Origin of the sequence: Mucilaginibacter sp., from assembly GCF_028288225.1 — a bacterium.
Classification (GTDB): domain Bacteria; phylum Bacteroidota; class Bacteroidia; order Sphingobacteriales; family Sphingobacteriaceae; genus Mucilaginibacter.
On the sequence record NZ_JAQBOC010000054.1, the window covers coordinates 1 to 115343 of the forward strand.

General features: G+C 40.2%; 96 protein-coding genes and 2 pseudogenes (1 of these 98 running past the window's edge). 49 read left to right on the forward strand and 49 right to left on the reverse strand.

Features of this window, described 5'->3' with window-relative positions; genetic code table 11:
* The 10 genes and pseudogenes from JWQ54_RS16130 to JWQ54_RS16165 form a co-directional block, all read right to left on the reverse strand.
* Positions 1-318: pseudogene (locus JWQ54_RS16130) on the reverse strand (hypothetical protein); the annotation flags it as partial.
* A 77-nt stretch (positions 319-395) separates the two neighbouring features.
* Entirely contained in the window at positions 396-2861 is a 2466-nt protein-coding gene (locus tag JWQ54_RS16135; protein WP_299586684.1) for a TonB-dependent receptor plug domain-containing protein, read from the reverse strand.
* A gap of 283 nt (positions 2862-3144) precedes the next feature.
* The gene (locus JWQ54_RS29190; protein ID WP_367187106.1) at positions 3145-3363 is read right to left on the reverse strand and encodes a transposase; all 219 of its coding nucleotides are present in this window, start codon (positions 3361-3363) and stop codon (positions 3145-3147) included.
* 1 nt (position 3364) lies between these two features.
* Positions 3365-3520: pseudogene (locus JWQ54_RS29195) on the reverse strand (transposase); the annotation flags it as partial.
* Entirely contained in the window at positions 3478-3648 is a 171-nt protein-coding gene (locus JWQ54_RS16140) for a hypothetical protein (RefSeq protein WP_299586686.1), read from the reverse strand. The gene JWQ54_RS16140 and the pseudogene JWQ54_RS29195, both read right to left, overlap by 43 nt.
* Before the next feature lie 335 nt (positions 3649-3983).
* A complete protein-coding gene (locus JWQ54_RS16145; protein ID WP_299586688.1) occupies positions 3984-4856 on the reverse strand; it encodes a hypothetical protein in 873 nt (290 codons plus the stop codon).
* A gap of 252 nt (positions 4857-5108) precedes the next feature.
* Positions 5109-6119, reverse strand: a complete 1011-nt coding sequence (locus JWQ54_RS16150) for a YncE family protein (RefSeq protein WP_299586690.1) — start codon at positions 6117-6119, stop codon at positions 5109-5111.
* Positions 6120-6167: 48 nt separating this feature from the next.
* A complete protein-coding gene (locus JWQ54_RS16155; protein WP_299586692.1) occupies positions 6168-8897 on the reverse strand; it encodes a bifunctional YncE family protein/alkaline phosphatase family protein in 2730 nt (909 codons plus the stop codon).
* Between the two features lie 143 nt (positions 8898-9040).
* Positions 9041-10273 (reverse strand): right-handed parallel beta-helix repeat-containing protein, encoded by a 1233-nt coding sequence (locus tag JWQ54_RS16160; RefSeq protein WP_299586695.1) that lies wholly within the window; start codon positions 10271-10273, stop codon positions 9041-9043.
* A 15-nt stretch (positions 10274-10288) separates the two neighbouring features.
* Complete coding sequence (locus JWQ54_RS16165) at positions 10289-13003, reverse strand: TonB-dependent receptor (RefSeq protein ID WP_299586697.1); 2715 nt, start codon at positions 13001-13003, stop codon at positions 10289-10291.
* 381 nt (positions 13004-13384) lie between these two features.
* Here JWQ54_RS16165 and JWQ54_RS16170 point away from each other — a divergent pair, with 381 nt between their 5' ends.
* Positions 13385-14239: a ThuA domain-containing protein gene (locus JWQ54_RS16170; protein ID WP_299586700.1), complete on the forward strand. Its 855-nt coding sequence runs from the start codon at positions 13385-13387 to the stop codon at positions 14237-14239.
* 350 nt (positions 14240-14589) lie between these two features.
* On the opposite strand, the gene JWQ54_RS16175 is transcribed toward JWQ54_RS16170, so the two are convergent.
* From JWQ54_RS16175 to JWQ54_RS16195, 5 genes are all read right to left on the reverse strand, one after another.
* A complete protein-coding gene (locus tag JWQ54_RS16175) occupies positions 14590-16758 on the reverse strand; it encodes a DUF5916 domain-containing protein (RefSeq protein WP_299586702.1) in 2169 nt (722 codons plus the stop codon).
* A 435-nt stretch (positions 16759-17193) separates the two neighbouring features.
* Complete coding sequence (locus JWQ54_RS16180; RefSeq protein ID WP_299586705.1) at positions 17194-18384, reverse strand: DUF5009 domain-containing protein; 1191 nt, start codon at positions 18382-18384, stop codon at positions 17194-17196.
* A 553-nt stretch (positions 18385-18937) separates the two neighbouring features.
* The gene (locus JWQ54_RS16185; RefSeq protein ID WP_299586707.1) at positions 18938-19336 is read right to left on the reverse strand and encodes an RNA-binding protein; all 399 of its coding nucleotides are present in this window, start codon (positions 19334-19336) and stop codon (positions 18938-18940) included.
* A 130-nt stretch (positions 19337-19466) separates the two neighbouring features.
* Positions 19467-19919: a 3-oxoacyl-ACP synthase gene (locus tag JWQ54_RS16190; RefSeq protein WP_299586710.1), complete on the reverse strand. Its 453-nt coding sequence runs from the start codon at positions 19917-19919 to the stop codon at positions 19467-19469.
* A 650-nt stretch (positions 19920-20569) separates the two neighbouring features.
* Positions 20570-21409, reverse strand: coding sequence for an alpha/beta hydrolase-fold protein (locus JWQ54_RS16195; RefSeq protein WP_299586713.1), 840 nt, complete (start codon positions 21407-21409; stop codon positions 20570-20572).
* Positions 21410-21750: 341 nt separating this feature from the next.
* On the opposite strand from JWQ54_RS16195, the gene JWQ54_RS16200 reads away from it, so the two are divergent.
* Positions 21751-23322 (forward strand): alpha-amylase family glycosyl hydrolase, encoded by a 1572-nt coding sequence (locus JWQ54_RS16200; protein ID WP_299586714.1) that lies wholly within the window; start codon positions 21751-21753, stop codon positions 23320-23322.
* 211 nt (positions 23323-23533) lie between these two features.
* Here JWQ54_RS16200 and JWQ54_RS16205 read toward each other — a convergent pair whose 3' ends face one another.
* The gene (locus tag JWQ54_RS16205) at positions 23534-24430 is read right to left on the reverse strand and encodes an AraC family transcriptional regulator (protein WP_299586717.1); all 897 of its coding nucleotides are present in this window, start codon (positions 24428-24430) and stop codon (positions 23534-23536) included.
* A gap of 123 nt (positions 24431-24553) precedes the next feature.
* Here JWQ54_RS16205 and JWQ54_RS16210 point away from each other — a divergent pair, with 123 nt between their 5' ends.
* Complete coding sequence (locus JWQ54_RS16210) at positions 24554-25369, forward strand: phytanoyl-CoA dioxygenase family protein (protein WP_299586719.1); 816 nt, start codon at positions 24554-24556, stop codon at positions 25367-25369.
* An 87-nt stretch (positions 25370-25456) separates the two neighbouring features.
* On the opposite strand, the gene JWQ54_RS16215 is transcribed toward JWQ54_RS16210, so the two are convergent.
* The 5 genes from JWQ54_RS16215 to JWQ54_RS16235 all read right to left on the reverse strand — a co-directional run bounded on the left by JWQ54_RS16215 (position 25457) and on the right by JWQ54_RS16235 (position 31035).
* Positions 25457-26974, reverse strand: coding sequence for a DUF3943 domain-containing protein (locus JWQ54_RS16215; protein ID WP_299586722.1), 1518 nt, complete (start codon positions 26972-26974; stop codon positions 25457-25459).
* 219 nt (positions 26975-27193) lie between these two features.
* Entirely contained in the window at positions 27194-27970 is a 777-nt protein-coding gene (locus JWQ54_RS16220) for an SDR family oxidoreductase (protein ID WP_299586725.1), read from the reverse strand.
* An 18-nt stretch (positions 27971-27988) separates the two neighbouring features.
* Positions 27989-28393, reverse strand: a complete 405-nt coding sequence (locus JWQ54_RS16225; protein ID WP_299586728.1) for a PIN domain-containing protein — start codon at positions 28391-28393, stop codon at positions 27989-27991.
* Positions 28390-28632: a hypothetical protein gene (locus JWQ54_RS16230; RefSeq protein ID WP_299586731.1), complete on the reverse strand. Its 243-nt coding sequence runs from the start codon at positions 28630-28632 to the stop codon at positions 28390-28392. The genes JWQ54_RS16225 and JWQ54_RS16230 overlap by 4 nt, the downstream gene beginning before the upstream one ends.
* A gap of 81 nt (positions 28633-28713) precedes the next feature.
* On the reverse strand, positions 28714-31035 hold the full coding sequence (locus tag JWQ54_RS16235; RefSeq protein ID WP_299586734.1) for an MMPL family transporter: 2322 nt from the start codon (positions 31033-31035) through the stop codon (positions 28714-28716).
* Positions 31036-31178: 143 nt separating this feature from the next.
* On the opposite strand from JWQ54_RS16235, the gene JWQ54_RS16240 reads away from it, so the two are divergent.
* The 5 genes from JWQ54_RS16240 (at position 31179) to JWQ54_RS16260 (ending at position 36720) form a co-directional block, all read left to right on the forward strand.
* Positions 31179-31547, forward strand: coding sequence for a diacylglycerol kinase family protein (locus JWQ54_RS16240; protein WP_299586737.1), 369 nt, complete (start codon positions 31179-31181; stop codon positions 31545-31547).
* Positions 31537-32262 (forward strand): DNA repair protein RecO, encoded by a 726-nt coding sequence (gene recO, locus JWQ54_RS16245; RefSeq protein WP_299586739.1) that lies wholly within the window; start codon positions 31537-31539, stop codon positions 32260-32262. Before JWQ54_RS16240 ends, recO begins: the two co-directional genes overlap by 11 nt.
* A 159-nt stretch (positions 32263-32421) precedes the next feature.
* Complete coding sequence (locus tag JWQ54_RS16250; RefSeq protein WP_299586741.1) at positions 32422-34287, forward strand: AAA family ATPase; 1866 nt, start codon at positions 32422-32424, stop codon at positions 34285-34287.
* A 168-nt stretch (positions 34288-34455) separates the two neighbouring features.
* A complete protein-coding gene (locus JWQ54_RS16255) occupies positions 34456-35091 on the forward strand; it encodes a hypothetical protein (RefSeq protein WP_299586742.1) in 636 nt (211 codons plus the stop codon).
* Between the two features lie 252 nt (positions 35092-35343).
* Positions 35344-36720: a HEPN domain-containing protein gene (locus tag JWQ54_RS16260; protein WP_299586744.1), complete on the forward strand. Its 1377-nt coding sequence runs from the start codon at positions 35344-35346 to the stop codon at positions 36718-36720.
* Between the two features lie 320 nt (positions 36721-37040).
* Here JWQ54_RS16260 and JWQ54_RS16265 read toward each other — a convergent pair whose 3' ends face one another.
* From JWQ54_RS16265 to JWQ54_RS16285, 5 genes are all read right to left on the reverse strand, one after another.
* Positions 37041-37475, reverse strand: a complete 435-nt coding sequence (locus JWQ54_RS16265) for a hypothetical protein (RefSeq protein WP_299586746.1) — start codon at positions 37473-37475, stop codon at positions 37041-37043.
* Between the two features lie 288 nt (positions 37476-37763).
* The gene (locus JWQ54_RS16270) at positions 37764-39314 is read right to left on the reverse strand and encodes an AAA family ATPase (RefSeq protein WP_299586748.1); all 1551 of its coding nucleotides are present in this window, start codon (positions 39312-39314) and stop codon (positions 37764-37766) included.
* Positions 39315-39815: 501 nt separating this feature from the next.
* Entirely contained in the window at positions 39816-40940 is a 1125-nt protein-coding gene (locus tag JWQ54_RS16275; protein ID WP_299586750.1) for an efflux RND transporter periplasmic adaptor subunit, read from the reverse strand.
* Complete coding sequence (locus JWQ54_RS16280; protein WP_299586752.1) at positions 40930-44178, reverse strand: efflux RND transporter permease subunit; 3249 nt, start codon at positions 44176-44178, stop codon at positions 40930-40932. The genes JWQ54_RS16275 and JWQ54_RS16280 overlap by 11 nt, the downstream gene beginning before the upstream one ends.
* Before the next feature lie 15 nt (positions 44179-44193).
* On the reverse strand, positions 44194-45555 hold the full coding sequence (locus JWQ54_RS16285; protein WP_299586755.1) for a TolC family protein: 1362 nt from the start codon (positions 45553-45555) through the stop codon (positions 44194-44196).
* 127 nt (positions 45556-45682) lie between these two features.
* On the opposite strand from JWQ54_RS16285, the gene JWQ54_RS16290 reads away from it, so the two are divergent.
* Positions 45683-46720 carry a LysR family transcriptional regulator gene (locus tag JWQ54_RS16290; RefSeq protein WP_299586758.1) on the forward strand — a complete coding sequence of 346 codons (1038 nt, stop codon included), beginning with the start codon at positions 45683-45685 and terminating at the stop codon, positions 46718-46720.
* Between the two features lie 165 nt (positions 46721-46885).
* Positions 46886-48112, forward strand: coding sequence for a glycosyl hydrolase family 8 (locus JWQ54_RS16295; protein WP_299586761.1), 1227 nt, complete (start codon positions 46886-46888; stop codon positions 48110-48112).
* A 216-nt stretch (positions 48113-48328) separates the two neighbouring features.
* Here the strand turns inward: JWQ54_RS16295 and JWQ54_RS16300 are convergent, their stop codons facing one another.
* The 3 genes from JWQ54_RS16300 to JWQ54_RS16310 all read right to left on the reverse strand — a co-directional run bounded on the left by JWQ54_RS16300 (position 48329) and on the right by JWQ54_RS16310 (position 53253).
* The gene (locus JWQ54_RS16300) at positions 48329-49639 is read right to left on the reverse strand and encodes an NAD(P)/FAD-dependent oxidoreductase (RefSeq protein WP_299586764.1); all 1311 of its coding nucleotides are present in this window, start codon (positions 49637-49639) and stop codon (positions 48329-48331) included.
* Positions 49640-49710: 71 nt separating this feature from the next.
* Positions 49711-50301 carry a hypothetical protein gene (locus JWQ54_RS16305; protein ID WP_299586767.1) on the reverse strand — a complete coding sequence of 197 codons (591 nt, stop codon included), beginning with the start codon at positions 50299-50301 and terminating at the stop codon, positions 49711-49713.
* Between the two features lie 156 nt (positions 50302-50457).
* Positions 50458-53253 (reverse strand): sugar-binding domain-containing protein, encoded by a 2796-nt coding sequence (locus JWQ54_RS16310; RefSeq protein WP_299586769.1) that lies wholly within the window; start codon positions 53251-53253, stop codon positions 50458-50460.
* A 661-nt stretch (positions 53254-53914) separates the two neighbouring features.
* Here JWQ54_RS16310 and JWQ54_RS16315 point away from each other — a divergent pair.
* A complete protein-coding gene (locus tag JWQ54_RS16315; RefSeq protein WP_299586771.1) occupies positions 53915-55141 on the forward strand; it encodes a multiheme c-type cytochrome in 1227 nt (408 codons plus the stop codon).
* Between the two features lie 325 nt (positions 55142-55466).
* Here JWQ54_RS16315 and JWQ54_RS16320 read toward each other — a convergent pair whose 3' ends face one another.
* From JWQ54_RS16320 to bglX, 6 genes are all read right to left on the reverse strand, one after another.
* Positions 55467-57011 (reverse strand): VCBS repeat-containing protein, encoded by a 1545-nt coding sequence (locus JWQ54_RS16320; protein ID WP_299586773.1) that lies wholly within the window; start codon positions 57009-57011, stop codon positions 55467-55469.
* A 20-nt stretch (positions 57012-57031) separates the two neighbouring features.
* Positions 57032-58351 carry a vanadium-dependent haloperoxidase gene (locus tag JWQ54_RS16325; protein WP_299586775.1) on the reverse strand — a complete coding sequence of 440 codons (1320 nt, stop codon included), beginning with the start codon at positions 58349-58351 and terminating at the stop codon, positions 57032-57034.
* A 12-nt stretch (positions 58352-58363) separates the two neighbouring features.
* Positions 58364-61945 carry a VCBS repeat-containing protein gene (locus tag JWQ54_RS16330; protein WP_299586778.1) on the reverse strand — a complete coding sequence of 1194 codons (3582 nt, stop codon included), beginning with the start codon at positions 61943-61945 and terminating at the stop codon, positions 58364-58366.
* Positions 61946-62023: 78 nt separating this feature from the next.
* Positions 62024-63883 carry a RagB/SusD family nutrient uptake outer membrane protein gene (locus JWQ54_RS16335; RefSeq protein WP_299586781.1) on the reverse strand — a complete coding sequence of 620 codons (1860 nt, stop codon included), beginning with the start codon at positions 63881-63883 and terminating at the stop codon, positions 62024-62026.
* Between the two features lie 22 nt (positions 63884-63905).
* Positions 63906-67175 (reverse strand): TonB-dependent receptor, encoded by a 3270-nt coding sequence (locus JWQ54_RS16340; RefSeq protein ID WP_299586784.1) that lies wholly within the window; start codon positions 67173-67175, stop codon positions 63906-63908.
* Positions 67176-67997: 822 nt separating this feature from the next.
* Complete coding sequence (gene bglX / locus JWQ54_RS16345) at positions 67998-70307, reverse strand: beta-glucosidase BglX (RefSeq protein WP_299586787.1); 2310 nt, start codon at positions 70305-70307, stop codon at positions 67998-68000.
* Positions 70308-70494: 187 nt separating this feature from the next.
* Here bglX and JWQ54_RS16350 point away from each other — a divergent pair, with 187 nt between their 5' ends.
* Both JWQ54_RS16350 and JWQ54_RS16355 read left to right on the forward strand, forming a co-directional pair.
* The gene (locus tag JWQ54_RS16350) at positions 70495-71256 is read left to right on the forward strand and encodes an NUDIX domain-containing protein (RefSeq protein ID WP_299586790.1); all 762 of its coding nucleotides are present in this window, start codon (positions 70495-70497) and stop codon (positions 71254-71256) included.
* Between the two features lie 210 nt (positions 71257-71466).
* Entirely contained in the window at positions 71467-73335 is a 1869-nt protein-coding gene (locus JWQ54_RS16355; RefSeq protein WP_299586792.1) for a M1 family metallopeptidase, read from the forward strand.
* A 27-nt stretch (positions 73336-73362) separates the two neighbouring features.
* Here the strand turns inward: JWQ54_RS16355 and JWQ54_RS16360 are convergent, their stop codons facing one another.
* On the reverse strand, positions 73363-73602 hold the full coding sequence (locus JWQ54_RS16360) for a hypothetical protein (RefSeq protein WP_299586795.1): 240 nt from the start codon (positions 73600-73602) through the stop codon (positions 73363-73365).
* A gap of 176 nt (positions 73603-73778) precedes the next feature.
* On the opposite strand from JWQ54_RS16360, the gene JWQ54_RS16365 reads away from it, so the two are divergent.
* The 4 genes from JWQ54_RS16365 to JWQ54_RS16380 all read left to right on the forward strand — a co-directional run bounded on the left by JWQ54_RS16365 (position 73779) and on the right by JWQ54_RS16380 (position 77166).
* Positions 73779-75026 (forward strand): metallophosphoesterase, encoded by a 1248-nt coding sequence (locus JWQ54_RS16365; protein WP_299586797.1) that lies wholly within the window; start codon positions 73779-73781, stop codon positions 75024-75026.
* 217 nt (positions 75027-75243) lie between these two features.
* Entirely contained in the window at positions 75244-75468 is a 225-nt protein-coding gene (locus JWQ54_RS16370; RefSeq protein ID WP_299586800.1) for a hypothetical protein, read from the forward strand.
* 244 nt (positions 75469-75712) lie between these two features.
* Positions 75713-76195, forward strand: coding sequence for an Lrp/AsnC family transcriptional regulator (locus JWQ54_RS16375; RefSeq protein ID WP_299586803.1), 483 nt, complete (start codon positions 75713-75715; stop codon positions 76193-76195).
* 5 nt (positions 76196-76200) lie between these two features.
* Entirely contained in the window at positions 76201-77166 is a 966-nt protein-coding gene (locus JWQ54_RS16380) for an EamA family transporter (protein ID WP_299586805.1), read from the forward strand.
* 106 nt (positions 77167-77272) lie between these two features.
* Here the strand turns inward: JWQ54_RS16380 and JWQ54_RS16385 are convergent, their stop codons facing one another.
* Entirely contained in the window at positions 77273-78316 is a 1044-nt protein-coding gene (locus JWQ54_RS16385) for an ABC transporter ATP-binding protein (protein ID WP_299586807.1), read from the reverse strand.
* 305 nt (positions 78317-78621) lie between these two features.
* Between JWQ54_RS16385 and JWQ54_RS16390 the strand changes: the two genes are divergently transcribed.
* The 5 genes from JWQ54_RS16390 to JWQ54_RS16410 all read left to right on the forward strand — a co-directional run bounded on the left by JWQ54_RS16390 (position 78622) and on the right by JWQ54_RS16410 (position 82609).
* Complete coding sequence (locus tag JWQ54_RS16390) at positions 78622-79038, forward strand: DUF1003 domain-containing protein (RefSeq protein ID WP_299586810.1); 417 nt, start codon at positions 78622-78624, stop codon at positions 79036-79038.
* An 81-nt stretch (positions 79039-79119) separates the two neighbouring features.
* Complete coding sequence (locus JWQ54_RS16395) at positions 79120-80088, forward strand: lysylphosphatidylglycerol synthase transmembrane domain-containing protein (RefSeq protein ID WP_299586813.1); 969 nt, start codon at positions 79120-79122, stop codon at positions 80086-80088.
* A 119-nt stretch (positions 80089-80207) separates the two neighbouring features.
* Positions 80208-81983: an aromatic amino acid hydroxylase gene (locus JWQ54_RS16400; protein WP_299586815.1), complete on the forward strand. Its 1776-nt coding sequence runs from the start codon at positions 80208-80210 to the stop codon at positions 81981-81983.
* Between the two features lie 22 nt (positions 81984-82005).
* A complete protein-coding gene (locus tag JWQ54_RS16405; protein WP_299586818.1) occupies positions 82006-82257 on the forward strand; it encodes a hypothetical protein in 252 nt (83 codons plus the stop codon).
* Positions 82247-82609: a type II toxin-antitoxin system VapC family toxin gene (locus JWQ54_RS16410; protein ID WP_299586821.1), complete on the forward strand. Its 363-nt coding sequence runs from the start codon at positions 82247-82249 to the stop codon at positions 82607-82609. The genes JWQ54_RS16405 and JWQ54_RS16410 overlap by 11 nt, the downstream gene beginning before the upstream one ends.
* A gap of 159 nt (positions 82610-82768) precedes the next feature.
* Here the strand turns inward: JWQ54_RS16410 and JWQ54_RS16415 are convergent, their stop codons facing one another.
* Entirely contained in the window at positions 82769-82975 is a 207-nt protein-coding gene (locus JWQ54_RS16415; protein ID WP_299586824.1) for a hypothetical protein, read from the reverse strand.
* Between the two features lie 100 nt (positions 82976-83075).
* Between JWQ54_RS16415 and JWQ54_RS16420 the strand changes: the two genes are divergently transcribed.
* Together JWQ54_RS16420 and JWQ54_RS16425 are read left to right on the forward strand one after the other, a co-directional pair.
* A complete protein-coding gene (locus JWQ54_RS16420; protein WP_299586827.1) occupies positions 83076-83780 on the forward strand; it encodes an SDR family oxidoreductase in 705 nt (234 codons plus the stop codon).
* A gap of 79 nt (positions 83781-83859) precedes the next feature.
* On the forward strand, positions 83860-85296 hold the full coding sequence (locus JWQ54_RS16425; RefSeq protein ID WP_299586830.1) for a PAS domain S-box protein: 1437 nt from the start codon (positions 83860-83862) through the stop codon (positions 85294-85296).
* A 280-nt stretch (positions 85297-85576) separates the two neighbouring features.
* On the opposite strand, the gene JWQ54_RS16430 is transcribed toward JWQ54_RS16425, so the two are convergent.
* The 3 genes from JWQ54_RS16430 to JWQ54_RS16440 form a co-directional block, all read right to left on the reverse strand.
* On the reverse strand, positions 85577-85852 hold the full coding sequence (locus tag JWQ54_RS16430) for a hypothetical protein (RefSeq protein WP_299586833.1): 276 nt from the start codon (positions 85850-85852) through the stop codon (positions 85577-85579).
* 112 nt (positions 85853-85964) lie between these two features.
* Positions 85965-86486, reverse strand: coding sequence for a hypothetical protein (locus JWQ54_RS16435; protein ID WP_299586835.1), 522 nt, complete (start codon positions 86484-86486; stop codon positions 85965-85967).
* A 10-nt stretch (positions 86487-86496) separates the two neighbouring features.
* On the reverse strand, positions 86497-86829 hold the full coding sequence (locus JWQ54_RS16440) for a single-stranded DNA-binding protein (protein ID WP_299586838.1): 333 nt from the start codon (positions 86827-86829) through the stop codon (positions 86497-86499).
* Positions 86830-86972: 143 nt separating this feature from the next.
* On the opposite strand from JWQ54_RS16440, the gene JWQ54_RS16445 reads away from it, so the two are divergent.
* The 3 genes from JWQ54_RS16445 (at position 86973) to mnmD (ending at position 89826) form a co-directional block, all read left to right on the forward strand.
* On the forward strand, positions 86973-87332 hold the full coding sequence (locus tag JWQ54_RS16445) for a hypothetical protein (RefSeq protein ID WP_299586841.1): 360 nt from the start codon (positions 86973-86975) through the stop codon (positions 87330-87332).
* A 410-nt stretch (positions 87333-87742) separates the two neighbouring features.
* Entirely contained in the window at positions 87743-89095 is a 1353-nt protein-coding gene (locus JWQ54_RS16450) for a rhodanese-like domain-containing protein (RefSeq protein WP_299586843.1), read from the forward strand.
* Positions 89096-89145: 50 nt separating this feature from the next.
* Positions 89146-89826 (forward strand): tRNA (5-methylaminomethyl-2-thiouridine)(34)-methyltransferase MnmD, encoded by a 681-nt coding sequence (mnmD, locus tag JWQ54_RS16455; protein ID WP_299586846.1) that lies wholly within the window; start codon positions 89146-89148, stop codon positions 89824-89826.
* Positions 89827-89893: 67 nt separating this feature from the next.
* On the opposite strand, the gene JWQ54_RS16460 is transcribed toward mnmD, so the two are convergent.
* Positions 89894-90643, reverse strand: a complete 750-nt coding sequence (locus tag JWQ54_RS16460) for an ankyrin repeat domain-containing protein (protein ID WP_299586848.1) — start codon at positions 90641-90643, stop codon at positions 89894-89896.
* A gap of 155 nt (positions 90644-90798) precedes the next feature.
* On the opposite strand from JWQ54_RS16460, the gene mazG reads away from it, so the two are divergent.
* From mazG to JWQ54_RS16480, 4 genes are all read left to right on the forward strand, one after another.
* Positions 90799-91602 carry a nucleoside triphosphate pyrophosphohydrolase gene (mazG, locus tag JWQ54_RS16465; protein ID WP_299586851.1) on the forward strand — a complete coding sequence of 268 codons (804 nt, stop codon included), beginning with the start codon at positions 90799-90801 and terminating at the stop codon, positions 91600-91602.
* Between the two features lie 62 nt (positions 91603-91664).
* Positions 91665-92111, forward strand: coding sequence for a hypothetical protein (locus tag JWQ54_RS16470; protein ID WP_299586854.1), 447 nt, complete (start codon positions 91665-91667; stop codon positions 92109-92111).
* A 180-nt stretch (positions 92112-92291) separates the two neighbouring features.
* Positions 92292-92858, forward strand: a complete 567-nt coding sequence (locus tag JWQ54_RS16475; RefSeq protein WP_299586856.1) for an RNA polymerase sigma factor — start codon at positions 92292-92294, stop codon at positions 92856-92858.
* The gene (locus tag JWQ54_RS16480) at positions 92839-94167 is read left to right on the forward strand and encodes a hypothetical protein (protein WP_299586859.1); all 1329 of its coding nucleotides are present in this window, start codon (positions 92839-92841) and stop codon (positions 94165-94167) included. The genes JWQ54_RS16475 and JWQ54_RS16480 overlap by 20 nt, the downstream gene beginning before the upstream one ends.
* Before the next feature lie 150 nt (positions 94168-94317).
* Here JWQ54_RS16480 and JWQ54_RS16485 read toward each other — a convergent pair whose 3' ends face one another.
* On the reverse strand, positions 94318-95469 hold the full coding sequence (locus JWQ54_RS16485) for an ABC transporter permease (RefSeq protein WP_367187105.1): 1152 nt from the start codon (positions 95467-95469) through the stop codon (positions 94318-94320).
* Positions 95470-95623: 154 nt separating this feature from the next.
* Here JWQ54_RS16485 and JWQ54_RS16490 point away from each other — a divergent pair, with 154 nt between their 5' ends.
* The 3 genes from JWQ54_RS16490 to JWQ54_RS16500 all read left to right on the forward strand — a co-directional run bounded on the left by JWQ54_RS16490 (position 95624) and on the right by JWQ54_RS16500 (position 99017).
* On the forward strand, positions 95624-96853 hold the full coding sequence (locus JWQ54_RS16490) for a DUF1343 domain-containing protein (protein ID WP_299586865.1): 1230 nt from the start codon (positions 95624-95626) through the stop codon (positions 96851-96853).
* Positions 96854-97057: 204 nt separating this feature from the next.
* A complete protein-coding gene (gene fmt / locus JWQ54_RS16495) occupies positions 97058-97975 on the forward strand; it encodes a methionyl-tRNA formyltransferase (protein WP_299586868.1) in 918 nt (305 codons plus the stop codon).
* Between the two features lie 103 nt (positions 97976-98078).
* Positions 98079-99017: a D-2-hydroxyacid dehydrogenase family protein gene (locus JWQ54_RS16500; protein ID WP_299586870.1), complete on the forward strand. Its 939-nt coding sequence runs from the start codon at positions 98079-98081 to the stop codon at positions 99015-99017.
* Positions 99018-99078: 61 nt separating this feature from the next.
* On the opposite strand, the gene JWQ54_RS16505 is transcribed toward JWQ54_RS16500, so the two are convergent.
* Positions 99079-99414 (reverse strand): hypothetical protein, encoded by a 336-nt coding sequence (locus JWQ54_RS16505; protein WP_299586873.1) that lies wholly within the window; start codon positions 99412-99414, stop codon positions 99079-99081.
* 109 nt (positions 99415-99523) lie between these two features.
* Here JWQ54_RS16505 and JWQ54_RS16510 point away from each other — a divergent pair, with 109 nt between their 5' ends.
* Positions 99524-100108, forward strand: coding sequence for a hypothetical protein (locus tag JWQ54_RS16510; protein ID WP_299586876.1), 585 nt, complete (start codon positions 99524-99526; stop codon positions 100106-100108).
* Positions 100109-100234: 126 nt separating this feature from the next.
* Here JWQ54_RS16510 and JWQ54_RS16515 read toward each other — a convergent pair whose 3' ends face one another.
* The gene (locus tag JWQ54_RS16515; protein ID WP_299586879.1) at positions 100235-100678 is read right to left on the reverse strand and encodes a DUF1569 domain-containing protein; all 444 of its coding nucleotides are present in this window, start codon (positions 100676-100678) and stop codon (positions 100235-100237) included.
* Positions 100679-101037: 359 nt separating this feature from the next.
* Between JWQ54_RS16515 and JWQ54_RS16520 the strand changes: the two genes are divergently transcribed.
* Genes JWQ54_RS16520 through JWQ54_RS16530 form a run of 3 tightly spaced genes read left to right on the forward strand, consistent with a single transcriptional unit; the run spans position 101038 to position 102910 of the window.
* Positions 101038-101316, forward strand: coding sequence for a DUF4342 domain-containing protein (locus tag JWQ54_RS16520; protein ID WP_299586882.1), 279 nt, complete (start codon positions 101038-101040; stop codon positions 101314-101316).
* A 20-nt stretch (positions 101317-101336) separates the two neighbouring features.
* Positions 101337-102110 carry an ABC transporter ATP-binding protein gene (locus JWQ54_RS16525; protein WP_299586885.1) on the forward strand — a complete coding sequence of 258 codons (774 nt, stop codon included), beginning with the start codon at positions 101337-101339 and terminating at the stop codon, positions 102108-102110.
* Between the two features lie 53 nt (positions 102111-102163).
* The gene (locus tag JWQ54_RS16530; protein WP_299586887.1) at positions 102164-102910 is read left to right on the forward strand and encodes an ABC transporter permease; all 747 of its coding nucleotides are present in this window, start codon (positions 102164-102166) and stop codon (positions 102908-102910) included.
* 12 nt (positions 102911-102922) lie between these two features.
* Here JWQ54_RS16530 and JWQ54_RS16535 read toward each other — a convergent pair whose 3' ends face one another.
* Entirely contained in the window at positions 102923-103261 is a 339-nt protein-coding gene (locus tag JWQ54_RS16535; RefSeq protein WP_299586890.1) for a hypothetical protein, read from the reverse strand.
* Between the two features lie 278 nt (positions 103262-103539).
* On the opposite strand from JWQ54_RS16535, the gene JWQ54_RS16540 reads away from it, so the two are divergent.
* Entirely contained in the window at positions 103540-103761 is a 222-nt protein-coding gene (locus JWQ54_RS16540; protein ID WP_299586892.1) for a hypothetical protein, read from the forward strand.
* 217 nt (positions 103762-103978) lie between these two features.
* A complete protein-coding gene (locus JWQ54_RS16545; protein WP_299586895.1) occupies positions 103979-104761 on the forward strand; it encodes an FkbM family methyltransferase in 783 nt (260 codons plus the stop codon).
* A 28-nt stretch (positions 104762-104789) separates the two neighbouring features.
* Here the strand turns inward: JWQ54_RS16545 and JWQ54_RS16550 are convergent, their stop codons facing one another.
* Positions 104790-105587, reverse strand: coding sequence for a hypothetical protein (locus JWQ54_RS16550; protein WP_299586897.1), 798 nt, complete (start codon positions 105585-105587; stop codon positions 104790-104792).
* Positions 105588-105744: 157 nt separating this feature from the next.
* On the opposite strand from JWQ54_RS16550, the gene JWQ54_RS16555 reads away from it, so the two are divergent.
* From JWQ54_RS16555 to JWQ54_RS16570, 4 genes are all read left to right on the forward strand, one after another.
* Positions 105745-106059, forward strand: a complete 315-nt coding sequence (locus JWQ54_RS16555) for a nucleotidyltransferase family protein (RefSeq protein WP_299586900.1) — start codon at positions 105745-105747, stop codon at positions 106057-106059.
* Positions 106040-106384, forward strand: a complete 345-nt coding sequence (locus tag JWQ54_RS16560) for a DUF86 domain-containing protein (RefSeq protein ID WP_299586902.1) — start codon at positions 106040-106042, stop codon at positions 106382-106384. Before JWQ54_RS16555 ends, JWQ54_RS16560 begins: the two co-directional genes overlap by 20 nt.
* Positions 106385-106618: 234 nt before the next feature.
* The gene (gene glgP / locus JWQ54_RS16565) at positions 106619-108274 is read left to right on the forward strand and encodes an alpha-glucan family phosphorylase (RefSeq protein WP_299586905.1); all 1656 of its coding nucleotides are present in this window, start codon (positions 106619-106621) and stop codon (positions 108272-108274) included.
* 338 nt (positions 108275-108612) lie between these two features.
* The gene (locus JWQ54_RS16570) at positions 108613-108846 is read left to right on the forward strand and encodes a hypothetical protein (protein WP_299586908.1); all 234 of its coding nucleotides are present in this window, start codon (positions 108613-108615) and stop codon (positions 108844-108846) included.
* Positions 108847-108860: 14 nt separating this feature from the next.
* Here JWQ54_RS16570 and JWQ54_RS16575 read toward each other — a convergent pair whose 3' ends face one another.
* On the reverse strand, positions 108861-109901 hold the full coding sequence (locus JWQ54_RS16575; protein ID WP_299586910.1) for an AI-2E family transporter: 1041 nt from the start codon (positions 109899-109901) through the stop codon (positions 108861-108863).
* A gap of 274 nt (positions 109902-110175) precedes the next feature.
* Here JWQ54_RS16575 and JWQ54_RS16580 point away from each other — a divergent pair, with 274 nt between their 5' ends.
* From JWQ54_RS16580 to JWQ54_RS16600, 5 genes are all read left to right on the forward strand, one after another.
* Positions 110176-111414, forward strand: coding sequence for an IS110 family transposase (locus JWQ54_RS16580; protein ID WP_299586912.1), 1239 nt, complete (start codon positions 110176-110178; stop codon positions 111412-111414).
* Positions 111415-111540: 126 nt separating this feature from the next.
* Entirely contained in the window at positions 111541-112179 is a 639-nt protein-coding gene (locus tag JWQ54_RS16585; RefSeq protein WP_299586914.1) for a Crp/Fnr family transcriptional regulator, read from the forward strand.
* Between the two features lie 79 nt (positions 112180-112258).
* Positions 112259-112630 (forward strand): glyoxalase, encoded by a 372-nt coding sequence (locus tag JWQ54_RS16590; protein WP_299586916.1) that lies wholly within the window; start codon positions 112259-112261, stop codon positions 112628-112630.
* Positions 112631-112878: 248 nt separating this feature from the next.
* Positions 112879-113310 (forward strand): cupin domain-containing protein, encoded by a 432-nt coding sequence (locus JWQ54_RS16595; protein ID WP_299586918.1) that lies wholly within the window; start codon positions 112879-112881, stop codon positions 113308-113310.
* Positions 113311-113550: 240 nt separating this feature from the next.
* A complete protein-coding gene (locus JWQ54_RS16600; RefSeq protein ID WP_299586921.1) occupies positions 113551-115251 on the forward strand; it encodes a tetratricopeptide repeat protein in 1701 nt (566 codons plus the stop codon).
* Between the two features lie 34 nt (positions 115252-115285).
* Here the strand turns inward: JWQ54_RS16600 and JWQ54_RS16605 are convergent, their stop codons facing one another.
* A protein-coding gene (locus JWQ54_RS16605) for a hypothetical protein (RefSeq protein WP_299586923.1) crosses the window boundary here: on the reverse strand, positions 115286-115343 show its end. The gene runs 329 nt beyond the window's last position; only the last 58 of its 387 coding nucleotides appear in the window; the start codon falls outside the window, past its right edge; the stop codon is at positions 115286-115288.

Genomic DNA, 115343 nt, shown 5'->3' on the forward strand with positions numbered 1-115343 from the left:
ATCTATTTTATTTTTAGTATTAATAAGATCTGCATGCAATACGCCGCTGATCTGCGACAACTCGTGCCGCTCGCCCATAGTTACATAGGCTTTAAAATATATGGTATCGCCTGCGGCATAGTACGGCTTATCGAAGTGAAGGTATATTTTCTCTTTAACATGATCTGTTAAGTACCTTTTTAGTTTGTTAACACCAACTCCGGTTATTATACCCTTATTGGTTGCAGCTTCCTGCCCTAAAACAGCAAACGGAAATAAACAGATAAATAATAATAAATATCCTGGTATTGAAAATTTACAGATCAAACATTTTAACATTTGCAGGTAATTTTGATAATAAGGTTAGTACACATAAATAAAACCCTTGTTAAAATCACTTAGGAAACAGATCATATTTACTTTACTGTATACCTGTAAACTTTCCTTCCCAAATTTCCTTTTTCATCAATCCCTTCCACTACCATCCGATAGGTGCCGGGAGCATCGGCATTATAATAATCAATTTCAGCATTGCCATCCTTATCAGTAACCAGCTCCGGATTCCAGTAAATGGTTGATCTCAGGTCTTTCCTTTTCATGTTAGCCTCAAGGTTATCATATTTCGGCGAGTAGAATGTTCTTGCTTTATAGTATCCCCTCGCGATTATGGGTAATATTCCAAAAGAAGGGATATCTTTCAGATCCCGCTGATTGCCTATTCTTGTAGTAAAAACCAATACGCCGTTACCGGAACCCATTCCATATATACTGGCATTGCCATACTTCAATACTTCAACTGTTTCCACATCATTGGGCCCCAAACTATTAAAGTCATATCTGTTATCCATAGTTACACCATCAACTACAATCAGCATTTTTTGATGTAAAAACATTGCGAATGTTCCCCCGGGAATTTTTACAATATCAATACCTCTAAGAATACCGTTCAATTTATCAACCAAATCGCCGCCCGTTCTTATATCATCCATATGTACCACCTGGTCGGCATGGCCTGGGCCGCCGAATACCGATGATCGATATTTATCTTTTGCTTTTATTTCCTTTACCCTAACCTCTTGAAGCATTATTCCTTTTGGCGATCCGTATTTGTTATATTCATTTAGCTGATCCTCACTGTTTTTTAAGTAGGTTGATAACTGCTGGTTAACATCCGCATTATTGTTGTGAATTGGTGACAACCCAGGTACATCAGCTTGCTTATATACCAGTTGGGTCGTGTTTTTACCTTTTGCATTAACAGCTTGTATTACAAAACGTGTTGAATCCAAAAACTCCAAGTTGCGGAATTTAAAGTTCCCTTTATCATCGGCCTTTTCGCTTAATACCGGGCCGCCTATTGTTGGTATTAATGAAACCATGCCATTAGCAATGGGGCTGCTACCTAGTGTTTCTACTATTCCGCTTACCTCAAGTGTTTTCTCCGGCTGATACGCGGGTGGCAGCACAGTGTTACTCAATACCTGTTTCCATTCAAAACCTCTGTAGCCATGGGTAAGCATCACCAAATCGAGATTTTTTAGTTTTTCATCGGTAATGTTGTTGAAATAATAATTGGGCTGCTCCACATTTCCTTTCAGGTCAGCAGTCAATAGTAAATTGCTCAATATCGTGCTTTCTGCATTTTCATCAATGGGCACCTTACTCTCATCAATTACGGATACCGAGAAATGCCCCGTTACTGCCGAATCGGCACGGTTCTTTGCATTCAGCCTGATATTTATTTTCCCCCTCGTCGCATAAGTTATTTTATCACTGCTAACTGAAAGGTTAAGCTGGTCGTAGTTTTGCACAAAGAACAAGCGTTCAGCTATAGGTTCACCTGCTGCTGAAAATAAAGTAAGCGTATTAATACCGGTACGCAGGTGCCGTTTTGCCAGGTCAAGCTTTATTACCGGGCTGTCGAGCTTGCAATCCACAGTAATAGCAATACCCCCCGAATAGATCAGCAGCTGATAAGCGCTATCCTTATTTTGTTGATAATATTTGTTATTAACTGCTATAGCCACAGATGCTTTTTGCAGCGAGTCGTTATCAACAGTTAACACTATTCCCTGTTCTCCGGGTTTTGGCAGGTCAATCGTATCTTGCGACCCATCGGCAAAGCTTAAATTGGCCTTATAGCTTTTGCCGGCTTCAGCCTCCAGGTAAAAATAACCCATGCCTAAATGCACTGATGCAAATTGCGTTATTGTTTTGCCCGTATTGTCAGTAACTGTGCCCTTAACACCCAGGCCCAAACCGTTTATGCCAACGGCCTTAAAAGCAATTTTTGAGCTGATACCGGCTACCAGGTTCCCTCCTTCCGGAAAAAATTGCAGATCAGGTTTACTGATTACCGGTTGCTGTCGCCCTGACCCGCTTTCTGATACCTTATTATCAAACGCAGAACCTACCGGGATAACCTGCTCGAAAAAATTCTTTTCACTATCATTCCGCATCCAGTTGGTATAAGCCCTTACATGGTATTCGCCTTTTGGCAGGGAATCGGGCAGAGTGAAATCACCCCAGGCTACACCATTTGTTATTTTCAACAATATTGATTGATCTATTTTATTTTTAGTATTAATAAGATCTGCATGCAATACGCCGCTGATCTGCGACAACTCGTGCCGCTCGCCCATAGTTACATAGGCTTTAAAATATATGGTATCGCCTGCGGCATAATACGACTTATCGAAGTGAAGATATGTTTTCTCTTTAACGTGATCTGTTAAGTACCTTTTTAGTTTGTTAACACCATTTCCGGTTACTATACCCTTATTTGTTACTGCTTCCTGTCCTAAAACAGCAAACGGAAATAAACAGATAAATAATAATAAATATCCTGGTATTGAAAATTTACAGATCAAACATTTTAGCATTGATGGTGATTTTGATAATAAGGTTAGTACCGGTAAATGACTTGCGCAAAGCAAAACACTAAAACCTGGTTTATAATTAGTTATACTAAAGGTAATGGTTAATAATTACTAAATCAAGTTTATCCGTATTACCAAAAAATAAGAGGCCGTCTCATAAGTAATTATGAGGCGGTTTTTATTTTAAAGTTATTAATAAACGGGTTGTGGTGGCTGGATGCTACTACGCTGGTCATATCACTTTTCTCAGCTACTGAAAGCTAAAAAGTGGATAAAAGCCCTTTTTTCAGGCTTTCCACTTTCTGAGGTTATATGCAATGGATAGTAAACCTATTTCGACTTCGGCTTTGGACATTCCTTTCAACAGAAAGCGCCTGAAGCCGTGGTTATGCTTCAGTTGGCCGAATACCGGTTCCACATCGGCAGGCCTTCGCTTCCGGTATTTGATACCCTGCTCTGTATTTAATCTTTTTCTTGCTGCCTGCTTGTGTTTTCTCAGGGGAATGGTTTACTTCCACGATCCCGTTGCCTTGGCCTTGGTGGCACACGCCCCGCATGGGGCAGTTATTGCAGTTCTGCGCCTGGTAGCGGCTGATCAGCTGTACATAGCCCGATGATGTTATTCTTTGCCCGTCACCAATATGTGCCATTCGCTGTCCCATCGGCAGGTCAGGCAGTTTTCGGCTTCGTTGTAATACAGGCTGTCATTACTGAATGCTTTAATACCCTCCTTTTGTTCTTTATCAAAGGTATTGTACTTAATATAGGCTTCGATGCCTTTTTGCTGCAAGATCCCGTAGTTCTCGTCCGAACCCTAGCCGGCATCGGCAACAACCGCTTCGGGTAAGGTTTGATATAGTGCTTCGTATTGGTCTACGTGAGATGGCAGGGTCCGGTAATCGGTAGAAGTTTGATGTAGCGTGTAGTTAAGTATGAATTGCTCTTATGTACTGATCTGCAGGTTATAAGCAGGTTTAAGCTGTTACGGTTACCCAGTTGCTTTTCCTGTTCGTCATAACGCTCAAGGTTTGCAGGCCAATTCTTTCTGGCATAGTTCAGCTTTTGCTTGACCTGCTTGCTTACTTCTTCCTTGTCATCCAGCGCCGCATCGACCTCTTAAAACTATTATGCACGCTCCCAAACCTTGGGTTTAAGTGCTTTTGCTTTTTTCTCGGCGTTGATAGCTTTTCTGGCTTTATTTTGTGCCGCTTTACTTAGCGGCTCCACTTCTACTTCGCGTTTTCGCGCCCAATCGGTAAGTATTTGTTCAAGCGGCTCTTCGTGGCGTCTTTTGGCTCTCGTTTCTCTTATTTCTCTGCGCAGCTCACTTTCCATTGTAACTTCAGAATCTAATCTAAATTGGTGTCCTGCCTCTACAGCAGCCTCGTCCAGTTTCTCTGTCCGCGTTTTTGGCCTCCCGTCTCTTGCTCGTTGCGCTTCATCAGCGGTTTTTCGAGTCGCAAACTCTACCTTCTCCAGTTTCCTTGTTTTCAGCGATCTATTCAAGATGCTATTAAATCTTCTTAAATCTTTAAAAGATCCATTTTCTTTAATTGCAGCTACCTCGGCGCTGGTATCAACACCTGAGTCAACTCCGCCGCCCGCTTTTACACGCCCTCTTCGATCTCTGTGTATAGTTAAGCCGCCTGTCTTGAATGGTTTTCTCCGCCCGCGTGTCATCTGGACCGTCTTCCCCGGCGCGTTATCCGCCATCGCCTGGTAACCTTTCAATTGTGCAACCCGCTGGCTGTTATCCGCCATTTGCTGATACGCACGCAGCTGTGTTACACCTGCGCTGGCATTAGCAGCAACACTTAGTTTTGACTCTGAACCGGCAGATACCGACACACCTCCGGTTTTACCGCGCTTTTGCACCGTTGGGCTACTGGTAGAAAAACTGCTGCTTTTGTCGGCTTTGGTTGCTTGTTGCTTCATGTGATGATATTGGTTTTGAGGTGATAACAGTCGTGCAAATAAACTACGGGGCGTTATTGGCACAACTAAAGATATTGTTAATTTTTCAAAACCAGCGCTTTATAAAAATTATATCACAAATATCCATCAAAAACAAAAAAGGTTGTCTCAAAAGTGAGGCGGCCAGCATATTAGCATCCAGCCACCACACCCCGTTTATTAATAACTTTAAAATAAAAACCGCCTCATAATTACTTATGAGACGGCCTCTTAACATGTTAAAATTGAATTTTATTAATTTGAAAATATCCTTACTAAGGAAATTATTGTTAGAAGTTATTGCGGTTTATAAACCAATAATTTAAAAGTTCCGGCAACTGGAGTTTTAGTTCCTTTTTGAAAATCAACAACCGGGAAATAAAGTTTACGGGTAGACAGATCCATAGCCATAGTTTTTGCACGGTATTGAGTAGTTAAAGTTTGTACCGGGCTATAATTATCAGGAGTATTTTGTTTAAATATACTGGCAGTACCATCTCCATTTGAGGCTATAACCAGTTTATTTGTAGCATCATATATTACAGCATCAACCCCGGCGCCAATTGGCAGCGTTTGTACTATTTTACCCGTGTTAACATCAACTACGCTCATGCCCTTATTTTCGCGGCAAACTGTAAACAACCGCTGATTTTCTTTATCAAGTGCAAGCCCTGTAGGGCCACCGCATGGCGTTAACGGATAATTTTTAATTACTTTAAGGGTTTTTGTATCAATTACATCCAGGCTGCTTTTGTCTTCAAGGTTGTTATAAACCAGGCCCTTGCCATCTGAAACTGCAAATTCAGGAGCACCACTTAAGTTTATCGAACTAACTTGTTTCAGTTCCCTCGGGTCAACAACCACAGCAGCATTGCTATCCCCTTCAAAAGCAAATATTTTTTTCGAGAATGGGTCATAGATAATTCCATCGGCGCCTTTACCTGTTATAGGTATGGTTTTAATTACCTTTAATGTTTTTATATCAAAGGCTACAACTGCATTGCCTTTACCATCGCTAATAAAGCCGCGATTTAAATCATTTACAATTGCTATGCCGTGAACGCCTTTCATATCGCTAATTGTACCTATAACTTTTTCAGTCTGCAGGTCAACCACGTTAACGGCTGTACCGTGCGAGGCGTATAAAATATGATTAGCCTGATCAATAAAAACATAATCATAGCCACCTTCGCCAGGCAGAGGAATTGTCTTATCCATAACATATTGGCTGCCCTGGGCCATTACTTTAACAGCAGTAACACTTAATAAGGCAGCGATGCCCAGCATTGCAAAAAAAATCTTTTTCATGTATTTGTAAATTTAGTATGGTGTAATTAAAGTAGTTTTATAGTTAGTTTAATCATCCGCATCCTTGCCGGCCAGCTTTGCGGGATAAGCTTTTTTTCCTTTAGCTGCAAACCATAATATCCGGTTCATTATGTCGTCGTTACCGCCATCAATATGATCGTATTCAGGCAGTGATGATAGTTGGGCATAATGAAGCGCGGCACCCTTTATAGCGGACAGCTTAGGATTAATTTTATTGATATCAACCTTATTTTTTAAACTTTTGAAGGTATAGGCTGAAGGCTTGTTTGTAAAACATTCAAACATTGGCAGCGCCGTTGCATCAATTATATTCATAGGCGGGATCCCTAAAATTTGTTCTATGGAACGCACCATACAGGTTTGATTGTAGTTTTTAGAAACTTTGCCTTGTAAACGGCTATAAGGGCTAATAACAAAGCCGGTGGTACGGTATGCAGAAACATGGTCCCAACCCGCTTGTGAATCATCTTCGGTAACAAATATTACAGTATTTTTCCAGAAGCGGCTTTTAGACACCGCTTCAACTATGCGGCCAAGCGCAAGGTCATTGTCAGCAACCATAGCTTCGGGAGTAGGCAAACCCGGCCTGGTGCCTGAAGTATGATCTGCTGAAAGCGCCGTCACCATTAAATTTGGCAATTGGTCGCCAGGCTGTTTTTCATAATCATTCAGCTCCTTAATAAAGGCTGTGGCTCTTAACTGCTCATTAATTTTATGCTCATCAGAACCCGGGAAATTTTGAGAAAGCAGGGGTCTAACCCTGGATATAGTAGAGGTATTTGTAAAAACAAAAGGCTTGCCCGCGGTATAATCATTGTATATATCAGTCCATGTTAGTTTTTTATCGAAATGAGGGATACAAGCCTCGCCATAAATTCTCACTGTTTTACCATGATCTGCAGCATTGTTCCAAATAAAACCATTGCTATCATAAACCAAAGCATCTTCCTGAACATGCGGATAACTTCTAAACCACGACCTTACACTTTTTTCAACATAATCAGTAACCATGGCAGCATCTGTCCATTGGTGACCCTCAGCAGAGCATTTGCCGGATGCGTAATAATTATCGAGCAGTAAAAAATTACGTGCCAGGTTATGCTGGTTTGGCGTAATACTATCGCCATAGATACATAAAGATTTCATGCCATTACCTTCGGGCATGTCACCTAAAACCTGGTCATAAGTACGGTTCTCCTTTATAATATATAATACATGTTTAAATACAGAAGGCTCACCTATACGCTCTGGAATTGGACGTTCGGGAACATTTTTACGGGGCACCAGCCTGGCAAGCTCCTGTCTGAAACTTAAATTAAGGTATTTTACTTTTTTAGTATATTGCTGTAGCTGATCGTTACAGGGGATTGGAATAATGGAAACCGTTGCCTTTTGATGATGCGAGTTAAACGCTCTTACATTATCCGTATTTAATACATCATCCGACCCTTTTTTACTTATTTCATTACTGCCAACACGCGCTCCTTCTCCTTCAAGGTTGGTAACAAATAAGGTATTATTATCTACGGCAAGCCCGCCGGGGTATGCCTCGGTTGGAATAAACCCTTTTACTTCGCTGTTGCCATTTCCTTTAGCAGAGGACTTCGTACCGAGCTTTACTACCGCTACAGCATTATCAAGACCATTTGCTACATACAAAATTGTTCCCGAATTATTAATAGCTAAAGCATTGGGCGAATCGCCTATGTAACTTTTTTTGCCCGGAATTAATTTCACATTAATAGCATCAACATTTTGCAATGAATTAGCTGAGATCACCGAAATGATATCGCTGTTACCATTGGCAATATAAATATAACGCTCATCGGGGCTGCTGATGATGGCATTGGGGTGCAGGCCAACGGGGATCTCTTTGATCACTTCCCCATTTTCAAGATCTATCGCCGTTACAGTTCCGCTGACTGTTGCACCTGTTTTAGGATCAATATACGTTTTTCCGTAAGGAACGCCGGCAGTTTCCTGGTTAACTGTATCAACCGGCTTTGGCCCGGCCCAGTTGCTTACAAATGCCTTGTTATTTGCTATAACAATGCCATAAGGTGCAACACCGGTAGCCTTTGTCCATACAGTTTTATTATTGCTAAGATTTATTTTAACCAGCTGATCATTGCCATTTAAAACAACGTATAAATAATTTATCCCGTTCTCATTATTTAAAGCAACATCGTTTGGCAATGCCAATGGCGACTCGCCCTCAGCTTTAAATTTAAAAGTATTTTTTATGCTGATCTTCTCACCATCCCAAACTGCCTGAAAAACATACGATTTTGATTCTTTGGCCTTACCTGCAGCCGCGCTCCAAAATAACTGGGTTTCGTTATTAAATTTAAAAACTTTTATCCCCGAGTAAGTGCTGGTAAGGCCGTTATATTCTGCATTTTGTTTATAAGCCCACCTTGCTATAACTTTACTTTTAACAGTATCAATTATAGCGATCCCGAATCTGTCCTCAACAACAATTTGTTTAGTTCCCGGTATTAGCCTAACATCCATGCTATGGTTCTCTTCACCCGGGTCGCCAAAAACAATCACTTTACCAGCCGGATCAATGATGCGGTTATATGGCATTAAAACGGGCAAAATATTTCGGTTCAGCGTGCTGTCATCATAAGGGCTATGCATATAAACCTGCTCATCTAAGGTACGCAGTTTGCCTTTGTTTATCCAATGACACGATACCAGCGAAACACTTATTCCCAAGCCTAACAAACTTCTTACAAGCCTTTTTTTTATCATGTGTTTTTATTTATACCTGCCTAAATTAAGTGTAAATTAAATAAATAATTTGCGCGCCGTAATTTAGTGCTGATTCCCTTTGCCATCTGTAGATAAACGCCAAAATTCCAGTTCCATACCTTTATATAAAAGGCAGATAAATTTTAGTGTTTATTGCCATTACCATCAGAGGTGTAAGCACCAAGGTCGTTATTACCCAAGCCTGGATTTTTATTATCAAATCCTAAAACACCTGAACCCAAAGCCGGAGAGCCTATTTTTAAATGGAAATCATTAGTATTTGGAAAACCATTTGGCGCAGCCACTGTACCATCAAATTTAACGAACAAAGGATCCAGATCACCTATTTTTTTAGAGATCAGATCGTTTGGTTGTGGTTTACCAACGCCGGATGCCGGATAAAAATTATCTCTGAGGTTGATCTTTATGGTAGGGTCAACCAGGTCGGTATAAGTATCTACTGTAGCGTAAAAAAGGTTATTGCCATAGGTAGTGTGGGCTACATCGCCGTCCTGAAAAATCTCCACACCATGGTAATCATTTACATATATGTTATTATAAATATGCCCGATAGCATTAACGCCTACAGAAATTCCACGTCCGGGCTCTGCCGAACCCCTTCTCCATCCTACTGATACAACAGTGTTATTATAAACATCTGCCTCTGTTTGCGGAAATGGCACAATTGCACTTGTTTCTAATTTAACACCGCTGCCCGCCTGGCTAAATATCACGTTGTAAGCTATGACACCTGTTGAACCTGTTTTTAAGCTGATACCCTCACCATCGGTACTACCCGATGAACTGATCGTATTTCTTAAGATGGTTACTTTGCAACCGCCAAACAAACCCATTAAGTCGTCCTGTCCGTTAGTGAACCATGAATCTTCAATATCAACAACTATGGGTGCGCTTACAACTAAAGTCCTGCGTGTTCCACCGGAAGCGTCAGGGCCACCTGTATTATCAATATGGGCCCATTTAATAATAATGGCCTGTGCGGTAAGTGCCTGAAATCCACCCCAGGTACCGGGCTTATTAGTGTCGGAATTAAAGAAAATGGGCTTGTCCTGGCTCCCCTGTAAATTTAGAACACCTTGTATAGTGAATTGGGCATTATTTCTAACTATAACAATGGCCCCGGGTTGTGCCGATAAGGTATCGCCCCTTTTTACAGTTACATCGCCTGTAACTGTATAAGTTTTGCCCGTTAATAAAGTACCTTTAACAAAACCACTGATATCGCCTGGGGCAATCGGGCTTGATGTTGGTATTTTCACATTAGTAAAGGTGGTTAGTTCCCCTTTTTTACAGGAGGTAACAATTGTTATTAATAATATAATAACGGGTAGAATATAAATATTTTTTAATTTCATGATAATAGTTTTTGATTATAAGGAGTAACGGAAACCCACATTAAAACTCACATTATATAAATCCTTTGCCTGTACCAGGTTATTGATTTTAATGGTAGTGGGGGTATTTAAAAGGTTATTTACTTTACCCGTAACTGTAAAATGCCTGCTAACCTGCTTCTCGCCCGACAATGCTAAAAATGACTGTGGCTGCTGGTAATAATCATATCCATAACCTGTGTATACAAATGAAAGCGTTCTGCTGGTATAGGTATAGGCTAACTGCACAAAGATTTTTTGTTTATCATTTTTATATAACAATGATAAGTTTAAAACGTCACCGGTTTGTCCCTGCAGCGGGCGATTTTGCATCCTGGTAACGCTGGTGTCTCCCCCTTGTGCTGTTTTAGTAATGAACTGTTTAGGGGTTTTTATATTTGAATAAGTGTAGGTATAGTTGGCTGATACACCCAAATCACCAAAATAACGACTGTAAACTATTTCGGCACCTTCAATTTTAGCCGTACCAAAATTTGTCGGCCTGGTTAATGTCTGGCCGTTTTGCGACCCTACTAATTCAAATTCTATTGGATTTTTAATATCCTTATAAAAACCGCCTATAAAAAATTGTTCTTCATTTTTGGGAAATAACTCGTACCTGATATCGTAATTGTTAGCCTCTGAGTGCAGAACGTTTGGGTTACCTGTAACGTCTGTGCTTTCTCCCCTGGTTGGTGTAGGTACCAGTTCAAATAGTGCCGGCCGCGAAATAGACTTGAAATAAGAAGCTCTTAAATTTGAGTGTTCACTAAGTTTGTATTTTAGTTGCAAACTTGGCAAAACATCGGTATAGGTTTTCTTTGCGTTACTAAGTGTGTCAAGTACCTGAGGGTGGGTGTTATATCCCTGTACTGTACCTTCTACCCGTACACCGCCGATAATATCCAATTTGTTTAAAGTCAATTTAAATTCACTATAACCGGCAGATATATTTTCATAAGCTGTATAATTTGCTTTATCGCCCACTGAGCTCCCGGTTACGTCATATACTAACCAATCAGACTGATAAATATTGGTGAAAATGTTTTTTACGCCACTTGAATTAGTTGTAGGCCTTAATGTGTATTCATTTTGTTGGTTAAAACGGGTACTATGCCTGTATAAACCACCTCCCTTTAACTCCAAAGAACTATTTTCACCCAGGTTGGTTTTATAGCTTATATTGCCAATGGCGCTCAGATCCTTATTTCCATTCCTCGCCCAGATCCTTGATATTGCATCAAAATAATTTGGTGTGCTGGTTAAATCAGGATTTATCAAATGGTTTAATGTAAGATCGGCCCGATCCGGTGAATTTGCCGTTGCATTTGAATATACTCCGGCCCAATCAAATGTGAAATGTTTGGCAATAATGTGCTTGCCACTCAATTTCAGGTTTTCCACATATTGATTTTGAATAGATGAACGGCTATCATTAAAGACGGTACCTGTACCCGGACCAACACGCCCTCCATTACCACCTAAAATTGACGTATCAATACTTAAACGTGTTTGGGCTATGTGCGTATAAAGAAATACATTATCTAAAGCAATCTTATTCTTATCATCAAACTTATAATCCAAATGTGCCGATAAACCATTATTTAATTGCTGTGTTGAATATGTTCTGTTAGCAACATCCGTAATTACCGGCTTATTACTATTTTGCGGATCGGGTGCTGCTATATTAAATTCAGAATTCGTACCGTAATACTGGTTTTGATAGCTATCTGAAATAATGAAACCCAATTTGTCTTTCAGGAACCTTTTACCATAGGTAACACTTGCCAGCCCGGTTAAAGGCCCGTTCTTCTTTTTAAAGTCAAGGTTTGAACGGCTAAAATCGGTAGGCTTAGCCTGGTACGACGGGCCAAAACGCTCAGTTAAGCTTTTTGACTGAATATCTTTTGTAGAAAAATAATCATACTTTCTGTTAAAAAATATAGCACTATAGCCCAATGAGCCATCAGCTTTAAAATATTCCTGATTGGGGGCATCTTTAAATACAAGATTGGTAGTACCCCCGATAGCATCAGCTTCCATTTCGGGCGTAAGTGATTTGCTTACTTCAATCCTGTCTAAAAGGTCAGAAGGAACAATACTCAGGGACACAAATCTCGAAACAGGATCCGGACTGGTTACTTTAACACCATTAATTAATGTATTATTATAACGGGGCTCTAAACCGCGGATGATAGCATAAGCATCATCAGAACCGCTGTTACGCTGAATGGTTACTGCTGATACACGTGCAAGCGCATTGGCTGCATTAATATCAGGCGATCTTTCCATAGCGCGCGCTGAAATCACGTTGGTAATATTATTGGCATTTTTTTCGATATGCCTTGACGAGGATTCGGATTCACTGTTTAGTTTACCTAATACCCGTACCTCTTTAAGATCCTGGGTATTTTCTGCAAGGGGAATATCTAATGTACTTTGACCAGTAATACTTATTTCCTTTTCGTATTCTTTAAAACCAACGTACTGAACTTTAACCTTATAAGTACCTGGCCTTACGTTTTGTATCCGGTAAGTTCCAAAGGCATCGGTAGTGCTTCCTTTTGAGCTGCCATCTAAATGAACATAAGCTCCCGGCAATGGCTCACGGCTTTTCCCTTCGGTTACGCGACCTGTCAATGTTACATTCTGAGCGAATGCAAATGAAGTGCTGAAAATGAGAGCTACAATCAGGTAAAATTTATTTATCATACAACATGTGATTTTTAGACAAAACATCATGTCAATGTTGGAGAAATACTGAATAAAGAGAAGATATAAAAATTGTTAATCCATTGGTAATTAAAACTTAACAATTATGCTTTTTACAGGGAAAAACAGAAAGTTAAATACACATTTATGTAATGATTAATTAACATATAAATGGCTTATCTAACCATTTTTTTTTCTTATATCCCGCGCATTTTTCATTAGAGCTGCATCATTACTAAAATAGATTTTCGACCTTCAATAAATGCTAACCCCACTACAAACGCTCTACAAACCCGTATATTGATCCAATTGGGGTGGGTTTAAAGATTAAATAACCGTTTTTGTTCCTAATTTTACCATCACCAGTCAAACCAAAATACTATGTCATTATCATCACAGGTCCGTAAAACAGCTATTTTCCTATTTTATGTTTGTTTAATATTTAGTTGTACAAGCCTTAGTGCACAAAGTGCGAAGCCAAAATTTAAAGTGATTGCTTTTTATACCGCACAGGAAGATAAGGCGCATATCAGTTTTGTACACGAAGCTAACAGCTGGTTCCCTAAAATGGCGGCTAAATATAAATTCGCCTACGATTCAACAAAAAACTGGAATAACCTTAATGCTGAATTTTTATCACATTACCAGGTGGTGATTTTTTTAGATACCCGGCCCGATGAACCCGCGCAAAGAGAAGCATTTGAAAAATATATGAAAAATGGCGGAGGCTGGATGGGCTTCCACTTTTCGGCATTTGCACTTACGCCTTCTAAATATAACCAGGATTGGGATTGGTACCACAAAGAGTTTCTTGGCTCGGGACAGTATGGAAGCAATATATGGCGGCCTTCATCTGCAATTTTGGATGTTGACACAAAGTTTCCTGCCACCAAACACATGCCCAAAACCTTTAAAACATCACCAAATGAGTGGTACAGATGGGAACTTGATCTGCGCAAAAATCCGGATATAAGAATACTGGCATCAATTGATTCGGCCAGCTTCCCTTTAGGCACCGGGCCAAAGCAAAGCGAGATCTGGCACAGCGGCTACTACCCTGCCGTATGGACCAATACAAAATATAAAATGATATACTTTAACATGGGCCATAATGATATGGATTATGAACACAAGTATGACAACACCGACAAAACATTATCATACACCTTTAGCAGCCCAATGGAAGCTAAAATGGTATTGGATGCGCTGTTGTGGATTGGGGGAGGTAGAGATTAGAGGCTGGTAGAGATTAGTCAGCTGCGGAAGTTGGAGTGTCAATATTAGACCTTTATTGGTCGTCACCTATCAGCGGCATGCCGTGAGGACACAGCCCGGGGTTTAGAGATTAGAGGCCAGAGATCAGAGGTCAGTTAGCTGCGGGAATTGGAACGCAAATTAAAGGACTGCATTACATGTATCATTCAATTGGCTGTTGTTTACTTATCAGCGGCGTGCTGTGAGGACACAGCCCGGGGTATTTCCAGGCCTAATCTCTGATCTCCAATCACTAATCTCTATTTCCCGCCTAATCTCTAATCAACTAACCTCTAATCACTAATTCCCCCCTAATCTCTAATCAACTAACCCTAATTATTCAACCAATAAGTAAACTTAAACACAAGGCCGCGGTTTTTAACAAAGAAGGGGCTGGGCAGGTAGTTATCGGTATAAACAATAAAGAAATCTGAAGCCGGACGATAACGCCATTGCAGGCGGGTATTTATGTTGATATTTTTACCTTGTTCGTTATATTGAAAAAAGCCGGTGAGGAAAAACTTATTGGTCATGGTTACATCCACCCTGGGGCCAACCAGCCAGAATGATTTTTTTCCCCAGGGCTGCAGCAGCTGCAAATTGTTATAGGTGGTGTTCACCTGGATATTTACAAAGGGCTGAAAACGATAGCCAACGTCATTTGCTACACTTATTTTTTTACCGTTGTCATAATAGCCCCCGTAATCAACGGTAAAATCATACGTAAACAAACTTTGGGGAACTGAGAAGTATGATAGCTCGGCATTGTGCCAGGTACTTTGCAATCCAGCAGGTAAAAAGTTACCGGTATAATTTGTAGGGTCGTAAGGCTGCAGCAGTTTCACATAATCGCGCTCAACCAGGCCCGTTAGTAAACTTTTGTCCCTGAAAGTTATTTGATATGACAGGAAGCTCCGGTTATCGGTAGGCTTAAATGAGCCATCGTAATAATCAGTAAGGTTAAGCTGCGGGCCATGGCTTAGGATAAGCCCTTGTTTTGGAAAAAACAGATACCCAATGTATGGGTTTAGCTTTACATAACCCTGCCGCGGTACATAACCCACACCGGCATTATAATTTGACCCGACAACTTCGTACTGACCGCCAATGTTCCAGTATTTATTGGCAAACTGCAGGTTACCCGCCTGGGTAAAATCATGTCCTTTTTTATCGGGACTGAATGATTTTAAAACAAGGGCCTTGCCTGTCCATAAATTATCAGACGATGCCAGGTTATATTCAAGGCCAAAGTTGCTGTTATATTTTGAATCGGTTTGAGTCGCCGAAGTTGTGGGCGGGTAATTAAATGATTCCTTATTTACAAACAGGAAACCAATGTTTGAGCGGGCAAACACCTTTCGCTGCAATGCTATCACCGTAAAATTTTGGGCCGGGATGCCTGTTTGGTCATTGCTGTTGGTTTGCATATCCATAACACCAATGCGCCAGTTTTGATCAAGCTTTCCACTAAGCCTTGCACCGCCAATTATAGTTGACGTTAAACCTATCCTCCTTGAAAAAAATGGCCGGATAGATGCATAGCCGAAGTTATTGAACTGATCGCCATTCTCCAGGAAGAACTGGCGTGTTTCGGGGTAAAAAAGCTCATACCGGCTTAAGTTGGTTACCTGCTTGTCTGCATCAACCTGTGAAAAATCGGGATGTACCGTAAGATCGAGGTTTAGGGCTGAAGATACGGCTATTTTAGCATCGCCACCTGCTTCAAGGTGGAAGGCTGCATTTTTATGGCCGGCATAATCTTTGGTTATACCGGTTAAAACATAAGGTATTATTGAAATATTAGGCCCCGGATCAGGAGGTGGCATGTCCCATACCAATGTACCGGTGTAAGCAAGCGATGCTGTTGGAAACTGGCGGGGAATAGGTGTCCAGCTTGATTTTTCAGTAGTTTTCAAATCATTACGACTGAAGTTTATTCCCCACTCAGAAATACCCCGTTTGTAACGGATGGATTTAAAAGGAATTGAAGCTTCAAAAACATACCTGTCAGGATAATCCTTCACAGCCGAAACCCATTTGTTTGTCCAGTTCAAATCAACCTTTCCGCCTTCATACATGGTACCATCCCACTCCGCACCCACCGCATTTGACCCAAACGAATATCCATTTGTTTGATCATTATAGGTATCCATAAAGAAAATAAAATTGTCATTCTTTTGAAAAGCGAAGTCGCGCTTTAATGATTCAACCATGCTTTGGCCTGCTGACGCTTTGTAACAGATAGCTAAAATGTATACATTTTTATCATCATAAGCCATCCTTACCTCAGTTTTTACTTTTGCAAAGCTGGTATCCATAGGTAATACCATATAAAAGTTATTGGCAGCCTCTGCATCCTGCCATGCAATATCATCCAAAGCACCATCAATTTTAACCGGGGAAGTTAAACGGTGGATATGATACCGGAACTTACTATTCTTTTTTTGAGCAAAAATATGCAGGCTAAATAAGCAACAAAGCAATAAAAATCTAAACTTCAAATTTGGGCGTTTTTAATTGTTATATGATAAAATTTCACAGGTTTTAACCGATATAAACCCTGTTTATGTCATTTTTAGGCATTCTTGATAATTTCTGGATTAATATCATAATTTACAAGGCGAAAAGCATCAAATTGAGCGTAACAATGATGTTAATGTTAGTAAATATAGTCTTGTTAGTATTTTTTTGCCTAAAAAATGCATTTTTATTAAAAATAATCGTCAAAAAATTAGTCTGCTAGTTCCATAGAATATATATTTGTATAATTATTATTTTCGATCTAACCAATTAGTTCTTTATGATGAATAATGAGGTCAGTTACTACAAAAAGAGAAAGCATCCGCTTCCTCTTTTTTTTTGTTTTAAGGCTATTGATAACCCTGTCTTTCAGGGGGCTTAATTACACTCACTCGTTATACAAAATAAGCAGCAGTTTATATTTTAAGCCTGATCCTTCTTTTTTCAAGCACGCCGGTAATAAGGATAACTATGAATGATATGGCAAATGAGCGGATAATGCCGCCGGTCCCCTCGTCTAAAAATTCAGGATACCTGAAATGTACAAGAGCCATCAAGGCAACCAGCAGATAAGGTATAAGGTAACAGGTTAATGTGCTTGTACCTGCAGGCTTAATAATTTTAAACCAATTTTGCTTACCCTTAACATCCACCAAAAATATAATCAGCTCAAACAGTAATATACCAATACCTGTGCACAAAAACACCCATGCAGGGGTTGAGTGTATTTTTGAGATGCCCTCGGTATACGGGCGAACAAAAAAGCCCAGTCCTATTAATACAAAGCCTAAAATTGTAAATGCGGGCCATAACCATTTATAGCTTCCGTTTGCAATTATTTTTGAGTAGAGCAAGGATATTATCACACCAAACATCATTAATCCGGCTGATGCGCCGTCTTTTATTACCCATATTTTAAGCCGCAGTACCTCACCATTAATAACCGGCTTTAGGTGTACAATAAAGTTTACTGCAACCAGCAGAGCAAGTGCAATAAGCAAACCCGTAAAATTACCTTTAACCAGCAAGTACACCCCTGCACAAACAAGGTAAGCCCAGCCGATAATGCCAAGAATACCCCACCATGATGGTTCAAGCCACCTGGTACCGCCATGATGGGCCTTGCCCTTATATAAAATTGCCAGCACAATCAAAATTGCAATGCCTGTACCTATTAAGGCATACCGTTTTGTTTTAGCGAGTGTTTCGGGATAGTCCATCCAGATCAAAAAGAAGCTGGTGGTTAACAGCAGTTCCCAAACGGGTAAGGGCAATAAGGCTTCTTTGCTGTACCCTTCCATATTAACGTGAAAAAAGCCCATTACTATCAGTGCGAATGACCGTAAAAGTATGTAACCGGCTATGGAGGTGAATGAATTACCCTTTTCAATGCGCCTGCCTATTGCTAAGGGAATTGACAAGCCTGCTATAAACAGGAATAAAGGAAATATTGTATCGGCAAAATGCATCCCGTCCTCATATCCCTTAACGTGGTCTATCCATTTTGGTACGTGACTAACGCCACTCAGATCGTTAACAAATATCATGAAAAACATATTGATGGCCCGAAGCACATCGATAGAAAGCAGGCGTTTTGGCTGAAGCATTGGAAAGGATTAATCAGGTTAATAGAAATACTGATTTAAATATAGGAGGTATAGTTCAAATTTTCATGTATAGTTTATATAATAACTATAAAAAGCGGGGGATCTTTTTAAAGTACATTAGTAAAGCGCAGGGAAATTAAATTTCAGTAGTGTATTTGTAGTATTGATATAAGGTAGCCTGTTTATCATAAAACCTGCTTTATTTAGCCAACCCATAGGCACCCCGAAACAGAATAAGAACCCCGAAGAAAAATAATGAATACAGTAACGAATAACCAGGTAATTCCGCTAAAGGCAACATATATGCCAGAGGGAAGCTTTCACTATATCTTTATAGCAAAAAACATTTAAAAGGGCATAGAGAATGTGATCCGGTAATCAGGGAGATTATCGGCAAAAATGATCAATTCAGTAACGCACACTAAAATGATAGGCATGCCACTAAAGGCCTACAGCACTAAATGTACTGTAAATTACGAATTTGCTTACACAGGTAGTGATAGAGAGTAAAGTACCTTACCATACAGGATAAGGCACTTTACTTATATTTTAGTTACCAACGGCTTCCACCGCCGCCACCGCCACGGTTGTTATCCCTTGAGTAGCCGCCACCGCCGCCACCACCACGGTTACCGCCGCCGCCGCCATAGCCACCGCCGCCACCGCGGCTGCCGCCATAACCACCGCCGCCGCTTCTGCGATCATTCGGTTTCTTTTCTTCTGCCTGGCTTACCGCAATTGATCTGCCTTTAACATCAGCGCCGTTTAATCCGGTGATCGCTTTTTGAGCGGCCTCATCGTCTGGCATTTCTACAAAGCCGAAACCCTTGCTTCTGCCGGTTTCCCTGTCACTAATTAATTTTACGGTGCTTACTTCACCATAGGCTTCGAAAAGCTCTCTTAAATCGGCTTCCTCTAATGAGAAAGGAAGACTTCCTACGAATATGTTCATCAAAATTTAATTTATTACGGGCAAGTCTACTTTTTTGCTCACCTCCTTATTATAACATCAAATATAGTAATAGATATTTTATACTTAATGCAACTATTTACAAATACACGCAAGATATTTTAAAAAAATATTAAATAACCTGTTTTATGTGATATATTTTGTCGTTCAACTTAAACTCAGCCCCTGCTTTTTGCCCCAAAAGCTTAAAGCCAATTGGCGATGCAGGCGATATGGCAAAGTAATTTTCGCCATTAACAGTTAATACCCCGGCACTTACAGCAATATAAAAGTTGCCGTTGCTAGTTAAAACCACGCTCCCGTTTTCGGCTTTATCTGCAACAATATTGGGGTTTATTTTGTTTAAGGCAACCTTTAATTTATTTGCTTCATTTAATTGCACCATGTTGCGGTCGGTTTCCTGCTGCATCATGGCTCGCCCTGTTTCGTATTTATCGCCGGCGCTGCTCTTGGTATCATCATTTGATGCCTTTTGCGCTTCGTTTATGGCCAGCTGCGCAGCTTCCATACGTTTTTGTACATAATTAAGGCATTGGCTATATAATTCCTTTTTAAGATCGCTCATGTTTGTTGATGTCCGAAAGTCCGGAAGTCGGAAAGTCCGAAAGATAGGGTTTTAGACTGGAAAGTTGGGAAAGTCAGTAAAGATGGAAAGAAAAAGCTTTGATGATTTTATAAATTTCTAAAAATTACAGAAGCTCACCGGATAGCATCTTTCGGACTTCTTCAAAAAACGAAAACCCCCTTGCACTCGCTGCTTGGGGGTTTTCAACCTAAACCTTATCACAATTATAAATGCGAGAATGCATTTATATTACACTACTAACGCAATAATTCATCTGATGTTTTATCAAATTAAAAAAACTTACCATTTTATGATAATTCATTTTTTCTTCATTTAGCTGCTATAATTTTATCTACATACAGGCTGTAAAAACAGCCTTATATCCCCCTGATTAAAAAACAACTCCATTGAGCGAAAAAATTTATTGTTTGCCAAAACAATAGAATTTTTATTTTGTTGTAGCCTTTACTAAAAAAAATCGTACTGGTTAATGTTAGGATTAATACAAAAAGCCATGAGGAAAACATACAAAAAAACCAAACTAAACGATTATACAACTACTCTGCTGCTGTTATCGCTTTTAATAGCAGTAATGGGCATTTTTATAATACTTCATTAAATATTCTTAAAAGGAGAATCAATTTTTCCGCTTATAGATAAGTGGCAAAAAACTTTAGCGACTGGACAATGTGCTTTGCCCAATATGTCCACTCATGGCCGCCGGGGTTTTCTTCGAATAAATGCGGGATACCTTCTTTATCCATTTTTTTGTGAAGGCTGCGATTATAATTTATAAGCAGGTCGCTGGTGCCGCAGTCAAAGCGTATAGGGGGTAACTGTTTACGGTAATGTAAAAAAGTTTCAAATACATCCTCGTCAATTATGTTGTCCTGAGCATAATGTTTTAACGACTCTTCGGCAAAGAACTTTATTTGCGGTAAGCTGGTTATTGACGAGTGGCCCGATATGGCCCTGAATTTATGACCATATTTAGCGCCTATGCGCAATGCGCCAAAGCCGCCCATTGACATCCCCGAAATAAACAGCGGCGATTGTTTGTTTACGCCTTTTATACATTCGGCCAGGGCATCGGGCACGTCTTCGGCTATCCACTTTTCAAAATTATAATTATCAATTGGCAAAAAAGCCGAACCATCACCCCACATCCCGTCTGACGGCATAGCGATAACCATTGGGGGCAGCTCACCTTTTTCAATAAGCTCATGTACTTTTAAATGCACGCCCGAACTGTAGGGCCAGCTCCAGGCGCTGCCATAAACGCCATGTAAAAGTATCACTACGGGTAAACTATCGGTACATACTGCACCTGGCGGAGCATAAACACAAATATCGCCCCTGCCTTTAAGATTTGGGGTTTTTACAGTTATAAAACGAAGGTTATTACTTTCAAACGAAGGATTTGATATTTCTAAAGACTTAAATCTTGGCATAGGTACAATCGGTTCCGGCCTGATCCTGAATTTGATCATTAAATGTATTGTAAAAGTTATTTTTAACGTATCTGTAAAGTGAGTTTTTAATGTATAATAACGTATGGTTTTAATAAAGTGCTGCAATTGTTGAGAGGCCAATAGGCAGACTTTATGCGTAAGCAGTATTTAAATTATGCAAATTAACTTACAATTCTCCGTTTAAAAAACGTGAATATTAGCTATTTACTGGTGAATATTACCCATAGTTGCAATATTCCGGTAAATTAATTGCTATAATGGCAATTTTTTAAGGATAAAATTTGCCATTATTATATTAAGTTCTGCATTGTTTCTTTTTTAAATGATATATACTTTCAGCCTGCCAATTAAATACTTAAATGAAAATTAAATCAGTAATAATTAACATGCTGTTATGCATTTTAACATACAGCAACAGCATCGCTTATCAGCATAAACAAACAGGGTCCCCGCAAGAGATCATCTATCACATTTTTCAGCGGAGCTTTTATGACAGTAACGGCGATCTGCACGGCGATTTAAACGGCATAAGGCTAAAGCTTGACTACCTGCAAAAACTGGGCGTTACCGCTGTATTGCTTACCCCGCTGTACGAATCTGTTTTTTATCATAACTATTTCTCAAGCGATTTTAAAAAAATAGACCCTAAATATGGTACACTAAACGACTATTTAAGCCTTATAAAAGAGCTGCACCACCGGGGCCTGAAGTTTTATATGGATATGGAAACCCAGTATGTTACCGATGACCATGTATGGTGGAAGGACGGGCTAAATAACCTGAACTCGCCTTATAGCGATTTTATTATTTATGATGATAAGGCGCATGCAAAACCCACCGCTATTGTGTATAACCTTGAAGGATTAAAGGGCTATGATGATGTTTACCGTAAAATAACCACTGTTAATTTAAACAGTCCAAAAGTACTTGAGTACAATTACCAGCTTTTTAAATACTGGATGGATCCAAATGGCGATGGTAAGTTTGATGATGGTGTTGATGGCTTCAGACTTGACCATATGATGGATGACCTTGATGGCAAGCACCTGATGCCGCACCTGTTTGATACCTTTTGGAACCCTTTATTGAGCAAATTAAGGCAGGTAAACCCAAAGGTAAACATAGTTGCCGAACAGGCGCAATGGCTGTCATTAGGGTTAGATTACCTGCAGCATGGCGGGGTTGACAGGGTTTTTGCTTTCAGGCTTGCATATTCTATCAGGGCATTTAATAAAAAGATGCTAACCGAAAATGCCGACTCGACCTTTTTGGCTACTCCTGCCGATAAGCAACAGATAGTATTTATTGAGAACCATGATACTCCACGGTTTAGTTATGGTGTAAAAGGCGATGTTGCTAAGCTAAAGGCAGGTGCTGCCTTAAACTTGCTGATCGGTGGCGTGCCGTCTATTTATTACGGGCAGGAACTCGGGATGACAGGTACCAGCGCAGCCTTTGGCGCTACCGATGCTAATGAGATTCCCAACCGCGAAGCATTTGAATGGTATAAAAGTGACCAGGGTAAAGGCATGGCCTATTGGTACAAACAAACAGGCCCGCATAAGGACACCTTTACTAATGATAAACCAAACGATGGTGTATCGCTTGAAGAAGAGCAGAATGACCCAAACTCGCTTTGGAACTTTTACAGGCAAATGATAGCCATCCGCAAAGCAAACCCGGTAATATCACAAGGAACTTATAAAACATTGCAAAATGATAACGGCCAGGTATTTAGTTTTACCCGTTACGATGGCAACAAGCAGGTTATAGTGGCTGTAAATCTTTCGGATAAACCGGTTAATGCAAATATTGCCCGCGGTAATAACAGTAGCTTAAAGGTGCTGTATGGCACAGCTAAACCTGCCATAAATGGCAATTCAGTGGCGGTAAATTTGCCACCTTTTGGGGTTGTGGTTTGGGGGATGTAGGTGTGCTGTGTGTTGTCTTGTCATCATTTCCCTTTATAAAAGCCATGCCTGTATCCTGTTAAGCATAGGAAGGTGCTATGATATTTGTGAATGCAAGAAATCAAGAGTCAAGAATAAATAAGTTACCGAGAAGCCAACACGCAAGTCATATTTGACCAGCATATCTTTTTTTATCCTGATTCTTGACTCTTGATTTCTTGCTTCTCTCTTCTCAAGCCACCATATTATCAACAGCCTCGTCAAAGCTGCGCATAAACTTTTTGCGGTAATTAAGCGGACTCAAGTGCATTTTCACTTTAAACATTTTGTAAAAGTGTGATACATCGCCAAAACCGCTTTCAAATGCAATTTCCGATATGGGCTTATCCGTTTGTACCAACTGTTGTATGGCATAATTAAGGCGGTACTCAATTATGGTCTCCATAAAAGTTTTGCGGGTTATTTTTTTAAAGTATTTGCAAAAGGCGTTGGTGGTCATGTTGGCAATCCCGGCTGCCCTTTCAAGCGAAACCTGCTGTCTGAAATTTTCAACCAGGTAGGCAAACACCGGGTTTATGCGTTCCTGCTCGGCAAGCGAACGCTCGGCAATTACATGGTTCTGATCAAGCAGGGAATATTCTGAAGATTGGGCCAGTCGCTGTAATGCTTCAAGCAGGCCCATCAGCATCCTGAAACTATTCTCTTCCCCGCTTAATGCCAGCAGGCTTTGATTAACAATTTTTTGTGTATCGCCATTAAAGCTCATACCGCTCGCGCTTTTTTGAAAAAGGCGTTTTATGTGCTGTAATTCGTTCTTATTAAAAAAGTCGTCGCCCAAAAAAGCACCATCAAACTGTATCACTATGGCACTTGCCCCTGTTTGCGTTTCCTTGCCTGGCTCAAGTTTCCAGCAATGCGGCAGGTTGGGGCCAATAAGTACGAGGTCGCCACTGGAAAAATCATGCATATGGCTGCCTACATATCTTTTACCTTTGCCCTCTAAAATATAGGTAAGCTCATATTCTGCATGAAAATGATAAGGCGCATCAAAGGCAGAATTGTCAAACTTGCGGAACAAAAACGACAGGCCATTTATGGGCTGCAGGATCTCATACGAGGCCTTTATCATAGTATATTTTAATAATATTTTATGCTATGCTAAATATAAGGATAAAATAATCCATAAATAAACCATTTAAGACATTTTTTTTTGAAGGAAGTATAATTTACTTTGGTATAAACCAAATAGACCATGAGTAAACCGACTTTGCCCCTGCTGGATGATTTTATAAAAACTCCACAGCATAACATTGATGAGTTCCAGGAAAAAGGGCACACTCTTGTTAATGGTGTACTTACACCTGATGAAATTGATATTTACCGGCCTGTAATTGTTGGCGCTGCTGACAGATATAACACCGAAAAGCGTAAGCTGGAAGACAGGGACACCTATGGCAAGGCTTTTTTGCAGATAATGAACCTGTGGCAAAGTGATGAGGATGCCCGTAAGTTTGTACTGGCAAAACGCATGGCAAAAATAGCTGCAGATCTGATGGGGGTTAAAAATGTGCGTTTATATCATGATCAGGCTTTATTTAAAGAACCCGGTGGCGGCCCTACCCCATGGCACCAGGACCAATACTACTGGCCCATTGACACCTTTAATACCATAACTATGTGGATGCCGTTGGTTGATATTGATGTGGATATGGGAATGCTTACCTTTGCATCCGGCTCATATACCAATGGATCGATATTTAATTTTGAGATCTCGGATGAGTCAGAAAGTGCCTTTGCCGATTATGTTAAGAAACATGAGTTCCCGATAAGCCGTGCAAAAACGATGAAGGCCGGTGATGCTACCTGGCACCGTGGCTTTACCATGCACCATGCCAATGGCAATAATTCAGACAAGCGCCGCGAGGTAATGACCGTTATTTATATTGCCGATGGCGCCCGTGTTACGCCTTATAAAAACAACTGGCAAAAAAATGATCATGAAAAATGGCTGATGGGTGTACCAATTGGCTCTGAGATAGATTCGGAACTAAACCCGAAGCTACTGTAGGGGAAAAAAGAATCAAGAAGCAAGAAAGTAAGAGTCAGGATTTTTTTGTCTTGATTCTTATTTTCTTGATTCCTGACTCTCCCCCTCCTAATTATAGCGCCCTTTACGCTGCGGGTCTTCAAGAAACCACGACACAAATATTTTCTGTTCTGTTCTTACTGAGTGGATCCCTGGCAAGGCTTTCAGATATCGGTCGTCATAATATATAAAATGTTCAAAGCCTAAGCTTACGTTCTCAAATAGCCGAAAAGTTACACGCGGTTTTAAGATACTTACATTGTTATTACCTGCTGCACCAACATAAGTATGCAGCAAAAAGTAATAGTATACAAATGATGCACTTGCATACTTACCAAAGTTAATGGTGCTTTCAATTTTAGCTTCAAGTCCGTCATTATACGTATAGTCCCTTACCTGTGATGTATCCGGGCCAAACCTGGTGCTGTTACCCGCTAAAGGCACCAAAGCAAAATGGGCATTTGTGTACAGAACTACATCTTTACTTATAGGATATTTTGTAAATAGCCCACCCCCAAAGCCCAGCGCGCCTAACTCAAAAGTTTTATTATCCCAATAATCATCATACTGAAATGCGCCATACATTATCGAGAGTTTGCCGATATTAGTATTGTTGCCGACTAAAATTCCATAGCCTGTTAAATTATCCAGCACCTTCCTGCCCGAGCCAAAGCTTAATTCGGTGCGCAGCCTGAAAAAGTCAAAAGGTTTGCGGTAAATATCTTCAAAGGGGTTACCATAGTCAAGCTGAATATTTAGCAGCATATCGGTTGGGCCTGCTCCAAAAACCGTTTTGTCCTGATTTATTTTGTGTACCCCGGCAAATAAAGTAATATTAAGCGGTTCTTTCTGATAAACTTCTGTTGTGGTATGCCTGAAAGATTTCCCTTGTAATAAGCGGTTAAGGCCGCGTACGGGATCAATTAAGCCAGCGGTAATTTCACGAAAAACCCGGTTCGCACCCCTTGTACGGTCATCAAGGATGTTTGAGCTAAGGCGATAAAACATTTCCCCTAAAAGCGCCCCGTTTAATGGTGTATTAATTAAATCGTTATAAGACGGGCGGGTTGTTTCTCCAAAATATTCCCAAATTAAGCTGCCGCCAACAGCAAAAGGAATTGACTGAAAGTAATTGTACCCCTGGGAGCGTGCTGCATTAAAATACATGGAACCGGTATACGGGTGACCAATAAAATTTATCCCAAACCTATCCGCATCCCATTCCCAGCCTTTATTAATGTTATTATTCCATACTGACGGACCTACGTGCGAAAAATCTTCGCCAAGGGCCCTGTCTAACACATTGGTAAATACGTTTATGCCTAAAACTTCAACAGCAGGCTTCCAGATCGGGTACTTTTTGTTAAACTTTATATCATCATTTAAAAGGTCTCCATATTTATTCCGGAAAGTGGTGTCGATTAGTGGGTTCTTTTTAGGCTGGGTACCGGCTGAATCAGACAGCTGCTGTACCTTAACGGCTTTTATTTGTTTCAGTTGTTCTTCCGGAGTACCCTTACCCGCTTTTATGGTATCAATCGGGGTTACTTTTTGGGCTACAACACTTGTGGTGAAGAGGCTTAACAAACATAAAATCTTTAAAGCTTTTATAATTCTTAAGGTTCTAATAGAAAGGCCAGGTGTTCTAATAGATAATAGATAAGGTTTTTGCATACAATAACATATAAGTTAAAGTCATAACTATTAATATGTTAAAGTGTTTGATTAGGTTAATAATATATTAACCATTTTATTGATTTAAAACTTTGGGGAATAAAGAATAGAATAACTATCGGGGTCTGTGTCTTAAAAAATACTCCTGTTAGCCCCACCATCAACTTGTATGGTTGTACCGCTAATATAAGCAGCTTGCTCTGATGCCAGGAAGGTAACCAGTGCAGCCAGTTCCTCAGGTTTGCCTATACGACCCAGGGGAATATTCTTAGCTTTTTCTTTAAGACCTTCTTCCGGATCGATGCCTTGAGGGATGGTATGTTTCAGCCTGTCGGTAAGGATCATGCCGGGTGCAACGTTATTTACGGTGATGTTATAAGGACCAAATTCATCGGCCATTAATTTAGCCATACCAACAACCCCCATCCGCATACTGGTTGATAGCACCGAGCTTGCCAGCACCGCCTTTACCGACCCACTGATGATGTTAATAATACGCCCGCTACCGGTTTTCTGCATGTGCGGCAATACCAGTCTGCTGGCACGGGCAAAGCTAAGCAGGTTAAGCTCAAAGGCCTTTTGCCAGGCAGCATCATCAAAATTTTCGAACTTATTAAACGGCGGACCACCGGCATTGTTCAGTAAAATATCTATCCGTCCAAACTTAGCGGCAGCTTGCTCAATAAAGTTTTTGATCTCATCACCATTGGATACATCAACCGGCATAGCAACAACTTCATTGCCTGTAAGCTTTTGGATCTCTGCAGCAGTTTTATTAAGCTCTGCCTCATCGCGCGAGCCAATAATAACTTTAGCGCCTTCGGCAGATAATGATGCAGCTATGGCTTTGCCAAGGCCTTTACTGGCGGCGAGCACGATTGCTACTTTATTGGTGAGTTGTAGATTCATGGTATAAGTAGAATAGAATTAGATTATCCAGTTCTCAGTTTGCAAACCTTCAATCCGGTTAAATTCTTTTAAATTGTTTGTTACTAAAACTGCATTAAGGCTAAGCGCATGTGCACCTATTAACATATCCAACGGGCCAATCGTTCTTCCCGCTTTTTCTAGTTGAGCTCTTATTTTACCATAAGGAATGGTTGCATCATAATCAAATTGAAGTATCTCTAATGGGATTAAAAAGTTTTGGAGCGCATTATTAGCCTTCTCCGGAAAAGAACTTTTATTTATACCGTATTGCAGTTCGGCAATGGTTATAGATGAAACACCGACTGCCCCTATTTCAAGTGATTGAAATCGCTTAAAAACTTCGATTGGTTTCTTTTTAATAAGATAGATACAAATGTTTGTATCAAGCAAATAAGTAATCACTCGTCAAAAGTTTCACGCTGTTGTTGATCAGTGGGTTGGTTCCTGTTTTCCATAAAATCATCTGGAAATTCATTCGTAGCGTCAATCATGCTTTTCCATGCATCATGATAAGGAATTATGTAAATAACATTTCCTGTTTTCTTCATGTACACTTTATCATCATCAATCTTAAATTTCTCCGGGATTTTTATATCCTGAAAATTATTTTGGATTTCAATATCGACTACTTCAAATGACATAATGTTTATAAAACACTAATATACGCGGATTTGTTTAAATGATATGAGCTTCTAAAATAATTAACTTAATCAACCACTCTCCTAATCGACTAAATCAACTTTTTTCTTAAGCTCCCTTTTTTCTATACTCAATAAAAATGCGGGCAGTAAAGTAAGGTTACTGACCATCGCTACCAGCAAAGTTACTGAAAGCAAAATGCCAAGTACCTGTGTACCACCAAAGGTTGATGCTGCAAAGATGCCGAAGCCAAAAAACAGAATCGTTGCAATATAGATCATGCTGATGCCTGTTTCGCGGATGGTATCTGAAACTATGGTGGAGATCCTTTTGTTTGTGCTTTTTAGTTCCTGCCGGTAACGAGTAATAAAATAAATAGTTTGATCAGACGAGATTCCCATCGCTATGCTAAAAATAAGTATGCTCGATGGTTTTAGCGGGATGCCGAAAAAGCCCATAATACCTGCCGTAATAATCAATGGGATCAAGTTTGGCAGCAGGGAGACGGCAATCATTTTTATCCCCCTGAATAAGATCCACATTACACAGGCTATTAAAAATATGGCCCATGCAAGGCTCTCGTACAGGTTTTTAACCATGTAGTTTGCTCCTTTTATAAATATAATGCTCGACCCTGTTAACTCCACATGATACTTTTTAGGATTAAATATAGAATCGATCCCCGGCTGCAGATCAGCTAAAATCTTATTCATCTTGTTCGATCCTACATCAATCATCTCGAAAGTAATCCTCGTAAACTGGCGGGTGCTATCTAAATAGTTGCGCAGCATATCGCTGCTTTTGCCTGAGTTACCTGCATAGCTTAAAATAAAGCCCTGCTCCATTCCGACTGGTAAACGGTAATAGGCCGGGTTGCCCCCATAAAATGACTGGGTTAAAAATTTCAGCCCCTGTGTTAACGATAATGAACGGCTAAACTCCGGCTTTGACGAAATCAGTTCCTCCAGTTTTTCAACCTTACGGATAACCGTATTATTCATAACACCATTTTTTCTTTTGGTATCGATACTTACCTCCAGCGGCAAAACGCCTTTAAAGTTGGCTTCATAAAACCGAAGGTCGGCCAAAGTATTATTTGATTTGGGTAAGTCATCAACAACATAACCGTTTACGTTTATCCTGCTTACACCATAAGCGCATATAATTACAAGTATTATAGTTGTGGTATAAATTGCTTTGCGATGGTTATGTACAACATAGTCCAGCTGTTCTAAAATTCCCTGTATCAGCCTGCGGTCTTTTATTTTGCTCTGCCTCACCTTTGGGTCTGGCAAATAACTGAATATAATAGGCACCAGTATAATGCTTAAGGCAAAAGTTACCATAATACTGGTTGATGCCACCAGGCCAAACTGAATAAGCAGCTCGCTATTGGTAAAACACAGCACGCCAAAACCTATAGCCGTAGTAACATTGGCAATAAAAGTGGTGATACCTACTTTTTCGATAGTTGTATACAGCGCCTGCATTTTATTGCCGGTTAAGCCGTATTCGTAATAATATTTATTTAAGATTAGCACACTGTTTGGTATGCCAATAATTACCACCAATGGCGGCATGATCCCTGTAAGGATAGTAATTTCATAATGCATTAAATACAGGATGCCCAGGCTCCAGGTAACACCCAGCAATACCACCGCAATAGGGAATAACACCGCGTAAAAAGACCGGAATACCAATATCAGGATTATAGATGTGATCAATAATGACAGCCCCAGGAACAGCGAAAACTCGTTCTTTATCAGATCGCCGGCTACGGTGCGGATCAGCGGCAAGCCTGAATAGTGAATATGGATGTCGTGTTTTTGTTCAAACTGCTTGCCGTACTTTAATATGGTATTTAAAATAGGCACACGTTTAGGAGTGTTCATTATTTTGCCATCAAAACTAATGGCCATTAAGGTTGACTGGCCATCATCACTTAAAACAAGGCCTTTATAAAATGGCAGGGAAAGAAAATGTTGCTTTACACTGTCAGCAGCTTTATCAGTTGTAAGCAAATTGGGTATAAGGGGCTTTATCACATACTTATGCTGCAGCGTATCCTTAATAATATCATATACATTGGCTACCGAAATAACGCCATTAATTCCTTTTATCTTTTTTACGGTATTGGCTATAGTGTACCAATCGTTATAAACATCTTTATCAAATATTTTTGGCGATTTAAAACCTATCACCATGGTGTTGGCATCCTGCCCAAACATTTTTTTAAACTGCAAGTAGCGGATGTAAGCAGAATCTGTTACCGGCAGCACCTTTCCGCCGTTAAAAGTTATGCGTACCTTACTTGCCTGGTAACCCATAAAAAGGCTCGACAAAACGATGAGGCCTAATATCAGGAGCCGGTTTTTTAATATAAGATCAGCAAGCTTTTTCCACATCGTTTTCACTGATGATTTTCAGGTGGGCAAAACTACGAGATTATGTGCAGATTTGTAGTTTGAATTTGAAGATGTGAGAATTAGATGATTACCCGGTTTGAAAATGTGGTGATCTGATAATTTGAAGACTATAACGTTAATACATGAAAAAATTAATACGCAGCTTTGGTTATGCATTTAAAGGAGTGGCTTATGCTACAACAAGTCAGCTAAATTTCAGGATCCATTTGGTGGCGACTGCATTGGCTTTGCTGCTGGGCTACTTTCTGCATATTGCTGCCGGCGAATGGCAATGGCTTATGCTTTGCATTACCATTGTGCTGGTTACCGAAATATTTAATACCATGATTGAGACCCTTGTAGACCTGGTATCGCCTGGCTACAATGAAAAGGCGGGCCGCATAAAAGATATGAGCGCAGGGGCCGTAGTTATTGCCGCCGCGTTTGCTTTTATAACCGGGATCATCATCTTTCTGCCTAAAGTATTATTGCTGATAAACCATGCTGCATAAAACCCGTGGCATAGTATTTAAAACTACCGACTATGGTGAAAGCAGCATAGTTGTACAGGTTTTTACTGAAAAATTCGGACTGCAGTCATACATGGTTAATGGCGCTAAAAAGCCTAAAGCCAAAATTAGCCGGAACATGCTGCAGCCGCTGCACTTGCTTGATATGGTGGTGTACCATAAAGAAACAGGCAACGTACAGCGGATAAAAGAACTTAAGACCTCGCCCATGCTCCTAACTATCCCCTATGATGTTATTAAGAGCAGTATGGCGATGTTTTTAAACGAGGTGTTGTATAAGGCTGTTAAGCAACAATCAGCAGATGAGCAACTGTTTGAATTTGTGTTTAGCGCTATCGAGTGGCTTGATAACCAAACCGAAGGACTTGCCAACTTTCATTTACTTTTTTTGATCAGGCTTACCCGTTACCTGGGCTTTTACCCCGACCGTTACCTTGCCGGCGAGGCAGATTATTTTGATTTAAAAAATGGTGTTTTCAGCAAGTACAAGCCTGATAGTATTTTATATCTGTCGCCGCCGCATACTCAAAACTTTACTGCGCTGCTGCAAAGCACTTTTGAAAGCATTGCCAATGTAAAGCTAAGTAATGACGACCGCCGGTACCTGATCAGTAAGCTATTGGAATATTATGCAATGCATATTGAAGGGTTTGGTAATATCAGGTCGCATGAGGTTTTGGAGGAGGTGCTGGGGTGAAAAAGATTTATCCCTCCCGCCGGTTCAAGCGTCCCGCTGAACAGGCGGGGGAAGTAAATCTTAGTTCAACACATTATAGAAAATATTAAAAACTGTAGTATGTTTGTTGATAAGCCAATTCTAATTAATTTTTTTTTGTATAAAACCTAAACAAACACAGTGATTATAATAAACAGTATTGAAATTACTAATTTTCGTTCCATCGTTAAACTTGATCGAAAAGTAAACCCGAATCATTTAAATATAATAGTTGGTCAGAACGATATTGGTAAATCCAATTTTTTAAAGGCCCTAAATCTCTTTTTTAATGGTGAAACCGAAATTGGAGTTCTATTTCGATTTGCAGACGATTTTTCCAAATATGCGATAACGCCAAGAAAAAAGGCTGAAGAAATTACGATTAGGCTTGAATTTCAAACTCCAGATCGATTTAAAGACAAAGAATCATTAATCTGGACTAAAGTATGGCGAAGGGAAGGTTTATACAAAGATGAGATTAAGACTAAAACAGGTAAACAACCTTCTGGTAGAGGGGGGGCATTGCAATGGGTAAGAAAGATAATGTATAAATATGTGCCAGCTATAAGGGGTGTAGAATACTTTAATTATTTAATGGGGGATTTACACGATGCGCTAAGCGAAATGAATCCATTAGCATTTAACGACGCCTCAACGAAATTTATTGAAGGCTTAAAATCTCAAGTTGAAATGTTAGTGGAAAATATTACAACTGAACTGGGTTACTCAAGTCAGATTGGAATGCCTACCGATTTCAAGCTGCTTTTTTCCACGCTTGATTTTTCACTTAATAAAAGTGGCGCTATGATTTCATTAAACAAACGGGGTGATGGGATTAAGGCACAACATATCCCAATTATTTTAAAATTTATTGCAACTCATTATAAATCTATAACTGGAAAAGCAATTATTAACCCTGATACAATCTGGGGATTCGAGGAGCCTGAGAATAATATGGAAATGGGGAATGCGTTTAAGCTTTCTAAAATATTTGCAAATTTTTCAACTGATTTGCAGATTTTTATTAATACCCATTCCCCTGCATTTTACTCGTTAGCTAAAGACTTTACAAAACAAACGACTTTATACCTTGCGAAGTCTGAAAATGATATTTCCGGCACAACTTTAAGTGTTATAAATGTTGATGATATTCAAATATTTGATAAAGAAGTAGGCATTCTTCCGATTATTTCTGATTATGTTCAAAAAGAGGTGGAACTAAGGCAGTTGGCGGAAAAAAAGGCAGAAGAATTAAGCAAACTAAAAAGCAATACTAAATATCTTATATTATCTGAGGATAAAGATCTAACTTACTTATCAAAGCTTTTTGAAATGCAAGGTTTTGATATGAATGTCACCGAATTTGTTTCTTATGAAAGCCGCTCTAATCTTTTGGCAGCAATGCAATCGTGTAAGATCAAATTAACTGACAAGCCTGACTTAACAGATATTATTTTTCACAGGGACAGTGATGTTTATAATGATGATGAGTTAGATAAGGATAGAGTAAAAGAGCGCTTGGCTAATCTCAATCAATCGGACAAAATAAAACATCACTTATTCCAAACGCGTGATTATGATATAGAATCCTACTTTATAAATTCGGAACATATTCATTCCATCTACCCAGAAGTTAGTATTGAACAAATAGACTTATTGATCAAAGAGGCAACTGATGAAACAAGAGAGAAATCCCTTGATAAGCTTTATACAAAAATTGACCAATTTAAAAAAGAGGCTGAAAAAAGGGATGAAGGATATAAATTCAGTTATTCAAATACAATAAAAAAATTAGTGTCATTATATGATGAAAATCCCGAAAGATATCGATATGGCAAGACAGTATTAGGAGTTTTAATTGGGAAGCTACAATACGGTAGAGGTAACATCAATTTATTGAAAAAAACAGATAAAATATCTATTCCTCAATTAATAGAGTTATTAAAAGCACCCGAAATTCAACCTGTGACTGAATTTTCCTTTTCACCATCTGTAATCATTAATTAGGAATGATTGAATAAATTTCCACGGCATTTTTCAAAACCTTATCCCATGCCGACTGAAGCGAAATAAATTGCTTTAATTTTTCAAGCTTACCTGCTCAAAAATAAAATCACCGATTTTTCTTTATAACAAATCGAAATAATAATATCACCGAATCTTAATTTTTATAATATGATACATGTAGCTTGCATAAGTGATTTTCTAAGTTCAAATCAAGATCACATTTGGTATGCTTTATCCGGTTTAGGTGCTATTGGAACTCTATGTGTCGCGTTTTCCGCTTTAAATACCTGGCGAAAAGAAAAGGAATATGATTTAGTTATTGAAAACCTTGCAATATGTAATGTAGCAGTTCAATTCATTGCAGCACTACGGTATCCCGCAAGTTCAACTGGTGAAATAAAAAAAGAGTATCAAGAAGAAATAGATAAACGAGCAATAGACGACCAAAAAAGGAAATCAGCAGCGGAGGAATTATTTATTTACCAATCAAGGCGTGATAGGCAACAAGACCTCTTTGAAAATATATTAAAATTAAGAGAAAAAAATTGGGCCGTTTATGGTGAGACGCACGACTTCTATTTATTTTTTAATAAAATAGTGGAATTTGACAATGAAATAAGGATGGCGTATATCCGCTATTACCACGCTATATTGGACAGAGAGGATTATCCTGAAGACGTTTTTAAAGCAATAAGGAAAGAAACCAGGCCGATAATGTACTCGAAACTTAGTGATGATGATCCTATTACAAAAGAATTAACCGGTTGGGTTGAAAAATTAAAAAAATATAGAAAAAAACAGTAACGTCTAATTCAGGCTGCAGAAATGTCTTTAGTTCAAAAAGATTATCCGTGTGTCCAAGCATTTTGCTTGGATAAGATTTTAAGCGCCCCGCTTAAATTAAAAACTGGGAGCTATTATTATATGTAGTGCCAATCAGAACTTCGTTAAAAGTTATTTCGTAATTTAAGCGGGACGCTTAATTTGGGGCATTTAACCGCTTGGGCGGGAAATAGCTTACGCATCATTTAAAATTGAATAAAAGTATAAATAAGTATGGATGAAGAATTGCGGCCCTTATTTTGGGATTTTGTAAAAGAATTTTTCGCGATGGAAAATTCTTTTATGAATAATTTCAGAATATCTCGAATGTACCGTACTGGATATTACATCCAACAAGGAGTAAAAAGAGATGCTCAACAAAAGCAATATTTAAGCGGAACGATAATAGATCAACCTATTTTTTGCATGGTTATTGCAAATTTTATTTATGAACTGTCCTCCACGAAAAGAATCTATGAATATTTTGCAAATAATAAATTATGGATAGAAGATTTTAAATCTTATGAGGAATGTCAAAACTATATTCCCTCTATGATAAGCAAAATTGCCGGAGGATTCTTATTTCGAAATTTTGAAATAAACAACTACCAATTTATAGTAACGGAAAGTTCGTTTGATATTGCCTTAAAAGAACTAATTGCCTTCTTTAATCAAGACTTTGTTAGTTACGATCAATTTATTCATGTAAAAAAGGTAAGTGGTGACTTGAACGAAGCGATTCTAACTAACCAAGTAAGCCTGGTTCAGGCGGATTACGAGATGGCTAAGTTTTATTCTATAAATTATTCAAGACCAGAGCCAATTATAGAACTTGAACTATACGAGGGCGATTATCTACTCAAAGTCAAAAGTCAAATTCCTAAGGATTACTATACCTTAAAAAAGATTAGGTTATTGCGGGATTACGAGATGTATATACGAGATAAATGGAAATATTTACCAATTTTAGGTATATCGGGCTATCTCGAATTAGGTAAAATTATTTTGAATAGTTTTGATTGGCCTATCATGAATTACAGAGTAATTGGGCCTTTCGGAAACGAACATTACCATTTAAAAAATGAGACTACGGCAGCCATTACCGATGAAAGGCTGCAACATTTACAATATGCCGCTAATATCATTAGTGACACAGAAAGTTTTAAAGACCTTGACAAGAGAATTTTATACTCCATCGAAAGGCTAACTAAGTCTAAAGCTGCAAAAAATATCGACGATCGAGTGGTTGATTTAGCAATAGCTTTTGAATATCTGATTAACACTGAACATACTGAAGTGACACTTCAACTTTGTTTGAAAGTTTTGAAATTGCTGGACGACAATAATAAAGATGATAAAGTATTTGATAGTTTGAAGAAATTTTACGCCCTTAGGAGTAAGGTTGTGCATGGAAATGATAAAATCCCGAATAATGCTTATAATACTTCAATAATTGATTTGGCGGAACTTATCGTTCAGAAAGCTACGCTTCGCATGATAATATTGAATAAAGTATATTCATTTCCAATTATCGACAAAGCATTGAAAAAAGCAATTTATATATCAAAACCATTATCTGACTTATTGGTTGAAGCCAACTTGCCAAATTGATTAAACGAGTAAAACAATTCTCTTGATTGCATTTCAGGTCTGGATATAATCCTCCTCTTCTGAATGAGAATGTAGCGCGAGCCAAAGAGATGGGGTTCGTGCCCGCCCGCTAAGTAGCCACCATTCATGCGGCGATGTCCTTCCCAAAACATTGAGGTTCCCTGATTGTCCTTCGCAGAGTTTGCTTTCCCGAAACAAGTTCGGGACAGGCTGTTCCTCGCAATGACGCGCGGTGAGGATTTCGCGGTTTATTTCACCCCTGGCCCCTGGCTGAACGGTTACCAAAAGCGCAAATGCGATTCGTGACTTCCTGTGCAATACTAACAATCATCCTCATCACCCTTATCATCATTCCAACATTTAATCCTTATAATATTGGGGTTATCCGCCTCTTGCGGCAGGTCCCTGATTTTGCCGATAAAAACCTGATCCTTTTCATTGGCCCAGATCTCATATTCCAGTTCGCCGGGTATTTCGCCGGTGAGCACGGTGCGGGGTGATATTTCAAAATATCGCATAATCATCAGGATTGTGCGCCCGGTCTCTGTCAGGTCCTTAAAAGTTTTGTCTGCTTTGGCTTTAGCGGCTTGTACCTTGCGGTTATAGCTGATTATGGCGTCTAAGTCGCCTAAATTGCTTTGGCTGGTGTAAGGCGGCGGATCGTCCAACAGGTTTTTGAAGCGTTCATTGCGCGCTGCAAACAGCTTTGTGAGTTGGTAGTATTGGCTGCACCAAGCAGTAAATTCACCGGTCATGGTTTTAGTGTTTATTGGTTATGGAAAATATTTTTGCGGGGGTGAGGGCATAGGTACTCGTAATGGCGGGTCGGAAAGAATGGCTAAAGCCACCATATCGTCATTGCGAGGAACGAAGCAACCTCTGCTTAGGACATTCAACAGACCTTAATTTCGATGGGATCTTACGGCCGCTGTTTGGTTGCCACAATGCTATTGCTCCCTGATCTACATGTGTAGAGTTTGCTTCGTTCCTCGCAATGACGCGCGGGAGGAGGACTCCCGCCTTACGTCATTGCAATAACGTACTTAAGTCGACACTGCGCTTTTGTCATCTCTTCTTCCCCGGATGGAATTTTTGCGCGTCGTTGTCCGTAATATTTGATCCAGCAGTTCCGGCGTGAGTAGTTTATCAATTGTTGATGTATTGCGGTCGCAATCGGGGTTGAACTTTAAATGCTGCGATGCTTTTGGGTCATTGGTCATTACGTCATTAATCGTTGGTGGGGACTGTATAACCTCCGCGGTTGTGTGCTCCGCATCAGGCCTTTCTTCATACGTTATTCCCGGCTCCGAATACCCCTCCCTACCCTCCCAGGGGAGGGAATCGCACAAGGCCGCCGCTTTTTCATCCGGACATTTCTCCTGGTCATTGGTCATTACGTCATTGGTCATTAATGCATCTGCACATCCCTCCTCATCCGCACATCCACCCACCCGCATATCTGCACATCCTTCCTCATCTGCACATCCTTCCTCATCCGCACATTCACGCATCTGCATATCTGCACATCTGATAAGGCGGTTAACCGTGGCCAGGCCTATACCCAACTCCCTGCTGATGTCGCGCTGGCTGAGTCCTGCAGCGGAGAGGGCGGCTATTTTATCGGCCAGTTGCCGGCGGTCTGCGGTGGTGCGGCTGAGCAGGTGATGGCGTTCGGCGCTGTTGCCTTCGAACGTGAAGTGCAAAAACGTGCCGGGTTTTTGGATCCGGCACAGGCATACGTTATCGGGGCCGTAGCGCTGGCGGGTGTTGCGCTGCTTGATTTGTTTCAGGTAGCAAAGATCAGTGTCGAGGGTGCTTTTGCCTATGGCGAAGGCGCTGTCTGCAAAGTTGATGAGCAGCTTGCTGCCGTGCAGATCGTCGGCGGTGATGGGTTGTGTGGCGTTGCGCCGTTTGGGGGTATGCGCCAGTACGAGGATAGACAGGTTGTGATCGGTTTTTAACGCTTTGAGGCTTTTCATCAGCGAAAGCGCCACCGCCGAATTTTCGGTGCCGCCGCGCAGGCAGGTAATGTTATCGATAATGAGCACGGTGGCCTTACTTAGATTTACTTTATATTCAATGGCGGCAATGAGCAGGTCGTTTTCGTCGACATTGGGGGGCGGGTCGGGTATGAAATTATACTGTGCACGGAAAAAATTATCCGAAAACCGGTGATCCTCGTCGCCCTGGCTGTACCGCAGCCCAAACTGGGCCTGGCTCAACTCGAAATCGATGTAGAGCACCCGGGCCGGCGGCGCCTGGCAGGCAAAAGGTGCAATGCCTTGCCCGCGTGCAATGCTTTCGCCAATCTGCACGGCCAGCACCGATTTGCCAATATTGGTATCGGCAAACAGCATACAAAGTTCGCCCTGGTGCCAAAGCTCGCCAAACAGCATTTTGGCCTCGGGTTCGCGCCGGGCCAGCTCCAGCCAGCGGTTGCCGTTTTCAATGGTAAACATGCGGCGACAGTCTTCGGCGCTGGGTCGTGTGGGTTCCTGGCGATTTCTTTTAGCCGGACGGAGGGGCAGGCCGCGGCTTTCGGCGCGCAGCTGTTCGACGATGGGCGGGCGTTCGGAAAGTGGGTTGGTTGGCATGGAGATAACGTTTACATCAAATTTAATTGATTGCAGCCGGTAATGTGCTGACAGTGTTTTGTCAGTAGTGAAATTTAACCACGGAGACGCGGAGAGAAAACACGGAGAACACAGAGAAAAAGAAATCTTAAGTTGAGAAGCCGCAGGTATTTTATGGGTTGTTCAATTAAATTAATTCGAATTGACAAGCTCAGTGCGCTCTGTGAATTCTCAGTGCCCTCTGTGGTTAAATCTGCCAGCTCTGTTCATACCCAAACTATTCGTTACAGAACCAATTTTTCAGGACGGGACTGCAACGCTTATTTAAAATCGTTTGATTACCAGTTAGTTGTTGATTTGTTAAAAGTAAATCGGCTGATAATGAGTGTGTTTCACAACGTTCCGGGTGTTCCATACAAAAATGGAACGGTAACCACGAGATACCGGAGAAGGTTCTGAGGAAAGGAGGAATAACAAATTACTACAAAATCGTAATTCGTTATTCCAAAATGGTAAATCAATTTAATCCTTCACCGTTGAGCCATCCCTTATTTCATCAGATGCCAGTTTAACTACCAGGTCGCCAGGTTTAATATCGCCATATACTTCAACTTTATCATTAGCTGCAATGCCTCTTTTAACGCTAACCCATTCAGCTTTATGATCAACTACTTTTATTACAAATACTTTTTCTGTAGATATAGCTACAGCAGTTTTTGGTAATACAATGGTGCTATCGCGTGATGGCAACGGCACATTCACCTCGGCAAACATGTGCGGCAGCAGTTTTTTATCTTTGTTATAAACGTCCATTTCCAGGCGCTCTGAACGTAATTTTTCGTCAAGTGCACCTGCAAGGCGCTGGATCTTTGCCGTAAATATTTGATTTCCCAAAGCCCGGACCGTAAAGCTCACTTCGTTCTTATTTGATAAACCACCTGTAGAGCTTTCAGGTACTGAGATCACCAGACGTAATCTTTTCTGATCCTGCAATACAAACAGCGGATCTGTGCCCTTACCACCCGGACCAACATAAGCGCCCAGATTAACATTACGGGCGGTTATAACGCCATCAAACGGCGCCCTTATTTCTAAATAAGCAACGCTTGCCCCTACTTCTTTATAGGCAGATTTAGCTGCCTCAACATTAGCCAGGTCTGAGTTCTTTTTAGCCTCGGCCTGTTCCAGATCATTTTCCGAAACAGTACCCGGGGTTTTGCTGGTGCTCAGCAAACGGTCATAGGTTGCTTTGCTGGCAAAATAAATAGCCTGCTGCTGCTGGATACGTGATTGCGCACCTGCCAGTTGCGAGTTTATTTCGGGTGCTTCCAATGTTGCCAATAGCTGCCCCTGGTGTACTTCTGACCCTATATCAACCAGCAGTTTTTTTACATAGCTGTTCACCTTTGCATAAAGATCAACCTGCTGGTATGGGAGCAGTTCGCCCGGAACTGCTATGGTTGAGCTCAGCTTACCTTTTTGCACAGGTACAAGCGTTACAGCGGGGGTTTCAACCGCATCTACCTCTTGTACGGTTTGTGCCTGTTCCTCCAGTTGTTTTTTATTGGGACCGCACGAGGCTACTAAACCTGCGCTTATAAATAACGCCATTACGGCAATTATGGATCTATTTTTTTTAGTGTTCATGGTGATGCAAGGGGACATAAAATTTACTTTCTTTATCTTCAGGGTCTAACGAAACAGAATCAGTTGTGGCATTGCCTTGTACCCAGGCAAATACAAGCGGTAATATTAAAAGTGCGGCAAAGGTTGATGCAAACAAACCGCCAATAACCGCACGGCCCAGCGGCGAGGTTTGATCACCGCCTTCACCAAGGCCTGATGCCATCGGGATCATACCTACAATCATGGCTAAGCTGGTCATTAATATAGGCCTCACACGCAGGGCAACAGCTTCGCGTGCCGACTTAAGGGCATCGCCATTGTGTTTTCTTAATTCCTCGGCATTGGTAACCAACAGCACCGCATTTGAAATGGATACCCCTACTGACATGATCATACCCATGTATGACTGCAGGTTAAGCGTTGCCCCGGTTATTTTAACCAGTAGTAACGAACCAAACAGAACCGCAGGAACGGTTGATAAAACAACCAATGAAACTTTAAACGATTGAAAATTGGCAGCCAGCATCAAAAAGATAACTAAAATGGCTACTATCAAACCTGTTTGCAAACTATCAAGGGTATCAGTTAATGTCTGGCTCATGCCGCGCAGCTCAACAGTTAAACCACGGGGTAATTTACCTAATGATTTAATAGCTTTATTCACATCATTAGTTGCGGTACCTAAATCCATTTTATTAATGTTAGCTGTTACCGAAAGTGTGGGTACAGCGCCAATATTATCATCTTCGCCATAAGTGGTATCCTGTTTAATAACAGCAACATCACCTAAAACCGGCCTTGGCTGGTTGCTTAATACCGGGATCTCGCGGATATCATTCAGGCTTGCCATTTTATATTCAGGCACCTGCACCTGCACCAGGTAGCTTAAGCCCGCCTTTTCATCAATCCAGTTATTTTTTTCGGTAAACCGGGATGAGGATGTTGAGGCGGTAAGCGTACGCGATATATCATTTATGCTCACACCTAATTCCGCAGCCCTCACACGGTCGATATCTATGCTGATAGATGGATATTTAAATGATTGTGCTATCTGCACATCGCGCAAATAATTTATGCTATCCAGTTTTTTTACTACTTTATAGGCATAAACAACATTTTGCTTTTTGTTTTTGCCGGTTAGTGCCACCTCGATAGGTGTTGGTGATCCCTGGCTCAAAATTTTATCAGTAAGCTCTATCGGCTCAAAAGAAACCTGTACATCCGGCAGCGCCTTTTTCATAGCCGCCCTGAAACGCTCTTTCAGATCATCCAAATTTACTTTATAGCTTTCAACCAAACTTACCTGCATAACAGCCTCCTGCGGACCGGCCATAAACGTGTAAATAGGATTTGTTGAGAACGATGAAGGGTGCGGACCAACCACAGTTGATGTTATTTCGATATTTTGTTTACCTACCAGGTTTTGTAATACTTTTAAAGCCTTAATAGTATTCACCTCAGTACGTTCAAGCCGGGTACCATCGGCACCACGAAGGCGTACCTGGAAAGTACCTGAATTAACTTTCGGCAATACATCGTGCCCGATAATACTGAACAGTAAAAATGCCAGTCCGCATGCTACAAGTACATATGCACTAACTATTAGTTTACGATTAGGCAGCATCCTGTCCATAAAGCTGAGGTACCTTAGCCTGAACTTATCAAAACGTGTAAGCTTATGCCCGTTCCCAACTGTTTCACGCTTAATTAAAAGCTCCTTTTGCTGCCATGCGTCGCCTTCATCCTCTAAAGCATAACCGTCGGCATGGCTTTTGTCCTCGTGAGTGTTTTTCATTACCCAGTTGGCCATTATCGGCACAAATGTTTGTGCCAGCAAATAAGAAATTATCATTGAGAATCCTATAGCCAGCGATAGCGGCAGGAACAATGCACCCGGAATACCCGTCATAGTAAATGCCGGAGCAAATACTGCCAGGATACAGAACAGGATGAGCAATTTAGGAAATGCAATTTCCTTACAGGCATCCCATATGGCCAATGCCTTAGGTTTGCCCATATCAAAATGCTGGTGAATATTTTCGATAGTAACCGTTGATTCGTCAACCAAAATACCTATAGCCAGCGAAAGCCCGCTCAACGTCATAATATTGATGGTTTGATGGAACAGGTAAAGGAAAAATATACTTGAGATAATACAGGTAGGAATAGTTAATATAACTATCATCGCACCCCTTCTATCACCCAAAAACAACAATACCATTAAACCTGTAAGCACGGCGCCTATAGCACCTTCCTCGGCCAGGCTTTTAACAGCGTTTATTACATATACCGATTGATCGAACACAAACGACAGCTTAACATCAGGCGGAACCAACGCCTGGAAGCGCGGCAATGCCTTTTTAAGGTTCTGTACCACATCCCAGGTTGATGCTGATGCTGCCTTGGTAATTGGCAGGTAAACAGACCTTTTGCCGTTTATTAAAGCATATCCGGTGGTTACATCGGCGCCATCCTCCACAGTGGCTACATCATGCAGAAACACTGTTTGGACACCATTTTTGTACAAGGGGATGTTTCCAAAATCGGGGATATCTTTAATGGTAGTATTGGCCGGTGTTAAATAGTTATAGTCGCCAATGCGTACGTTACCGGCAGGGCTGTTCTGGTTATTATCACGCAGGGCCTGCACTATCTGATCGGGCGTTAAATTATGCGAGCGCAGCAGTTCCGGGTCAACCTTAATTACTACCGTGCGCTGGTTACCTCCAAACGGGGCCGGGGCAACAAGGCCGGGAACTGAGGTAAATGAAGAACGCACATAAACCAATGCAAAATCAAGCAACTCATTATTTGACCGGGTCGGACTACTTAATACCAGCTGCCCTACCGGTAACGTTGAAGCATCAAACCTCAATATGAATGGCGGCTGTGAACCCTGCGGGAAACCTGCCTGCGCTCGATTAGTGTAACCCGTGACCTCGGCTGCAGCCTGGGCCATGTTGGTACCTTCATAAAATGTTATTTTTATTAAGGTTAAACCTTGAATATTTTTTGTTTCGATACTTTTTACGCCTGATACAAACAGCAACAGGTTAACGTATTGCTTACCAAAGTAAGCCTCCATTTGGTTAGGGGTATAACCACCATATGGGTGCGATACGTAAATTACCGGCAAGTTCAAATCCGGAAAAATATCTATCTTAATGTTGCGTACAGCATTTATACCAAAGAAAAACAATCCTGCTACTATAACCAGTATGGTAATTGGTTTTTGCAGCGCACCTTTGATCATTCCCATTATTTATTTTCTGTATTAAAAGTTATTTATAAAAATCCCGAAGTCGCCTGTTGCGGCGGCCTTAAACAGTATTGCCTGCCAAACATTATTCTGGGTTATATCCTTGTCAACCTCGGCACGGTTTAGCACATAAAGCGCCTGCGTAAAATCAACTATATTAGCCAGTCCATTTTTGTAAAGGGCATATTTTTGATGATAAGCATCAGATGCTGCTCTCACTTCTTCGGGCACTTCATTATAATTTTTAAGTGCACTGCTGATGCGCGTTTCGGCAAGCGCCTGCTGCGCAATTAGCTGCTGGCTAACCAAATCATACTCGTCTTTAAATTGCGCTGATGTGTATTTTTGCGATTTTACCTGGTAATGCACCCTGAACGGATTAGTAATGTTCCATACCATACCTATGCCAACCAGGTAATTATAACGGGTGGGATCAGCACCAGCGCCGTAGCTGCTGCTGTAATCATTTAAATTTGACCCATAATCAGCTTTAAAGCCCGATCCCCTGCCCTGGTAAGTACCAAAGAAGCTGAAGGTTGGGTAGCTGAAAGTACTGTAATATTTTGCCAGCTCGTTGCTTACATTTATGCGGTTCTGATAAAACTGTAATATCGGGTGATTTTCAGGATTAACTGTTGATTGAGGATCGGCATTTGCAGGTGGCCGGGTCACAAAGGCGCTATCCAGCTCAAAACCCTGAGATGGAATGCCAAGATATATGGCAAGCTGGTTACTTTGATCCTGCACGGTTTGCCTGCTGTTGGTAAGCATTATGCGGGCATTTGATACTTCCGCATTGGCCTGTGATGAATCAACACCGGCATTTAACCCATTTTTTACGCGGGCCACCACCACCTTTTGCAATTCGATGGCTCTTTGAAGGTTATCTTCTGCTGCTTTGCTCAGCTGCTGTGCCGCCAGTAAATTTAAATAGGTGCTTGCTACCCGTACCTTGTGCTGAAATTGTTCCTGTACAAGGTCGGTCTCGTCACGTGATACTGCGTTTTTTTGTACCTGTACTTTCTCTTTTGCCTTGCCGAATGAAAAAAAGTCCCAGCTTACATTGGCTAAGTAAAGAGAACCAAAAGCAGCGTTCCAATTTTGATTTGGCAGTGCCGGGCCTGATGACACAACGCTTAAACCATGATAACCATACGCCGGACCATTTTGCCCGTTAATTGTACCATAATCCTGCTGGGCCGAAAGATTTACATCGGGCAGCTGCTCCGTTTTGGTTTCTGTTAAGAATGCCTTTGAGGCATTAAGTTGATTCGCTTTTGCTTTAATGGTACCATAGTTTGCCAGTGCAAGTTGTTCGGCATCCTTAATGGTAAGTAGTTTTTGGCCTTGCGCCTGTGAAACAATTAAAACACTCAAAAAACCGAAGATTAAATGTTTTGAAGAGGTGTTTAACATAAGTGTAATTTTTACACGACAAAAGTATAATTCACATCTATATGAAAAAAATGAATTAATTTTGTGAGAATCATTAATAAAAGTAATAATGAATATTGCACTGCATCATTTCCGCCTTATTGATACCATCTCAAAAGACGGTACTTTAACTAAAGCAGCCGGTACTTTGCGTTTAACGCAGTCTGCTTTAAGTCACCAGTTAAAGGAGCTGGAGCGTGAGCTGGATGTGGAAATATTTAGCCGCCAGGGAAAAAGATTACATTTAACTGAACAAGGCTATCGTTTTTTGCGAAGCTCGGAGAAGATCCTGGCCGAAATAAAATCGCTTGAGGAAGACATCAATAATTATAAAAACGGCAGAACCGGGAACCTGAGCATCAGCATGCAATGCTATACCGCATACCACTGGTTGCCCGGCATTATTAAGTACTACAAAAAGCAATGGCCTGACATTAACATCCAGATAATGAGCGATGCAACCCGCAGGCCGCTGGAGTTTTTGATGAACGGCGACCTCGACATTGGTATCATTCGTACTCAAATGGTGAACACCAGGATCCGCTATGAACCTATTTTTGAGGACAGACTTGTAGCGGTTATCTGTAAGGACCATCCGCTTGCACAAAAAGATGTTATCGAGATCTCCGACTTCCAGGACCAGGAACTGATACTACCGCTATATGACCCGTCATACCAGGATACACCGGTGATTGAATCACTGATCCAATCGCAGCATGTAAAGCCCAAAACACTGCACCGCATTCATTACACTGATGCAACTATTGAAATGGTAAACGCCGATCTTGGTATGACCGTTATGGCCGACTGGATTGTGGAGCCATACCTGCAAGGTCGTAACATTGTTACAAAGCCCTTACACCATAGTATAGCTAAGCGTGCCTGGTTTGCCGCTACATGCAAACAAACCCCGGCTATTCAAAACTTTTTAGAGTGTTTAAAGATGTATTTCTCGGGCGCTGATATGAATGTTGAGGAAATTGAAAAGAAACAGATAATAAAGGAGCATGTAATTCAAAAGCAAATTGTAGTACCCCCGGCTGCTAGATTCAGCCAGGAAGCCGTAGCTTTTAATTCAGTTCAGGATATAAGGAATTATCAGTATTGAATTAGAGGCTAAAGGCGGGAGATTAGGAAAAATCCAACCCGTAATGCCGAATTTATTTCGGCACCCCACAGGACAGGTCGTCAGCATGCGGGTTACTTAGCAAGTGGGGTGCTGAAATAAATTCGGCATTACTTTTTTTTAAAAATCCAAGTTTAAAAGCTTCAAATGAATTTACCAAAGTTCCCATTATTAATTTTATTCATTTTTTTTAATTCTCCACTTTTCGCCCAGCACCCGCAAAAACCCTTCCCTCAACATGTAAAATACTTTCCCGGCAGCATCAAGCCAAATCATCTTGCCCAAATTCAACTGGATAATACAATAAAAAGCTTTTACACCCAATGGACAAAGCGGTTTATAAAAAACGCACCCGGCAAGGCTGAAAGCTATATATGGTTTGAGAACAAAGATAAAAAGCAATGCGTATCTGAAGGGCAGGGATACGGGATGATAATAGTGTCGCTGATGGCGGGTTATGACGCGTCGGCCAAACATACTTATGATAACCTTTACAGGTACTTTAAAGCTCACCCTACCGGCAAAAGCAAACATTTAATGGCCTGGGCACAATATACAAACGGCAAAAGCACTGATAATACCTCAGCCAGCGATGGCGATATGGATATAGCCTATTCACTTTTACTGGCTGATAAGCAATGGGGCAGCAAAGGTGAGATCAATTACCTTGAAGAAGCTAGGGCTGTGATCAATGCCATCATGCAGTATGAGATCAATCATGAAACATGGACGGTTTTATTAAGTGATGGGATCGAATCAGAGAGTAAGGACTATTTTGCTACCCGCTCCTCCGATTTTATGCCTTCGCATTTTAAAGCATTTGAACAGGCAACGCATGATAACAGGTGGGATAAGGTTGTAGATGCCGGCTATAAGCTTTTTAAAGTAATGCAGGATAATTACAGTCCGGATGCAGGGCTTATTCCTGATTTTATAGTCAACCTAAACAAAAAACCAAAACCAGCCCCTGCAAATTTTCTGGAATCGCCCTACGATGGCTATTACAATTACAACGCCTGCCGCGATCCGTGGCGTTTGGCTACTGATTATTTATTAACCGGCGATAAACGTTCGAAACAAATAGTAGATAAAATAAACCGATGGATAAGGACCACTACCAATAACGACACTTACAACCTGTCTGCAGGCTACACTTTAGCCGGGAACGATATTAAACACCGCTATTTTGAGGCATTAAGCTTTGTTGCGCCTTTCGCAGTAGCTGCCATGGTTGACGGAAAAAACCAATCCTGGCTAAATAAGGTTTGGGATTACCTGGTTGCTTTTAAAATGAAGGATTATGATTATTATGATAACAGTATTAAGCTGGTGGACATGATAATTGTATCAGGAAATTATTGGGAAGTGAAGTGAAAGAATAGATGCGGGATTCGGAATGCCGATTGCGGAATGAAAATTTATAAATCGCCCCTTCAAGCGTCATACCTGTAAAAGTAAATTTTGGACACCTGAACAGGCCAAGTTTAATTTAGTAATTGAATCATACTAAAGTTGTATCCTGAGTTAAATATCCCTTTAGAAACTTTGGTAAGGGAATATTAATTTAAAAGACCAGCAGTTTTTAAATCATTATAAAACTACACCAATTAATTTCTTTGCCACTTCCAGCCCGCTCGTCAACGCCGCCTCAACCGTGCCCATGGCCGGACCTTCATATAAATATTCGCCGGCAAAAAATATAGTGTTGCCAATAGATTCATTCAATACTTTTCTTGATGCAGGTGCTTCAACAGTATCATAAGCATACGAGCCACGGGTAAACGGATCGGTTGTCCAGTTGACTATATCGTAGGCTACCAGCTTATCTTTAAGTTCATCAACGCTTCTTTTAAAGATATTACTCACTGATTGTAAAGATTGCTGCAAAATTTCTTCGGGAGGTGTGTTTTTCTTTTCGGCTGCAGCCGGACCGCCTAACCATCCGGTTAAAACCGGGCTGTGCTGGGGCGTCTGTGTCCACCAGGTAGGGATTACTTCATCCGATAATACGAACCCCATATTCTTTAAACTTTTGCCTGCCAATTTTTCAGTTGCTTCATCTTCCCAAAATGGCTCATCAAACCCGAGCAGTATTTTTATGATGGCGCCATACCCCATTAACCCGATAGCTTTGCTGTGTTCAACTATTTCCGGGGTAAAGTTTACAGCTCCTTTTTCATTTTTACCGGCTTGCAAAACACCTAATGGCAATGCTATAAGTACCTGTTCGGCTTCATATTCAGTTCCTCCATCGGTAATTACTTTTACTTTTCCCGGTTGCCAATAAATCTCTTTAACAATTGAATTCAGGCAAATAGTTGCACCTGCCTCCTTGCATTCATTTTCCAGGTATTTTATCATAACACCATATCCACCCTTAACACGGCGCTGCGCGCCTTCATTCTCACTTTGCCATTCCTCGCGTAAAGCAAAAGAGCTTGCTTTGTCAGGGTCGGCAGTATCATAGCCGGAAACAAATTTTATTACCGACCTTCTTAATTCCATGTATTTATCCCCCGGAAATTCCTGCTGCAGAAAATCGTTTATGCTGATGTCGTTCTTTAGTTCGCCAAGTTTTCTAACCACTAAATCCCAATCCTTAAACTCACCCTCTTTACTAAATTTACCGTTTTTGTAATGCCACATTTCTGCCGTTGCAGAATTGTAGAGAATATCACCCTCTTTTAGCAAATTCAATGTAACAGGCAAATCGCCGTGAATAAACTCAGCTCCAAGTTCGGTGTTTGTAAAAAACAATTCCTGATTTAAAGTGTGGATGCGGCCACCACACCGGTTGCGGGCTTCCAATATGGTTACCTTTTTGCCCGCTTTTGATAAAGTGCGGGCAGCCATTAGGCCAGTAGCCCCGGCACCGATGATGAGGATGCGAGAGTTGTTCATTATATCGTTTTACAAATTAGCCGTGCATAAGTTGTACTAACCTTATAGTTACATAATATACTCGGCTTCTGTTATTCAAATCTCGAATTTCTCCAGGCATTCAGCAACATATCTCCCTTATCTTTATCAACAAACATCATAGTTACAGTAAGTTCTTTTTTATCGAACAACCTATTATACATTAGCATATTGATTACTACTTTATTAGGTAAAGTAATCAATATATTCAAACGGATAAAGGTAAGTTTGTCAATTATTTCTGTAGAAAGACTGGAATCTAATTTGGCAGAAGGCATTTGCTGTTTAAATGTTTCAAATAAAATATTATATACTTCTTTACTTACTTCAGCATAATTACCATCCTTTATGGTGTCAAAAGGTTGCGAATTTGATTCAAAATAATGCAGTTGATCGGCCCTGAAAGCAAAAATTGGCGTAGAATTGTTTTCAATTTTAGAGTCAGTGGTTTTTTCCATTGCATTAACTCCCTTTTGTTGAAGCTTCGTATAATCGTCAGCACTTAAACTTTTAAAGTTATTAGGTATAGTAATATGCCAATTAAACTCTTTGTTAAAAACTTCGTTTTTTGAGGTACCTATCTGTCCAAAGCAAATATTTTCAAAAAATAATAGGGTAATCAACAGTAGAAGGGTACGCTTCATTTGGCTTTTTTATTTATTTAGGATAAAGATAATGGGAAAGTTTAAGTTAAGAGTCAATATAAGGCTAAGTATCAAAATCAAATATCAATTTCCGGAATCATAAATAGCACAAAGCCCCGGCAAAACCGGGGCTCAATTGTATCCAAAGATCAAATTTTACTTAGCCATCAATCCAACCACCTGTTTCTCCAAATTCCATCCCTCAACTAACACCGTCGGCTGCACGCTGCCTAACCTTGCTAACGGGGCACTTACAGATACGGTTATACTTTCGTGCGGGGCAAGGGTAAAGTAATTGGCTGTCCAGTAGCTTGGCATTACTTCTTCACCATTTTTCATTAGTTGCGGGCGTACAAAAAATGCAAGCTTATTGGTACTGTTCGTAAATCGCATTGTCCATTTATTTTCGGCGGCGCCCTTTTCGGCTTTTGATACTTTTACATCAACTTTAATGGTTGGCATGTTGTTCAAAGCGGTCAAATCATTACCGGGGGCCATCCAATATACATTGTGCGAAAGGGTCTTGCCTGCGGCATTTATTAAATTCAGCACAACAAAACTTACGCCTTTTGCGTCGGCTAACGCATTTTTTAATTTGATCACTTCCTGTGTACCTTCATCTGCCAGTCCTATATGATCAATGGAAAATGCATTTAACCTTTTACTGTCGATGTCGTAGATCTCTGCTTTTGCGGTTAACATGCCTGTTGCATGGTGCATCCGGTTTATAACAGCAGCTGTTGAATCATCCTGGTTAAACTGGATGTGCAGTGGCTCAACAGCATTTTGCATAGCGTAATAGCCTGCGTTAGGCTCAAGGTACCAATCGTAAATTTGCCATACCACACTTGGCAGCGCTGCATTCAACTTCCATAGCATTACACCTCCCGTTTCGGTTAGCTTATGGCCTGCGGCTTCAAAAATCCCCTGGTAGCCTACGGCATTCATCAGTTGCATTTTGTCGGAGAAATTAACCATGGTTTTAGGTTGCCCATATCTTTTCACCATTTCGCTGTTATACTTATCGTAGCGCGCTGCACCTGTTGCGGCATCGTGGTATCCCCAGCTATCATTCAGCGGGAAAGGCAACTTGGTATCCCAAACCAGGTTGGGGATAGTTTTGGCCAGCGTGGTGTATGGCGGTTGTGACGGGATCCCGGTTTCATCTTTAAATACCCAGTCACCGCCGGCATCTGCTTTTTTGTAGTATACTTTAGGATCTTCCCATTGATACGGACCGCCACTGTAAACGCCCGATGGCTGGTCATCCGGCCATGAACCTTTCCATCCATCAGGTAATTTTGCAAAACCTGATGAGCTTGGAATATAAGGCCTTGTACCGTCAAGGTTAATAATATCATCCCGCATTGCATCGTATAGCTCTTTACGGGCATGGCCCTCATTTCCGCCAGTCCAAACCAATAAACTTGGGTGATTACGGATGCGGTATATGGTACTTGCTACGTTTTTGATAAAAACATTTCCTTCCAGCGGCCAATCCGGCGAGCCTTTAAATTCTCCCTGCGTATCGCCGGTAACCCAAAAGTCCGACCATACCATTTCGCCATATTTATCAGCAGCATTCCAAAATGCATCCGGCGGGGTTACACCTCCACCCCAAATACGCACCAGGTTTACATTGGCATTGCGGCAAAGGTGCATTTCATAATCATAACGGGCCGAGTCGCGGTTAACCATCATATCGGGTACCCATGCGCCGCCGTTAAGGTGCACCCGCTTTCCATTTACATAAAACTCGCGGCGGGTAAATTTATTCACCATGGTGGCCTTTGAGCTTACTGTACGGATGCCGAATACAAATGAGGTATCATCAGCAATACCGTTAGCATCTGCATACTGCAGGCGGATCCGGTACAGGTTGGCCCTGCCATAGCCATTTGGCCACCATAAATGGGGCTGACGGATAATCAGCTGGTTCACTTTGGCAGCATCCAGGTTAACAACAGATGAGCCGCTTGCAGCAACTTTTACGTTTTGCGAAAACTGGACGGGTAAACCTGTAAAGTTTTCGGGTTTGATACTTACAATCAACTTGCCGTTTTTGGCGGCTTCACTATGGTTTGATAGTGTCAGACTTAATGATAGTTTGGCAATGCTTGTATCAGGCAAATTAGGCAGATCAGTTACCAGCTTTGGGCGACCGATTGTAATAGCACCTGTAGTACGCAGGTAAACCGGCTGCCAGATCCCCATATTACGATCACGTACCGGCGGGATCCAGTCCCAGCCAACGGAGCAAAGCATGGTTACATTTTTCCCTATATCGCCGGTTGGGCCGCCATTTTCATAAAACGGACCTAAAGCTTTTAGCTGTTCTTTTGCGGGATAGCCTGCATAATCCAAAGGATAGATCTTTACAGCCAGCGCATTTTCGCCACCCGCATTAATTGCACTGGTAACATCCAGGTTATAATCAGCAAACATGCCAACCATTTGTGTCGAATCAGCTATTTGTTTACCATTAACCCATACTGCTGCACGGTAATTTATTCCTCTAAATATCAGCTGAAAATGGCGCCCCTTATCACCTGCCGCCACTTTAAAGGTTGTGCGGTACCAATAAGGTTTTTTCCAGGGATTTGGATCATTTGGCAAATGGCTGTATTGCTCCAAATTATACTCCTTATTAAACTGATCCGATGCATCAGGAATAAGCATATTGTTTAAACCCTGGTAAGGATCCGGGTAAATATGATTGGCAACCAGGCCGGTAAGTACCGTTGAAGGTATCTTAACCGGCAGCCAATATACGGGCGAGTGGTATTGAACACTTGAAAGCTCTTTACCATCAGCACTTATCAGCGCCGACGATTGCAGATCGAAATTAGTTAGCTTGACCTGTTTTACACCCGCATTTTGAGCGAATAATGGAACCGGTAAAATTGCTAGTGAGATAAGGCCAAGAACAGCCAGGCAGATCAATTTTTTCATCAGTATAATTAATTTAAGCCAGGGATAAATAATGGTCCCGTCAGCAAAATTTACAACTGTAAATCTAAACTAACTAAAGCTAAGGGTAAAATGTACTAATTTACCCTTTTATTATATTATTTTGAATTAATAGGGATTTTGATGGTGTAATTTGCATGAACCCTTTAAGTCAGAAAATCTATACAGCTAATTATGCTAAGATTTTATTATTACCTGTTGGATAAAACTTTGACCCGACAGCCGGTGAAGTCATTTTTATAAATATTATTTCTCAGCGCTATAACCCAGATAATATTATTTTAATAAAATAAACCTTAGATTTATATATTGTAACATAACGAAATTATTACAATATATCGCCAATGTTACAATTGGGAATTTAAGGGTTAAATTACACATAAAAACCAGTTTTTTACTTCATTTTCCAGCATCATTGTCAATTGTGGTTTACACCCTACCACCATCACTTTTTAAGGATTTTCATAATTTTAAAAGAGAGGCTGATCACTTTCAATCAACATGTTTTAGTAACATTTATTGAATTATAAACATCGTTTATGAGCGTAATGAGTTTATTAAAGCTTTAGAATCCATATATAATTCCCATTTAATACGAATTAAATAAGCTTAAATACCAGTTCGGTATATAAATAATATTAAAATGACCAAAAAACAAGCATTCCGGTTACTTATATTTTTGATACCGCTGCCTGTATTTTTGTCTCAGTGTTTAAGGTCATCTGATAATCACGATGACCCTCGCGGCCAGTTATATGCCGGCGCAGCAACCTGTGCAAGCTGCCATAAGGATGTTTATAAATCCTATTTACACACAGCACATTTTGTGGCTTCGAGACCTGCTGCTGATAATACCATACAAGGCAATTTTAATAAAGGCTTTAATGAATTTATTTTTAACCAGCACCTTAAAGTAGTGATGGAAAAACGCGATAGCGGTTTTTATCAAACCAGCTATGCCAACGGTAAAGCTGAACAATCGCAGCGTTTTGATATTGTGTTTGGTGCTGTAAAAGGACAGAGTTATGCATACTGGCTTGCCAACGAGCTATTTCAGCTACCGATATCCTACGTTAGTAATACTAACTCGTGGATAAACAGCCCCGGGTATGACCCAAAAAGGGTTGCTTTTGAACGGGCTATTAATACGCGTTGCCTTGATTGCCATTTATCGTATGCAAAATCTGCACCTCCGCAGCTTCCCGGTTTTTATGACGGTGTGGAAGGCTTTGAAAAGCAGTCATTGATTTTTAGTGTTGATTGTGAAAGATGTCATGGACCGGCAGCACAACATGTAAAATTTCATACCGATAACCCGGGGGAAAAGAAAGCTAAGTATGTTGTTGCATTCAATTCTTTAAGCCGCGAGCAAAAAATAAATGTGTGCGCTATTTGCCATTCTGGCGCTACCAGCAAGATGGTAAAACCTACTTTTGGCTTTAAACCAGGTGATCCCTTATCAAATTTCATGGAGGCAAACAAAACAGTCACGCAGCAGGATTATAAGAATATTGATGTACATGGCAATCAAAAGTCATTGTTAGAAAGCAGTAAATGCTTTATTAGCAGCCAGCTTGATTGTTCAACATGCCATAATGCCCATGTAAACGACCGTGATAAGCTAACACTTTATGCTGCCAAATGTATGACCTGCCATAATAGTAATTCACACGTTCAGTGCAAATTAACCGGGAAATTAAATTCATCAATGTTGATCAATAATTGCATATCATGCCATATGCCGGCTTTTACTTCAAAAAGCATTGTAGCGGGGCAAGCCGCTACACTTATCCATACGCATCATATTGGCATATATCCCGAAGAAACTCAAAAAATATTGGCTTATTTAAAAATTAAAACGAATAAATAAGGGTGCAATTCAAGTTGTAGCTAACCTGCTGGTTTTTGGCTAAAGCCCTTAACTTTTATTTTATCCTTATCCGCCCCATAAATGGGACGGCAATGAAGTTGTCTGCTATTTTTTTCATTCATTGCCGTTGGGCTTCAGCCAACGGATAATGGGCGATCAAAATAGGGCTTTAGCCAAATTCTGCGAGGTTTCAATAATCTAAGCAGATAGTTAACGATTGAGTTATAGCTTTTGGCAGCAATTTGAATTGCACCCATAAATAACAGGTAACAAAAAGCCGCAACAAAGTTTATAACCTGTAGTTACTTTTTTTTGTTTGATTGAGTTACTTCTTAAAATTGTTTTCCAATACTATAAAAGGCAAATTTTTCGACCAAAACGATTTTAACCCGGTCTGAAAGTTAAATCCGGTAGAGTAGTTGCCCAATACAATATCAGGTTTCTCATCACTATTATAATCACCAACGTCCATGCTCATCCAGCGGCCATATTTACTAACAGGGATGGCATGCGGCTTAAAGCTAAATGGCTTATCCTGCTCAAAATAAATGCAGCCCTCTTCGGGATTATTTTTTAAATCGGCAAAAAACGATGTAGTTGCGATGTCAAGATCTCCATCGCCATCAAAATCAGCAGTTACAAATTTTGTGCATCCGTTAATTGGATAAAACCATTGTTGTTTAAAATTCCAGTTGCCTGTGTTTTTATAAATGTATAAACCATGATACGGCTTTAATATCCGCGAATCATTAAAATTATACCCGCAGGTATAAATCAGGTCCAAATTTCCGTCATGGTCAATATCGGTAAGTTCAAAGTCTGTTGAACCATATACCGGGGGGAAACGCAGCAAACTTTTTTGTGTAAATCCGCCATGCTGATCATTTAAAAATAAAATTAAACCTTCGTCGCCGCGGCCGAATAAAACCACCAGGTCCTGCCAGCCATCTTTATTAAAATCACCGGCAATAACTTTTACAGCGCCGGGTTTTTTAGTAATATCTGATATACTGTAAGTATGATCCGCATTTTGCTTTGCCAAATATATACCACCTTTTAAGTAACCCTGGCCGCAAATTATCCAATCAGTTAATCCATCTTTATTAAAGTCGCCGGAAGCTGTTTGTACCGGGCGGGGCAAGTCGGCAGCAAAAACGGTTGGATTTGGTTTCTCATCTTTTAAATTAATATTCATTACCCTGCCATTTGGAAAATCAACAGGCTGCAATTGTCCTATACATGAAAATAAACCACTTATTGTACCTTTTTCATCTTTAACAAAGCTCGCGCCAACAGCAGCAGAAGGTAACTTCACCGACTTCTGCATTTTTAGATTACTATCCCATTCCTGTAAAACCGATGAAACACCATCAGAAGTATAAATTTTATGGTTGTAGGGATTTATCGCAGCCAATGTTGTAAAGGATACATTATTAGTTACCGCAGGTGTTTTGAGGCTAAAGCCGGCCCAATCAATATTTGCTTTAACGGGTGGCTTTGCCGCAGTCAGCGAGTCCGGCGCTATTTTTTTATAGTAGGATACGATATTTTGCCATTCAAGCAGGGTTAACCCCGAAGTATCTTTTTTGAAATATCCGTCAAGATACGGGGTCAAACCCAAATAAGGCCCCATTGTCGGTAATGTGTGGTAATTCCATACATCTTTTGTAAGCATGTTTGCAGGTACCAGCGCATGGCATTTGGTACAATGGATCCGTACCAGGTTGTTGCCATCAGCAATGGTATCGCCGGTAAGTACATAACGTGTATTTGCATGGTTTTTACAGCCATTAAGCATAACGCTGCCCGATATTGCTGCAATTATTAAAAATGAAAATGTGGTGAGTACGTATGTTCTTTTAAAATTCATAGTTATTTATACAATCAGTTTTAATTGGTTAGCTTTAATTTTTGCCAAATAAATTCTGCCATTTGCTTGCCCTGGTTTGCGCCCATTATTGAGCTGTTAAGATAATGAATACCGCCATAATACCGGCTCATGGCAGTTTCTTCAGCTGCTAATGAAAATGATTTAAAATGACGTTGCATGCCTATATAATGCAGATCGCTTGTATCCTGAAACTCAAAATCATCACCAAACAGATGAGTAAGCGTAACTGCAGCCGCTGCGCTTATTGTTGAGTGCCCGGCTGTATATTCAGGAAAAGGAGGGGTTTGCAGCAAGGGGAGCCATGTATGGTCAAGCTTTTCATTGATGTTTGTAACCGGCCGTGCATAGCTGTATTTATATTTCACTTCCCAGCAGCAAATAAATGCATCATACAGTGCAATTGAGGTAAGTGCATAAGCCTGCGCAGTTTTAACGCCATTTGCATGTGTTTTTTTACACGCAATGGCTGTAATACCTATCCAATGCCCTCCGGGAGTTATTTTTTTATCAGCAAACATTAAATGCCCACTGTGTTGGATAACAAAAGGGTTATCATCCCAAAACTTGGCTATCTCAATTTGTTCTTTAGTTAAGTTTTTGTTGGTATTATATACGTCTGTATACTGCTTAACAAATACACTATTTTTGTCTTCGCTATAAGGCGGCGGCGGCGGCGGTGAAAATTGAGCAGATGTATCAAGGGCGAATGCCTTCATACTTCCCCAGCAAAACTCAACACCATCCATATAATCAGGAGGTGTGGGGCGCCATTTGGCCGGGCTGTTTTCGCCTAAATATTTAGGCTTGCCCCTTGTTTGCGGATAATTATCAACCATTGATCTCTTTAATACCAGCTTGCCGATTTTTTCACCAAAATCAACCGAACGTGCATAAGTTGAGTCGTCAAGGTTATCCTTATACATTGCATAAACCTTATCCTCATACTTTTTAAGGGTATCTATAGAAAAGGTAATTTTGTGAGCAACGGTAAAAAAAGCTTTTGTAGCAGCCAAAGCAAAATTGTATTGCTTCCCTTTTTGAGGTTCAGGCGGCTTCCCGAAGCCCTTTAACTGGCTAATAATTGAATTATATTTTGGGTCGGCATAGCGCATAGCCTCGTACGAGGCCAGGGCAGTGTATCCATAGATACGGCTTGCCACAGGCGGCGTAAATACATCATAAATAATTACCTGCGTAAGCTGATCCATATTGTTATGCAGTACATCTGCATCATTTATTAGGGTAATTTTTTGCTTGTGGGTACAGCTTGCAACAAATAAAAAACCTGTTAAAACGGCTAATATTTTAAAGTATCTCATATAAAATGATATTTAATTAAGCAAAATATTCCTTACGTGGCCATAGCTGTCAGTTATGGTAACCGACTCCATTGTTTGATCAATATTAAAGAATCTGCCGGATTGTGAGAGAAACGAAGTGCCATTGTAAAATTCCTGTTTACCGGTTTTTCCGTTTCTGTATTTTATTGTGGCAAACATATCCAAAGGCTTTAATGGAATTGTATGAACAGGCCTTTTCAGTTCAAATACTTTCATGGCAGCCCTGTTTTGGGTAGCTGCAATTAAATAATTCCCTTTCGCTCCCTTTAATTTAACCAATGCTTTTCCATCGCCTGGAATGTATATACCGCTTTGCAGGATGGACAATGGTTTAAAGCCCCCCTTCCCATCGCCTTTAAGCATCAAACCATTAAATGCATCATATCTTCCTGTTGAAACCTCTGTTCCATAATCGTTACCACTAATTGCTACATCAAGGTTTCCGTCGCCATCAAAATCATCTACTACCATACCGTCAAGCTGTGAAGTTTGTGCCTCAATAGGTAAAGGGACCATAGTAAATTTACCATTGCCATTATTTTGCAAATAGCATGACTGCAGCATATTGGCTTGTAACCTAATTGCTCCCTTGCGCATTGCCGGAGTAATAACAGAATCCATTGTGGCAACGGCAAATGATTTATAATTCTGGAATTTTATCCGCATGCTAATCATTTGCTTCACAATATCATCACGGGTTTGGGCAGGGAATTCTTTCAACTCTCCATCCTGGTCTTTCAGATAAACAGAGGGGAAAGCATCATAGCTGCCATTATTATCAAAATCTTTAGCTGTAATGTAAACCGGGTATTTTTCTGATGCTTTATAAAAGGTATTTAACCCGGTATTACCAACTATATAATCAATTTTACCATCGTGATTAAAATCACCGGCAGCTATAGTATTCCACCAGCCCAGTTTATTGCTGATGCCGGTATTAGCCGTTACATTTTTAAATATACCATGGTCGTTTTTTAAAAACGTAACGGGCATCCATTCTCCGGTAAGTATAAGATCGGGCCAGCCGTCGTTATCAAAATCGGTAAAAATAGCATCACAAACCATGCCTATGTTCTTCAGCTCTTTGCCTACGGATGCAGTAACATCGGTAAATTTCACATGTCCGTCTTTACTATCGTTACGCAATATCATACTCGAAACAGGTTTGGGATAATTCCATGGTTCAACCCTCCCGGATACAAACAGATCAAGCTTCCCATCCTTATTATAATCAACAGCTTTTACGCACAGCTTGCTTGTATAATTGGGGGGTAATGCATCATCCTGTATTTTAAAGTTTCCCTTACCATCATTTATATAAAGCCTGTCCTGGTAAAAACGGGAGTTTGGTTCCTGCTCATAGCCTCCACTGGCTATATAAAGGTCAAGGTCGCCATCACCATCTGCGTCAAACAGCAACATGCCCTCATCTTTAACGGGATCAGCAGGGATATTTTTTGAAACAGCAGGTACCAGATCGCGTTGTATGAATTTACCATTGGCCTGCTGCAGCAGCAACTGGGCCGGGTTCTGGGTTGAACCGCCAATTACCATATCATCATAACCATTGCCATCAACATCTCCTACAGCTACAGCCGGGGTGTATTGTGATAGTTTGTGAGGTATAAGCTTTTGAATATTAAAGTCGGCTAAATCGTGCTCTTTATGTTTGTAACTAACACCCACAGCTGCGGTTACCTCGCGAAATAATGATTTATTATTTATTACTGGCAGATAAAATGTATAGTTTTCATGTGCATTTGCTATGTTAACCTTAAGTGCCTGGTTGGCTTTAACATTTTGAATGGTTTGTTTTTTACCATTTTGCCATTTAATAACCACCGAATCGAGCAATGAATCGCGCCCCAGGCCAAAATGAGCTATATTTTGTATGGTTGACAGGTATCCCCTGAAAGGAGTATTTTCATATACCTGGTGTTTGCCATGGTCATAATAAATATCGGCCCAGGCGCCTATGCCATTTTTATTTTGCTGGTCTCCCAGGAATTGTATCTGCAGGTAGTTATTTGCTTTTTTATCGGTTTCGCGCGATGTATTTTTATAAATAAAGGTTTCATCATCAATATTGTTGATCACCATGTCCATATCGCCATCATTATCCAGATCGGCATATGCTGCACCATTTGAAAATGAAGGTTCATCTAATCCCCAGCTTTTGGTTACATCGGCAAACTCAAGGTTACCGCCATTTCTAAAAGCATAGTTAGGGATCTTAACCGTTGGAATTTGGTCAAGTATTTGTTTTTTGCTTGCAATTAAATAGGCCTCGGCCCTGAATGTGGTAAAATCATGATCGGTAACATCACGCGGGTAACCATTGGTTATTATAATATCACGGTAGCCGTCATTGTCAAAATCGGTAATTAAAGGGCACCAGCTCCAGTCTGTTTGTGCCGTGCCGCTTAAAAAGGATGTTTCGCTAAAAGCAGGGTCACCGATAGAATCATTCTGCCCTACACCGGGACCCTGGTTAACCTGCAAAGTATTGCGGTTATATTGAATTTGATAACCATAAAAGTCGAAATTTTGGTATAGCTGGTATGTATTAGAGCCCATGAACATTTTGCGCCTGTAATTATCTTCAGGGCTCATATCCAGCTCAAAAACATCAGCAAGGCCATCATTATTAATATCCTCGATATCCTGCCCCATGGCGCTATTGGCCGTATGTTTAAAATACTGGCGTGTTTTATCAGTAAATGTACCGTCGTGATTATTAATGTATAAAATGTTACTGGTTAAAAAATCATTGGTAACATAAATATCTTTCCAGCCATCGCGGTTAATATCCACAATGCTTGCAGCATGGCCGTAGCCTTCAATTAATATCCCGGCTTGCTTTGAAACATTATGATAAACACCGTGTTTCAAAACAGGATCCCAGTCATTACGGTAAAGCCGGCCTGTGCTTCTTTTTGACCCATTATTGATAATAGGTCTGAAACTGCTTGTATTTTCATTTGACTGTGCTTCATTAACTGTTAAGTACATGTCAAGATCGCCATCATTATCATAATCAAAAAATGAGGCCATGGTTGAATGTATGTTTATATCCAGCCCATATTCTTTCCCCATTTCTTTAAAATGAGGTATGCCGCTTTTATCAAGCCCCTGGTTTACATAAAGCAGGTTACGCCGTTTTACGGAATCATTTAACAAAGTGTAACAAACGTAAATATCCATTAAGCCATCGTTATTAATATCAACAACAGCCACTCCCCTGCCCCAACCGCCAGAGCCTGCTACACCCGCCTCTTTGGTAACATCATCAAACTTCATGTCCCCTTTATTAAGGTACAGCTTATTTGAAACAGCATTACCAACCAGGTAAATATCCTGGAGCCCGTCATTATTAAAATCGCCTATTCCAACCCCGCCGCCGTTATAAATATTTAATTTATCCAAAGGGTTAATTGTGTCATTTTCAACTATTGTATTGCTGAAATGTACGCCGGAGTGTGCTGATGAAACCCTTTCAAATAATGTGTGCTGTTTACATGAAAATAACAGCACGGGCAAGCAGCAGAACAAAAAATAGCGAAGAAGTATCATTTTTAAATTTACGCTAATGTATAAAATAAAAAAGAGGTGAGGATACCATCCCCACCTCTTTTTTTTATTCAGTTATGATCAATTATAATTAGGATTTTGTTTGATTTTTCCGTGTGTTATATCAATCTGTGTTTGAGGAATTGGGAACAATTCACTTCTTCCAGCAACAAAGTGTGCGCTGTTCAATAAAACAGACGGGAAGCCGGGAACCTTTACTTCATGGGCTAAATAATCATTTAATGTTTTAGCCATAAAACCTGCACCCATCTGACCGCCATAAAGGGCATCCCAGCGCTGAAGGTCAAAGAAACGATGGCCTTCCATGCCTAACTCAATCCTGCGCTCAAACTGAACTGCTTTGCGTGCAAAATCTTTGCCTTTTGCAGCAAAACCGGAAGTTGGGTTGCTTGTACCGCGTGTACTTGCATAAATTCCATAAAAACCTACCTTGTAATTGGCTGCAGGAGTAGCAGTACGGCCTTTTGTTGGATCATTTGGATCAACATAAGTATAAACCCAGCCGGTTTTATCTGCTGCCCTGTCCCTAACCATATTTACGTATTTTTCAGCAGTTGTCAAGCTTCCTACTTCAATTTCACATTCAGCGGCCCATAAAAGCACATCTGCGTAACGAATAGCGTTATAACTGTTAGCGTTTGATTGATTTACAGCCCAGCCTTCATAGGTATCAGCCGTGGTAGCTTGTGCGGCTTTGTAGTAAACGTTTTTGATAGCGATATAAGGACCACCGTTTAGCTGGTCACGGGCCCATGATGCACCCGGCATATTTCCCCAGTCAAGAAACGGGATACCACGACGGCCAACTGACCAGTCTAAACGCGGGTCAAGTGTACCTGCGTAAGGTGTGAAGGCTGCGTCAGCTGCTACACCCTGGTCATTTTTAACATCGCTGTCATTGTAGGTATCCAGTAATGGCAAACCTGTTGTTGCGTCAACTTTAAAAGCATTTACAAAGCTAAATGAAGGTAAAAAGAAACCGCAGCATGAGGCAGGGCCACCTGCGGCGTAATTTAATGTATTGCCTGAGTTTCCGTTATCCCCGTTTGATCCGTCATGTACAGATGCCTGGATAACAAATACCCCCTCTGGTCCATTTTTGGTTGATGGGTTAAAGTTATTAGCATATGGTTGAAGGGTATATTTTGCCCCCCCTGGTGTTACACCATTTGCAATAAGATCATTTAAAGCTACAAGCGCTTTGGCATATTGGTGATCAAACATGTATGCTTTAGCCAGGAAAGCTTCAGCAGCGTACTTGTTTGCACGGCCAACTTGTGGCTGGCTTGCAGGCAATACCGCCATGGCTGCCTGGAAGTCTGCTTCAATTTTGTCCCATATAGGGCCAGGATTGCCAATGTTATAATTACCATTATCGTAAGTAATTGTTTCATCAGCATAAGGTACATTTCTCCATAGCTTAGCCAGGTCCATTTCATAAAATCCGCGTAAAAAACGGGCCTCCGCTGTTACTTGTTTAGCATATTCAGCAGTTACAGAACCATCTTTTACTAAAGGTAATTCACGCAGAACGTCATTAGCACGCTGTACGCCGTTAAACATCACCCGCCATTTAGGGTCGAGGTAACCATTACCGCCTGTTGCAATAAATGCCTCGATCTGGCCCAAAGGAGCCTGGTCATCCGGAGTTGAGCCTTTGTGCGCATCATCTGCCGCAACACTGCCATAACCCCAGTTATCTGTACCAGTCATCCAGGTATTTCCGGGCTGGCCGCCGTAGGTACCATCAAGCAATGAATAAGCGCCGATCAATAATCCATCTATCCCGGCTTTATTAGCAAGGATAACAGTATTTAATGATCCTGAGGGTGTCCTGTTAAGATAATCTTTGCAGGAGTATGACAATGCAAGCACCGCCATGACACCGGGAATAATTAATTTACTATTTAATTTTTTCATAATTATATAATTTTTTTAACAATTAAAATGTCATGTTAACACCAAAAATGTATTTCTTCTCGTTGTTTGGATATGCACCAATATCAGTACCTAAGCCATTAGAACCAACTGAAAGCAACTCAGGGTCAAGACCTTTATATTTGGTTGCAGTGAAAAGATTTACACCCTGTGCATAGATGTGAATATTATCAACTCCCCATGCTTTAAGCTGTGCCGATTTTATATTATAACCCAAAGTTAATGACTTCATTTTTAAGAATGAGCCACTGGAAACATACCATGAATTAGTGGTTGCATCAGATCCGAAACCACCTACAGGAGACGCCTTTGGGGTTTTTGCATTTGGATTAGATGGGGTCCATGAGTTAAACAGCAGGTCGTTGCTCTTGTTACCTGTAAATGTACTTAAAAAGTCGACCCAGTATTTGGTGTAGTTATAAATTTTACCGCCGTAAGATCCGTAAAGAACAGTAGCGATATCAAATCCTTTATAGCTTGCGCCCAGGTTAACGCCGTATGTAAATTTAGGATTTGGATTGCCGATCGGGCCACGATCAGCATCGGTGATGGTACCATCCCCATTTAAATCCTTATATTGGAACTCGCCTAAAGCAGGGCCGCCGTTTGCTGAATTACCTGTTTGGTAAACAGTAGCTTTACCTTTAGCAACAGCGTTTGCATTAGCTGCATCAATTTGTGCCTGCGTATTCCAGTAACCAGATACTGTGTAACCATAAAACTCTCCAAGAGGGTGGCCTACCTGTTCTTTAACAAGCGCGTCGTTCTGGCGCTGAAAATTGTCAAAGAAATCAGCGTCTAATTTGGTGATCTTGCTATGGTAGGAAGTGATATTGGCGCCGGCATTAAATTTAACCTCGCTGCCAATGTTGCCATGGTAATTAGCAGAAATATCAACGCCATTATTCTGAACCTCGCCAATGTTAACATAAGGCGCGGCCGCACCGCCAACTGTAGCAGGAAGGTTTACCTGGAACAATAAGTTGCTGCTTGTTTTCTTGTAATACTCAGCAGTAACATCCAGGTGGTTAAATAAGCTTATGTCAAAACCTACGTTAAATACTTTATCTTTTTCCCAGGTTGTCTTTTTGTTACCAATTTGCTTTGCATAAAAACCAGCTATAGCTGAATTAATCGCTCCCTGAATTGCATAGGATGAAGGTGAGAAACCAGTTCCAAATGCACTGTATGCATTTCCACCGCCAATGTTGCCATTGTAACCGGATGAACCGTAACTTCCTCTAAGTTTAAGATCATTCAGCCAGCTAACACCTTTCAGGAAATCTTCCTGGGAGATGCGCCATGCCAACGATACAGAAGGGAAAGTACCGTATTGCCTGCCCGGGAAAAACGCAGAGTAACCGTCACGACGGATGGTAGCACCTAAAATATACCTGTCATTGTAGGCATAATCCAGACGGCCGAAAACTGAAAGTGTAGAGAATTCCTGGTTGGCACCGCCATTTGCAATCAGTGTTTTAGAATCACCCGCATTTATGTTTACAAATGCCGGATCTAATGAAAACAAAGTATTTACTGTTGCATCCATATACCTGCCAACATTATCTTTTGCTTCAAAAGCGCCGAATACCTTAATACTGTGTTTGCCAAAAATTTGATTATAACTGACACTGTTCGTCCAGTTGTAAGTACTGCCATAACCGGCCCCTTCCTGGAAACCATTTTTGCTCGAATGGGTTTCACTTCCGTAATATTGATTCTGAAGGGTATTATCGTAAAAATAGTTATAGAAGTTTAAACCAATTTGTGTACGTACACTAAAGTGCTTCAGGAAATCAATTTCGCCATAAGTTGAACCTTCCACATTCCATGAGCGGCTGTGATCCAAAAGGTTATTGTTCTGAGTTGCTACAGGATTAATAGCATTACCTAAAGATGTTAAACCATCCCAGGTACCACCATAGTTGCCTTTGATGTCATAAACGGGTATTTGCGGTTGCATCCGGTAGCTAAAAGAAATAGCATTACCTTCGGCCTGGTTACCGCCGGGGATTCCGCCGTTCCCCTGTGGGGCCTCTGCGTAATAAACCTGCATGTTTTCACCAACGCGAACATGGTCGCTGATGCTGAAATTTGTGTTCACACGTGCCTGGTACCTCTTATAATAAGTACCTATTAATGAGCCTTGCTGGTTTAAGTAGCCTAATGAAAAATAATAATTGTTTTTTTCATTAGCACCGCTTGCAGAAACAGTATGAGATTGAGTTGGAGCTGATTTAAATAATTCATGGAACCAATCAGTACCTGCGCCTTTTACAAATTTTTGGATCAGGTAATCATTTTCCGGATCGTTAGGGTCGTAAACATACTTTGACGGATCAACAGCAGGATTACCTGCGTTTGCCAAACCTTTGGGCGAACCGGTAATATGTGTACCTGAGTTGTAACCATAATCGGTAAAGTGGCCGCCGTTATCTTTAATCAATGCATTGTTAGGATCCACTGTTCTTAGCAGTGTCTCAAAATTATCTGCACTAAGTACATTGAACGGATTGCCGCCTAAAGGTTTGGTACTTCCATAAAAGCCATCATAAGTAAATTTGGTTTTGCCTTGTTTACCTTTTTTAGTAGTAACAACAATTACACCGTTACCACCGGCAACACCATAAATTGCAGCAGCACCAGCATCCTTTAATACACTGATAGATTCGATATCATTCGGATTGAGCGAACCCATTCCGCTTTCCTGAACCCCATCAACAACGTATAAAGGAGCAGAGTTTCCAAAGTTACTTATACCACGGATGAACACGTTACTGGCAGCACCAGGCGCACCTGACTGAACCACTGTAACACCAGCAGCCTGGCCTTGCAGCAATGACTCGGACGATGAGGTTGGAACTACCTTTGCAGCAGCTATATTAACTGTTGCTACCGAACCTGAAATGTCCTTTTTGCGTTGAGTTTGATAACCGGTAACAACTACCTCGTTAAGTGAGGTGGTGGTTGGGGTTAGCGTAATTGTGAGATACTGATCGCCTTGAACAGCTACTTCTCTTGTTTGGTAAGTAAGATAACTTACAACAAGAACATTACCGGGACTTAATGTGAGACTGAACTCGCCATTTGCATCCGTTACAGCGCCCAGGTTGGTGCCTTTTATCCTTACGGATGCACCCACTACAGGTTGTTTGTCATCGCTGCCGATAACTTTACCTGTGTGTTTTGTTTGGGCTGTAACTACCAATGAAGAAATCATGCAGCATAGTAGCAGGCACAATGTTCTTCCTTTTAGGAGTAAACTTTTAAACATGAGATTGAGATTTAGTTGATTAATTTATTTGATTTAAAGACTGTTGTTCTATTTGGATATTATGATGGGGCACGAACGTTAACCGTCGCCCAACAAAATTGGCTTTGGCCCTTAGGGAGCGGGCCCGTGTTACTTAAATATCTGAAAAGGAAAAAATGTAAAAGTTTTATCATGTAAAGTAATTAATAAATATAAAAACTTATCGCTACTCAATTTTCCAACGCCTCTAAAAATCAGGGGCATCTGTTTAATAAATGTTATAATTATATCAGGTTTCGCATAATTCTTTGGTGATACAAAAAATTACATTGGCGTTGATACTAATGTAAATAGAGTGTACTGTTTACACAAGTGGGTTTATAAGAATTGCAAATTAATTATTTTGGCAAGCATACTCAACATAATACTAATACTTAATGAATATTTATGTTAACAAATTATTAAAAAAACAATATATATATTGATAAAATAGAAATGTAACATTTCCGTTATACAAGCTAATTGTTTAATATTAAACCACTTTGAGCTTCCGCGAGCGCTTAAATCATCATTTGGCCTTAATTTTTAATGATAAAATAAGTCAATATTATAACCATACATAATCAAATTTACAGTATTAAAATTTCATCATGTTTAGGTAAAAATGTCACTATAACACTTATTAAGCGGGTTTTTAAACATCAGGCAGTTATTTTTTATGCTAATACAATTCAAAAAATAACACGCTATAAAGCCAAAAAAGGGCCTTCCATTTTTGCTATGGAACGCCCTTTATATTGATCAAAATTTTAACTGAACTGTACTTCCGGCAGTTTTTTATTTTTACTTAAGCCATTGAACTGATGCCGATTGCGTATTGCCTGAATTAGTACCAATCTGCACTATGAACTGACCGGGCTCCCAATCATAAATCAGCTTATCATTGTAAAACTTCAGGTCGGCAGTGGTTATGTTAAATGACACCACTTTGCTTTCGCCGGGTTGTAAATTTATTTTCTGAAATCCTTTCAATTCTTTTACCGAGCGGCTGATGCTGGCTACCGGATCACTTATATATAATTGTACAACTTCTTCGCCTGCATATTTACCGGTATTGGTAACAGTTACGGTTGCTTTAAGCGTTGTATTGCCTTCAAGATTAGTTTTATCAAGCTGAACGCCACCATAACTAAAGGTAGTATAGCTTAAACCATAGCCAAACGGATAAAGCGGATCATTTGAAATATCCAGGTAATCTGACTTAAACTTGGCCCCACCTTTTCCATCAAAAGGCCTGCCCGTATTTTTGTGGTTATAATATATAGGTATCTGCCCTACGCTGCGCGGAAAGGTTGCTGTTATTTTTCCGGCAGGGTTATAATTGCCAAAAAGCACATCGGCAATGGCATTTCCTGCTTCTGTCCCCGGCGCCCACGCATCCAATATTGCGCTGGCATGCTTATCCTCCCAGGTTAATGTTAACGGACGGCCATTAAATAATACAATAACCAGTGGTTTGCCTGTTTTGGCAAGCGCCTTCAGTAAGTCTTTCTGACTTGCAGGGATATCAATATCAGCCCTGCTTGATGATTCGCCCGACATATTTGCCGCCTCGCCTACCACGGCAACAATTACGTCGGCCTTTTTTGCAGTTTCAACCGCTTCATCAATCATTTCCTGCGGCGAGCGTTTATCTTTTGCTTCGGGAGCTGTTAAAGCAAATGCACGGATACTCAAAAGTGAATCATCGGTAATATTTGATCCTTTGGCATATAACACCTTAACATTATCACCAACAACATTTTTTATCCCTTCGGCAACGCTTACGGATTTGTTAGGATCACCGGCAATTACCCAGGTACCCAGCATTTCTGAATGGTTATCAGCAAGCGGGCCAACCAATGCAATAGTTCCCGATTTTTTAAGCGGCAAGGTTTGCTCCTGATTTTTTAATAACACAAATGAATGCTCTGCTATCTGCCTTGCAAATTTGCGTGTATCATCAGTAAACACATCCAGCTTTTCTTTTTCGGCATTTAGTGATTTGCCCGGGTTTTTAAATAAACCCAATTTATATTTTGCCTCCAGCACCCTGCGGCAGGCCAAATCAATTTCCTGTTGGATAACTTTTCCTTCTTTTAATGATTTTTTCAGGGTTGATAAAAAGCCCTCGCCTACCATATCCATATCAAGGCCCGCTTTTAACGCTAATGCCGATACGGTTTGCAGATCGCCAAGGCCATGGTTTGTTACCTCGTTTAATGAAGTGTAGTCTGATACTACAAAGCCTTTAAAACCCCATTGCTTACGCAACAAATCGGTAAGCAGCCATTTATTGACTGTTGCAGGCATGCCATTAATGGTATTGAACGAGCTCATGAAGCTGCCCGCGCCGGCATCAATTGCAGCTTTGTAAGGCGGCAAATAATCCTGGTACATTTTTATCAGGCTCATATCAACAGTATTGTACTCCCTGCCCGCTTCGGCGCCGCCATATAATGCAAAATGTTTAACACAAGCCATAACTGCATCGGCATCCGTCAAACTTTTGCCCTGGTAGCCTTTGACCATTGCTTTGGCTACCTGTGAGCCATACCATGGATCTTCGCCCGAACCTTCCGAGATCCTTCCCCATCGCGCATCCCGTGCTATATCAACCATTGGCGAAAACACCCAGTTCAATCCCTCGGCAGTTGCTTCTTTAGCTGCAATCGTCGCCGATTGCTGTATTAACCCCAGATCCCAGGTTGCTGATACACCCAAAGGTATAGGGAATATGGTACGGTGGCCATGTATAACATCGAGCCCGAATATTAACGGAATGTGCAGTCGCGATCCATTAACAGCCAGATCCTGCATTTTTTTGACATTTGCTGTGCCATATAAGCCAAATATACCGCCTATCGCGCCCCTTTTCATTTTATCCTCAACACCCTTACTAATTACTGTGCCCGTTACCGCGTTGCCCATTACTACCAGGTTAAGCTGACCTATCTTTTCATCGAGTGTCATTTTACCCATTAAATTTGAAACAAAGGCATTCATTTTGGCTTCATCGGCTTTTGTTTGTGCCGATGCTTTATAAGCACACAGCATTGAAACAAGAAGCATTACCACTGCAAAGGCAGCTTTTACCGGGGAGAATTTGTTCATCGTTATGAGATATAAGATTGTTATCGGATAGCTTAAACACCAACTAATATATTGAATTAGCTTTGTTTATGTTAGCTTGTTTTTTGTATTAGCAATAATTGGTTTAACACTATAATGATAGTGTATTGTTGACACAAGAGTAATATTATAATTTAAATAATCAAAGTATTTTTGTAGAATAGCAAAAATGTTAACTAAAAAAGAACTTAAGGATTATTGCGACAACGCCCGGGAGAACTATCTGCCCCATGTTTCTATTGATTGTGTGGTGTTTGGATTTCACGAGGGTTTGCTGAAAGTTTTGCTTCTGAAAGTTAAAAATGAAGGTGGATGGTATTTGCCGGGTGGTTTTTTACTTAAACCAGAGCCTATTGAAATGGCGGCTGACCGGATATTGAAAGAACGTACAGGCCTTGATGAAATATTTTTACAGCAGTTTCATGTATTTGGCGCCCCGGAACGGTCAAAGGAGCATTTTGAGATGTATAAGGATATGCTGCCGGCAAAAGAAAATTGGTTTACTAACCGTTTTTTAACTATTGGCTATTATGCTTTGGTTGATTTTTGTGATGTAAATCCAACTCCTGACCAGTTTTCGGCTGTATGTTCATGGTGTGATTTGAATGATTTGCCGGCGTTAAAGCTTGATCATGCATTGATCCTTAAAACGGCTTTAGATGCGCTGCGCCTGCAACTGAATTATCAGCCTATTGGTTATAACCTGATGCCGAAGGAATTTACCATGCCTGAGCTGCAAAAGCTTTATGAAACCATACTGGATAAAAAGCTTGACAGGCGAAATTTTCAACGGCGGATGCTTGGCTTTGGAATTTTAAACCGGTTGGAGAAACCGCGTAAAGGTGGTGCGCATAAAGCCCCGTATCTTTACTCATTCGACCTGGAAAATTACAAAGCTGCTTTAACTGAAGGGTTTAAGGGAGGCTGGTGAAGATTGATTTGTGAATATGCGGATGTGCAGATGTGCGAATAAGCTCCCTTCCAGGTGGTATTTGGCAGGAGGGCTTTGAAAACTAAAAGCGCGAAGTTAAAGTCTCTCCTTCCGGAGAGATTTAGAGGGGCGATTTCGGATTTGAGGGAAATCCTGAATACTGACTTTTGAAGTTTGATTTAATAAATTACTATATATAAGTTTTAAATAATGACCTCATTTTACAAGTTATTATTTCCTATGATATTATTGGGAAGTATCAATTGCTACGCCCAAACTAAAATGGTTGTACCTGTAAACTTACAGGCTACATACTTCAAAAATACCCGCACAACCAATGGCGCTCCGGGTAAAAATTACTGGCAAAACAGTGCGGACTATACCATTGCGGTAAACTTTAATCCAACAAACCGTGAGCTTGATGGCATTGTATCTGTTGATTACACTAATAACAGTCCGGATACTCTAAATGAGATTAACTTAATGTTATATCCAAATATTTACAAAAAAGGTGCTATAAGGAATATGCCTGTCTCTGCCGCGGATTTGACCGACGGCGTGCAGATAAAAAAGCTTGCCATTGATAAAAGTGACCAGGATGCATCAAACTGGAAAATTGACGGCACCAACATGACAGTGAAGGTTGTCCCAATAATGCCGAAACAAAAAGTGCATTTTGATATCACTTATTCATACACCTTAAATAAAACCTCACACATCCGCACGGGGCAGGTTGATTCAGGCGCGTTCTTTATCGCCTATTTTTTTCCGCGCATCGCTGTTTATGATGATATTGATGGCTGGAACCAAAACCATTACAGGGGCTCCGAAGAGTTTTACAATGATTTTTGTCATTTTAACCTTGCTATTACCGTGCCCGGCAATTATAAGGTCTGGAGCACCGGCAATCTTAAAAATGCAGGCCAGGTTTATGCACCAAAAATAGTTGAGCGCATCCATAATGCGGAGCTTAGCGATAAAGTAACGGATATAATTACTGAAGCTGAACTTAATGAGCAAATCACCGCCAGCAATGCTACTAATACCTGGAAATTTGAGGCTGACAGCGTTACAGACATGGCATTTGCCGTTAGCAATCATTATGTATGGAAAGCCAGCAGTTTGGTTGTTGACCCTAAAACCGGCAGACGTACAAGAGTTGATGCCGTTTTTAACCCCAATCATAAGGATTATTCTGAGGTGATAAACTATGCCCGCAAAACGGTTGAAGCTATGAGCTACAAGTTCCCCAAATGGCCTTACCCTTATGCGCACGAAACTGTTTTTGATGGGTTAGACCAGATGGAATACCCCATGATGGTAAATGATAATCCCACGTCGACTACTGAAGACGGTATTGAGCTAACCACTCATGAAATTTTCCATACCATGTTCCCTTTTTACATGGGTGTTAACGAAACTAAATACGGCTGGATGGATGAGGGCTGGGCAACCATTGGCGAATGGACCATAAGCCCAATTATTGACCCCAAAATTATTGACCTGTTTGGTGTTGAGACATACGCACAAAGCGCCGGAAAAGAGGATGATCAGCCTGTAATTTCACTTACAACCCAATTAGGCGGCACAGGCAGATTTACAGATTCATACCCAAAACCCGGCCTTGGCTACCTGTACGTTAAAGATATGCTGGGCGATGAGCTCTTTATAAAGGCATTGCACAATTACATTACCCAATGGCACGGCAAACACCCTATGCCTTTCGACTTTTTTAATTGTATGAATACCGGCGCAGGTAAAAACTTGAACTGGTTTTGGAAAAGCTGGTTTATTGACGGCGGGATCCCTGACTTAGGGATTGGCAAGGTAAGTAACGACCAAAAAAAATATTCAGTGATTATTAATCGTATTGGCAGCAAACCAATTCCCGTAGACTTAACGATATTTTATAATGATGGGGCTACACGGCATATACACCAAAGCGTAGCTTGCTGGGCAAAGGGCGAAAAAAACTATACAGTTAACTTCACTGCAAAAAGCACCGTTAGTAAAATAGTGCTGGGTGGTAATTATGATCCGGATTCGAATAAAGGAAATAATGTTTGGGTGAAGAAATGAAACAATGAATTAAATTTTAATAGCTACTCAAATTCTGTGTATTAATACTTTTTTTAAATCCCTTGTTTTTAAGACCATTGTATAGTTTTTTACCCACCAGCCCTTTTTAACTTCTTTAGCCAATTCATCAACCTCTTCCTGGGTGGCCTCTGATTTAGCAGTAGCTTCCTTGTAACTTAATAGATTAATTAGCTGCTGCAATTCATCGGTATTTACATAAGCAGGCAGTCTTATTATCACTTCATCTTCCGTACGTTCAATTACCATGGCTATATGTGTTTAACCAAATTTGCGTAAATAATTTTATAACATAAATATTCCGGTGTCATTTAAATTTTGGTATTAGCTATTACTTGCCCAAAAGTTTTACTTCCCAATTACCTTTCCTTTTATAAATTGCAGACTTTTAATTTGTTATTATGCACCGAGGTGGTTTTTTTAGGATGTTTTTAATTATTGCAGCTATCAGTTTATTATTAGACTGGTACGTTTTTAACGGGCTAAAAACTTTTACCGCTGACTGGCAATCAGAGCGTTTGCGCCAGGTTGTTAAATGGGGATATCTGTTAATTTCTGTTGGAGTTACCGTGCTGTTTATTGGAGGTTTTGGAAGTTTCAGCACAGCCAGGGGGATGACGCCCTTTCATGAATGGATGTTAAGCCTGTTTATTACCTTTTTTATCACCAAAATATTTTTTGTGCTGATTTTGTTTTTGGGCGATATAGGTCGTTTCTTTTATGGGATAATAAGCAATTTGACCAAACCTGAGGGTAAAGTTATTGAACCATATTTCCCTGCCAGGCGTAAGTTTATAAGTGAGGCCGCCATACTGGTTGCCGCCTTTCCGTTCACAGGCTTTATGTATGCTATGTTTAAGGGCAAATATGATTATAAAGTACACCGTACAACGCTATATTTTGATGATCTGCCCGATGCTTTTGACGGCTTTACTATTACGCAGCTTTCCGATATTCACTCCGGCAGCTTTGATAATACCGAAGCCATGCAGCGCGGCATTGACCTTGCCAAAGCGCAAAAAAGTGACCTTTTTGTTTTTACCGGCGACCTGGTAAACAACGCAGCATGGGAGATAGAACCTTACATCCCTGATTTCAGCCAGATTAAAGCTCCATACGGGCAGTTCTCTATATTAGGCAATCATGACTATGGCGATTATATTGAATGGGACAGCGAAGCTGAAAAAGCAGCAAATTTGGATAAGCTTAAAGAACACCATAAAACATTAGGTTACCGTTTAATGCTGAACGAAAATATCGACATTGAAAAAAATGGTCAGAAGATCTCGCTTATTGGTGTAGAAAACTGGGGCAAAGGATTTATTCAATTAGGAAACCTTGATAAAGCATTGCAAGGCGTAGATAAAGACGCTTTCAAGATCTTGCTCACGCATGACCCTACGCATTGGGAAGAGAAGGTACGGTATAATCCAACAACTATTCATTTAACCCTATCGGGCCATACCCATGGTGCACAATTCGGAGTGGAGGCTGCAGGTTTCAGGTGGAGCCCGGTGCAATATCGTTATGTAGACTGGGCAGGCCTGGCAAATGAAAAGAACCGTTACCTGTATGTTAACCGAGGTTTCGGCTTTTTAGCTTTCTCGGGGCGGCTGGGCATTTGGCCGGAGGTTACAGTGATAACGTTGAAGAAGAAGAGATCAGAGGTTTGAAATTAAGTGTTAAATGGTACAAACTAATTTCTAACCTGGCAATCCCTGTCACAAATTACCTTTTAGGCCAATAACCTTGTTAATATATCAATGATCATGGATTTCGCTGATACCGCCATCTCCTTCCTAATGACTAATGACACAATGCCCAATGACTTCTTTCTCAAAATGCTGGCACGGTTTCGGCTTTATTAAACACAACTAATAAAACTCAGCCATGGCAAAGCAAAACACAAAGCAAATAGGGCAACATCCCAAACAAAAACCGGTTTCTAAAATGGATACATTACACGACACATGGACGGTAATGAAACCATTTATACATTTTTCGGTAAAAGCACTAAAGTTAATTGCCCATGCTTTGATATTTATTGTAAAACATATTCCCAAGCCGGATGAACACAAACCAAGTGGCAAAAATGACAAGGTGATTAAGATCTAAGGATGCCAGAATTAATGGTTGAATCTCGGTCTGCTTGATTAGGAGATTTCTTGATTCATTTGAAGCGATAGGATCAAGTAATCCTAGAATCTTTCATCATGGTTCAAAAACAGGAAGTTGCAAGTTACTTTCCCAATTTCAATCCAATAGACGTTTAAACACATAAAGTGCACTTTTGTCGAATTAAATTCATTTTTTCAAATACCATTTTGAATATAGTTCTAAAATAGTGTAATATTACAGTATGATTAACGAAACAGAGATCATATTGGATAAAACAGACCTGCACATTTTGCGATTGATGCAGGATAATGCCCGTATCAGCAACGCTGATCTTGCACGCGAGCTGGGCATGGCTCCTTCGGGCATCCTGGAGCGCGTTAAAAAGCTGGAACAAAAAAATGTGATCCTCCAATATACGGCCCGCATTAACCCCGATGCGTTGCAGCAAAAAATGCTTGCCTTTATTTTTATGAAAGCTGCCGACGGGCCCGGCTTAAATGATTCAGCCAAACATCTGGCGAAGATTCCCGAGGTACAGGAGGTGCACCATGTTGCAGGTGATGATTGCTACCTGGTAAAGGTGCGCACTTATGATTCGGCCTCGCTGATGCATTTAATGCGCAACGAGTTCAGCAAGATCCCCAACCTTTTAAGCACCCGCACCACCATAGTGCTGGAAACGGTTAAAGAACAACAACAATTGGTTATACCCGAAAAATTATAAAGCTCATGCCTTCAACTTCACAAAAATCAGCATCGCCCCTATTGGTTATTATTGCTTTTGCAACGGTTTATATTGTATGGGGCTCAACCTACTTTTTTATAAGGGTGGGCGAGCAGGGTGGCATGCCCCCATTTTTATTGGGAGCAATCCGGTTTACGGTAGCCGGGCTGTTATTGATGACCTGGTGTATAATTAAAGGTGAAAATATTTTTGTAAAAAGAGATATTATCAACGCGGCAGTAACAGGCGTACTTTTACTGTTTGTAGGAAACGGCATTGTAATATGGGCCGAGCAAACCTTGCCAAGCGCAATGGTAGCTATCCTGGTATCATCGGCCCCTATATGGTTTGTGCTGCTTGATAAACCAAACTGGGGCATCAACCTGAAAAATAAAGCCACCATAGTTGGGTTGATAATTGGCTTTGCCGGGGTAATATTGCTTTTTAGCGAACAGATAGGCAATATATTTTCGGGTGGCGGTGCTTCAAAACTACCATGGATGCTGTTATTACTTTTGGGCACCATTTCCTGGGCAGGCGGTTCCTTATTTTCAAAACACAGGCCAACATCAGGCTCGGCAACTGTAAGCACCGCGTGGCAAATGCTATGTGCCGGTTTTGTGTATATCCCGGTTAGCTTTATCCATAATGAATATAGTGATTTAAACCTGCATAACATCCAAACCTCAAGCTGGCTGGCTGTGCTTTACCTTGTAATTTTCGGCTCAATTGCTGCATTCAGCGCCTATGTATGGCTGCTGCAGGTACGTCCGGCAACACAGGTAAGCACCTATGCCTACGTTAACCCTGTTATAGCAGTTATCCTGGGCATTGTGTTTGCAGGCGAAAATATTTCGGTTACTCAACTGGCAGGTTTGTTTGTAATTTTAGGAAGTGTGCTGCTTATAAATCTGGCGAAGTACAGGAAGGAGAAGTTGATTGAGTTGAATAAGTTAGATTTGGTTGAATGAGTCAATTTAGTACGAAAGAAGCTGCAATTAAAAAGTCGAAACAGGGTTCAAAATAATCCAGCGTAAAACCTTCAAACATTACAACTTTTCAACATTACAACAACATTTACAACTCCTTCGGCAATGACCTTGCAGGTGTTTCCCATTTACCGAATTCAAAATAATCTTCAATGCTGATGTTGATTTTACTGCCTATATCATATTTACCTTTGCTATAGTTGTTTGCTCTTAAAACCACGCCTTCCCGTTCAATAAGCAGTTCTTCAAAAAAACCTTTGAACAGGATCTGTTTAACGGTCCACTTATTGCCGAAACCCTTACCAATTTTAACATGTTCGGAATAAACTACTACGGTTCCACGTTTGCTTTTAATGCCGCAGCTTTTGGCCTCGGCAGAATTTAGCTGGCTGCTGCTGGCGAGTATTTGTGCAGTATATAAGAGCCTGGGCGAGTTATAAAGCTCTTCCGGACTGCCGTTTTCAACAATTTCTCCCTCCTTTAATACGATCAGTTCATCGGCCATTGATAAGATCTCAGCCGGATCATGCGAAACCAATACAATTGTTACGCCCCATTCCTTCACAATATAACGGATGTCATGCTGCAAACCTTCACGATAGGTGGCATCAACCTGATTAAAGGGCTCATCCAGCAAAATAACTTCGGGCTTGCTTATCAGCGCTTTTGCTATAGTTACCCGCTGTTTTTCGCCTCCGCTTAATTTGCCGAATGGCTGGTCTTTAAGCGGCAATATATCCAGCATGTTTAATGACTCGGTTATTTTCTTTTCTTCTGTATCCAAACCAATTTCACCAATTCTCAGGCCGGATCTAACACTTTCCCATACGGTTGCATTAAGGTCCATATCGGCATTGTTTTGGGTTACCAGGCGCATAGCCTCATGGGCGGGTTGCAGCTTTTCCTCGCGCTTTAGAATGCGTTCCTCCTTAAAAAAAACCTCGCCGGAGTCGGGCTGCAATAATCCAAACAGCAAATTTAACAAGGTGGTTTTACCGCTGCCGCTTTCGCCAACAATGGCGGTTATTTTCCCTTTAGGGATAAATATGGTTACATTATTAACTCCTGAAGATTTATCGCCAAAATAGTTTTTGGTAACCGATATGGTTTCCAGGATCATGTCATCTTGCATACTAAGCTCAGGTTATCTCTTTTTAAAAATCAAATATTCAGCTATTAAGCAACAACGGGTCTCTTTTTAGCGGGTAAATATCCCCAAACCTAAACTATAAAAGTTTATCATAAAAATGAAATATGCTTTTTATCAGAATCAAGGGAAGAAGCAAGAAGTCAGAATCAAGAGACAAGAAGTAAAAAGATAGAAGGATGCATCAGATTGGTTGGCCGGCTCTTGGCTTCTTGATTCTTGATTCTTGCTTCTTATCTCTTGTTTTTTCATCTATATTTAACACCAGAAATTAAAAATTTAAAACCCTTATGGAACACAGTAAAACGTGGCATCAAATACACCAGGCCTCATTAGGATTTGGCCAGCGCCTTGCCGACAAAGTAGCAAACGGAATGGGCTCGTGGCGGTTTATTATTATTCAAACAATTATAGTAGCGGTGTGGATGACCCTAAATGTAATTGGATTTAAATATAAATGGGATTTATACCCGTTTATTTTGCTAAACCTTCTTTTCTCAACCCAGGCAGCTTATGCGGCCCCCATTATTATGATGGCACAAAACCGCCAAAGTGAGCGCGACCGCGCCCAGGCCGATGCAGATTATAAAACAAATTGTGAGGCAAAAGAGGAGATAGAGGAATTATTGCAAAAATTAAATTCTATTGAAATAGATAAACTGGATAAGATCCTTGCGATATTGGAGAAAATGGATAAAAAGGGTTAAAACATCTCCTTTTACCTCGCATATTGCCATTTATATATTCATCAGCTTACAAATATTTCCTTTTTGCTACCTTTGCATCCCATGACCGATATTCAACAAGCCATAGTAAACGAAGCGGAAGAAGAGATAAATCCGAAAACGCCTAAACAGCGGTTTTGGAACGTAGTTAAAACTATTTTAAAGATCGCTGTAACCGTAGCTTTACTCATCTGGGTTTTTAGCAAGGTTGATATTAATAAAGTTAAGATCAGGCTGCTTGAGGCTAATTATTGGTGGATGCTGGCTGCTTTTTTCTGCCTGGCTTTATCAATGTTAGTTTCAGCATGGAGGTTACTTAGCTTTTTTAAATCAATCGGATTAAAGTTGAATCCGAGGTATAATTTAAGGCTATACTTTTTGGGCTTGTTTTATAATTTCCTGCTCCCGGGCGGCATAGGTGGTGATGGTTATAAAATGTACCTCATTAATAAAACATTTAAAACCCCGGTAAAAAAACTTTTCTGGGCCGTAATGTTCGACAGGTTAAGCGGCCTGTGGGCAATTGGTTTAATAACCGTTGCTTTGATATTTTTAATTCCTCAAATAGATGTTCATATCGGCATTCCGCTAGGCATATTTGTAACCGGATCGGTAATTTATTACTTTGTAGCCTACAAATTTTTCAGGGATTATACGCATAAATTTTTTGAAGCGCATGCTAAAGCTCTGTTATTACAGTCCTTACAGCTACTTACTATAATTTGTGTTATTTTGGGTCAGCCTGAATTTCACCAGGCGGGTTTTCATGGCAAATTCTCCCCTTATTTATTATCTTTTTTAATTTCGGCACTTGCATCAATTATCCCAATAACTGCTGGTGGCGCAGGCGCACGGGAAGCCATATTCACCAAGTTGTCAACTGTATTCCCGATGATCCCTGACCTTGCTATATTCCTTGCCACTTCCTTTTATTTATTATCGCTTGTTGTAGCATTATTTGGCGTTTATTATGTTATCCGCCCAAGCCGTTTACAGGAAGGCTTACCTACTGAAGAAGAAGTAAATAGTTGATTGAGTTAGATTGAGTTGATTAAGTTCAATTATTAAAATTATAACCACTCACTTAATCTAACTTAATCAACCATTCAACTTAATTCCATAATTTTGTACTTTCCAACAAATCAAAATTAATGGCTAGTTTTAATGATTTTAATAATCCGCAGGTAGCTGCCTTGCCTGCACATTTAAAGCAATTTATTGTAGACCAGCACTATGAGCATTATACGCCTGTTGACCATGCTGTATGGCGTTATGTAATGCGCCAAAACTATAGCTATCTGAAAGATGTAGCCTATTATCCATACATTCCGGGCCTTGAAAAAGCCGGTTTATCAATAGAAAAGATCCCGAGTCTGCAGGAAATGAACGATGCCCTTGGTAAAATTGGCTGGGGTGCGGTTACTGTTGATGGCTTTATACCTCCGGCTGCTTTTATGGAGTACCAGGCCTACCGTGTTTTGGTTATTGCTGCTGATATTCGCCAGTTAAAACATATTGAATATACCCCTGCTCCCGATATTATTCATGAGTCGGCAGGACATGCTCCGATTATTGCGGATAAGGATTATCATGAATACCTGAGCTATTTTGGTTCGATAGGCGCAAAAGCCATGTTTTCGGCCCAGGATTTTGAATTGTACGAGGCCATAAGGGCCTTATCGATATTAAAAGAAATGCCCGATGCTGATGAAAACGAAATAAAGAAAGCCGAGGAACTGCTGGCCTGCCGCCAGGAAAACATGGGCGAACCGTCAGAAATGGCGTTACTAAGCCGCCTGCATTGGTGGACGGTGGAATACGGCCTGATCGGCAGCCTTGCAAATCCTAAAATTTACGGAGCCGGATTGTTATCATCAATTGGTGAAAGTGTAAGCTGTATGGATCCTGGTATCAAAAAGATATCATATACCATTGATGCGATAAATTACACCTACGATATTACAAAAACGCAGCCGCAATTGTTTGTTACCCCGACTTTTCAAAATCTGATAGACGTGCTGGAAACATTTGCCAACACCATGTCGTTCAGAAAGGGAGGCATATACGGCCTGCAAAAAGCTGTTGAAAGCAAAAACACCTGTACCGCAGTTTACAGCTCCGGCTTGCAGGTTTCCGGGACCTTTATTGATTTTAAACAGGATAATAACGAGCCCGTTTTTATTAAAACTATAGGTCCGTCTGCATTGGCCATTGATAACCGGCAGTTAAAAGGACATGGCAAAAATTATCATAAAGATGGTTTTAGCTCACCTGTCGGGAAGCTGAAGGGGCATGCCATGCCACTGGAAAGTTTAACCATTGATGAGCTAAACTATTTTGGAATTGAGCAGGGTAAAACCGCTGAATTAAACTTTGAAAGCGGCGTTACTGTTACCGGTGAAGTAAAAGAAATCATTGCATCAAATGGAAAAACGCAACTTATCACCTTTACCAATTGCACAGTTAAGAATAAAGACGGCGAACTATTATTTGACCCTGCATGGGGTGTTTATGATATGGCTGTTGGCGAAAAAATTGTATCTGTTTTTTGCGGCGCAGCCGATAAAGAGGAATTTTTAGAAATAGCCTATAAATCAAATACACTTACGCAGCATACCAGTTATGATCATAATACTATAGAGCTGCACAAGCTTTACCAGCAGGTGCGGAACCGCAGGCACAATGGCGGTGATTATGGCTTTTTAGGTAATGTGTGGTTAATGCTCCAAAAATATCACCACGACGATTGGCTTTGCGCTTTGGAAATATTAGAGATCCTGGATCATGAGGAGATAGAGCCGGACCTGGCTGCAGAAATAAGGAGTTTTCTTGAACAAAAAGCATTAGATCAGCCTGAATTTAAAAAGCTGATTAACGATGGCTTTTATTTAATTAAGCACCCGGTTGAGCAAAAATTGGTGTTTTAGGGATTTGTTTGTAATTTAGTGTATGACAACTATAAAAGTAACTGTTGAGGACGAGAATGCAGATTTATTAAAAAAACTTTTGCGGGAGGTTTCATTTGTAAAAAATGTTGAGGAAGAAGAAATTGTTGTTAATAAATCTAATGAACCTGAATCTTCCTATGACAGGATAAAAAAAATACTTAATGAAGCAAAGGGCAAGAATTTGTTTGCGGATATAAAAGATCCGGTTGAGTGGCAACGTGAATTAAGAAAGGAATGGGATCGTGATTTTTGATACCAATGTTCTAATTTATCTATCAAAATACATCTTAAACCCTGAAAAAATACTAATTGGTGATACTGCAATTTCCGTGATTACTAAAATTGAGGTATTAGGATTTGTATTCCAAAACAGTGCAGAGCATGATCTTCTTTTAAATATTTGTAACGAATTAAAAGTAATTTCATTATCAGATGAGATAGCAGAAGCAACAATAAACCTTCGTAGAAACTATCGTATAAAATTACCTGACGCCATTATTTATGCTACAGCATTAGTTGAAAATGTGCCTTTATTGACTAACAACATTAAAGATTTTAAATCATTAGACGGAAAGGTTAAGCTAGTCAATCCACTTGATCTATAAACATTATTGTAACTGGCACCAGCAGTGGTGTCGGTTTTGAAGCTGTGCCAGAGCTGATATTTTGCCCTCCCGTAAAGTTTTTAATAGACGCCCCTAAGTGATATTTGACTTATACCTTTTAGCAAGTCGTTTAACTATCTTTCGAAATCGGGCGTAAAGCTAACCTCTATGGCCATGTGTTAAACTTCTTGCATTTTTCAATTTTGTATTGCCATTAATATCCTCCTTAATAGCCTGCATCGAAGTGTTAAACTCATCAAAAAACTGTTCGGTGTTTAAACGTTTTTGGATCTCCTCCCAATCTGCTATTGGAACTATTACAGCAGTTTTTTTACCCTTAGCATTAGTTACAACTTGAATACTCATAACACAAAAATACTGTTTTAGTTAAAAAATATTCAACTCAGCAAAATTGGTGGTTTAGGGATTTGTTTGTAAAATTGCCTCATCAACTACTACTCTATCTATGAATATTATTGTAACAGGCGCCAGCAGCGGTGTAGGTTTTGAAGCGGTTCTCGAACTGATATTATCCGGCAAACATAAAGTAATAGCGCTATCCCGCTCACAGGACAAGCTGGAACGCTTACTGGAAATAGCGCATGGCCTAAACCCGGATGCTGAAATATTCGCTTTAACTTTTGATATTGTGCATGATGATTATGCCGGTCTACAGCAATTCATTAGCAACAATTTTGATAACCGCGTTGACGTACTGATAAATAATGCCGGGGTTTTAATTAATAAGCCATTTTCTCAGTTACTGGAATTAGATTTTGTAGAAATGCTGCAGAGCAATTTTATTGGTCATGTACGCATTATACAGGCGCTGCTTCAATTAATGCCCCCGGGCTCGCATATTTTAAATATTGGCAGCATGGGCGGCTTCCAGGGGAGCGTAAAGTTTGCCGGTCTGTCGGCATATTCTGCAAGTAAAGCTGCCCTGCATACCTTAACCGAGTGCCTGGCAATTGAACTGGCCGACGAGGGGATAAAAGTTAATTGCCTGGCATTAGGATCGGCACAAACAGAAATGCTTGAACAGGCTTTCCCAGGTTACCAATCACCGGTTATGGCTTTTGAAATGGGGAAATACATTGCAGACTTTTCGGTAACCGGGCACAAATTTTTTAATGGTAAAGTGCTGCCTGTTGCAGTAAGCACGCCATAATTGCAATATAATATTGGTTTTTTTGAGGAAATATCCTTAATTTTAGATATTCCGATCAAATACCTAATCCTTTTAAAAAATGGGTTCAAGGCTTACCTTTCTATTTGACCAATCCAGCGATTTCTTTTGTATTTTAAACAGGGATGGGACAATTGTTGGAACAAATCCATCCTTCAGGGAGGTCCTCGGTTATTCAGAATCAGAACTGGAGGGTCAAAAGGCAAACGATTTTTCACATCCTGCTGATATAAAAAGAAGAGATGACCTTTTTAACAACCTATCAATTAATAGTAAAATTACCGGTCATGAAAGTCGTATCAGGGCCAAAAACGGGCGGTATTACAATATCAGGTGGTCGGTTATTTTAAACGCCGACGATAACCTTATATATGCTATTGGTGTTAATTTAACCGGAAGTTTTAATAACGCAGGTCATGAGGATACCACCGGTAATATTCAGCATATTATACAAAGCTTTAATGAAGGCTTTTTTATTATTGATAATAACTGGCAAATAACCTCTTTTAACCCTGCTTTCCTGGCAATAGCCGGGTTAAAAAGTGAAGAAGTTAAAGGTCTGAATTTGAGGCAACTGGTTAATTTGGGGATCACGGATAAGGTGCTGGCAGAATTTGAAATTGCATTTAAAGGAAATTTATCCACCCAGCTGCAATATTTCAATACTTATTTTCACAGGTGGTTGAGAGTTAATATTTATCCCTATAAGGATGAAATAGCAGTATTTATAAGAGACATTACCAATATAAAAATACAGCAATTAATACTTGCGCTCGAAAAGAACGTACTCGAATTAAATGCCTCATCATTATATGCTTTATCGCAAACCGTTAACGAACTGCTAAAAGGTATAGAAGAAATATTCCCCGATATGATCTGTTCTGTTTTGGAAGTTGATGAAGTGCAGGAGAAGCTATATCACCTGGCAGCACCAAGGTTGCCGGAAGAATATTGTAAAGCAATTGACGGGACCTCAATCGGACCCAAAGCGGGCTCGTGCGGCACCGCAGCTTATCATCGCAGGCAGGTGATAGTTAGCAATATTGAAACAGACCCGCTATGGGAAGATTACAAAAATCTGATTCTCCCGCATGGCCTTAAAGCCTGTTGGTCTACCCCTATTATAAGTTCAAACAGCTCAGAGGTGCTTGCTACTTTTGCCATTTATTATACAAAAAAACGAGACCCCACGCCAGACGAGCTATTGATGATTGAGCGTACAACAAATATTCTTCGTGTTTTAATTGAAAATAAAAGAACCCAGGACCATGTTAAGGATCAGAATAAAAGGCTCCAGGAAATTGCCTCAATAAGCTCGCACGAAATAAGGAGGCCTGTAGCAACCATTTTAGGCCTGGTTAATTTATTTGATCAGAATATGCTGGACAACCCTATGAACAGGGAGATAATTAACCATATTGATATTACTGCAAAAGAGCTGGATGCGGTAATTCATACCATTGTTGAAAAAACCATTTATTTGAAGGGTGAAGAGTAGGTTATGCCGGAGGTTGAATGAGTTGGAAAAGTTGACCGGTTGTACTAAGTTATTTTTTAGCAAGATGAGAACAAATAAAATATACAATTGCGATTTGTATTATTGATGAAGCAGTAAGCCAAATGATAAGTGCTTTTTTATAACCGGCATTTCTAAAGTTTCCGATTAGGATCAAAGGCTAATAAACCTATTCATAATACTATCCTCTTAAGTATTCACCATATATTAAAACCATTACCTAAATAAATTTAAGCAATGGTAAATTATTTGATCATGGTGCTTATTTTTTTAATATAAGGAATACTATAGACAACATTACAGCAAGTTGACTTACCCAAAAAATGAACATCCATTTTACAGAAGCGCTTATGTCTTTACTAAGATCATGTTTTACTTTTGCCAAATCTTCTTTCGTAGCTAATGTTTTTATTGTTGCTTCCACTGATCGTTCAGTTTTGTTATCAATGTATTTAAACATGGCCTCGGTGGTCTCGTTACCTAATTTATCGGATAACAATTTATACAGGCGGGCCGTTTCTTTTGCTTCTAAGTACATAACAAATATAATAAATTTTAGTCGTTTGGTTGATTAGGTTAGATTGAGTTGATTTAGGTTATGTAAAATTATCCAAAGCACCTCAAGACAATTATCTTTTGGATAATTTATTTTACTTCTTTGTTATTAGCTCAAGCTGCTTTTTAATTATTTCAGATTTACTGTCTTTTATATCATAATCAAAAGGTCCCTGGGAGGTATTGATTCTTATTACCGATATTTTGCCATTTAGAAGAGCGGTTACGTCTTCGTCCGTCAATTCAAAGGCTAAAAAGCTTTCGGCAACAGGTGGCGTTGCATAAGGAATAATAGATGATTGCTCATCAGAAGCCGCTGAAATTTCCAAAAGTTTACCGTCGGTAAATTTTATAATAGCCTTATCACCCTTCAACACATAATAATATATATCCAACCCATCTTTTAAGTGAAAATATATAGCCCAATAACCCGTCCCCCTTACAATATTGCCTGCCAGGTAATGTCCTGGCAGGGTGAACGGATTTGCCAACACCTGCTCTTTCGCTGAAAGTGTGATAGCGCCGGTAATCTTATCTCTTTTTGGTTTTTCAAGCTTTTGGGCTTTAGCACTGCACACAACAGATGAAAAAAAAGCGACCAGTATATACCTTTTCATATTGGCAGCGTTAAGATTTAAGCTTTATAAGATCATTCACTACTACTTCTGTCGCATAACGTTTATTGCCTTCCTTATCAACCCAGCTTTTATTGGTTAACTTGCCTTCAATGGCCACTTCATCACCCTTTTTAAGGTAATCGCCAATAAATTTTGCCTGGCTACCCCATGCAATTAAATTGTGCCATTGCGTTTCTGTAACCCTTTCGCCCTTGTCGTTTTTATACGTTTCGTTGGTAGCTATTGAAAAACGCGCTAACTGTTTGTTGTTGTCAAAATTTTTTACTTCGGGATCCATACCCAGGTTGCCTACAAGGCGTACACTGTTTCTTAATGAGTTCATGTTCTTTTAAATTATTTTGTTTTTAATTGACACTACAAAGGTGAGCAGCAACTTGCACCCTACCCGGTTATTAACCGCTTATAGTCGACAATTTCCGTTTGCAACCGTTTGCAAACGGATAATATTTTACTTATCTTTAGCTGATGAATGAGGAAAGACTATGCCTTGATTGCGGCACAACATTACATGGCAGGGCTGATAAAAAGTTCTGTAATGATCTATGCCGTAATAATTATAACAACCAGCTTAACAGCAGCAGCTATAATTTAGTACGAAATATCAATAATATCCTCCGTCGTAACCGGCGGATCCTGGAGGAATTAAATCCGGGCGGCAAAACAAAAACTACCCGCAAAAAACTCTCAGCCAAGGGATTTGATTTTGATTATCATACCCGCAGCTATCAAACTCAAAATGGCAAAACCTATCATTTTTGTTATGAATACGGTTATCTGCCCCTGGATGGTGATGAATTTTTGCTGGTAAAAAGGGAGGAGAATTGATTTCGGATACCGGATGTTCATTTCGGAATTTGAATGCGGAAGTCGGAATGCCGATTGCGGAATTTGTTAAAATACAGGGAAAACCTCACCTAAACGGCGAAGCCATCATGAACACCATTAAAAAACAAATAGAATGTAAATAATCCTCCACAAAAGAGAAGGCTTCAAAAACATTTTGTATATAAAACCATCTTGTTATTAAAATCCGAAACGGCGAAGCCCTCTTGAGCACCATTGAAGATAAATAAACAATAGCGAAAATCGAACATCCGAATTCCGAAATAACTAACCCAGCGTCATATTATTACCTAAATCCGAAATCGAAATTCCGAAACGGCGTAGCCCTCTTGAGCATCTTGAAAAAATAACCAAAAGCGAAAAATCCGAAATAACATTATCTTTGCATGCAAATGATAATCCAACAATTTTACGACAAGGGATTAGCGCATGGCTCATACGCACTTATCAGGACCGGAAAAATGGTGGTGATTGACCCTGCCCGTGATCCGCAGGCTTATTATGATTTTGCGGCTCAGCATGATGCCGACATTGTGGGTGTAATAGAAACACATCCCCATGCTGATTTTGTAAGCTCGCACCTGGAGATCCACAAAACAACCGGTGCTGTTATTTATACCAGCAAGCTAACAGGCGCCGAATATCCGCATGAAACATTTGATGATGGCGATACCATACAACTAAACGATGCAAAGCTTAAAGCAATAAATACCCCGGGTCACTCACCCGATTCGATATGTATCCTGGTGGAGGATGAAGACGGCATGGAAACCGCCTTATTTACCGGCGATACCCTATTTGTTGGCGATGTTGGCCGGCCCGACCTTCGTGAAAACGTTGGCAATATTACCGCCAAAAAAGAAGAGCTGGCCCGGCAGATGTATCATTCAACCCGCGATAAATTGATGAAGCTGCCGCACCATATAATAGTTTACCCGGCACATGGCCCTGGTTCGTTATGCGGTAAAAATATGAGTGCTGACTTACAAAGCACCATAGGCCGCGAACTACGCGAAAATTATGCATTGCAGCTGATGGATGAATTACAATTTGTTAAAACACTTACTACCGACCAGCCATTTGTACCTAAATATTTTGGGCATGATGTTGAAACCAATAAAAAAGGGGCACCATCATTTAACGATAGTGTTAATGCTGTAATCAAACCCGGTCAGGATGCTGTATTAGAAAAGGGCACGCTTGTTATTGATACGCGACCTAAGCATGATTTTAGGAACGGCCATGTAAAAGGAGCTATTAACCTGCAGAATGGCGACAAATTTGAAACCTGGCTGGGGTCAATAGTTAACCCTGACGAGGCGTTTTATTTGATTGCAGCTGATGAAGCTGAATTAGATATAATGATAAAAAAGGCAGCCAAAATTGGTTACGAGCAAAATATTAAAGCGGCCATATTAAGCCCTGCTTCAGCGACGGAAAAATCTGCAGAACTGGATTTATCCGATTTTGTACGGCACACAGAAAACTATATCGTGGTTGATGTGCGTAACAGGAATGAAACAGAAGAAAAATTGATATTTAAAAGCGCGATTACCATCCCACTCCCTGAACTACGCGAAAGGATCAATGAAATCCCTGCAGATAAACCGATAGTGGTACATTGTGCTGCAGGTTACAGATCAGCAGCAGCGTTAAGCATTATCAGCGGCAAGATAGATAATGTGCCTGTTTATGATTTAGAGGAAGTTGTAGTAGAGATTGCTAATCAGAGGGTAGCTGTTTGAGTTCAGCAATAATCGGCGCAATCCTTTTAAAATCGGTGCAATCATAAAATATGCTTAAAATAGTACAAACTGCCGACGGGTCAAACACCATTTACAACGCGCTGGTTGGTGAAAACTACCATTCAAAACATGGCGCGCTGCAGGAGAGCAGGCATGTATTTGTAAATTCGGGCCTGCAATACTTTTTGGATGGAGCAGCAGATTTGGAAGCGCCCGTTTCAGTATTAGAAGTTGGTTTTGGCACCGGCTTAAACTTCTTGTTAAGCGCCGATCTTTGTGATCAAAAACATATCAACCTAAATTATACCGGCATTGAAGCCTATCCCTTAACAAAAGAAATGATCGGCCAAACCGGATATGATCAATATGTTTCGACGGAGCTATGGCAACAATTTATTGAACAATATGCTAATGCTTTAAGCAGAGAAATATCCATAAGCCCTAATTGCAAACTGCAAATTGCAAATACTCCCTTACTAAACTTTCAATCTGCACAACAATATGATATTATTTATTTTGATGCCTTTGCTGCGGCGTATCAGCCGGAAATGTGGGATGAAACAGCCATCGGTCATACCATACAATACTTAAAGCCGGGCGGGGTGTTTGTTACTTACGCCATTACAGGCAACTTAAAACGCGCAATAAAGGCTTTAGACTGCAAGGTGGAGAAAGCACCTGGCGCACCGGGTAAAAGAGAAATGCTGCGGGCCGTGAAAATAAACCGCTGATTTTTTTGATTATTTGATTTCGCTGATTTTTAAAAATTCTAAAAAATATCTTCAAAAAGCCGACAATTCATCCTCTCACCAAATAAGCATTTGGAACATTCTTTGGCGTATAATCAATGCCGAAAGCATGTTTAATCAACAGCGATACAACAGCTGTAACCGTTTTTTCCTTCCGGTGCATTTGCGGTAATGATCCCATCATGGCATAGCTGATTGGGTTTGCCGCCGGGATAAAGGTTTCCCATTCATAACCTTTGCCCCATATAAATCCTTTAACTGTGATGAGTAATTCTGCTGAATTTTGGAGCAGGAAATCCAGCATCCCGGCAGAATTATTGCTGTTTTGGTTAACTGTATGAAAAATTGGGGTATGCCCGCCAAAACCATATTCATCCAATGCTGCTTTTGCATTTACGTCTGCTCCATTTTGCACCAATACCTTTGCACAGTTAGTGCTGTTATATTCAGCACAGAAATGCAGCAGCGTACCACCGGTTAAAGGGGTATAGGTATTATTGAACAATGAATAGGTTTTGGATATAATGTCCGCATCGTTACCAATCAATTCTTTTAACTTTTCAGCACCATCAATAAAAACAGCCAGCAGGGCCTTATCGTCAAACTGCAGACCGGCATCAATAAATAATTTTACACAATCTCTAAACCGGGGAGTACGGGTGTACATCTCAACCATTGTTGTAAAAAGAGGCATACCATCATGAATTTCATTAGGGCTGCCGCCCTGCTCAAAGTACCTGCTGATCCCTTCAACAGAATGTACTTCAATATCATAAAGTAATTGGCTGTAATTGGGCATGGTAAATGTTTCTGTTTGATAGATAAAGTTAGGCGAATTTTCAGAACTTTTAAAAGTCGATTAAATAACTAATCAGACTTTCCAGACTTAAACCTTATTTTTGCGCTTAATTCGTGTAATTCGAAAAAATTCGTGCAATTTGTGATTATAAACTTATGCCATTAACACCTCCATCTACCGCATCAACGCCTGAAACTGCCTTTTCCAGGCTGCTCACCATTATGGACGATCTGCGCCTTAATTGCCCCTGGGATAAAAAGCAAACGCTGGAGAGCCTGCGCCATTTAACCATTGAGGAGACCTACGAGCTATCAGATGCAATTTTAAGCGCTGATATGCCCGAGATTAAGAAGGAACTGGGTGATATCATGCTGCACCTTGTTTTTTATGCTCGTATAGCCTCTGAAACCAATGATTTTAATATTACTGATGTACTGAACAGTATCTGCGATAAGCTGGTTAATAGGCACCCGCATATTTACAGCGATGTTGAAGTGCAGGACGAGAACGATGTAAAGCGCAACTGGGAACAGATAAAGTTAAAAGAAGGAAATAAATCAGTATTAGGCGGTGTGCCTGCATCATTGCCCGCGCTGGTAAAAGCATCACGCATACAGGAAAAGGCCCGGGGGGTGGGGTTTGACTGGGAAGAAAAAAAACAGGTATGGGCTAAGGTTGAAGAAGAACTGCAGGAATTTAAAAATGAATTTAATGCCGAAGATGAAAGCACTATTGATCATGAAAAAGCTGAAGGCGAGTTTGGCGACCTGCTTTTTTCTCTTATTAATTACGCCAGGTTTATAAATATTAACCCGGAAGATGCTTTGGAGAAAACAAATTATAAATTTATCAAACGTTTTCAATACCTGGAACGTAAAGCTGCCGAGAATGGGCAGGCTTTACAAAATATGAGCCTTGCCGAGATGGATATATTTTGGGAAGAGGCAAAAAGAATTTAAAATATGATGATAATTGTAGCGTTGATAAAAGTGTTAACGTAACCAATTAAACACCATTAATTATGAAACTAAAATTACTATACGTATTACCGTTATTGGCAATATTAACAGGCGGATGCCTGGGCGGCGGCAATAAAACAGCCCCTACACCTATTCCTGATGGCACTTATTCGGGACAATTCAGGCTTTTACATATCCACACCGATCGTATTACTATCGATACTGTAAAAACAAACATAGTAGTGTACATGTCGCCATCATCAACCTATACAGTTACCGGTGATACTTCAACTGTTCATGCCGGCAGCAAGGGCAGCTTTAGAGCAGATCCGGTTAATAACGTAATTACTTTTACTGATAATACGTATTCGAGTACAGCCCCGGTAACTAAAACACACCTTACAGGCACATATGCTTATGCTTATGACGGTGTCAATTTTAAAATGGAAGCGTATGGTGCCCAGGATACGCTCAGACTTCAATATGATCTGAAAAAAACAGGTAACTAATAAATTTGCCGATCCGTTTTAAAACAAGCCGGCCTTAAAAAACCGGCTTTATAATTTGAATACCCCCATATTTAAATAATACTTCCGTAAACTAAATTTCAATTTATTGTAGCGAATTTATTCATTGTTGCGTACTGGATATAAATGAACAATAAATTTGAGCTGAATTAAACACATTTGATGCATCAACCGCGGGGCATTGCTGAAGATGAAATAATTGGCAAGTGCAAAACAGGCAGCTTAAAATATCAGGAACTGCTTTATAAGCAGTTCTATGGCTATGCCATGGGTATCGGCCTGCGCTATAGTATTAGCCGTGATGATGCTTTGGAAGTTGTTAACGATGCTTTTATTAAAGTATTTAACAATATAAAAAGCTACAACAGCGACAGGCCCTTTAAAGCCTGGTTGCGCACTATTATAGTTAACACTGCTATTGACCGCCGGCGTAAGGACCTGAAATTTCAGCTGCATGTTGAAATTGATAATGCAACGCCGATTGGCACCAGCATAAATGCAGTTGAAAATTTAAATGTGCAGGACATTTTAAAATTGATGCAGCGATTACCGGCAATGCAGCTTACCGTTTTCAATTTATATGAAATAGATGGCTATAGTCATGATGAAATAGCAAAGCTGTTGACTATCCCCGAAAGCTCATCAAGGGTTTACCTGAGCAGGGCTAAAGAAAAATTAAGGAATATATTACGATCAGAAGAGCATAACCATGGACGATCAGTTGGATAACGACTTAAAGAACCGCATAAGGGAGGTGTTCGATGATTTCGAAGACCCTTCTGCCGATGAGGGCTGGTTGCTGCTAAGGGAGAAATTTCCTGAAGAGCAATCAAAGCGGCGCGCGTTTGCCTGGCTGTGGTGGGGTTCGGCGGCGGCAATTTTACTGGTATTTTTGGGTGTTGGCTTATGGATAAAAAATGCGAAGGAGCAGCCTAAAAATACTGTTGTCAAAATATTAAAATACCCTAAACGAGAAAATTTAGTTGTTAAAAAAATTCAAAAAAATACTATTCATAACACTGCCCCGGCTACAGAAAAAGGCCCGGGTAAAACGCAATCTGCCCATAATTACCAGGCAGGATTATTACGCCCCGCTGCATTACCAGGTAATTTAACAAGTCAAACCCCTGTTAAATCAAACCAAAATTTGCCTTTAATTGATTCTCCTGGTAAAAGCACCTATATAGCTAAAAAATCGGTCGATAGTTTAAAAACATCCATTAGCAAAACAACGCTGCCTCAACTGGCCGTAAACAATGAGCCAAAAAGCGACAAGCCAAAATCATTGGTGATGCAGGAGAAAAAACCTGAAAAATCAATTATGGCTATGTTTAATGAGGATAAAGGTTCAAAAACGCCCAAAACCGAAGATGTGGAGCAATCAAAGAAAGTTAGGTTTGCGGTATATGCGGCCACGTACTTTAATTATTCAAAAGGGAGCGATAACCAGGTAAACATGGGTGCGGGCTTTACATCAGATATTAAGATCAGCAATAACCTTAAACTGGTAACAGGTGTTTCTATAGCGCAAAACTCCCTAAGTTATTCAGGTTTTCCATCGGCAACGGCCCTGGTAAAAAGCAACCTTTATACGCCTGCCGCTAACGCCCAGGCCGGGACCTTTGCTGCCACATCATCGCCAACTATTAAAAATTATAATGCAAGCCTGGTTGGCCTTGATATCCCCATCAACATAAAATATGAGTTTAACCCGAAAAAAAGTGATGCTTATGTATCAATGGGGTTAAGCTCGGGCACTTTTATTGATGAATCATATACTTATAAGTATAACTATCCGTCGTTCCTTTCCGAAAAGCTCCAGCAACCGCAGGATCAAACTACCGGGAAAAACTTCGGCAGTTTTTATTTTGCAAAAACATTGAATGTTGCTGTTGGCATTGGCTATCCTTTTGGCAAAAACCGGCTTGTAATTGAACCGTTTTTAAAATACCCGCTTGATGGCTTGGGTTCGCAAAATCTTCGCTTTGGCGCTGGGGGATTAAACCTGAAACTAAACTTTCAATCATCACATAAATGAAAACGCGTTTCATAAACCTTTTTCAGCACTTTTTATTTTATCCAGCGTTAATGCGCAAAAAATAGAACTGTCTGCGCAGGCCAATTCCGTACTACTCCATTTATTCAGGCATGGTCAAAGTTAAAACCTTTTATCTTTTGCCTTTTACCTCTATTTAAACTGAATAGCCCTTACCGGCTCAATGCGGGTTACCAGCATGGAAGGGCCTATCATTACCAGTAAACATATTATCAGCGTGCCGATATTTAAAATCAGCAACTCAATCCAGTTAAATTGTATGGGTACAAAGCTCATGTAATAAGATGCCTGATCGAGCTGAAAAAAATGAGTTTGCGATTGAAATACACCTACTCCAATACCAAACATATTGCCAAACAGCATCCCTAAACCTATCAGGTAAAACGCATTATATAAAAACACTTTTTGTATGGCCCAGTTATTGGCACCCATTGCCTTTAGGATGCCTATCGTGGGGGTACGTTCAACAATCATTATTAACAGGGCCGAAATCATGTTTATAACGGCAACCAATATCATTAATATTAAAACCACCTTGGTATTCCCGTCAAGCAGATCGAGCCAGCCGAATATAACGCCATAATTTTCCGTCACGGTATATGATTTCAGTTTAGTTGGCAGTATGTTATCAATATTGTTAGCCGAATTATTTATATCATCAAAATCATTTACCCGGATTTCGTAACCGCCAATTTCATCAGGTTTCCAGCCATTGAGCCTGTTTATTAATGACAGATCACCTACTACATACTGTTTATCAACCTCTTCAATGCCGGTGCTATAAATACCCGTTATAGTAAATGGCCGGATTTTTAAAGGTTCCTGCACAAAATACATCAAAATTTTATCGCCTACCTTTAGTTGTAAGCGGTTGGCAGTAAATTGCGAGATCAGGAGCTGTTTTTTTGATTGAATTGTGTCAGTAAAATCAAGCACCTTGCCGGTAATCAAATTCTTTTTAAAAAAAGCCCAATTGTACGTTTTATCAACGCCCTTTAATACTACACCTTCAATTTCGGTGCGGGTTTTTATTATACCGGGTTTCATTGCAAAAGGTGTGATAGTGTTAATATTATTAACAGTAAGCGCCTTCTTTACAAAGTCATTATCAGCCGCAAAAGGTGAATTTTCAAAAGAATTGTTCAGATCAAACTTTATCACCTGGATATCGCCGGAAAAACCACGGATCTTCTCCCTTATTTCCTGTTTAAAGCCCCTTACTATAGTAAGCGTTAATATCATAACGCCCAAACCCAGCATAATACCAATAATAGCTATGCGCACAATTAATTTTGAAAATGTGCGCTTAGACTTAAATGTTATACGGTTAGCTATAAAATAGGCGAAACTCAATGCGACATGGATTTTTTGTACCTTCGCAAATATGCGGTTTTGCGATTAAAAACCGGCAGTTTTAAATAATGAACACTATTTATTTATGATGAGGATAAAACTTTTTGTACAATTTTCAATAATTGCCTGTGCATTATCATGTGCAGTATTGGGTCAAAAAAGCAATTATAAGCCTGTGACCGGTATTGGTGCAAAAATTGTGACAATGATACCCGGCGCTGCCCAAACGGACCAGTATATTGATTACCTGAAAGGGAAAAATATAGGGATGGTTATCAATCAAACTTCAGTAATAGGTGGAAATCAAACCCTTAGTTTAGATAGCCTGATAGAGCTTGGCATCGCCATAAAAAAGATTTACGGGCCCGAACATGGTTTCAGGGGTGATGCCAGCAATGGCGCCGATGTAAATAACAGCATTGATGTTAAAACCGGGGTGCCTGTAATATCTATTTACGGCAATAAACATTATAAACCAACGCCTTATGATCTAAAGGGTATTGACCTGGTAATATATGACATACAGGACGTTGGCGCCAGGTTCTACACCTACCTTTCAACCCTGCAATATGTTATGGAGGCCTGCGCCGAAAACAATGTTGAGCTGATGATATTAGACAGGCCCAATCCCAATGGATTTTATGTTGATGGCCCGATATTGGACACCGCTTACCACTCATTTGTTGGCATGAACCCTATCCCGGTAGTACACGGGCTTACCACAGCCGAATATGCCAAAATGCTGAATGGCGAAGGTTGGCTAAAGAATCATGAAAAATGCAAATTAAAGATCATAAAGGTGGCTAACTACACGCATAGCACACCCTATATTTTGCCGGTAAATCCATCGCCCAACTTAAATACCAGTACATCTGTTTTGCTGTATCCTTCTGTATGCTTATTTGAGGGGACAACCCTTAGCCTTGGACGCGGAACCATGTTGCCGTTTTTGCAGATCGGGCACCCGGCTTTACAGGGAAAATACACTTACTCATTTACCCCGGTAAGTATTAAAGGTATGAGCGAAGATCCGCCACAGAAAAATAAAACCTGTTATGGCATCGACCTGAAAAATTACGATACAAATACCGAATACAACAGCGGGCAGCTTAATTTAGCATGGTTGATTGAGCTGTACAAAGCATTCCCGGATAAGGAGCATTTTTTTAACGCTTATTTTACAAAGCTTGCCGGCACAACCGATTTAAGAAAACAAATTGAGGCAGGCAAAAGTGAAAGCCAGATAAGGGCAAGTTGGGAGCCTGGTTTAAATAAGTATAAAAGGATGCGGGCGAAGTATTTGTTATATCCGTAAGGGAATGCGGAAGTGGGAATGCCGATTGCGGAATGTTTTAAATGTGGAGTTGCGTCACCTGCAACAGCTTTTTTGGAGAGGCATTAAATCTTGTTCTTTTTTAGAACCCTCTCCTTTGGAGAGGGCAGGGTGAGGCCGGAATTGCTTGCTCTTGTCACAATGTTTATTTTTAACTATCTTTAGGAGTTAGCGTTTTATCTATTTATGAGGATTATTTTTATGGGTACACCCCAGTTTGCAGTAGCATCATTAGATGCCTTGATAAAGGCGGGATGCGATGTTATTGCCGTGGTAACCGCGCCGGATAAACCTGCCGGGCGCGGACAAAAGCTAAATGAATCGGCCGTTAAGCAATATGCGGTAGCAAACGGTATAAAAGTACTGCAGCCGGAAAAATTAAAAAATCAGGATTTTTTAGACGAGTTAAAATCTTTACATGCCGATCTGCAGGTAGTAGTAGCCTTCAGGATGCTGCCCGAAGTGGTGTGGAGCATGCCTCCGCGCGGCACCATTAATTTACATGCCTCTTTATTGCCGCAGTATCGTGGCGCAGCCCCAATAAACTGGGTTTTAATAAACGGCGAAAAAGAAAGTGGTGTTACTACATTTTTCCTGAAACATGAAATAGATACCGGCGATATATTATTCACTGAAAAAATAACCCTGACGGGCCATGAAACAGCCGGAGACCTGCACGACCGCCTGATGAACAAAGGCGCAGGCTTGCTGGTAAAAACCGTTAAAGGTGTTGAAAGCGGCCGGTATAATGAGCACCCGCAATCGGCCTTACATGATGGCGTAGAATTGAGGCATGCACCTAAAATTTTTAAGGAGGATTGCTTGATAGACTGGTTACAATCTGCCGAAAGCATTTATAATAAGATTAGGGGATTAAGCCCCTATCCTACTGCCTATACCTTTTTGAACGATAAGATCCTTAAAGTATTTAATGCCACATTTGAAACGGCTGAACCCGGCATACAACCCGGCGGCTTTTTAACCGACAATAAAACCTATTTGAAATTTGCTGCATCGGATGGCTATGTTCATTTAACCGATGTGCAAATGGAAGGCAAAAAGCAAATGGATATTGCGCAATTTTTGAGGGGGGTGAAATTGTAACGGGCTTTCCAAGGCTCACGAAATTTTCCTGCCAAAAATTTACGAAGTTTCCAAAACTTCGTAAGTTTGACCACGGTTTGCCCGTATTTTACCAATTAACCTTATGAGCGAAAGAATAAAAATTGCAGTGCTGGATGATTACCAGGGTGTGGCATTAACCATGGCCGATTGGAAAGCTGTGCAGCAACGTGCCGATGTAACCGTGTTTAACGACCACCTTGTTGATGAAACCGAAATTATAAACAGGCTACTGCCTTTTGAGATTGTTTGTGTAATGCGCGAGCGTACGCCATTAACCAGGCAGATCCTTTCGCAGCTTCCCAATCTTAAGTTAATAATCTCCACTGGCAGGCGCAATGCATCCATTGATGAAAAAGCTGTTGAAGAGTTAGGTATCACCCTAAAAACTACGGGCTACTTTGGCGGCGGCGCACCTGAGCTAACATGGGCCGCACTAATGGCTATTGCCCGTAACATAACCGTTGAAAATGCAAACCTGCGCAATGGTCAGTGGCAAACCACCATTTCGACAGACCTGGCAGGGAAAACTATTGGAATAATCGGGCTGGGAAATATCGGCACAAAAATAGCAGCTTATGCCAACGTGTTTGACATGAATGTTATAGCGTGGAGCGAAAACCTTACCGAAGAAAAGGCCGCAGCGGCGGGTGCAAAGCTGGTGAGCAAAGAAACATTGCTAAAAGAAGCCGACTTTGTGACCATCCACTTAGTATTGAGTCACCGGTCGAGAGGTATTATTGGGCAGGCTGATCTTGACCTAATGAAACCCACAGCCTATTTTATCAATACATCAAGAGGCCCCTTGGTTGATGAGCAGGCGTTGATAAATACGCTACAGCAAAAAAAAATAGCTGGCGCAGCTATTGATGTGTATGATATTGAGCCTTTGCCAACCGATCATCCCTTCCGCAAGCTTGACAATATACTGGCAACACCCCATATAGGTTATGTTACCGAAAAAACTTATAAGCTGTTTTATGAGGATATGGTAGCAGAATTATTAGCTTGGCTTAATGGTTGATCACGGATCCGGCGTTTTTAAGTTTTGCAGATGTCCCGATCATCTCGAACTGAATGAATGCTTAATGAGCAATATTATTGACATCCAAGTAACCCGGTTTTTCAAGCACATCAAAATGTATTACTTCGGGCTCAAACTCCAATAAATACTCTTTGTCTTCGGGGTAATAACGGGCTTTTTTATAATCCTCACCGGCAAATTGTTTTATCGACTCGTAATCGTCCCAAAAGGTAAGGGTATGAATATGCGTTATCTCATTATCATCGCGCTTTAAAAGGAACACGCCACGGTTGCCGGGCGTTTGTGCATAGTCGTTTAAGCCGGTTTTTATTAAAAACAGGTGATACTGTTCTGCTTTTTCTTTAGGCACCCTGCCATGCCACATTCTTGCTATCATGTGCTGAAGCCTTTGTTTTATGACCTACGTATAAGATAAATACAATTTAACATAATTTAACTGCAACATATTATCAGCAATTAACTAATAATTGTAATTTCATATAATTATGAAACAAACGCTTGTTGCACTGTGTTTTTTATTTTTTGCCAGCAAGGGTATCTGCCAGCAAGCAGCCTATACTTTACCTCTCCCGGCAAAGTGGGGTGTCGAAAAAATAGCCTTCCCTATTGAATTTGCACCATCAATACCTTATAAAGGAATAGAAGAGATCCGTTTTACACCGGGCTGGGGCGATAATAAAAGTGCACAATATTGGTCGTACACCTTTTTATGGTTTATTGAAGGCGCCCCCATTATTAACCAGGATACATTAAAAAACTGTTTAACCCAATACTACAACGGGCTTTATTTAAGCAATCAAAAAACAAATCCTCCTGCTGTTAAAAACTTTTCACAGATCCAATTAAAAAAAATCGACAAAGCTAAGGATGACCTTGAAACCTATGAAGGTGAAATTAGCACGCTTAACTTTTTAAACAAGCTCCCGTTTACCTTAAACGCAAAAATCCATATCCGTAAATATGCTGCTGGTAATCATACAGCAATACTATTTGAGATTTCGCCCCAGGATTTTAAACATGAAGTTTGGGAAGCGATGGGCGGCATTGTGGATGGATTTAAGGTACTATAGGTTCTACAGCCTTTGGAAATAATAAATGCCGGACGTGTTTTTAAATTGTTTCTACCAATATTTTGCTCCTAAAAGAGCAAGTTTAGAAAAATAGTTTAGCGTATATAGATACTATCACCTGGTAACCTAACTATTAAATTGCCGTAGGTGATGGTCGGTATGCTTATACGCCATGTATCCAATTTGTTCTTTTGTCATTTTTCCGAAAAAAGGATGTACAAAATCAAAGTCAGGGAAGTGCTCATGCTCCTCGAGCAGGGCAATCCATTTGCTTTTTTGGGATGTAACATCACCATTTTCCCGGACAACAAATTCAGGAATTGTGGGTGTATTCCGGCTCAGGGGGTTTTCATCCTTTATAACACTTCTCAAAGCCATTTTTCCAAATAAACGGCCGATGAACGCCTGTTTATACTTTTTCTTCCCCAATGCCATTTCTTCCCATAGTGTACAATGTTTCAACATCTGGTAAATATTCATTTTACCCCATTGTGCCATGCTGTTTTCGTTAAGCGTATTGATCCTGTTAATCAATTCATCTCTTGTGGCTTTGTCAAACGTTGTTTTCATTTCCTGGTAGTTTTTAAAATACATTTTTCTTTAAACAAGTTCTGCAAGAGAAAACCAGTTGCCCGAATCATCTTAAATAAGGCTTCCGTACCTTAGAACTCCTTTTTAGGTGGTTCATCAGCTTCCAGGGCTTTTAACTTCGCTTACTTTCCAGGCTTGCAAAGCAGTTTTTTATAATACTAAGTTCTTAAAAATTCTGAATGTCTGAAATCCAAATTATCACATAAGCCATGTATGCTTTTTTTAATATAAAAATGGGGATTAGTCAGAAATTTATTTTAATTTTCCTGTAACATTCACCGTGATAACTGTCTCCAAAGTATGTAAAAATTAAAACATACATTTAACATAACTGAATTATGACTACCAAAGAATCATTTTCCATAAACGGGGAAGCCCTGTTGGATAAAATAAAATCGCTTATAAACGAAGGCAATGTAACGAAGATCACTATTACCGATAAATCCGGTAAAGAACTGATGCATTTCCCATTAGCTGTTGGCCTTTTCGGTGTGTTGCTTGCACCCATATTTGCAGCAATTGGTACATTGGCTGCTTTAGTTACAGAGTGCACAATAACTGTAGAGAAAGAAGTGAAGGATGATGACGATACCAAAACCGAGATAAAAGTTTCCTAGTTCAGATCCTGATTTAATAAATGAACGAAGGTAATATTTTAACCGTGGATGACCTTAGTGTTAGCTATGGCAAATTCCACGCAGTGCAAAACGTGTCTTTTAGTGTTAGGAAAGGTGAAATTTTTGGCCTGTTGGGGCCAAACGGCGCGGGTAAAACCAGTACGTTAAGTGCCGTTGAGGGTCTTTTAAAGCCACAATCGGGAACTATTATAGTTGATGGTAATGATGCCGTTTCAAAACCGTTGCATGCACGCGCATCATTAGGGGTACAACTGCAATCAACAAGCTTTCAAACCGAGCTGTTTGTAATTGAAGTGCTGCAGCTATACGCCGGCATTTATGGGGTACCCGCAAGTAAAAACGATCTGATGGCTACCTTAAGAGATATCAACCTGGAAGACTCTGCGATGAAAAAGTTCGGAGAGCTTTCGGGTGGTCAGCAGCAAAGGGTATCATTAGTTATTGCAACTATACATAACCCTAAGCTGGTATTGCTTGATGAGCCTACCACAGGACTGGACCCGCAGTCGCGCAGGCAGCTTTGGGAGCGCATTGAAGCCATCCGCGAACGCGGGCATGCAGTTTTGCTTACCACCCACTCCATGGAAGAAGCAGAATCTGTTTGCGACCGGATCGCTATTATTGATCATGGCAAGGTGATTGCCATTGATACGCCGCAAGGCATGATAGACGAGCACAAGGGTGACCCGGAAGTTATTGCAGTTTCGCGCAGGGGGCGGATAACCCTTGAAGACGTATTTATAGCGCTTACCGGCAAAGCAATACGTTTATAAATGACTTCCAAAATCACTAATTCACTCAATCATTAATTCAGTAATTAAATTTCATGGAAACTTCGATACCTAAAATATCCACAGTTCTTAAAACACTTTTGCGTGCAGATTTTACCACCCAGTGGCGTAACAGGCGTGCAGTAATATTAACGTTGATAGTTCCCGTAATTATACTTACTACATGGAAACCTTTTGTAGCACAGCTTGGAGGCCCGTTTGTACTTTCAAACAGTATTACTATTGGCCTTGTTGCTATCGGATTAATGGGCTATTCTACCTCAATTGCCCGCGACCGTGACAAAGGAGTTTTCCAGCGTTTACGCGTAGCTCCGATTTCATCATGGTCAATAATGACAAGCCGTTTATTGGTTCAAATGGCAATGATATTAATGGTAACTACTGCTGTTTTTATTGCAGGAAGTTCATACGACCAGGTGACCCTTACGCCGGCAGGATATGTGGTTACTTATTTAACTGCTATAATTGGCGGGGCATTATACCTAAGTATAGGGCAAATGATAGTTGGACGCATTCAAAACCCCGAAACGGTAAATTCAACCGTTCGCCTGGTTTATTTTGTATTTATTATGGTGGGAATGTTTGGCCAGTTCAGTACAAATTTACAGCTTCATAATATTGTGCAATGGTCGCCATACGGAACGGTTAAAACCATCATGGCATCAGGTATGGAGCCTGAAAAATGGAACAATGAAGCTTCAATGGCATTACTGGTAACAATTGGATATACTGCAGTATGTGCCGTACTTGGCATTAAATGGTTTAAGTGGAATACGAAATAGAAATGGGAAAGATTAGTCAATGCTAATTAACAGGTAGTTTTCAAGCATCGGTATAAATTCATCTATGGCGCTGCTTCCGTTGGCTTTGCCATATCCACTCTTGCGGAATGTATAAAGGATCCTGCCGTTTTTTAAGCATTCGAAATGAAATTCAAGGTTTTCGGCATTCCATAAAAGATAGAGGCTTTCGGCTGGTGTGGTTTCAAACTTACCGGTGCGTTCCAGGTTTATATCGTCGATATAATTTAACAGTTTTTCGGCATTTTGCAGCATCACAGCATCCGGGGTAAAAAATTCAGGACCGGTACTATTTAAAATCTCTTCAATTTCGGGATGCGTATACATAGCCATCGTTAAATTAATTACGGTTACTTATACGCACCGCCTTTTTAATAGTTTCATGAATTTTGACTTGAAAATTTGATGATGTGGCAATTTGAAGATGTTATCTTGATTTGATGATGTGAAGGTTTATTTAATTTGACGATGGACTAATTTCAAATCATCAAATCAACACATCTTCAAATCATCCTTATCTTCAAATTAATTTATCTTTGGCGAACTAAAAAATTCAAAATAATTTTACCTTTACGGCCGCTAATCAACCGTTTTGTTTAGCAAACAGTATTATGAAAAAAGTTAGCGTACTTCTTATTGTAGTTGGGATAATAGTAACAATTGGCTTAATTATTTATTTCAGATCGGTAGTTAACCCGGCTGATTCTGATTCAATGACCATTAGCCGTAGCGGAAGCCAGGTTTCTGAATGGCCTTTGTTTATAGGCATCATATTTACCTTTGTAGGTATTGTATTTTACTATGTAAGCCATTCTGAAGATAAGGCTAAATAAATCAATGCCTGCTATTTCTTCATTCAATAACTTTTGGAATGGAATTTGGGTAGTGTCTCAGCTTGAATTTTTCGGTAGTTTCTCAGTTTGAATTTTTATTTTTTGCGGCTATGCGTTTTATCTCCCCGATAAGGCTTTGACGTTCTTTAGCGGCTAACCGTTAGCTATTTATTTTCATATCTTTACCGTTATGGGGTAGAGAATAACACCTCATTTTATGGCTACAAGAAAACTACTTAAAAAAATTGTAAATATTTTACCGGCAAAGTTGAAGAATAAAGCATACCGGGCATCGGGAATTGTTTTCGGCTTGAGTAATTTGAATTCACTTCCTTTTTACGATATGTATCATCATATTTCGAACCTGAAAAAACTCGGGTTTAATCCTGACCTAATAATTGATGCTGGAGCTTTATTTGGCCAATGGACTGAGAACGTTAGAATTATATTCCCCGAAGCGAAGTTTATAATGATTGAGCCACAAACAGCTCAAAAAAAATATTTGGAGGCGGTAAGCCACAAATTTGATAACGTCAGCTTGGAGCTTTCATTGGTAGGCGATGTTGAAAAAAATGGAGTAGAATTCTATGAAATGGGAAGCGGGTCAAGTATTTATCAGGAAAATTCCGATCATTATCGGGAAAAAGTGTCGTTGAAAATGGAAACCATTGACGCTATAATTGAAAAAAAATACAAGATGCCTAACAACTGTTTTCTAAAACTGGACGTACAGGGGGCTGAAATTGATGTTTTAAAGGGCGCTACCGAGCTATTAAAAAGAACTGAGTTTATTTTATTGGAAATAAGCATGTTAAACTATAATTATAAAGCACCGCAATTTACAGATGTAATTATTTTCCTCAAGCACATAGGTTTCGTCTTATTTGATATCTGCGACGAAAGAAGAACGAAAAACGAGGTGCTTTATCAGACTGATATGATCTTCGTTAAAGAATCATCTGCCATAAGAAGTTCTGTTGATTTTAAGGATATTCAATAAAAAAGCCACAGTTGAAAGTGGCTTACAATTATTTTGGCTGTTGTGTATACCCAAATGCCACAATAAAAGCAATCCCGCTAAATCCCAAAGCTTCAAACACACTGGTTAATTCGTTGCCTTTATCGCCGTATGGATCAGCTATCGCTCTTGGAATATGCAAAACTATAAGCCAAAGAAAGATCATTACTCCCAGTAAGATTGCAACTAATTTCAATTTCACCTTCAGAATAATCGCTACACCGGAGCCAATAAGTGCCACACCTGCAAAATACGTCCAGAAAAGCTGGCCGGGGACCCATACCGGCACCAATTTGGACACAAAGTCAACATACAGGAAATGATCGATCCCAAAAAGGATCATGGTTATTGATAAGAAGATGCCGCCAAGAGGAATAAAATTTTCTAATAGTTTTATCAGTAACGGCTTTTTTTCGCCGGGCGCCTCGCTGGTAGAGAATGAACCTGCAACAGCAAAGGCGCCGCCTGCCAGTACCAGCTCTTTTAACGGATTTGTCCATACACCTAAATGCTTGCTGTAAGGGTCTATAATTAATTCATAAGGCACCTGGCCTAAAAAAAGCAATAACAAAAATACTCCGCCCAAATAAAGTGACACTTCTTTTGCCTTTTTCTCAAAGATGATAGCTATGCCCGCTGCAATAAGCACACCACTGACCAAATAAGCTAAAAAGGCAGATCCCGGTATAGCGGCGGACCATGGCGGGAATATTACCGGCCTGAAATCAGCATAAAATAGTTGCTGAGCTCCAAGGCATGCTATCATAATGCCATAAAATATTCGTCCTGCTTTTATAAGTATTTCCATTGCTTAGTTTGTTTATATCGCTCTAATTTCGTGGACAGGATAACAGAAAGCAATTCATAGCTTGTACATGTTGAAACAAGTTTGTACAAGGGGTGAGCGGTACAAGAAAAGCGGGCTTGTTCTGATTTATAGTGATTTATTTATTATTTTTGACAAGATGAAATCAAATACGCCCAAAGATATCATTTTGCAAACGCTTGTTGCCCATAAGCAGCAACTGGCTTCTTATGGTGTAAATAAAATAGGTTTATTTGGTTCTCACCTCCGTAATGAAGCAACTGAAAACAGCGATATCGATTTGCTGGTAGATCTCACGAAAGAAAAAAAAACGCTTAATAATTTTCTCTCACTAAACTACTTTTTGGAAGACATTTTCGGTTGTAAGGTTGAACTGGTAACTACGCAATCCCTTAGTCCGCACATAGGCCCGCACATTTTGAAAATGGTAGTATATGCACCTATCGCAGATTGAATTTTTACAGCATATTTTGGATGAATGTCTTTATCTTATAAAGGAATCGCATGAAAATAATTTTGAAGATTTTTTAAAAGACGAGCGGCTAATAAGAGCAGTTTGCAGGAGTCTGGAGATTATTGGTGAAGCAAGTTCTAAAGTGCATCCCGACATTAAAGAAAAATACCCATTAGTGCCCTGGAGGGAAATGAATGACATTCGCAATAGGATCATACATCACTACTTTGGTGTAGATAATGATATAGTTTGGGATACCGTTCAAACCAATATACCACAATTAAAGGATTGGATTGAAATTATTATTGAAAAGGAAAAATCCTAATCCGATATAATTCATTAATACACCGGGCTATCCTTTATCCTCATTTTAAAAAACTTTAATACAATTACAAATTATAGCGAAACGGTTTCTTTTTGAAACCCGGTGTTATAATAGATGGATAATGTAAAACTATAATTGCAAGGATCAATCATAATAAGTCCACCCAAACATCCCTCAATTGTCATTTTTGATTTATGCCAAACTAAGTGAGTATATTGCGGTTAACCTTCCAATATGATTACAAAGAATGACATTTTTGGCTATATGCCAAATGATAAATACAATATTGCTGTAGCCTATTTTTCAATGGAGTTTGCAGTTGACCAGGCCCTTAAAATATATAGCGGCGGCCTGGGTTTTTTGGCAGGCTCACATTTACGCAGCGCTTATGAGCTAAAACAAAACCTGCTGGGCATAGGCATGCTGTGGAAGTATGGCTATTATGATCAGGGCCGCGATGGCAATGCCCTGATGAAACCCGAATTTATTGAAAAGCAATATTCCTTTTTGCAGGATACAGGGATTGTTTTTACCGTTCCGGTGCATGACGCACCAGTCCATGTAAAGGCATACCTGCTTAAGCCCGAAACTTTTGGCTCGGCGCCATTATTTTTATTGAGCACGGACATCCCTGAAAATGACGATCAGTCGCGCGCCATTACCCGGCAGCTGTATGATCCTAACGAAGCCACCCGCATAGCACAAAGCATTGTTTTGGGCATAGGCGGGGCCATGCTGCTTGATATTTTACAAATAGAGCCCGCTGTTTATCACATGAACGAAGGTCATTCGCTACCCCTTAATTTTTACCTGTATGCCAAACACAATAATAACCTTGATGAGGTGAAGAAAAGAGTTGTGTTTACAACCCATACCCCCGAAATGGCCGGTAATGAAGACCACGATTATAGCTTGCTGAAAGATATGTCGTTTTTTTACCACATGCAGGAACATGAGGTAAAATTTGTATTAGGTATGGAGGGCGACAAGTTTAACTATACGCTTGCGGCGCTAAAATTTGCACGTAAAGCAAATGGCGTGTCCAAACTTCATGGTGAGGTAGCCCGGCAAATGTGGGGCAGCAACCCGGGGACCTGTGAAATAATTTCTATCACTAATGCGCAAAACAAAACTTACTGGAAAGACGTGCAGCTTGATGACGCCGTCGGTAAAAATAATAATGACGGCATCATCCAAAGAAAAAAAGAAATGAAAAGGCAGTTGTTTAAGACAGTGGCCGACCAATGTGGAAAATTATTTAATGAAGATACCCTTACCATTGTTTGGGCAAGGCGCTTTGCCGCCTATAAACGTGCCGATATAGTGATGTATGATTGGGAGCGTTTTTTAAACCTTGTAAATAATACTGAGCGCCCGGTACAAATTATATGGGCAGGTAAGCCTTACCCCGAAGATTATGGCGCGATAGACCTGTTTAACCAGATAATGAGCAAGGTAAAGCCTTTTGCTAATTGTGCGGTGCTTACCGGCTATGAGCTTGCACTGTCGGCATTGTTAAAAAAGGGGGCTGATGTATGGCTCAATACCCCCAGGATGTATCGTGAAGCATCCGGAACCAGCGGAATGACAGCTGCCATGAACGGAGCCATCAACGTTTCGTTGCCCGATGGCTGGGTTCCTGAATTTGCTGAGGATAAGAAAAATTGCTATGTAATTCAACCTGCAGATAACCAGCTGTCAACTGAAGAAAAAGATGCGCAGGAAGCCCGCAATCTGATGGATACATTGGAAAACTTAGTTGTGCTTGCCTATTACAATAAGCAGGGGCAATGGTTAACCATGCTTAAACAAGCTGCTGCAGATATTGTACCCGCATTTGAAGCGGGCAGAATGGCTGATGAATATTATGAAAAGATGTACAAAAGCTAGTGTGGTGTTAATTATGAATTGACGCTTAGTCTTGAGTCGAAAGTCTCGAGTTCTAAGTCAGAAAAAGACAAAATTTGACTTAACACTTGCGCTCTCTTACAGGATAACGAGCAAACAATTGTTATCCTGTAAGTCACTTACCTCTGATTATCCTTAAAATCCAACAAACAGTAATATAACGAAGATTGGAATTATCCCTTTTTAATTAATTGGTACTTAGTAAATTTTAATTGAAAGGATTTGTTTTAAGCAGATCTGGCATTGCTCAAATCATTAAACGCAACCCAACTGTAGTTTAATTGTCATTAAAAGCTATCTTTACAACCGAGGATTAGGATATGGGATTGCCACTACGAATAACTTTTAATGACACGGATTACATTTATCAGATTATTGACAGTAAGATAATAAATCAGTATACTACTGAATTACAACTACTTGTAAACGGAGAAAAGGTTGAATTGATAAAGAATGATAAAAGGGTTTGGGTGCAAAAAGATGAGCTAAAATCATTGGACCCTGAATTGGTACAGGCGCTTGGCCGGTCGGTCTCATTAAGAATGAGGATGTAATTGCAGTAATTCTTTTATTTGAGATTGATTTTTTTTACATAGATCTCATCAACCAAAATCATTACAATTGCCAGGGCAGGCACCGCCATTACTATACCCATTGCGCCACCCAGCACACCCATAACCAGCTGCCCGATAATGGTTAAAGCCGGCGGCAGATTGATGATCCTTTTTTGTACAATAGGTGCTATAATATTTTGTACTAAAGTTTGTACACCAATATAAATAAAAGCCACTATAATAGCGGTGTCTGTACCTATGGTAAGGGCAAGCAACACACCGGGGATCATGGCGATAAATGAGCCAAAGTTTGGGACAATTACCAATAGTCCCGCCAACAGCCCCAGCACTAACGCAAGCGGGATCCCCATTATACTTAAACCAATTGGTATCAAAATTACGAGCAAAACCATTGAGATCATTGTCCCTTTTAACCATCCTTTGAGTGTAAAGCTGGTACGATCTATTATATTCCTGGTTAGGTCCTTTTGATCCGGCGGAATAAGCAGTATCAACCCATCTTTATAAAGTGAAGGATTTGCTGTAAAAAAAATTCCTAAAAACAGGATGATATACATATTGCCTAAAACGCCAAAGCTGGTGCTGAAAAACTGGCTGGCGGTTGTAAAAAGTTTATCGGAGCCACCGCCTGATATGGCTTCGAGCACCTTGCGGCCCAAAGGCGTTTCGGCCAGCTTTAATTTGGCATTGCTGATAGTGCGCGGCAGGGTATCACTCAGATCCGAAATCTGGTTTTGGATCTTGCTGCCCATAAACCAAAGTAAAAACCCTAAAATAATAAATGAGCCTGTAATAGAAACTACCATGCTGATGCGGTGGCTCCATTTGGTTTTACGCTGGATAACATCGCCGAGGCCGTGAAAATAAACCGAAATAAGGCAGCCTGCCAATGCCATCAGCAATATGCCAAAAGCAACCCGGGCAATCAGTATTAGTATTGCCACTATAGCAACTATGCCTACCGTATGCCAAACCTTTTCGGTGTAGGTTAGCTCTTTTGCTGTTTTTGGAGGTAATGGTTTTTTGTCGGGCATGTTGTGATCTGACAACCTGTATTATTATTTAAACTTACAGATTTAACTGCACACTTAACGCCAGCGCAAAGGAAATGTTTAAAGGATGCTTAAAATGCCGCTTAAAAGGTAAATGTCGCCAAATAGCAGGCCTGTGAAGATGGGTTTAGCTATTTTACCAAAAATAAAAACCCCCTTACACTTGCTGCTCGGAGGTTTTAACCTAAGTATTATGATTTAAAAAACACCCGGGCTCATAAAAATGTATAACATGAATAATCAACGGAGGATATTTATGAAACAACAAGTAATTGAAGATGTGAACATTATGCCTCAATTAGATAAAGCCTGTGGTTTGGACATGCACAAAGACAAGATCGTTGGCTTTATCTCTGGAAAAGACGGCAGCAATCAAGAGTTTAGAGAGTTTGGTACTTACACCTGTGAACTCAAACAGATCAGGGATTGGTTACAAGAGAGTGATATCCACCATTGCCTGATGGAAAGCACGGGCATTTATTGGATGAGTTTATATGCCATACTTACCGAAACGGGTATCGAAGTTATTGTGGCAAATCCAGTTCATATCAAGCAGATGCCCAAGCGGAAAACTGACCGGAAGGATGCTAAATGGCTTTGCACTTTGCTATTACACGGATTAGTGCGGCCAAGTTTTATGCCTGACAATACACAACGAATAATCCGGGATTACTGCCGGAATCGTTTATTTTACACCTGGCAACTCAACCGGATACGGAACCGTTTGCTTAAGATATTGGAAAGCAATAATATCAAATTGCGCTCTGTCATCAGTTCGATCCATACTTTATCGGCAATGGATATGATAAGATTGCTGGCTAAAGGCGTTACCGATCAGGAACAATTGCTTAGCTGTGCCCGAGGCAAAGTAATTAAAAAGAAAGAGCAGTTGATCAAAGCTTTGAATGGCACACTCCAAACGTATCATCATACACAATTGCAAATGCTACTGGAAGATTATGACCATGTTCAAAAGCAAGTCGATTTTTTAGACAAATCAATTACTGAAATCATCAGTGAGCATTATGCGCAAGCCTTTGAATGTCTTGATAGTATAAGTGGCATAGGTGTCAAATCAGCGGAGATCATTATAAGCGAAGCCGGAAAAGATATGAACCGATTTCCGACAGCGGATCATTTCACTGCGTGGTGCGGTATTGCACCGGGCAACAACGAAAGTGCAGGTAAACGAAAAAACACTGCAATTAAAAAAGGCAACAGTTATTTAAGAGTTGCCATTGTTGGCGCGGCATGGGCTGCGGTTCGCATGAAAGATTCCTATTGGCATGCTTTATTCGATAAGTTACGCAAACGCATGAAGGCGCAAAAAGCAATTGTAGCTATTGCAAGAAGATTGCTCAAAGTAGTATATAACACATTAGAGACGCTAACTATTTACAAAGAAAAGGGCATCGCTCACTTCGTTGACTTGCAGGCTAAAGCGGCATTATATCATAACGCAAAACTATCGTTGCCTCAAAACAATATTGATTAAAACACTAAAAGGACGGAAAAGGTAATAGAGTAAAGAATCTGAAACCTAAGCTGCCAAATCTGTAGATAGCACCCAGGCTTGTTCCATGAGAACGCAGAGGAAACTTATTTTTTTATATTTGGACGCATGGATAGTACAATCAAAGATCAGCGAGAGAATGTGGTCAAAGATTCTATACGCACTATAAATTTATATATGTTTTCAGATGTCTTAAACACAACAGGAAACTATAGTGAAAAGGATATTATGCTTTTTGAAAAAGAAGTAAAGTTTCGGCAAGTTCATAAAGATGAAGTATTGTTGACTATCGGGGAAGTAGCTAAATCCGTTTTCTTCATTTTAAAAGGGGCTATATATCAGTATAGTTTAAAATCTGCAATAGAATACCATATAATTGACCTGCACTTAGAAAATGAATGGCTTTTAAATCACAAAAGTTTTGTTTCTCAAACGCCATCAAATTGCTTTATAGGTGCATTTACAGAAAGTGAAATATTAGAAATTAGTATTGACTCTATACATTATCTAATAGGCCAATCTCCGGCGTTTTTTCAGTTGAATAAGATATTGGAACATTCTACTTCAAGAGTTTATTTTTTTGATAATTCACTCACGCCCTTACAGAAATATCAATTCATTTTTGAAAACAAGCCTCAATTGCTACAGAAATTCCCCTTAAAGATCATTGCGTCCTTTTTAAAGATTACCCCCGAAACTTTAAGCAGAGTTCGAGAGAAATTTGCAAAAAACAAATTCAATTCTTGATTTGAATCAAGTGCATTAAGGCACACCATTTCCTATTTTTATTTTTTTATTTAAACTAAAAATCCAAATCAATTAACGTATGGAACACAAAGCTATATCAATACGGCCATTTATCGGAGCAAAAGATTTTGAACTCTCAAGGAGTTTTTACCGGGATCTGGGTTTTCAGGAAAGCATTTTGACACCTACCATGTCCTTATTTAAAACGGAACTATTGGGCTTTTACCTACAAGATTATTTTGTAAAGGATTGGATAGACAATACAATGCTATTTTTAGAAGTTGAGGATGTTGCCCGTTTTTGGGACGAATTGTTAGCCTTAAACCTGAAAACTAAATATAAAGATGTAATACTTACTCCAGTACGTGTAGATCACTGGGGCAGAGAATGTCTCTTGGTCGATCCCTCTGGTATCCTTTGGCACTTTGGCGAATTCTTTCAATCAAAATAAGCTCAAAAGGTATCTAAACTGTTCCAGTCATGCATCTATTTGTCTGGTATTTTTTTAGAGGAAACCTTATTACAATACACACGGATGTGTGTTTTGAAGCTGCAAAGTTAGCGTTTTGGATTCTTTATTTATTGGGGGATTTGGTCAAAAAATTAGGGGATTTTGGTAGGATTTGTTAATATTATTCTGATAACAAAAGATTACTATTGTATATAAATAAACTTTCCTTACAACAATAAAACTATAAAATGGCAACTAAAGAAATTATCGCGATTAGCGGTTTGGAGGTGAAATTTTGCCTCGATGAAGATGACACCAACGGACAGTTAACAATGTTTGAAGTTACTGTAAATGCAGCCGCAAAGGTACCCGTCCCGCATTATCATAAAGATTTTGATGAAAGCATTTACGGACTGGAAGGAACCGTTACTTTCAAAATTGATGGCAAAGAGTTAGAGATTGGCATGGGTGATAGCTGCTTCATTCCCCGTGGTATAGTTCACGGTTTTGAAAATAAAACAAATAGCAGGGTTAAATTTTTAGCTATTGTTAACCCCGGTATTTTAGGCCCTGCATACTTTAAAGAGTTGGCGGTAATAATTAATGCGGGCGGTCCGCCGGATATGGTTAAAGTTAAAGCAGTGCTGCAAAAACATGGATTAGTACCTGTAATGGATTAACCAGGTTTTAGCAGTATGGTGCTGAATATATAATAATATGCTAAACCTTTTGGACAACCTAAATAAAACACCTAATTTGGATAGTTAGTGTCGTGTCAATCATGAATTGACGCTTAGTCTTGAGTCGAAAGTCTTATGTTCTAAGTCAGAAAAAGACAAAATTTGACTTAAGACTTGCGACTAAAGACTGTTGACTTACACTAGTTGGCTTTGGGCTCCTCGAATTATAATCAGGTAAGTATGAAAAAATCATTACAAGCAGTACACCGGGTGTTTTTCTGTTTAGCCTTATTTGTACTCTCCTCATGCACTGAAAAAAACAAGCCTCCCTCAAACGACGCAATTAATGCGATTAATCTTAAACGGGGGAATGTTGTTTTATGCGGACCTCCGGACAAGCAATTTGGCCTGGTCGAATTTGAAACGTCCTGCCCGGAGAAGGTGAAAAAGGACTTTAATCTTGCCATAGCACTGCTCCATTCATTTGAATATGACGAAGCAGAAAAAGTTTTTGCAAAAGTTATTAATGAAGAACCAAATTGTGCTATGGCCTATTGGGGCGTGGCAATGTGCAATAATCATCCGCTTTGGTCGCCACCTAATGAAGCTGAACTAAAAAAGGGAGCTAAAGCAATTGCAATTGCGCAGTCCATCAGTCAAAAATCAAAAAGGGAATCCGGCTATATTGAAGCCATGGCATTGTTTTATAAGGATTGGGATAAAGCGGACCATCATACCCGTAGCGTCCGCTTTGAAAAAGCAATGGAAAAAACATACAGGGAAAATCCAAACGATAAGGAAGCTGCAATATTTTATGCTTTAGCGCTTGACGCAGCGGCAGACCCGGCTGACAGATCTTTCAGTAATCAAAAAAAAGCCGGAGCTATTTTGACCGCCTTATATCCCGGCGAACCCAATCATCCGGGAATTGTACATTATATTATTCATACTTATGATTACCCCGAGCTTGCGGTGTTAGCCCTGCCTGCAGCAAGAAAATATGCTTCCATCGCCCCGTCTTCGGCGCATGCCCAGCATATGCCTTCGCATATTTTTACCAGGCTGGGGCTTTGGGACGAATGCATTAATTCCAATCTTATTTCTACGTCTTCTGCAAAATGCTATGCTGAAAATGCCGGTATTAAAGGCCATTGGGACGAGGAACTTCATAGTATGGACTATCTTGTTTATTCCTATTTACAAAAAGCAGAAAATAAGCTTGCAAAAAGGCAATGCGATTATCTTAATACTATTGACAAGGTTTACCCGGTAGACTTTAAAGATGCCTATGCTTTTGCCGCTATTCCGGCCCGCTATGCACTTGAAAACAAAAACTGGAACGGTGCGGCCAGTCTCAAAACCCATCCGGCGGATTTTCCATGGGAAAAATTTCCATGGCAAAAGGCTATTACCAATTTTACCAGGCTTCTCGGTTTTGTTCACATTGGTAAAATTGATTCAGCACGGTTTGAGTTAAAAAACCTGGATACAATTTATGATACATTGATGCAGCAAAAGGATTTGTATAAGGCCAACCAGGTAAAAATTCAAATCACTACAGCTAAAGCCTGGATCCTGTTTAAGGAAGGAAAAAATGATGAAGCGTTAAAAACCATGATTGTTGCTGCGGATATGGAAGACAAAACTGAAAAACATCCTGTTACTCCGGGCGAAGTAATTCCGGCACGGGAATTACTGGGGGATCTGTTACTGCAAATGAACCAACCCGAAAAAGCTTTGGAAGCCTATGAAGCAGATTTAAAACGGCACCCCAACCGGTTTAACGGTCTTTATGGAGCAGCATTAGCTGCCGAAAAACTGCGCAGCTTTGAAAAAGCGAATTCCTTGTACCGGCAAGTAGCGGCTATTTCAAATTCAATTGACTCAAACCGGCCTGAGCTTAAAGCGGCAAGATTGTTTTTAAAAGAGCAAAAACAATAATTTATGTGAAAGCAGGATAGCAAAATTTTAATCATTATTCCAGGATTAAAGGCTTAATTTTTTTACAATGATATTTTGCCTGCAGCTTCATC

Excerpts from the sequence above, each read along its gene's own strand:
- JWQ54_RS16135 (WP_299586684.1), bottom strand. The coding sequence starts at position 2,861 with ATGCTAAAATGTTTGATCTGTAAATTTTCAATACCAGGATATTTATTA.
- JWQ54_RS16150 (WP_299586690.1), bottom strand. The coding sequence starts at position 6,119 with ATGAAAAAGATTTTTTTTGCAATGCTGGGCATCGCTGCCTTATTAAGT.
- JWQ54_RS16155 (WP_299586692.1), bottom strand. The coding sequence starts at position 8,897 with ATGATAAAAAAAAGGCTTGTAAGAAGTTTGTTAGGCTTGGGAATAAGT.
- JWQ54_RS16160 (WP_299586695.1), bottom strand. The coding sequence starts at position 10,273 with ATGAAATTAAAAAATATTTATATTCTACCCGTTATTATATTATTAATA.
- JWQ54_RS16165 (WP_299586697.1), bottom strand. The coding sequence starts at position 13,003 with ATGATAAATAAATTTTACCTGATTGTAGCTCTCATTTTCAGCACTTCA.
- JWQ54_RS16170 (WP_299586700.1), top strand. The coding sequence starts at position 13,385 with ATGTCATTATCATCACAGGTCCGTAAAACAGCTATTTTCCTATTTTAT.
- JWQ54_RS16180 (WP_299586705.1), bottom strand. The coding sequence starts at position 18,384 with ATGCTTCAGCCAAAACGCCTGCTTTCTATCGATGTGCTTCGGGCCATC.
- JWQ54_RS16185 (WP_299586707.1), bottom strand. The coding sequence starts at position 19,336 with ATGAACATATTCGTAGGAAGTCTTCCTTTCTCATTAGAGGAAGCCGAT.
- JWQ54_RS16190 (WP_299586710.1), bottom strand. The coding sequence starts at position 19,919 with ATGAGCGATCTTAAAAAGGAATTATATAGCCAATGCCTTAATTATGTA.
- JWQ54_RS16195 (WP_299586713.1), bottom strand. The coding sequence starts at position 21,409 with ATGATCAAATTCAGGATCAGGCCGGAACCGATTGTACCTATGCCAAGA.
- JWQ54_RS16200 (WP_299586714.1), top strand. The coding sequence starts at position 21,751 with ATGAAAATTAAATCAGTAATAATTAACATGCTGTTATGCATTTTAACA.
- JWQ54_RS16205 (WP_299586717.1), bottom strand. The coding sequence starts at position 24,430 with ATGATAAAGGCCTCGTATGAGATCCTGCAGCCCATAAATGGCCTGTCG.
- JWQ54_RS16210 (WP_299586719.1), top strand. The coding sequence starts at position 24,554 with ATGAGTAAACCGACTTTGCCCCTGCTGGATGATTTTATAAAAACTCCA.
- JWQ54_RS16220 (WP_299586725.1), bottom strand. The coding sequence starts at position 27,970 with ATGAATCTACAACTCACCAATAAAGTAGCAATCGTGCTCGCCGCCAGT.
- JWQ54_RS16230 (WP_299586731.1), bottom strand. The coding sequence starts at position 28,632 with ATGTCATTTGAAGTAGTCGATATTGAAATCCAAAATAATTTTCAGGAT.
- JWQ54_RS16235 (WP_299586734.1), bottom strand. The coding sequence starts at position 31,035 with ATGTGGAAAAAGCTTGCTGATCTTATATTAAAAAACCGGCTCCTGATA.
- JWQ54_RS16240 (WP_299586737.1), top strand. The coding sequence starts at position 31,179 with ATGAAAAAATTAATACGCAGCTTTGGTTATGCATTTAAAGGAGTGGCT.
- recO (WP_299586739.1), top strand. The coding sequence starts at position 31,537 with ATGCTGCATAAAACCCGTGGCATAGTATTTAAAACTACCGACTATGGT.
- JWQ54_RS16255 (WP_299586742.1), top strand. The coding sequence starts at position 34,456 with ATGATACATGTAGCTTGCATAAGTGATTTTCTAAGTTCAAATCAAGAT.
- JWQ54_RS16260 (WP_299586744.1), top strand. The coding sequence starts at position 35,344 with ATGGATGAAGAATTGCGGCCCTTATTTTGGGATTTTGTAAAAGAATTT.
- JWQ54_RS16265 (WP_299586746.1), bottom strand. The coding sequence starts at position 37,475 with ATGACCGGTGAATTTACTGCTTGGTGCAGCCAATACTACCAACTCACA.
- JWQ54_RS16270 (WP_299586748.1), bottom strand. The coding sequence starts at position 39,314 with ATGCCAACCAACCCACTTTCCGAACGCCCGCCCATCGTCGAACAGCTG.
- JWQ54_RS16275 (WP_299586750.1), bottom strand. The coding sequence starts at position 40,940 with ATGAACACTAAAAAAAATAGATCCATAATTGCCGTAATGGCGTTATTT.
- JWQ54_RS16280 (WP_299586752.1), bottom strand. The coding sequence starts at position 44,178 with ATGGGAATGATCAAAGGTGCGCTGCAAAAACCAATTACCATACTGGTT.
- JWQ54_RS16290 (WP_299586758.1), top strand. The coding sequence starts at position 45,683 with ATGAATATTGCACTGCATCATTTCCGCCTTATTGATACCATCTCAAAA.
- JWQ54_RS16295 (WP_299586761.1), top strand. The coding sequence starts at position 46,886 with ATGAATTTACCAAAGTTCCCATTATTAATTTTATTCATTTTTTTTAAT.
- JWQ54_RS16300 (WP_299586764.1), bottom strand. The coding sequence starts at position 49,639 with ATGAACAACTCTCGCATCCTCATCATCGGTGCCGGGGCTACTGGCCTA.
- JWQ54_RS16305 (WP_299586767.1), bottom strand. The coding sequence starts at position 50,301 with ATGAAGCGTACCCTTCTACTGTTGATTACCCTATTATTTTTTGAAAAT.
- JWQ54_RS16310 (WP_299586769.1), bottom strand. The coding sequence starts at position 53,253 with ATGAAAAAATTGATCTGCCTGGCTGTTCTTGGCCTTATCTCACTAGCA.
- JWQ54_RS16315 (WP_299586771.1), top strand. The coding sequence starts at position 53,915 with ATGACCAAAAAACAAGCATTCCGGTTACTTATATTTTTGATACCGCTG.
- JWQ54_RS16320 (WP_299586773.1), bottom strand. The coding sequence starts at position 57,011 with ATGAATTTTAAAAGAACATACGTACTCACCACATTTTCATTTTTAATA.
- JWQ54_RS16325 (WP_299586775.1), bottom strand. The coding sequence starts at position 58,351 with ATGAGATACTTTAAAATATTAGCCGTTTTAACAGGTTTTTTATTTGTT.
- JWQ54_RS16330 (WP_299586778.1), bottom strand. The coding sequence starts at position 61,945 with ATGATACTTCTTCGCTATTTTTTGTTCTGCTGCTTGCCCGTGCTGTTA.
- JWQ54_RS16335 (WP_299586781.1), bottom strand. The coding sequence starts at position 63,883 with ATGAAAAAATTAAATAGTAAATTAATTATTCCCGGTGTCATGGCGGTG.
- JWQ54_RS16340 (WP_299586784.1), bottom strand. The coding sequence starts at position 67,175 with ATGTTTAAAAGTTTACTCCTAAAAGGAAGAACATTGTGCCTGCTACTA.
- bglX (WP_299586787.1), bottom strand. The coding sequence starts at position 70,307 with ATGAACAAATTCTCCCCGGTAAAAGCTGCCTTTGCAGTGGTAATGCTT.
- JWQ54_RS16350 (WP_299586790.1), top strand. The coding sequence starts at position 70,495 with ATGTTAACTAAAAAAGAACTTAAGGATTATTGCGACAACGCCCGGGAG.
- JWQ54_RS16355 (WP_299586792.1), top strand. The coding sequence starts at position 71,467 with ATGACCTCATTTTACAAGTTATTATTTCCTATGATATTATTGGGAAGT.
- JWQ54_RS16360 (WP_299586795.1), bottom strand. The coding sequence starts at position 73,602 with ATGGTAATTGAACGTACGGAAGATGAAGTGATAATAAGACTGCCTGCT.
- JWQ54_RS16365 (WP_299586797.1), top strand. The coding sequence starts at position 73,779 with ATGTTTTTAATTATTGCAGCTATCAGTTTATTATTAGACTGGTACGTT.
- JWQ54_RS16370 (WP_299586800.1), top strand. The coding sequence starts at position 75,244 with ATGGCAAAGCAAAACACAAAGCAAATAGGGCAACATCCCAAACAAAAA.
- JWQ54_RS16375 (WP_299586803.1), top strand. The coding sequence starts at position 75,713 with ATGATTAACGAAACAGAGATCATATTGGATAAAACAGACCTGCACATT.
- JWQ54_RS16380 (WP_299586805.1), top strand. The coding sequence starts at position 76,201 with ATGCCTTCAACTTCACAAAAATCAGCATCGCCCCTATTGGTTATTATT.
- JWQ54_RS16385 (WP_299586807.1), bottom strand. The coding sequence starts at position 78,316 with ATGCAAGATGACATGATCCTGGAAACCATATCGGTTACCAAAAACTAT.
- JWQ54_RS16390 (WP_299586810.1), top strand. The coding sequence starts at position 78,622 with ATGGAACACAGTAAAACGTGGCATCAAATACACCAGGCCTCATTAGGA.
- JWQ54_RS16395 (WP_299586813.1), top strand. The coding sequence starts at position 79,120 with ATGACCGATATTCAACAAGCCATAGTAAACGAAGCGGAAGAAGAGATA.
- JWQ54_RS16400 (WP_299586815.1), top strand. The coding sequence starts at position 80,208 with ATGGCTAGTTTTAATGATTTTAATAATCCGCAGGTAGCTGCCTTGCCT.
- JWQ54_RS16405 (WP_299586818.1), top strand. The coding sequence starts at position 82,006 with ATGACAACTATAAAAGTAACTGTTGAGGACGAGAATGCAGATTTATTA.
- JWQ54_RS16415 (WP_299586824.1), bottom strand. The coding sequence starts at position 82,975 with ATGAGTATTCAAGTTGTAACTAATGCTAAGGGTAAAAAAACTGCTGTA.
- JWQ54_RS16420 (WP_299586827.1), top strand. The coding sequence starts at position 83,076 with ATGAATATTATTGTAACAGGCGCCAGCAGCGGTGTAGGTTTTGAAGCG.
- JWQ54_RS16425 (WP_299586830.1), top strand. The coding sequence starts at position 83,860 with ATGGGTTCAAGGCTTACCTTTCTATTTGACCAATCCAGCGATTTCTTT.
- JWQ54_RS16430 (WP_299586833.1), bottom strand. The coding sequence starts at position 85,852 with ATGTACTTAGAAGCAAAAGAAACGGCCCGCCTGTATAAATTGTTATCC.
- JWQ54_RS16435 (WP_299586835.1), bottom strand. The coding sequence starts at position 86,486 with ATGAAAAGGTATATACTGGTCGCTTTTTTTTCATCTGTTGTGTGCAGT.
- JWQ54_RS16440 (WP_299586838.1), bottom strand. The coding sequence starts at position 86,829 with ATGAACTCATTAAGAAACAGTGTACGCCTTGTAGGCAACCTGGGTATG.
- JWQ54_RS16445 (WP_299586841.1), top strand. The coding sequence starts at position 86,973 with ATGAATGAGGAAAGACTATGCCTTGATTGCGGCACAACATTACATGGC.
- JWQ54_RS16450 (WP_299586843.1), top strand. The coding sequence starts at position 87,743 with ATGATAATCCAACAATTTTACGACAAGGGATTAGCGCATGGCTCATAC.
- mnmD (WP_299586846.1), top strand. The coding sequence starts at position 89,146 with ATGCTTAAAATAGTACAAACTGCCGACGGGTCAAACACCATTTACAAC.
- JWQ54_RS16460 (WP_299586848.1), bottom strand. The coding sequence starts at position 90,643 with ATGCCCAATTACAGCCAATTACTTTATGATATTGAAGTACATTCTGTT.
- mazG (WP_299586851.1), top strand. The coding sequence starts at position 90,799 with ATGCCATTAACACCTCCATCTACCGCATCAACGCCTGAAACTGCCTTT.
- JWQ54_RS16470 (WP_299586854.1), top strand. The coding sequence starts at position 91,665 with ATGAAACTAAAATTACTATACGTATTACCGTTATTGGCAATATTAACA.
- JWQ54_RS16475 (WP_299586856.1), top strand. The coding sequence starts at position 92,292 with ATGCATCAACCGCGGGGCATTGCTGAAGATGAAATAATTGGCAAGTGC.
- JWQ54_RS16480 (WP_299586859.1), top strand. The coding sequence starts at position 92,839 with ATGGACGATCAGTTGGATAACGACTTAAAGAACCGCATAAGGGAGGTG.
- JWQ54_RS16490 (WP_299586865.1), top strand. The coding sequence starts at position 95,624 with ATGATGAGGATAAAACTTTTTGTACAATTTTCAATAATTGCCTGTGCA.
- fmt (WP_299586868.1), top strand. The coding sequence starts at position 97,058 with ATGAGGATTATTTTTATGGGTACACCCCAGTTTGCAGTAGCATCATTA.
- JWQ54_RS16500 (WP_299586870.1), top strand. The coding sequence starts at position 98,079 with ATGAGCGAAAGAATAAAAATTGCAGTGCTGGATGATTACCAGGGTGTG.
- JWQ54_RS16505 (WP_299586873.1), bottom strand. The coding sequence starts at position 99,414 with ATGATAGCAAGAATGTGGCATGGCAGGGTGCCTAAAGAAAAAGCAGAA.
- JWQ54_RS16510 (WP_299586876.1), top strand. The coding sequence starts at position 99,524 with ATGAAACAAACGCTTGTTGCACTGTGTTTTTTATTTTTTGCCAGCAAG.
- JWQ54_RS16515 (WP_299586879.1), bottom strand. The coding sequence starts at position 100,678 with ATGAAAACAACGTTTGACAAAGCCACAAGAGATGAATTGATTAACAGG.
- JWQ54_RS16520 (WP_299586882.1), top strand. The coding sequence starts at position 101,038 with ATGACTACCAAAGAATCATTTTCCATAAACGGGGAAGCCCTGTTGGAT.
- JWQ54_RS16525 (WP_299586885.1), top strand. The coding sequence starts at position 101,337 with ATGAACGAAGGTAATATTTTAACCGTGGATGACCTTAGTGTTAGCTAT.
- JWQ54_RS16530 (WP_299586887.1), top strand. The coding sequence starts at position 102,164 with ATGGAAACTTCGATACCTAAAATATCCACAGTTCTTAAAACACTTTTG.
- JWQ54_RS16535 (WP_299586890.1), bottom strand. The coding sequence starts at position 103,261 with ATGGCTATGTATACGCATCCCGAAATTGAAGAGATTTTAAATAGTACC.
- JWQ54_RS16540 (WP_299586892.1), top strand. The coding sequence starts at position 103,540 with ATGAAAAAAGTTAGCGTACTTCTTATTGTAGTTGGGATAATAGTAACA.
- JWQ54_RS16545 (WP_299586895.1), top strand. The coding sequence starts at position 103,979 with ATGGCTACAAGAAAACTACTTAAAAAAATTGTAAATATTTTACCGGCA.
- JWQ54_RS16550 (WP_299586897.1), bottom strand. The coding sequence starts at position 105,587 with ATGGAAATACTTATAAAAGCAGGACGAATATTTTATGGCATTATGATA.
- JWQ54_RS16555 (WP_299586900.1), top strand. The coding sequence starts at position 105,745 with ATGAAATCAAATACGCCCAAAGATATCATTTTGCAAACGCTTGTTGCC.
- JWQ54_RS16560 (WP_299586902.1), top strand. The coding sequence starts at position 106,040 with ATGCACCTATCGCAGATTGAATTTTTACAGCATATTTTGGATGAATGT.
- glgP (WP_299586905.1), top strand. The coding sequence starts at position 106,619 with ATGATTACAAAGAATGACATTTTTGGCTATATGCCAAATGATAAATAC.
- JWQ54_RS16570 (WP_299586908.1), top strand. The coding sequence starts at position 108,613 with ATGGGATTGCCACTACGAATAACTTTTAATGACACGGATTACATTTAT.
- JWQ54_RS16575 (WP_299586910.1), bottom strand. The coding sequence starts at position 109,901 with ATGCCCGACAAAAAACCATTACCTCCAAAAACAGCAAAAGAGCTAACC.
- JWQ54_RS16580 (WP_299586912.1), top strand. The coding sequence starts at position 110,176 with ATGAAACAACAAGTAATTGAAGATGTGAACATTATGCCTCAATTAGAT.
- JWQ54_RS16585 (WP_299586914.1), top strand. The coding sequence starts at position 111,541 with ATGGATAGTACAATCAAAGATCAGCGAGAGAATGTGGTCAAAGATTCT.
- JWQ54_RS16590 (WP_299586916.1), top strand. The coding sequence starts at position 112,259 with ATGGAACACAAAGCTATATCAATACGGCCATTTATCGGAGCAAAAGAT.
- JWQ54_RS16595 (WP_299586918.1), top strand. The coding sequence starts at position 112,879 with ATGGCAACTAAAGAAATTATCGCGATTAGCGGTTTGGAGGTGAAATTT.
- JWQ54_RS16600 (WP_299586921.1), top strand. The coding sequence starts at position 113,551 with ATGAAAAAATCATTACAAGCAGTACACCGGGTGTTTTTCTGTTTAGCC.